General features: G+C 72.9%; 103 protein-coding genes (1 of these 103 cut by a window edge). 48 read left to right on the plus strand and 55 right to left on the minus strand.

The annotated features are described in order from the left end of the window. Window positions 1-281: 281 nt before the first annotated feature. Both ACIF8S_RS08805 and ACIF8S_RS08810 read right to left on the minus strand, forming a co-directional pair. Window positions 282-1,319, minus strand: a complete 1,038-nt coding sequence (locus tag ACIF8S_RS08805) for a LacI family DNA-binding transcriptional regulator (protein ID WP_399998191.1) — start codon at window positions 1,317-1,319, stop codon at window positions 282-284. 81 nt (window positions 1,320-1,400) lie between these two features. Continuing rightward, a complete protein-coding gene (locus tag ACIF8S_RS08810) occupies window positions 1,401-2,057 on the minus strand; it encodes a TetR/AcrR family transcriptional regulator (RefSeq protein WP_399998193.1) in 657 nt (218 codons plus the stop codon). Between the two features lie 124 nt (window positions 2,058-2,181). Between ACIF8S_RS08810 and ACIF8S_RS08815 the strand changes: the two genes are divergently transcribed. After that, window positions 2,182-2,748: an NAD(P)H-dependent oxidoreductase gene (locus ACIF8S_RS08815; protein ID WP_399998194.1), complete on the plus strand. Its 567-nt coding sequence runs from the start codon at window positions 2,182-2,184 to the stop codon at window positions 2,746-2,748. An 82-nt stretch (window positions 2,749-2,830) separates the two neighbouring features. On the opposite strand, the gene ACIF8S_RS08820 is transcribed toward ACIF8S_RS08815, so the two are convergent. The 5 genes from ACIF8S_RS08820 to ACIF8S_RS08840 all read right to left on the minus strand — a co-directional run bounded on the left by ACIF8S_RS08820 (window position 2,831) and on the right by ACIF8S_RS08840 (window position 8,268). After that, on the minus strand, window positions 2,831-3,292 hold the full coding sequence (locus ACIF8S_RS08820; RefSeq protein WP_399998195.1) for a GNAT family N-acetyltransferase: 462 nt from the start codon (window positions 3,290-3,292) through the stop codon (window positions 2,831-2,833). A gap of 165 nt (window positions 3,293-3,457) precedes the next feature. Beyond that, the gene (locus ACIF8S_RS08825; RefSeq protein ID WP_399998197.1) at window positions 3,458-4,597 is read right to left on the minus strand and encodes an XdhC family protein; all 1,140 of its coding nucleotides are present in this window, start codon (window positions 4,595-4,597) and stop codon (window positions 3,458-3,460) included. Next, window positions 4,590-6,719 carry a xanthine dehydrogenase family protein molybdopterin-binding subunit gene (locus ACIF8S_RS08830; RefSeq protein WP_399998198.1) on the minus strand — a complete coding sequence of 710 codons (2,130 nt, stop codon included), beginning with the start codon at window positions 6,717-6,719 and terminating at the stop codon, window positions 4,590-4,592. The genes ACIF8S_RS08825 and ACIF8S_RS08830 overlap by 8 nt, the downstream gene beginning before the upstream one ends. Continuing rightward, window positions 6,716-7,708 (minus strand): FAD binding domain-containing protein, encoded by a 993-nt coding sequence (locus ACIF8S_RS08835; protein WP_399998200.1) that lies wholly within the window; start codon window positions 7,706-7,708, stop codon window positions 6,716-6,718. Before ACIF8S_RS08835 ends, ACIF8S_RS08830 begins: the two co-directional genes overlap by 4 nt. Then, entirely contained in the window at window positions 7,705-8,268 is a 564-nt protein-coding gene (locus ACIF8S_RS08840) for a 2Fe-2S iron-sulfur cluster-binding protein (protein ID WP_399998202.1), read from the minus strand. The genes ACIF8S_RS08835 and ACIF8S_RS08840 overlap by 4 nt, the downstream gene beginning before the upstream one ends. A gap of 326 nt (window positions 8,269-8,594) precedes the next feature. Between ACIF8S_RS08840 and ACIF8S_RS08845 the strand changes: the two genes are divergently transcribed. After that, complete coding sequence (locus ACIF8S_RS08845) at window positions 8,595-9,215, plus strand: TetR/AcrR family transcriptional regulator (RefSeq protein ID WP_399998203.1); 621 nt, start codon at window positions 8,595-8,597, stop codon at window positions 9,213-9,215. Window positions 9,216-9,301: 86 nt separating this feature from the next. Here ACIF8S_RS08845 and ACIF8S_RS08850 read toward each other — a convergent pair whose 3' ends face one another. Further along, complete coding sequence (locus ACIF8S_RS08850; protein ID WP_399998204.1) at window positions 9,302-10,207, minus strand: LysR family transcriptional regulator; 906 nt, start codon at window positions 10,205-10,207, stop codon at window positions 9,302-9,304. A gap of 145 nt (window positions 10,208-10,352) precedes the next feature. Between ACIF8S_RS08850 and ACIF8S_RS08855 the strand changes: the two genes are divergently transcribed. Beyond that, entirely contained in the window at window positions 10,353-10,598 is a 246-nt protein-coding gene (locus ACIF8S_RS08855; protein WP_399998205.1) for a hypothetical protein, read from the plus strand. 94 nt (window positions 10,599-10,692) lie between these two features. After that, the gene (locus ACIF8S_RS08860; RefSeq protein WP_399998206.1) at window positions 10,693-11,883 is read left to right on the plus strand and encodes a CaiB/BaiF CoA transferase family protein; all 1,191 of its coding nucleotides are present in this window, start codon (window positions 10,693-10,695) and stop codon (window positions 11,881-11,883) included. 211 nt (window positions 11,884-12,094) lie between these two features. Here the strand turns inward: ACIF8S_RS08860 and ACIF8S_RS08865 are convergent, their stop codons facing one another. Beyond that, the gene (locus ACIF8S_RS08865; RefSeq protein ID WP_399998207.1) at window positions 12,095-12,745 is read right to left on the minus strand and encodes a phosphoribosyltransferase; all 651 of its coding nucleotides are present in this window, start codon (window positions 12,743-12,745) and stop codon (window positions 12,095-12,097) included. Window positions 12,746-12,886: 141 nt separating this feature from the next. Here ACIF8S_RS08865 and ACIF8S_RS08870 point away from each other — a divergent pair, with 141 nt between their 5' ends. After that, complete coding sequence (locus ACIF8S_RS08870) at window positions 12,887-13,342, plus strand: archease (protein ID WP_399998208.1); 456 nt, start codon at window positions 12,887-12,889, stop codon at window positions 13,340-13,342. 158 nt (window positions 13,343-13,500) lie between these two features. Here ACIF8S_RS08870 and ACIF8S_RS08875 read toward each other — a convergent pair whose 3' ends face one another. From ACIF8S_RS08875 to ACIF8S_RS08885, 3 genes are all read right to left on the minus strand, one after another. Continuing rightward, window positions 13,501-13,848, minus strand: a complete 348-nt coding sequence (locus ACIF8S_RS08875) for a VOC family protein (protein ID WP_399998209.1) — start codon at window positions 13,846-13,848, stop codon at window positions 13,501-13,503. 91 nt (window positions 13,849-13,939) lie between these two features. Further along, the gene (locus ACIF8S_RS08880; protein ID WP_399998210.1) at window positions 13,940-14,368 is read right to left on the minus strand and encodes a VOC family protein; all 429 of its coding nucleotides are present in this window, start codon (window positions 14,366-14,368) and stop codon (window positions 13,940-13,942) included. 233 nt (window positions 14,369-14,601) lie between these two features. Next, window positions 14,602-15,339: an SDR family oxidoreductase gene (locus ACIF8S_RS08885; RefSeq protein ID WP_399998211.1), complete on the minus strand. Its 738-nt coding sequence runs from the start codon at window positions 15,337-15,339 to the stop codon at window positions 14,602-14,604. 186 nt (window positions 15,340-15,525) lie between these two features. Between ACIF8S_RS08885 and ACIF8S_RS08890 the strand changes: the two genes are divergently transcribed. After that, a complete protein-coding gene (locus ACIF8S_RS08890) occupies window positions 15,526-16,098 on the plus strand; it encodes a TetR/AcrR family transcriptional regulator (RefSeq protein WP_399998212.1) in 573 nt (190 codons plus the stop codon). A gap of 37 nt (window positions 16,099-16,135) precedes the next feature. On the opposite strand, the gene ACIF8S_RS08895 is transcribed toward ACIF8S_RS08890, so the two are convergent. Continuing rightward, window positions 16,136-16,924, minus strand: a complete 789-nt coding sequence (locus ACIF8S_RS08895; RefSeq protein ID WP_399998213.1) for an aminoglycoside adenylyltransferase domain-containing protein — start codon at window positions 16,922-16,924, stop codon at window positions 16,136-16,138. 37 nt (window positions 16,925-16,961) lie between these two features. Next, window positions 16,962-17,498, minus strand: coding sequence for a cysteine hydrolase family protein (locus tag ACIF8S_RS08900; protein ID WP_399998214.1), 537 nt, complete (start codon window positions 17,496-17,498; stop codon window positions 16,962-16,964). 175 nt (window positions 17,499-17,673) lie between these two features. Here ACIF8S_RS08900 and ACIF8S_RS08905 point away from each other — a divergent pair, with 175 nt between their 5' ends. Together ACIF8S_RS08905 and ACIF8S_RS08910 are read left to right on the plus strand one after the other, a co-directional pair. Then, on the plus strand, window positions 17,674-18,153 hold the full coding sequence (locus ACIF8S_RS08905; protein ID WP_399998215.1) for a pyridoxamine 5'-phosphate oxidase family protein: 480 nt from the start codon (window positions 17,674-17,676) through the stop codon (window positions 18,151-18,153). Between the two features lie 15 nt (window positions 18,154-18,168). Continuing rightward, a complete protein-coding gene (locus tag ACIF8S_RS08910; protein WP_399998216.1) occupies window positions 18,169-18,615 on the plus strand; it encodes a type II toxin-antitoxin system PemK/MazF family toxin in 447 nt (148 codons plus the stop codon). Here ACIF8S_RS08910 and ACIF8S_RS08915 read toward each other — a convergent pair. Further along, on the minus strand, window positions 18,590-19,456 hold the full coding sequence (locus ACIF8S_RS08915) for a TIGR02452 family protein (protein ID WP_399998217.1): 867 nt from the start codon (window positions 19,454-19,456) through the stop codon (window positions 18,590-18,592). The two genes, ACIF8S_RS08910 and ACIF8S_RS08915, sit on opposite strands and share 26 nt — an antisense overlap. Before the next feature lie 301 nt (window positions 19,457-19,757). On the opposite strand from ACIF8S_RS08915, the gene egtA reads away from it, so the two are divergent. From egtA to egtD, 4 genes are read left to right on the plus strand one after another with little or no spacing between them, the layout of a single operon-like run. Then, window positions 19,758-21,101 carry an ergothioneine biosynthesis glutamate--cysteine ligase EgtA gene (egtA, locus tag ACIF8S_RS08920; protein WP_399998218.1) on the plus strand — a complete coding sequence of 448 codons (1,344 nt, stop codon included), beginning with the start codon at window positions 19,758-19,760 and terminating at the stop codon, window positions 21,099-21,101. Continuing rightward, window positions 21,098-22,417, plus strand: a complete 1,320-nt coding sequence (egtB, locus tag ACIF8S_RS08925) for an ergothioneine biosynthesis protein EgtB (RefSeq protein ID WP_399998219.1) — start codon at window positions 21,098-21,100, stop codon at window positions 22,415-22,417. The genes egtA and egtB overlap by 4 nt, the downstream gene beginning before the upstream one ends. Continuing rightward, the gene (gene egtC / locus ACIF8S_RS08930; RefSeq protein WP_399998220.1) at window positions 22,417-23,172 is read left to right on the plus strand and encodes an ergothioneine biosynthesis protein EgtC; all 756 of its coding nucleotides are present in this window, start codon (window positions 22,417-22,419) and stop codon (window positions 23,170-23,172) included. Before egtB ends, egtC begins: the two co-directional genes overlap by 1 nt. Further along, on the plus strand, window positions 23,169-24,131 hold the full coding sequence (gene egtD / locus ACIF8S_RS08935; protein WP_399998221.1) for an L-histidine N(alpha)-methyltransferase: 963 nt from the start codon (window positions 23,169-23,171) through the stop codon (window positions 24,129-24,131). The genes egtC and egtD overlap by 4 nt, the downstream gene beginning before the upstream one ends. A 64-nt stretch (window positions 24,132-24,195) precedes the next feature. Here egtD and ACIF8S_RS08940 read toward each other — a convergent pair whose 3' ends face one another. Continuing rightward, complete coding sequence (locus ACIF8S_RS08940) at window positions 24,196-25,449, minus strand: extracellular solute-binding protein (protein WP_399998222.1); 1,254 nt, start codon at window positions 25,447-25,449, stop codon at window positions 24,196-24,198. Window positions 25,450-25,661: 212 nt separating this feature from the next. Between ACIF8S_RS08940 and ACIF8S_RS08945 the strand changes: the two genes are divergently transcribed. Continuing rightward, window positions 25,662-25,877, plus strand: a complete 216-nt coding sequence (locus ACIF8S_RS08945) for a dodecin (protein ID WP_215211061.1) — start codon at window positions 25,662-25,664, stop codon at window positions 25,875-25,877. Between the two features lie 12 nt (window positions 25,878-25,889). Here ACIF8S_RS08945 and ACIF8S_RS08950 read toward each other — a convergent pair whose 3' ends face one another. Further along, on the minus strand, window positions 25,890-26,351 hold the full coding sequence (locus ACIF8S_RS08950; protein ID WP_399998486.1) for a hypothetical protein: 462 nt from the start codon (window positions 26,349-26,351) through the stop codon (window positions 25,890-25,892). Window positions 26,352-26,512: 161 nt separating this feature from the next. Here ACIF8S_RS08950 and ACIF8S_RS08955 point away from each other — a divergent pair, with 161 nt between their 5' ends. After that, window positions 26,513-27,532, plus strand: a complete 1,020-nt coding sequence (locus ACIF8S_RS08955; protein WP_399998224.1) for an LLM class flavin-dependent oxidoreductase — start codon at window positions 26,513-26,515, stop codon at window positions 27,530-27,532. A 40-nt stretch (window positions 27,533-27,572) separates the two neighbouring features. Here ACIF8S_RS08955 and ACIF8S_RS08960 read toward each other — a convergent pair whose 3' ends face one another. From ACIF8S_RS08960 to ACIF8S_RS08975, 4 genes are all read right to left on the minus strand, one after another. Continuing rightward, window positions 27,573-28,595: a DUF2382 domain-containing protein gene (locus tag ACIF8S_RS08960; protein ID WP_399998226.1), complete on the minus strand. Its 1,023-nt coding sequence runs from the start codon at window positions 28,593-28,595 to the stop codon at window positions 27,573-27,575. Window positions 28,596-28,806: 211 nt separating this feature from the next. Further along, window positions 28,807-29,556 carry a succinate dehydrogenase/fumarate reductase iron-sulfur subunit gene (locus tag ACIF8S_RS08965; protein ID WP_399998227.1) on the minus strand — a complete coding sequence of 250 codons (750 nt, stop codon included), beginning with the start codon at window positions 29,554-29,556 and terminating at the stop codon, window positions 28,807-28,809. Next, window positions 29,553-31,502 (minus strand): fumarate reductase/succinate dehydrogenase flavoprotein subunit, encoded by a 1,950-nt coding sequence (locus tag ACIF8S_RS08970; protein ID WP_399998228.1) that lies wholly within the window; start codon window positions 31,500-31,502, stop codon window positions 29,553-29,555. The genes ACIF8S_RS08965 and ACIF8S_RS08970 overlap by 4 nt, the downstream gene beginning before the upstream one ends. A 2-nt stretch (window positions 31,503-31,504) precedes the next feature. Continuing rightward, window positions 31,505-32,176, minus strand: a complete 672-nt coding sequence (locus tag ACIF8S_RS08975) for a succinate dehydrogenase (RefSeq protein ID WP_399998487.1) — start codon at window positions 32,174-32,176, stop codon at window positions 31,505-31,507. Between the two features lie 120 nt (window positions 32,177-32,296). On the opposite strand from ACIF8S_RS08975, the gene ACIF8S_RS08980 reads away from it, so the two are divergent. Then, complete coding sequence (locus ACIF8S_RS08980; RefSeq protein ID WP_024883537.1) at window positions 32,297-33,181, plus strand: LysR family transcriptional regulator; 885 nt, start codon at window positions 32,297-32,299, stop codon at window positions 33,179-33,181. 25 nt (window positions 33,182-33,206) lie between these two features. Here the strand turns inward: ACIF8S_RS08980 and ACIF8S_RS08985 are convergent, their stop codons facing one another. The 4 genes from ACIF8S_RS08985 to ACIF8S_RS09000 form a co-directional block, all read right to left on the minus strand. Beyond that, window positions 33,207-33,986 carry an SDR family NAD(P)-dependent oxidoreductase gene (locus ACIF8S_RS08985; protein ID WP_215211067.1) on the minus strand — a complete coding sequence of 260 codons (780 nt, stop codon included), beginning with the start codon at window positions 33,984-33,986 and terminating at the stop codon, window positions 33,207-33,209. Between the two features lie 366 nt (window positions 33,987-34,352). Continuing rightward, window positions 34,353-36,494 (minus strand): putative bifunctional diguanylate cyclase/phosphodiesterase, encoded by a 2,142-nt coding sequence (locus ACIF8S_RS08990; protein ID WP_399998229.1) that lies wholly within the window; start codon window positions 36,492-36,494, stop codon window positions 34,353-34,355. Next, on the minus strand, window positions 36,491-37,303 hold the full coding sequence (locus ACIF8S_RS08995; RefSeq protein WP_399998230.1) for an SAM-dependent methyltransferase: 813 nt from the start codon (window positions 37,301-37,303) through the stop codon (window positions 36,491-36,493). The genes ACIF8S_RS08990 and ACIF8S_RS08995 overlap by 4 nt, the downstream gene beginning before the upstream one ends. Before the next feature lie 295 nt (window positions 37,304-37,598). Further along, entirely contained in the window at window positions 37,599-38,525 is a 927-nt protein-coding gene (locus ACIF8S_RS09000) for an SCO0930 family lipoprotein (protein ID WP_399998489.1), read from the minus strand. Window positions 38,526-39,189: 664 nt separating this feature from the next. Here ACIF8S_RS09000 and ACIF8S_RS09005 point away from each other — a divergent pair. Both ACIF8S_RS09005 and ACIF8S_RS09010 read left to right on the plus strand, forming a co-directional pair. Then, on the plus strand, window positions 39,190-39,318 hold the full coding sequence (locus ACIF8S_RS09005; RefSeq protein WP_276615848.1) for a hypothetical protein: 129 nt from the start codon (window positions 39,190-39,192) through the stop codon (window positions 39,316-39,318). A gap of 45 nt (window positions 39,319-39,363) precedes the next feature. Continuing rightward, window positions 39,364-40,128 carry a hypothetical protein gene (locus ACIF8S_RS09010; RefSeq protein ID WP_399998231.1) on the plus strand — a complete coding sequence of 255 codons (765 nt, stop codon included), beginning with the start codon at window positions 39,364-39,366 and terminating at the stop codon, window positions 40,126-40,128. 66 nt (window positions 40,129-40,194) lie between these two features. On the opposite strand, the gene ACIF8S_RS09015 is transcribed toward ACIF8S_RS09010, so the two are convergent. Further along, the gene (locus tag ACIF8S_RS09015) at window positions 40,195-43,587 is read right to left on the minus strand and encodes a S8 family serine peptidase (RefSeq protein WP_399998491.1); all 3,393 of its coding nucleotides are present in this window, start codon (window positions 43,585-43,587) and stop codon (window positions 40,195-40,197) included. 229 nt (window positions 43,588-43,816) lie between these two features. On the opposite strand from ACIF8S_RS09015, the gene ACIF8S_RS09020 reads away from it, so the two are divergent. Then, window positions 43,817-44,800 carry a helix-turn-helix domain-containing protein gene (locus ACIF8S_RS09020; protein WP_399998232.1) on the plus strand — a complete coding sequence of 328 codons (984 nt, stop codon included), beginning with the start codon at window positions 43,817-43,819 and terminating at the stop codon, window positions 44,798-44,800. Window positions 44,801-44,910: 110 nt separating this feature from the next. Here the strand turns inward: ACIF8S_RS09020 and ACIF8S_RS09025 are convergent, their stop codons facing one another. Further along, complete coding sequence (locus tag ACIF8S_RS09025; protein WP_356786947.1) at window positions 44,911-45,408, minus strand: hypothetical protein; 498 nt, start codon at window positions 45,406-45,408, stop codon at window positions 44,911-44,913. Between the two features lie 336 nt (window positions 45,409-45,744). Here ACIF8S_RS09025 and ACIF8S_RS09030 point away from each other — a divergent pair, with 336 nt between their 5' ends. After that, complete coding sequence (locus tag ACIF8S_RS09030; RefSeq protein WP_399998234.1) at window positions 45,745-46,410, plus strand: class F sortase; 666 nt, start codon at window positions 45,745-45,747, stop codon at window positions 46,408-46,410. A 31-nt stretch (window positions 46,411-46,441) separates the two neighbouring features. Here the strand turns inward: ACIF8S_RS09030 and ACIF8S_RS09035 are convergent, their stop codons facing one another. Next, window positions 46,442-47,278, minus strand: a complete 837-nt coding sequence (locus tag ACIF8S_RS09035) for a polysaccharide deacetylase family protein (RefSeq protein ID WP_399998236.1) — start codon at window positions 47,276-47,278, stop codon at window positions 46,442-46,444. A gap of 147 nt (window positions 47,279-47,425) precedes the next feature. Between ACIF8S_RS09035 and ACIF8S_RS09040 the strand changes: the two genes are divergently transcribed. Both ACIF8S_RS09040 and ACIF8S_RS09045 read left to right on the plus strand, forming a co-directional pair. Further along, on the plus strand, window positions 47,426-47,887 hold the full coding sequence (locus ACIF8S_RS09040; RefSeq protein WP_399998237.1) for a universal stress protein: 462 nt from the start codon (window positions 47,426-47,428) through the stop codon (window positions 47,885-47,887). Window positions 47,888-47,994: 107 nt separating this feature from the next. Then, window positions 47,995-49,431, plus strand: coding sequence for an amino acid permease (locus ACIF8S_RS09045; protein ID WP_399998238.1), 1,437 nt, complete (start codon window positions 47,995-47,997; stop codon window positions 49,429-49,431). Here the strand turns inward: ACIF8S_RS09045 and ACIF8S_RS09050 are convergent. Continuing rightward, entirely contained in the window at window positions 49,428-50,243 is an 816-nt protein-coding gene (locus tag ACIF8S_RS09050) for an alpha/beta fold hydrolase (RefSeq protein WP_399998240.1), read from the minus strand. The genes ACIF8S_RS09045 and ACIF8S_RS09050 overlap by 4 nt on opposite strands. Window positions 50,244-50,300: 57 nt before the next feature. Here ACIF8S_RS09050 and ACIF8S_RS09055 point away from each other — a divergent pair, with 57 nt between their 5' ends. The 3 genes from ACIF8S_RS09055 to ACIF8S_RS09065 all read left to right on the plus strand — a co-directional run bounded on the left by ACIF8S_RS09055 (window position 50,301) and on the right by ACIF8S_RS09065 (window position 52,876). Beyond that, window positions 50,301-50,774: a MarR family winged helix-turn-helix transcriptional regulator gene (locus tag ACIF8S_RS09055; protein WP_399998241.1), complete on the plus strand. Its 474-nt coding sequence runs from the start codon at window positions 50,301-50,303 to the stop codon at window positions 50,772-50,774. 211 nt (window positions 50,775-50,985) lie between these two features. After that, the gene (locus ACIF8S_RS09060; protein WP_399998242.1) at window positions 50,986-51,666 is read left to right on the plus strand and encodes a DUF1275 family protein; all 681 of its coding nucleotides are present in this window, start codon (window positions 50,986-50,988) and stop codon (window positions 51,664-51,666) included. Between the two features lie 100 nt (window positions 51,667-51,766). Further along, window positions 51,767-52,876 carry a DUF3533 domain-containing protein gene (locus ACIF8S_RS09065; RefSeq protein ID WP_399998243.1) on the plus strand — a complete coding sequence of 370 codons (1,110 nt, stop codon included), beginning with the start codon at window positions 51,767-51,769 and terminating at the stop codon, window positions 52,874-52,876. A 211-nt stretch (window positions 52,877-53,087) separates the two neighbouring features. Here the strand turns inward: ACIF8S_RS09065 and ACIF8S_RS09070 are convergent, their stop codons facing one another. Beyond that, window positions 53,088-54,263, minus strand: a complete 1,176-nt coding sequence (locus tag ACIF8S_RS09070; protein ID WP_399998244.1) for a CapA family protein — start codon at window positions 54,261-54,263, stop codon at window positions 53,088-53,090. A gap of 211 nt (window positions 54,264-54,474) precedes the next feature. Here ACIF8S_RS09070 and ACIF8S_RS09075 point away from each other — a divergent pair, with 211 nt between their 5' ends. From ACIF8S_RS09075 to ACIF8S_RS09085, 3 genes are all read left to right on the plus strand, one after another. Beyond that, window positions 54,475-55,020 carry a sigma-70 family RNA polymerase sigma factor gene (locus ACIF8S_RS09075; RefSeq protein ID WP_033275399.1) on the plus strand — a complete coding sequence of 182 codons (546 nt, stop codon included), beginning with the start codon at window positions 54,475-54,477 and terminating at the stop codon, window positions 55,018-55,020. Window positions 55,021-55,154: 134 nt separating this feature from the next. After that, window positions 55,155-55,673 carry a hypothetical protein gene (locus tag ACIF8S_RS09080; RefSeq protein WP_399998247.1) on the plus strand — a complete coding sequence of 173 codons (519 nt, stop codon included), beginning with the start codon at window positions 55,155-55,157 and terminating at the stop codon, window positions 55,671-55,673. 173 nt (window positions 55,674-55,846) lie between these two features. Next, the gene (locus ACIF8S_RS09085; RefSeq protein ID WP_399998248.1) at window positions 55,847-56,503 is read left to right on the plus strand and encodes a zf-HC2 domain-containing protein; all 657 of its coding nucleotides are present in this window, start codon (window positions 55,847-55,849) and stop codon (window positions 56,501-56,503) included. A gap of 16 nt (window positions 56,504-56,519) precedes the next feature. Here the strand turns inward: ACIF8S_RS09085 and ACIF8S_RS09090 are convergent, their stop codons facing one another. Continuing rightward, window positions 56,520-57,383 carry an Fpg/Nei family DNA glycosylase gene (locus ACIF8S_RS09090; protein ID WP_399998250.1) on the minus strand — a complete coding sequence of 288 codons (864 nt, stop codon included), beginning with the start codon at window positions 57,381-57,383 and terminating at the stop codon, window positions 56,520-56,522. A gap of 31 nt (window positions 57,384-57,414) precedes the next feature. Continuing rightward, complete coding sequence (locus ACIF8S_RS09095) at window positions 57,415-59,529, minus strand: SpoIIE family protein phosphatase (protein WP_399998252.1); 2,115 nt, start codon at window positions 59,527-59,529, stop codon at window positions 57,415-57,417. 184 nt (window positions 59,530-59,713) lie between these two features. On the opposite strand from ACIF8S_RS09095, the gene ACIF8S_RS09100 reads away from it, so the two are divergent. Further along, window positions 59,714-61,135 (plus strand): lipase maturation factor family protein, encoded by a 1,422-nt coding sequence (locus ACIF8S_RS09100; RefSeq protein WP_399998254.1) that lies wholly within the window; start codon window positions 59,714-59,716, stop codon window positions 61,133-61,135. A gap of 26 nt (window positions 61,136-61,161) precedes the next feature. Here the strand turns inward: ACIF8S_RS09100 and ACIF8S_RS09105 are convergent, their stop codons facing one another. The 3 genes from ACIF8S_RS09105 to ACIF8S_RS09115 all read right to left on the minus strand — a co-directional run bounded on the left by ACIF8S_RS09105 (window position 61,162) and on the right by ACIF8S_RS09115 (window position 65,789). Next, window positions 61,162-62,148 carry an aldo/keto reductase gene (locus ACIF8S_RS09105; protein ID WP_399998255.1) on the minus strand — a complete coding sequence of 329 codons (987 nt, stop codon included), beginning with the start codon at window positions 62,146-62,148 and terminating at the stop codon, window positions 61,162-61,164. 67 nt (window positions 62,149-62,215) lie between these two features. Continuing rightward, entirely contained in the window at window positions 62,216-65,230 is a 3,015-nt protein-coding gene (locus tag ACIF8S_RS09110; RefSeq protein ID WP_399998256.1) for an alpha-mannosidase, read from the minus strand. 127 nt (window positions 65,231-65,357) lie between these two features. Next, window positions 65,358-65,789, minus strand: a complete 432-nt coding sequence (locus ACIF8S_RS09115; RefSeq protein WP_399998257.1) for a DUF3291 domain-containing protein — start codon at window positions 65,787-65,789, stop codon at window positions 65,358-65,360. Window positions 65,790-65,876: 87 nt separating this feature from the next. On the opposite strand from ACIF8S_RS09115, the gene ACIF8S_RS09120 reads away from it, so the two are divergent. Both ACIF8S_RS09120 and ACIF8S_RS09125 read left to right on the plus strand, forming a co-directional pair. Further along, on the plus strand, window positions 65,877-66,536 hold the full coding sequence (locus ACIF8S_RS09120; RefSeq protein WP_399998259.1) for a MerR family transcriptional regulator: 660 nt from the start codon (window positions 65,877-65,879) through the stop codon (window positions 66,534-66,536). 221 nt (window positions 66,537-66,757) lie between these two features. Beyond that, window positions 66,758-67,153 (plus strand): VOC family protein, encoded by a 396-nt coding sequence (locus ACIF8S_RS09125; RefSeq protein ID WP_399998261.1) that lies wholly within the window; start codon window positions 66,758-66,760, stop codon window positions 67,151-67,153. Here ACIF8S_RS09125 and ACIF8S_RS09130 read toward each other — a convergent pair. The 8 genes from ACIF8S_RS09130 to ACIF8S_RS09165 form a co-directional block, all read right to left on the minus strand. Next, complete coding sequence (locus ACIF8S_RS09130; RefSeq protein WP_399998263.1) at window positions 67,125-67,646, minus strand: GNAT family N-acetyltransferase; 522 nt, start codon at window positions 67,644-67,646, stop codon at window positions 67,125-67,127. The genes ACIF8S_RS09125 and ACIF8S_RS09130 overlap by 29 nt on opposite strands. A gap of 68 nt (window positions 67,647-67,714) precedes the next feature. After that, entirely contained in the window at window positions 67,715-67,888 is a 174-nt protein-coding gene (locus tag ACIF8S_RS09135) for a hypothetical protein (RefSeq protein ID WP_106966952.1), read from the minus strand. 415 nt (window positions 67,889-68,303) lie between these two features. Further along, window positions 68,304-69,797, minus strand: a complete 1,494-nt coding sequence (locus ACIF8S_RS09140; protein WP_399998264.1) for an SDR family NAD(P)-dependent oxidoreductase — start codon at window positions 69,795-69,797, stop codon at window positions 68,304-68,306. A gap of 104 nt (window positions 69,798-69,901) precedes the next feature. Further along, window positions 69,902-71,329, minus strand: a complete 1,428-nt coding sequence (locus ACIF8S_RS09145) for a wax ester/triacylglycerol synthase family O-acyltransferase (protein ID WP_399998266.1) — start codon at window positions 71,327-71,329, stop codon at window positions 69,902-69,904. A gap of 233 nt (window positions 71,330-71,562) precedes the next feature. Continuing rightward, on the minus strand, window positions 71,563-74,181 hold the full coding sequence (locus tag ACIF8S_RS09150; RefSeq protein ID WP_399998268.1) for a PA14 domain-containing protein: 2,619 nt from the start codon (window positions 74,179-74,181) through the stop codon (window positions 71,563-71,565). Window positions 74,182-74,358: 177 nt separating this feature from the next. Next, window positions 74,359-75,579: a glucose-1-phosphate adenylyltransferase gene (gene glgC, locus ACIF8S_RS09155; RefSeq protein ID WP_399998269.1), complete on the minus strand. Its 1,221-nt coding sequence runs from the start codon at window positions 75,577-75,579 to the stop codon at window positions 74,359-74,361. 51 nt (window positions 75,580-75,630) lie between these two features. Further along, window positions 75,631-76,782: a glycogen synthase gene (gene glgA, locus ACIF8S_RS09160; RefSeq protein ID WP_399998270.1), complete on the minus strand. Its 1,152-nt coding sequence runs from the start codon at window positions 76,780-76,782 to the stop codon at window positions 75,631-75,633. A gap of 37 nt (window positions 76,783-76,819) precedes the next feature. Next, complete coding sequence (locus ACIF8S_RS09165; protein WP_399998272.1) at window positions 76,820-77,605, minus strand: (2Fe-2S)-binding protein; 786 nt, start codon at window positions 77,603-77,605, stop codon at window positions 76,820-76,822. Between the two features lie 231 nt (window positions 77,606-77,836). Here ACIF8S_RS09165 and ACIF8S_RS09170 point away from each other — a divergent pair, with 231 nt between their 5' ends. Continuing rightward, window positions 77,837-78,967 (plus strand): DMT family transporter, encoded by a 1,131-nt coding sequence (locus ACIF8S_RS09170; RefSeq protein WP_399998274.1) that lies wholly within the window; start codon window positions 77,837-77,839, stop codon window positions 78,965-78,967. Here ACIF8S_RS09170 and ACIF8S_RS09175 read toward each other — a convergent pair. Then, entirely contained in the window at window positions 78,957-80,285 is a 1,329-nt protein-coding gene (locus ACIF8S_RS09175; RefSeq protein WP_399998275.1) for a transglycosylase family protein, read from the minus strand. The genes ACIF8S_RS09170 and ACIF8S_RS09175 overlap by 11 nt on opposite strands. 431 nt (window positions 80,286-80,716) lie before the next feature. On the opposite strand from ACIF8S_RS09175, the gene gndA reads away from it, so the two are divergent. Next, complete coding sequence (gndA, locus tag ACIF8S_RS09180; RefSeq protein ID WP_349794413.1) at window positions 80,717-82,156, plus strand: NADP-dependent phosphogluconate dehydrogenase; 1,440 nt, start codon at window positions 80,717-80,719, stop codon at window positions 82,154-82,156. A 677-nt stretch (window positions 82,157-82,833) separates the two neighbouring features. Here the strand turns inward: gndA and ACIF8S_RS09185 are convergent. From ACIF8S_RS09185 to ACIF8S_RS09205, 5 genes are all read right to left on the minus strand, one after another. Further along, window positions 82,834-83,178, minus strand: a complete 345-nt coding sequence (locus ACIF8S_RS09185) for a GNAT family N-acetyltransferase (RefSeq protein WP_399998277.1) — start codon at window positions 83,176-83,178, stop codon at window positions 82,834-82,836. A 38-nt stretch (window positions 83,179-83,216) separates the two neighbouring features. Continuing rightward, complete coding sequence (panD, locus tag ACIF8S_RS09190; RefSeq protein WP_150157358.1) at window positions 83,217-83,639, minus strand: aspartate 1-decarboxylase; 423 nt, start codon at window positions 83,637-83,639, stop codon at window positions 83,217-83,219. Between the two features lie 333 nt (window positions 83,640-83,972). Next, complete coding sequence (locus tag ACIF8S_RS09195) at window positions 83,973-84,986, minus strand: DUF732 domain-containing protein (RefSeq protein ID WP_399998279.1); 1,014 nt, start codon at window positions 84,984-84,986, stop codon at window positions 83,973-83,975. A 508-nt stretch (window positions 84,987-85,494) separates the two neighbouring features. After that, window positions 85,495-86,772 carry a YeeE/YedE family protein gene (locus ACIF8S_RS09200; protein WP_399998281.1) on the minus strand — a complete coding sequence of 426 codons (1,278 nt, stop codon included), beginning with the start codon at window positions 86,770-86,772 and terminating at the stop codon, window positions 85,495-85,497. Window positions 86,773-87,205: 433 nt separating this feature from the next. Then, the gene (locus tag ACIF8S_RS09205) at window positions 87,206-88,660 is read right to left on the minus strand and encodes an endo-1,4-beta-xylanase (protein WP_399998283.1); all 1,455 of its coding nucleotides are present in this window, start codon (window positions 88,658-88,660) and stop codon (window positions 87,206-87,208) included. Between the two features lie 467 nt (window positions 88,661-89,127). On the opposite strand from ACIF8S_RS09205, the gene ACIF8S_RS09210 reads away from it, so the two are divergent. Beyond that, a complete protein-coding gene (locus ACIF8S_RS09210; protein WP_399998285.1) occupies window positions 89,128-90,609 on the plus strand; it encodes a non-reducing end alpha-L-arabinofuranosidase family hydrolase in 1,482 nt (493 codons plus the stop codon). Window positions 90,610-90,690: 81 nt separating this feature from the next. Here the strand turns inward: ACIF8S_RS09210 and ACIF8S_RS09215 are convergent, their stop codons facing one another. The 3 genes from ACIF8S_RS09215 to ACIF8S_RS09225 all read right to left on the minus strand — a co-directional run bounded on the left by ACIF8S_RS09215 (window position 90,691) and on the right by ACIF8S_RS09225 (window position 93,192). After that, window positions 90,691-91,290 (minus strand): TetR/AcrR family transcriptional regulator, encoded by a 600-nt coding sequence (locus ACIF8S_RS09215; RefSeq protein ID WP_399998286.1) that lies wholly within the window; start codon window positions 91,288-91,290, stop codon window positions 90,691-90,693. Window positions 91,291-91,351: 61 nt separating this feature from the next. Further along, the gene (locus ACIF8S_RS09220) at window positions 91,352-92,068 is read right to left on the minus strand and encodes an ABC transporter ATP-binding protein (RefSeq protein ID WP_399998287.1); all 717 of its coding nucleotides are present in this window, start codon (window positions 92,066-92,068) and stop codon (window positions 91,352-91,354) included. Beyond that, window positions 92,065-93,192, minus strand: a complete 1,128-nt coding sequence (locus ACIF8S_RS09225; protein ID WP_399998288.1) for an ABC transporter permease — start codon at window positions 93,190-93,192, stop codon at window positions 92,065-92,067. Before ACIF8S_RS09225 ends, ACIF8S_RS09220 begins: the two co-directional genes overlap by 4 nt. A 324-nt stretch (window positions 93,193-93,516) precedes the next feature. On the opposite strand from ACIF8S_RS09225, the gene ACIF8S_RS09230 reads away from it, so the two are divergent. From ACIF8S_RS09230 to ACIF8S_RS09265, 8 genes are all read left to right on the plus strand, one after another. Then, window positions 93,517-94,881, plus strand: a complete 1,365-nt coding sequence (locus ACIF8S_RS09230; protein WP_399998289.1) for an MFS transporter — start codon at window positions 93,517-93,519, stop codon at window positions 94,879-94,881. 36 nt (window positions 94,882-94,917) lie between these two features. Continuing rightward, the gene (locus ACIF8S_RS09235) at window positions 94,918-95,853 is read left to right on the plus strand and encodes a 3-carboxyethylcatechol 2,3-dioxygenase (RefSeq protein WP_399998290.1); all 936 of its coding nucleotides are present in this window, start codon (window positions 94,918-94,920) and stop codon (window positions 95,851-95,853) included. Further along, on the plus strand, window positions 95,850-96,734 hold the full coding sequence (locus ACIF8S_RS09240) for an alpha/beta fold hydrolase (protein ID WP_399998291.1): 885 nt from the start codon (window positions 95,850-95,852) through the stop codon (window positions 96,732-96,734). The genes ACIF8S_RS09235 and ACIF8S_RS09240 overlap by 4 nt, the downstream gene beginning before the upstream one ends. 11 nt (window positions 96,735-96,745) lie before the next feature. Further along, on the plus strand, window positions 96,746-97,561 hold the full coding sequence (locus ACIF8S_RS09245) for a fumarylacetoacetate hydrolase family protein (protein WP_359575438.1): 816 nt from the start codon (window positions 96,746-96,748) through the stop codon (window positions 97,559-97,561). Between the two features lie 2 nt (window positions 97,562-97,563). Next, entirely contained in the window at window positions 97,564-98,034 is a 471-nt protein-coding gene (locus ACIF8S_RS09250; protein WP_399998293.1) for a nuclear transport factor 2 family protein, read from the plus strand. Then, window positions 98,031-98,804 carry an HpcH/HpaI aldolase/citrate lyase family protein gene (locus tag ACIF8S_RS09255; protein WP_033276266.1) on the plus strand — a complete coding sequence of 258 codons (774 nt, stop codon included), beginning with the start codon at window positions 98,031-98,033 and terminating at the stop codon, window positions 98,802-98,804. Before ACIF8S_RS09250 ends, ACIF8S_RS09255 begins: the two co-directional genes overlap by 4 nt. Beyond that, a complete protein-coding gene (locus ACIF8S_RS09260; protein WP_399998295.1) occupies window positions 98,801-100,414 on the plus strand; it encodes a bifunctional 3-(3-hydroxy-phenyl)propionate/3-hydroxycinnamic acid hydroxylase in 1,614 nt (537 codons plus the stop codon). Before ACIF8S_RS09255 ends, ACIF8S_RS09260 begins: the two co-directional genes overlap by 4 nt. 156 nt (window positions 100,415-100,570) lie before the next feature. Next, the gene (locus ACIF8S_RS09265) at window positions 100,571-101,245 is read left to right on the plus strand and encodes a TetR/AcrR family transcriptional regulator (protein ID WP_399998296.1); all 675 of its coding nucleotides are present in this window, start codon (window positions 100,571-100,573) and stop codon (window positions 101,243-101,245) included. A 30-nt stretch (window positions 101,246-101,275) separates the two neighbouring features. Here the strand turns inward: ACIF8S_RS09265 and ACIF8S_RS09270 are convergent, their stop codons facing one another. Next, entirely contained in the window at window positions 101,276-101,986 is a 711-nt protein-coding gene (locus ACIF8S_RS09270; protein ID WP_399998297.1) for an SDR family oxidoreductase, read from the minus strand. 228 nt (window positions 101,987-102,214) lie between these two features. Here ACIF8S_RS09270 and ACIF8S_RS09275 point away from each other — a divergent pair, with 228 nt between their 5' ends. Then, entirely contained in the window at window positions 102,215-103,027 is an 813-nt protein-coding gene (locus ACIF8S_RS09275) for an SAM-dependent methyltransferase (RefSeq protein WP_399998298.1), read from the plus strand. 63 nt (window positions 103,028-103,090) lie between these two features. On the opposite strand, the gene ACIF8S_RS09280 is transcribed toward ACIF8S_RS09275, so the two are convergent. Then, window positions 103,091-104,191: a DUF6215 domain-containing protein gene (locus ACIF8S_RS09280; RefSeq protein ID WP_399998299.1), complete on the minus strand. Its 1,101-nt coding sequence runs from the start codon at window positions 104,189-104,191 to the stop codon at window positions 103,091-103,093. A 274-nt stretch (window positions 104,192-104,465) separates the two neighbouring features. Between ACIF8S_RS09280 and ACIF8S_RS09285 the strand changes: the two genes are divergently transcribed. Then, window positions 104,466-105,146, plus strand: a complete 681-nt coding sequence (locus ACIF8S_RS09285) for a response regulator transcription factor (protein WP_399998300.1) — start codon at window positions 104,466-104,468, stop codon at window positions 105,144-105,146. Then, window positions 105,143-106,480, plus strand: coding sequence for a sensor histidine kinase (locus tag ACIF8S_RS09290; protein ID WP_399998301.1), 1,338 nt, complete (start codon window positions 105,143-105,145; stop codon window positions 106,478-106,480). Before ACIF8S_RS09285 ends, ACIF8S_RS09290 begins: the two co-directional genes overlap by 4 nt. Here ACIF8S_RS09290 and ACIF8S_RS09295 read toward each other — a convergent pair. After that, complete coding sequence (locus ACIF8S_RS09295) at window positions 106,383-107,915, minus strand: aromatic amino acid ammonia-lyase (protein WP_399998302.1); 1,533 nt, start codon at window positions 107,913-107,915, stop codon at window positions 106,383-106,385. The two genes, ACIF8S_RS09290 and ACIF8S_RS09295, sit on opposite strands and share 98 nt — an antisense overlap. A 62-nt stretch (window positions 107,916-107,977) precedes the next feature. On the opposite strand from ACIF8S_RS09295, the gene ACIF8S_RS09300 reads away from it, so the two are divergent. The 4 genes in view from ACIF8S_RS09300 to ACIF8S_RS09315 are tightly spaced (each overlapping or abutting the next) and all read left to right on the plus strand, a layout consistent with a single transcriptional unit that may run on beyond the window. Continuing rightward, the gene (locus ACIF8S_RS09300) at window positions 107,978-109,552 is read left to right on the plus strand and encodes an FAD-dependent oxidoreductase (RefSeq protein ID WP_399998304.1); all 1,575 of its coding nucleotides are present in this window, start codon (window positions 107,978-107,980) and stop codon (window positions 109,550-109,552) included. Then, entirely contained in the window at window positions 109,549-110,619 is a 1,071-nt protein-coding gene (locus ACIF8S_RS09305) for an alpha-hydroxy acid oxidase (RefSeq protein WP_399998305.1), read from the plus strand. The genes ACIF8S_RS09300 and ACIF8S_RS09305 overlap by 4 nt, the downstream gene beginning before the upstream one ends. After that, window positions 110,613-111,980, plus strand: a complete 1,368-nt coding sequence (locus tag ACIF8S_RS09310) for a cytochrome P450 (RefSeq protein ID WP_399998307.1) — start codon at window positions 110,613-110,615, stop codon at window positions 111,978-111,980. The genes ACIF8S_RS09305 and ACIF8S_RS09310 overlap by 7 nt, the downstream gene beginning before the upstream one ends. Then, window positions 111,977-112,210: the beginning of a cation:proton antiporter gene (locus ACIF8S_RS09315; protein ID WP_399998309.1), read on the plus strand. 1,053 nt of this gene lie beyond the right edge of the window; only the first 234 of its 1,287 coding nucleotides appear in the window; its start codon is at window positions 111,977-111,979; the stop codon falls past the right edge of the window. Before ACIF8S_RS09310 ends, ACIF8S_RS09315 begins: the two co-directional genes overlap by 4 nt.

Genomic DNA, 112,210 nt, shown 5'->3' on the forward strand with positions numbered 1-112,210 from the left:
CCCGGCACCCCAGTAGCCGTCAGGGGCGGAACAGCGCCCCTCAGGGGCGCGGGGAACTGCGCGACCAGCCCACGACGACCCGCACCCGGCATGCACCAGCCCCCGGCACCCCAGTAGCCGTCAGGGGCGGAACAGCGCCCCTCAGGGGCGCGGGGAACTGCGCGACCAGCCCACGACGACCCGCACCCGGCATGCACCAGCCCCCGGCACCCCGGTGGCCGTCGACTCGGGACGCGGGCGTCAGCTGGACTCCCCGTGGCCGTCGACGCGGGACGCGGGCGTCAGCTGGACTCCCGCCGCACGACGGACGCGCCGAGCACCTTGTGCGCCTCCGGCGCGCCGCCCGGATCGCGGACCGCGCGGTCGACCAGGTCGGCCAGTTCCTGGCCGGACGGCAGTTCGAGGTGGACGGTGCTCAGCCGGGGCCTCAGCAGCCGCCCCAGCATGAGGTTGTCCGCGCCGACCACGGCCGTCTCCTCGGGGATGCGGATCCCCTCGTCCTGGAGCGCCCGCATCAGCAGCATCGCGTACTCGTCGTTGTACGTGAACACGGCGTCCAGGCCCAGCTCCCGCCAGCGGGCGGCGAGCCGCGCGGCGGACTCCTCGTCGTGGTCGAGCGACAGCTCGGTCACGGTCGCGTCGGTGCCGCGCACGGCGGCGCGCACCCCGGCGAGGCGTGGCGCGGAGAACGTGTCGAGGCCCGGCTCCCCCGGTACGACCACGCCGATCCGGCGGCGGCCCCGGTCGAAGAGGTGGGCGCCGGCGCTGTGTCCGACGACGTCGTGGTCCATCAGCAGGGCGTGCGCGCCCTCGACGGTCTCGGGGCCGAGGGTGACGACGGCCCGCGCGCCGGAGCGCTTGAGCACCTCCACGCCGCGCGGCCCGAGCCCGGAGCCCGGTACCAGCACCGCCACCGGACGCAGCTCCGCCCAGGCGCGGGCGGCCTCGTCGTCGTGCACGCCGACGGTGCCGTGCTGCACGACCGTGTAGTCGAGCAGGCTCAGCGCGGCCTGGAGGTCGTTGATGAACTGGCTGTACAGGGGGCCGACGGGGAACGCGGGCGCGGGCATCAGGACCATGCGGCTGTGCCCGGCCCGCAGGCTGCGGGCCGCCGCGTGCGGCACGTATCCGAGTTCCCGCGCGGCCTCGCGGACCCGGCGGCGGGTGGGTTCGCTGATCCGGACGGCACCGGCGTTGTTCAGCACGTAGGAGACGGTCGCGCGCGAGACGCCGGCCAGGCGGGCCACATCGGCGCTCGTGGGCACGGAGCGCGTCGGTGCGGGGGGCGCGGGAGCGGGCGGGTTCGGTATCTGCACCATGACGTACGGCATCTTCGCAGAAGCCGTAACGCGGCTCTCCCCCGGGGGAGTTGAGCGCGCGGACCGGAGCGAAGGGCGTGGTCAGGCGGTGGTGCCGGTGACCCGGTCGACCAGGTCCACCCAGGCGTCCTCCAGCCGCTGCGGCGGCATGCCGCACCCGTGGATCAGGTGGTGGACCAGGGCGGGGTCGAGCCGGGCCAGCAGCGTGTGGGCGAGCAGCTCGCAGTCGGCGTCCGGGACCGCCTGGCGCAGCAGCAGCGTGACGTGGTGCAGCCGGACCCGGTAGGGCGGGACGGTGAAGCGGCGGCCGGCGTCCGGTTCGGCCGCGAGCTGGAGCTCCAGGTCCTCCACGGTGCGGCGCAGGGCGGCACGGCCGAAGGCGCGCAGCCGCTCGACCGGGGGCGCGCCCGGGCCGAGGGGCGGGGGGCCGGTGAGGAACGCGGCCTGGAGCTTCTTCTCACTGTGGTCCAGGAGTGCCATCAGCAGGCCGGTGCGGTCGCCGAAGCGGCGGAAGACCGTGCCCTTGCCGACGCCGGCCGCCGCGGCGACCTCCTCCATGGTGACGGCGTCGGCCCCGCGGGCGGCCACGAGCGAGGCCGCGGCCTCCAGCAGCCGGGCCCGGTTGCGGGCGGCGTCGGCGCGCAGGCAGGGCTCGTCGTCGTCGAGGCCGAGGCGTAGCAGCTGCTGGGGCTCGACCGGCTCCTGAGGCGTCGGGACGGACGGTGGGGCGGCGGACATGCAGCCAGCGTAAGGCATCCGGAATGAAACTGGACCCTGGTCCGTTTGGAGTGCTACAACTGCAAAGCGGACCCCGGTCCGTATTGTGTCGCAGGTCTCATAGTCCACCCCCTGGAGTTCCCTCATGTCTGTTCGCATCCTCGCCCTCGTCGGCAGCCTTCGCGCCGGTTCGCACAACCGTCAGCTCGCCGAGGCCGCGGTCAAGCTCGCTCCCGCGGGCGCCGACATCGCGCTCTACGAGGGGCTCGCGGAGATCCCGTTCTACAACGAGGACATCGACGTCGAGGGTGGCGTCCCGGCCGCCGCGGCGAAGCTGCGCGAGGCCGCGGCCGGCGCGGACGCGCTGCTGCTCTTCACGCCCGAGTACAACGGCACCATCCCGGCCGTGCTGAAGAACGCCATCGACTGGCTGTCCCGTCCGTTCGGCGCCGGCGCCATCAGCGGCAAGCCGGTCGTCGTGGTCGGCACCGCCTTCGGCCAGTACGGCGGCGTGTGGGCGCAGGACGAGGCCCGCAAGGCCGTGGGCATCGCCGGCGGCAAGGTGGTCGAGGACATCAAGCTGTCGATCCCCGGCTCCGTGACCCGCTTCGCCGAGACCCACCCGGCGGACGACAGCGAGGTCGTCGAGCAGCTGACCGAGGTCGTCAACCGCCTGCACGCGCTGGTCGACGCCGAGCAGACGGCCGCCTGACCCCGCCCGAAGGGGCCGGAAGCCACCAGCGCTCCCGGCCCCTTCGCCGTACCTGGCGTACGGCGGGCCGCCCCGCCACTCCTCAGACCGGGGGTACGCCTCCGGCCGACCCCAGCGGCTTGAACAGGTGCACGTCCGCGTGGCCGCCGGGGATGCCCAGGGTTCGGCCGGTCTCGGCGTAGCCGTGCCGCTGGTAGAAGCCCGGGGCCTGGAAGGTGAAGGACGAGACGGCTACGCGGTCACAGCCGCGCCGCTGGGCCTCGGCCTCGGCGGCGCGCAGGATCCTGCCGCCCCAGCCGTCCTCGCGGTCGCCCTCACGTACCCACAGCAGTTCGATGCCGCACAGGCCGCCCCAGGTCCAGGCAGCCAGTCCGCCGATCAGCTCACCCGCTTCGTCGGTGACCTTGACCGAGAACATGTCGCGATCGGCCGAACCTGTCGCGGCCGCGTTGAAGGCGATGAGTTCGGCGGTCAGACGTTCGTTGAGTTCGGCGTCGCGTGCGCCGGTGGTCAGGGCCGGGCCGGAGCCGTGGTGGGTCGTCACCGCGCGGAGTATGCCGGCCAGGTGGGACCCTCGCAGCCGAATACCGAGGCCTTGATCTGCTTCGGAGGCGCCCGGCCAAGGACCGCCGCGACCTCGCCCGGAGCGGGCGGTACGGGGATGCCGGCGCCCCGCACCGCCCAACGGCCTCCGCCCGTCACAGGCGGCCTACGCCGCCGGTTGCTCCCGGAGGGGGTCGTGGTGGATCGGGGTCGTCGTTGTCGTCAACGGGGTGCCGGTGCCTCCGTGGCGGGTGGCGATGATCTCCGCCGCTATGGAGACCGCCGTCTCCTCCGGGGTGCGGGCGCCCAGGTCGAGGCCGATCGGGGAGCGCAGGCGGGACAGTTCACACTCCCCCACGCCCGCCTCCCGCAGCCGGCGCAGGCGGTCGGTGTGGGTGCGGCGCGAGCCCATCGCGCCGACGAACGCCACCGGCAGCCCCAGCGCCACCTCAAGCAGCGGCACGTCGAACTTCGCGTCGTGCGTGAGCACGCACAGCACCGTGCGCGCGTCGGTGTGCGTGGTGCGCAGATAGCGGTGCGGCCAGTCGACGACGATCTCGTCGGCCTCCGGAAAGCGGGCCCGGGTGGCGAACACCGGCCGGGCGTCGCACACGGTGACGTGGTAGCCGAGGAGCGACCCCACCCGTACCAGCGCCGCCGCGAAGTCGACGGCGCCGAAGACGATCATCCGGGGCGGCGGGACGGAGCTCTGCACGAACAGCGTCAGGCGGTCGGCGCAGTACGGATCGCCGCCGGTCCCGACGGCGACCGTGCCGGTCCGGCCGGCGTCCAGCAGGTCACTGGCCGTGGCCGCCGCCGACCGGTCCAGCTCGGCCGAGTCGCCGAGGCCGCCCTCGTACGTGCCGTCCGGGCGGACGTGGAGCGCTCGCCCGAGCAGGTCCTCCGGGCCTTCGGTCACCCACGCCAGCGCCCCCGCCCCGCCCCGGGCCAGGTCCGGCAGCACCGACTCCAGCACCGGCCTGACGGGGCTGTCCGCACCGACCGGTGTCACCAGCACCTCGATGGTGCCGCCGCAGGTCAGGCCGACCGCGAAGGCGTCCTCGTCGCTGTAGCCGAACCGCTCGGTCCTGCTCCCCCCGTCGTCGAGGGCTTCGACGCACAGGTCGTAGACCGCGCCCTCGACGCAGCCGCCGGACACCGAGCCGATCACCGTGCCGTCCCCGTCGACGGCGAGGGCCGCGCCGGGGCCGCGCGGCGCGCTGCCGCCCACGGAGACGACCGTGGCCACGGCGAACTCCCGGCCCTCGGCCAGCCATCGCCGCAGGTCACCGGTGAGGTCAAGCATGCGGACCTCCCGCCCGCAGCACCCGGTCCGGACGGATCGGCAGGCTGCGGTGACGTACGCCGGTGGCGTGCCACACGGCGTTGGCGACGGCCGCCGCCGCGCCGACGATGCCGACCTCGCCGATCCCCTTGATGCCGACCGGGTCCTCGGGGTCGTGGTCGTCGACCCAGTCGACCTCGATCGCCGGCACGTCGGCGTGCGTGGCGACGTGGTAGCCGGCCAGGTCGGCGCCGTAGAGGCCGCCCGAGGCGGGGTCGCGCACCGCCTCCTCGTGCAGGGCCATGGAGATGCCCCAGGTCAGCCCGCCGACGAGCTGGTTGCGCGCGGTGAGCGGGTTGACGATCCGGCCCGCGGCGAAGACGCCGAGCATCCGCCGCACCCGCACCTCGCCGGTGGTGACGTCCACGGCGGCCTCGGCGAACTGGGCGCCCCAGCTGTGCCGTTCCTTCGCCGCGAGGGCGGCGATCGCCTCGGTGGTGTCGGACCGCACGGTGATGCCCTCCGGCGGCACCGTGCCGCCCGGCACCAGGCGTTCGCGCAGGTCTTCGGCGGCCGCGGCGACCGCCCAGCCCCAGGAGCGCGTGCCCATGGAGCCCGCGGCGATGCCCGACGGGCCGAAGTCGCTGTCGCCGAGGTGCACGCGGATCCGCTCCGCCGGCACCCGCAGCGCGTCCGCGGCGATCAGGGTGAGCGCCGTACGCGCCCCGGTGCCGATGTCCGACGCGGAGATCCGGACGGTGAACGTGCCGTCGGCCTCCGCCGTCACCGCCGCCGTGGACGGCAGGGTGCCCGCCGGGAAGGACGCGGCGGCCGTGCCGGTACCGAGCAGCCACCGCCCCTCGCGGCGCACCCCGGGGCGCGGGTCGCGGGCGTCCCAGCCGAAGCGGCGGGCGCCCTCGCGGAAACAGGCGGCGAGGTTGCGGCCGGCGAACGGCAGACCGCTGACCGGACCGCTCTCCGGCTCGTTGCGCAGCCGCAGCTCGATCGGGTCGACGCCGCACTTCTCGGCCAGCTCGTCGAGCGCGCACTCCAGCGCGAACGAACCCGGCGCCTCTCCCGGCGCCCGCATCCACGTCGGCGACGGCACGTCAAGCCGTACGACGCGGTTCTCGGTGCGGTGGGCGGTGGCGTCGTACATCGTGCGGGCCACGCCGGCGCCCGGTTCGACGAACTCGTAGACCGTGGAGGTCTGGTTGAGCGAGACGTGCTCCAGGGCGCGCAGCCGTCCGTCGGGGCCGGCGCCGAGCCGGACCCGCTGCACGGTGGGGCTGCGGTAGCCGGTGACGGAGAACATCTGGCGGCGGGTCAGCGCCACCCGCACCGGGCGGCCCAGCGCGGCGGCGGCCATCGCGGCGGCCACCTGGGGCGCGCGTACGCCCTTGCTGCCGAAGCCGCCGCCGACGTGCTCGGAGCGGACCCGCACCGCGGACGGGTCGAGGGAGAACATCCGGGCGAGTTCGTCGGCGACCCAGGTGATGCCCTGGTTGGAGTCGACGACGTCGAGCCGTCCGCCGTCCCACCGCGCCGCCGCCACGTGCGGCTCCATCATGGCGTGGTGCTCCTCGGGAGTGGTGTACTCCTCGTCCAGCACATGGGCGGACGCGGCGAGTTCGGCCTCCAGGTCGCCCTTCTCCGTCGTGCCGGGCATGTGCCCCGCGGCGGGGTAGGAGTCGGGCCGGTCCGCCGAGAGCGCGATGTCGTGCGGCTCCTCGTCGTAGGTGACGGTGAGGGCGTCGGCGGCCGCGCGCGCCTGCTCGGGTGTCTCGGCGACGACGAGGGCGACGGGCCAGCCGGCGTGCGGGACGCGGTCGTGCTGGAAGACCGCGGCGGTCGGGTCCGGCGGTACGCCGAGCATGCCGACGTAGTCGGTGGTCAGGCGGGAGGCGTTGCCGTGGTGGAGGACGGTCAGCACGCCCGGCATGCCGAGCACCGGCCCGGTGTCGACGGAACGGATCCGGCCGCGGGCGGCGGTGGACAGCACCAGGACGCCGTGGGCGAGCCCGTCGAACGGGACGTCCCCGCCGTAGCGGGCGGCGCCGGTGACCTTGTCGCGCCCTTCGACACGGGTGTGCGCGGTCCCGACCGCGCCCGGGGCGGTGGGGCGCTGGGGTGCGACGGTCATCGGGCGGCCTCCTCGGCGAGTTCGGTCAGCACGGCCACCACGAGGTTGCGCAGGAGGGTCACCTTGTAGCCGTTGTGGGGCAGGGGCCGGGCCGCGGCGAGTTCGGCGTCGGCGGCGGCGGCGAAGTACTCGCCGGTGGCCGGGGCGCCGACGAGGACCCGTTCGGCGAGTCGGGCCCGCCAGGGCCGGGAGGCGACCGCGCCGAGGGCGAGGCGGGCGTCGCAGATCACGCCGTCCGCCACGTCGAGCGCGCCGGCGACCGAGCCGATCGCGAAGGCGTACGAGGCGCGTTCACGGACCTTGCGGTAGCGGGAGCGGGCGGCGACCCGGGCGGGCGGCAGGGTGACGTGGGTGATGAGCGCGCCGGGCGGCAGGACCGTCTCGCGGTGCGGGGTGTCGCCGACCGGCAGGTAGAAGTCGGTCAGCGGGGTCTCACCGGGGCCGTCGGCGGTCTGCCAGGAGACGACCGCGTCGAAGGCGGTGAGGGCGACGCCCATGTCGGAGGGGTGCACGGCCACGCAGTGCGTGGAGGCACCGAGAACGGCGTGGTTGTGGTGCTCGCCCTCGACGGCGGGGCAACCGCTGCCCGGGTCGCGCTTGTTGCACGGCCGGGTGATGTCGGTGAAGTAGCCGCAGCGGGTGCGCTGGAGCAGGTTGCCGCCGACGGTGGCCATGTTGCGCAGCTGGCCGGAGGCACCGGCGAGCACGGCCTGGGTGAGCGCCGGGTAGCGGTCGCGGATCAGGGGGTGCGCGGCGAGGTCGGCGTTGGTGACGGTGGCGCCGATGCGCACCGCGCCGTCGTCGTCGGCCTCGATCCGGTCGAGCGGGAGGGAGCGTACGTCGACGAGCCGGGCCGGGGACTCGACGCCGTTCTTCATCAGGTCGACGAGGTTGGTCCCGCCGCCGAGGTAGCGGGCGTCCGGGTCGGCGTCGAGCAGGGCGACCGCGCCGGTGACGTCGTCGGCGCGCCGGTAGTCGAACTCCTTCATGCGGCGGTCTCCTCGGTGGTGTGCTGTGCGGATGCCTCGGCGGCGGCGCGGGCGACCGCCTGGGCGATCTGTCCGTAGGCGCCGCAGCGGCAGAGGTTGCCGCTCATGCGCTCCTTGATCTCCTCCGTGGTCAGGGGCGGTGGGGCGGCCTGGGAGCCGACGTCCCCGGTGACGGCGCTGGGCCAGCCTGCGGCGTGCTCCTCGATGACGGCGACGGCGGAACAGATCTGTCCGGGGGTGCAGTAGCCGCACTGGAAGCCGTCCAGGTCGAGGAAGGCCTGCTGCACCGGGTGCAGGGTGTCCCCGTCGGCGACCCCTTCGACGGTGGTGATCTCGCGTTCCTCGGAGGCAACGGCCAGTTGGAGGCAGGAGACGGTGCGGCGGCCGTCGACGAGGACGGTGCAGGCCCCGCACTGTCCGTGGTCGCAGCCCTTCTTCGTGCCGGTGAGGTCGAGGCGCTCGCGCAGGGCGTCGAGCAGGGTGGTGCGGTGGTCGACGGACAGCGTGTGTTTCTCGCCGTTGATGTTCAGGGTGACGGTGCTGGACGTCGAGAGCGTCATGGAACGGCCTTCTTTCACGGAACTCACGGAGAACTCGGAAATTCGGAAATACGGACGAGTCAGCGGTGCGGACCTCTGGGAATCGGGGCGGCGGGGGTGGTCGTGGCGCTGTGCGAGGCGTGCGGTCCGCGGGATCGTGTGACGTGCGCGGTGCGGGTGCGGGGGGGTGCACCGGTCGTACGGAGCATGCGGGAGGGCTCCCGTGCCGTCCGGGTACGCCGATACGATGGGCCGGTACCGGACAGCTGTCCGGTACCGCAGAAACGTAGCGGACAGCTGTCCGCTTATCAAGGACGGGTTTCGGTCACGACCCGGGAGGAGGACCGGTGGGCGAGCACAAGGACGCGTCCCGGAGCACGGAGACACCCCAGAGGGCGGACGCCCAGCGCAACCGCGAGCGCATCCTCGCCGTGGCGGTGACCGAGCTGACGCGTGACGCGGACACCCCGCTGAGCGTGATCGCCAAGAAGGCGTGCGTCGGGCAGGGCACGTTCTACCGGAACTTCCCCAGCCGGGAGGCGCTGGTCCTGGAGATCTACCGGTACGAGATGCAGCAGGTCGCCGACAGCGCGGACCAGTTGCTCGGCAGCCGGGAGCCCGACCGGGCGCTGCGCGAGTGGATGGACCGGCTCACGCGGTTCAGCATGACCAAGGCCGGCCTCGCGGACGCCATCCGGCAGGCCACCAGCGGACCGGACAGCCCGGGGAAACCGGGACACGGCTCGCTCGTCGAGGCGGCGGACCGCCTGCTGCGCGCATGCGACGAGGCGGGGGTCATCCGTCCGGGGGTCACCGCGGACGACCTGATCCTGGCGATCGGCGGCCTCTGGCACCTGGACCCGGCGAGTGACTGGCAGCCCCGCGCCACCCGCCTCCTGGACCTGGTGATGGACGGCCTGCGGGTGGGAGCGCCGGGACGCGAGGAGGACGGGGGGCCCGCGTCCTGACACCGGCTTCCCCGCACGGGGCGTGTGCGCGAGCACGCCGCGAGGAGGTCAGGACAGCGGACGGACGCGGGAGCGCCGGGCGGGGGTCAGCTGATCGCTGTCGGGGCCAGGGCGCGTAGTTCGCGAAGGGCCGCCGCGACCGCCGGGCGGGCGTGGCCGCCGCTGCGGGTGCAGGTCAGCAGCCTGCGGTGCGGGTCGCCCGCGCACCGCACGCGACTGATCGGCAGGTCCGGGGTCACCCGGGCCAGCCGCGGGACGAGGGCCACCCCGAGGCCGTGCGCGACCAGGTGGGCGGTGGCGTTCCAGTCGCCGGCGTGGTGCACGACCTCCGGGGCGAATCCGGCGGCCCCGCAGGCGGCCATCACCTGGAGCCGGCACGGGCTCTCCGGCACCGGCGCGATCCACGGCTCGCGCGCCGCCTCGGCCAGATCGACCCTCTCCTCCCCCGCCAGCGCGTGCCCGGCCGGCACGACCAGGTCGAACGGGTCGTCCAGCAGCGGCTGTTGATCGAAGCGCGTGTCACTCATCGGCGGGTTGTGCGGGGTGGACTCCACCACGGCCAGATCGGCGGCGCCCTCGAAGAGCAGGTCGAAGATGGCCGGAACCACCGCCTCCGTGATCCGTACGGACAGCCGCGGGTGGCGCTCGCCGAGCCGCGCCGCCATCGGCGCCAGCAGTACCGAGACGGCGACCGGGAACCCGGTGACCCGCAGCACCCCCGCGGGGTCGCCGTGGTCGGCCCGCAGATCCAGCTCGGCCTGGTCCCAGCGCGCCTGGATGGCGTCGGCGTGCGCCAGCAGACTCTCGGCGGCCGGGGTGAGCCGGATCCCTCGGCCCTGCGGTTCCAGCAGGTCGACGCCGAGGTCCCGGGCGAGCTGGCGGATCTGCTGGGAGGCGGCCGAGGGCGTGAAGTGCAGGGCGCGGGCGGCCGCGGTGACCGTGCCGTAGTGGGCGACCGCCCGGAGGACGTGGAGCCGGCGCAGGTCAATCATGTAGCCGAGGCTTCACGGTGGTGTGCACAAAGTCAACCTGGACGTGAAAGGACGGTACGACGCACCCTTGCTGTGTCAGGACAACCGACAGGGCACACACGTCACATGGGGCACGTGTGAGGCACGTCAGGATCAAGGAGTCGCCATGACCAGCACGACCGGCACCACGGGCGCGACCGGCACCGTCTGCCCGTACTGCGGGTGGCCGGACGACGCCGAGCCGTTCCAGGTGGTCTCCCGGCACGCGACCGCTTCCGGCAGCACCGTGTGGACACGCTGCGGCTGCGGTTCGCTCCAGGTCCGCGCCGTGGACGCGGGCGGCGCCCGCATCGTGTCCCGCAGCCGGCCCGCCGACGCCCGGCCGTCCGTACCGACGGCCGATGAGCGTTGACAGGCGGCTCGCCCCGGCCGTACTAATCGCGTAGTGATCGCGGACCGGTCGAAGCGGGCGGGAGACCGGCGCCCCCCGGGCGCGGGCAGGAGGCGTGGACGTGCGGAGACTCCCCTTGTCCGGGGTGACGGTGGTGAGCGTGGAGCAGGCCGTGGCCGCTCCCTACGCCACCCGGCAGCTGGCCGACCTCGGCGCCCGGGTGATCAAGGTGGAGCGTCCGGGCGAGGGCGACTTCGCCCGGCGGTACGACACCACCGTGCACGGCAACTCCAGCTACTTCGTGTGGATCAACCGCTCGAAGGAGTCCCTCACCCTGGACCTGAAGGATCCGCGCGGCCGGGACATCCTGCACGAACTGCTGCGGGACGCCGACGTGTTCGTGCAGAACCTCGCGCCGGGCGCGGCCGGCCGGCTGGGTCTGGGGACCGAGGAGCTGACCCGCCGCCATCCGCGGCTGATCCCCTGCACCATCTCCGGCTGGGGCACCAGCGGCCCGTGGGCCGACCGCAAGGCGTACGACCTGCTGGTGCAGTGCCAGACGGGGCTGGTGTCACTGACCGGGACCCCGCAGGAGACCGCCCGCACCGGCATCTCCGTCGCCGACATCGCCGCCGGGATGTACGCCTACAGCGGTGTGCTCACCGCGCTGTACACCCGCGCCACCACCGGCGAGGCACACCCGGTGGAGGTCTCCCTGTTCGAGGCGCTCGCCGAGTGGATGGGGCAGCCCGCCTACTACACCCGCCACGGCGGCGGCCAGCCCCCACGGCTGGGCACGCAGCACGCCACGATCGCCCCGTACGGCACGTTCCGGGCCGCCGACGGCCGCGAGGTGCTGTTCTCCATCCAGAACGAACGTGAGTGGGCGGCGCTGTGCCGGGAGTTCCTGGGGCGCCCGGAACTGATCGACGACCCGCGGTTCGCGACGAGCTCCGCCCGGGTGGCCCACCGGGCGGAGGTGAACGCGATCGTGGCCGGGCGCTGCGCCCGCGACGACGCGGAGGACCTGCTCAGGACCTTGGAGGCGACGGGTATCGCCTGCGCCGGGGTCAACGACGTCACGGCGTTCCTCGACCACCCGGTGCTCGCCGCGCGCGGCCGGTGGCGTGAGGTGGACGTACCGGGCGGCACCGTCGAGGCGCTGCTGCCACCCGCGGACCTCGCCGGCCTGCCGGCCCGCATGGACCCGGTCCCGGCCGTGGGCGAACACACGGAACCGATCCTGCGCGCACTGGGCCGCACCCTCGAAGACATCGCGGCCCTCCGGACCGACGCCGTGATCTGACCGGGCCCCGCCCGAACGGCCCGCTGACAGTCCCGGCGGGCGGACCGCCGTCACCGATCGGCCTGGCCCAGGCACGCGTGCGTGCCGCTCCGGCCGCCTGGCCCGATGTACCGGCACGCGCCCGGGCGGAGTGAGCGCCTCTCCGGCGCCGCCGTCGGGGAGTCGCCGCCCAAGGGCGTGAGCTGTCGGGCGGCGCTCCGCCGGCCCGGCCCTACGGCTGTCGCTGTTCGCGCAGCGCTCGCAGGACCTCCTCGTCCGTCAGCTGGTCGAAGATGTCGTACCACTGGCCGACGGCCATGAAGGCGGCCGGTTCGTGCAGGCAGATCAGCTCGTCGGCCTCGCCGCGCAGCGTCGCCACGCCCTCCGGTGAGCCGACCGGGGCGGCCAGCACCAGCCGGCCGGGGTCCCGGACCCGCAGGGCACGGAGGGCGGCGCGGGCGGTGGAGCCGGTCGCCAGGCCGTCGTCCACGACGACCACGGTCCGGCCCCGCAGGTCCGGCGCGGGGCGGCCCTGCCGGTAGAGCCGTTCGCGGCGGAGCAGTTCCGCCCGCTCCCGCTCGACGACCGCCGCGAGGTCGGCCTCGGTGAGGCCCAGGCCGCGCAGTGACTCGTCGTCGTACACGGGCACGCCGTCACCGGCCATGGCGCCGACGGCGAACTCCTCGTGCCCGGGGGCGCCGACCTTGCGGACGACGAGGACGTCGAGGGGCGCGCCGAGCGCGCCGGCGACCTCGGCGGCGACGGCGACACCGCCCCGGGGCAGGGCCAGCACGAGGAGGTCCGGCAGGGCGCCCGCGTCCTGCCTCTCCCGCAGCCGCGTGGCCAGTTCGCGGCCGGCGTGCCGGCGATCACGGAACCGCATGACGATTGCCCTCCCTCCGCACCGGGCCGGTGCCGGGTCCACCGTGGCGCGGACCCCGGTCGGCACCCGCGTACCCGCTCCCCCGGCACGCGAAGCACCGGCGCGGGGCATGGGGGCCGTGGCGTCGGGCAGTCGTGGTGCATGGTCGGTGACACGAGTGACCCGGGGCAGGCGCCACGACCGGACCTCAGCGGGCACCGCTCGGTGGCGCAGGAGGACGAGGTACGCATCGAGGCCTGGGCGGCGAGCCGGGAGCACTGTCTGGCGGAGGCCGTGGTGGCGATGGTGGAGTGCTTCGCGGACGTGTCCGGGGTGAGACCGACCGGGGTGGACCGCATCCGGCTGGCCGAGGCGTGCGACGAGGATCTGCTGGCCGCGCTGCTCGACGAGATCCTTTACCGGCTGGAGGCGTACGGGCAGGTGCCGGTGGACGTGGAGGCCGATGAGGCGGAGGGCGGACTGGACGTGCGGCTGGCCGTCGCGGGCCTGGCGGACGTACGGGTCACCGGGGAGGTGCCGACGGACGTGGGCTGGGAGGACCTGCGGCTGCGGCCGGGGCCGTACGGCTGGTCGTGCGAGATGACCGTGGACGGCTGAGCAGGCGCGGATACGGCTGCCCGCCTCCCGGTCAGGGGGCGGCCCGGCCCTGCTGATGTCCGCCGCGGAACGCGGGTCCTCCTCCGCTGCGGGGTCGCCGAGGCCGACCACGCCCACCGGGCGAACGTCCACGGTGGGCGGCGGTGGCGCCGACGACCTCAGCGGTGGCTCAGGACGTTGACCACGCGGCCGTCGGGGTCGCGGACGAAGAAGCGGCGGACTCCCCACTCCTCGTCCTGCAGGGGGTGGACGATCTCCGCGCCGCTGTCCCGCAGGACCGCACAGGCCGCGTCCACGTCGCCCACCTCGACGCTCAGGTCGGGGACGACAGGCGCGGTCCTGTCCTCGGTCATGACGCTGACCTGCGCCGTCCCGCCGGCCGGTGCGGCCAGCGTGACGATCCAGCCGTGGTTCATGACCTCCTCCAGGCCCAGCAGACCGTAGAACCGTCGGTTCTCCTCCACTGCTTCGGAATGGAGGTTGGGCACGACTCGGCGCACGGTCATCGACGACTCCCTGCGTGGACGGATCCGAACGGGTGGATCTCCCTGTGTACTACGGAACGTCCGGCCTCGCGGGCTTCTCCGGGCGGTGCGGTCAGACCGCGCCCGGGATCTCCTCCGTGACGCCGTTCAGGGGGGAGTCCGGGTGGGTGCCGTAGGGGCGGGTGAGGATCTCCAGGCCGTGGCCCGCCGGGTCGCGGAAGTACACGCCCCGGCCGCCGTCGTCGCGGTTGAGACGGCGCGGGTGCCTGCCGTGCGGGTCGGCCTGGACGGGGACCCGTGCGGCCACGAGCCGGGCGAGGATCGCGTCGAACTCCTCCTCGCCGACGAGGAACGCGTAGTGCTGGACGGGGATGTCGATGTCGACGGTGGCGAAGTCCAGGGTGACGCCGTTGGCGGTGGTCACCGGGAGGAACATCCCGGCGGGCGGTCCGAGCCGCAGGCCGAGGACGTCGGCGACGAAGCGGGCGGACTTCTCACGGTCGGGGGTGAGGACGATGGTGTGGTTGAACTCGACGGGCAAGGTCAATGCTCCGGGGCATCCGCGGCGCCTCCATGCCTCACCCTGCCGGTGACCGGCACGCGATGCCGCGGGCGACACGTTAGGCGACGGCGTCGGCGGGCGTCGAGCGGATTTCCGGGTGCGCTCCCCCAAGTCCCGTTCCCCGCCGAGCCCTTGGCCGCCCTCCGACGGCCCTGTGGCCGGCCCGGCGGCCGTTGTGACGGCAGCGGGCGCGGGCGTTCGGCCGGGAGGTGTCAGGCCTGGGCCGTGGGCCGGACGACGATCTCGTTGACGTCGACGCCGGCGGGCTGCTCGATCGCGTAGCCGATGGCCGAGGCGATCGCGGACGGCGGCATCGCGATCTCGTCCCGCATCCGGGTCAAGGCGGCGGCCACTTCGGGGGAGGCCGTCCTGCCGACCCCCTCGGTGTGGGTGAAGCCGGGCGACACGACGGTCACGCTCAGGCCGGGGCCCGATTCCTGGCGCAGCCCTTCGGAGATCACGTTCACCGCCGCCTTGGTGGCCGCGTAGACGGCCTGCGGGGACTTGACGACGTAGGCCGAGGTGGAGCTGACGGTGACGAAGTGGCCCGATCCCTGCCGGCGGAAGACGGGCAGGGCCGCTCCGATGCCGTTGAGCAGGCCGGTGACGTGGGTGGCGACCATGGCGTCCCAGTCGTCCTGGCGCAGTTCGTCGAACGGTGAGACGGCCATGACGCCCGCGTTGGAGACGAGCACGTCGAGGCGGCCGTACCTCTCGACCGCGGTGTCGGTGAGGCGGCGGAGGTCCTCGCGGCGCGTGACGTCGACGATCACGCCGGTGGCGGTCCCGCCCTTCGCCGTGATGCCGTCCACCACGGCGGCGAGCCGGTCCGCGCGCCGGGCCCCGAGCACGAGCCGGGCCCCCTTTCCGGCGAGGAAGTGCGCCGTCGCCTCACCGATGCCGCTGCTGGCACCGGTGAGCGCGACGACCTTGTCCTGGAGGGTCGGCATGACCGGGGTCCTTCCGAGAGGGGCGCAGGCGCACGAGGTGAGCGGGTCCGCGTCGTGTGCGGGCCCGCACGTGACCTACTGTGGAAGCGGGGACATCCCCACTTGGACCAAGGTAAGTGGGGATGCCCCCACTTAGCAAGCCTCAGCTGCCATGGGCGGCATCCCAGGGAAGGAAAGACGTCAGAGATGGCCGACGAAGCGCACCGCCCGTTGCGCGCCGACGCACGGCGGAACCGGGACAAGATCCTCACCACCGCCGCGCGCGTGTTCACCGCGGAGGGCCTGAACGCGCAGCTGGACCGGATCGCCAAGGAGGCGGGCGTCGGCAGCGCGACCCTGTACCGCAACTTCCCCACCCGGGAAGCCCTGGTCGAGGCGGTCTACCGCAACGAGGTGGCCCAGCTGTGCGACTCCGTCTCCCCCCTGCTCGCGGAGAAGGCGCCCGACGACGCCCTGCGCGCGTGGACGCGCCTCTTCCTGGACTACGTCACCACCAAGCACGGCATGATCGACGCCCTGCGCGCCATCGCCGCGACGGGAGGCAACCCCTACGGGCACAGCAGGGAGATGATCCTGGCCTCCGTCACCACGCTCATGGACGCGTGCGTGGCGGCCGGGACGATCAGGGGAGACATCCGACCGGGCGACATCAGCGCCGCGCTGGAGGGCATCGCCCTGACGTCGGCGGGCGCGGAGCACCGGCAGCAGGCGGAGCGCCTGCTCGACCTCGTGCTGGACGGCCTGAAGGCCCGCGCGTGACGACACGGCCGGCCTCCCTCGGGGGAAGCCGGCCGGTTCACGCCCCGGCGGCCGCCGCCGCCTCGTCGACGCGTCCGGCCACCCAGGCGAGGAAGGCCCGGACGTCCGCCGCGGGAAGGGTGAGCGCCTGCGCGCGGGGGCGCTCGAAACTGCGCAGGGCCTCCGTCACCAGGGGCCGGAATGCCGGCTCGGAGGCGGCGACGACCTCGCCCGCCCTGCGCTTGGCGAACCAGTGGCCCGTGCGGCAGTAGACGGCCGCGCGGCAGCCGTTGAGCACCCTGTTGTCCGCCAGGTGCCCCTCGCCGTCGGCGTGCTCCCGCACGGAGTCGCGGAGCGCGCCGAGCACAGCCCTGCGGTCCGGCGCGGCGATCACGTCCCGTGCCGGGGTGCCGTACAGCGGGAGGCCGGCCTGGTGGGCGACGGACCGGTCGATGACGTACCAGAAGGCCGGCGCGTCCCGGGGATCCTGACTGGCTCGCCCGGGCAGGAGCGGTCCGGTGTTGAGGTCGAGCAGATAGCCCGCCGCGCCCGACGGCCGGGCGGTGAAGCCGGAGCCGTAGACGACCAGTTCGAGCCCGGCCGCGGGGCACGGCAGGGCGGGGTGGGCGAGCGTTCCGGCCAGCGCGGACAGGGCAGGGCGCGGGAGGGCGGGGTCCACCACGACCGTCACGTCGACGTCGCTGCGTCCGTGCCGGTAGTCACCCAGGGCGAGGGACCCGACCGCGAGGACGCTCACCAGGTGCGGTCCGCAGACGTCGCCGGTCCGGCGGACCAGCTCCCCCAGGTAGGTCCGCAGTTCGGGCGGCGGCAGCGGCGGTCGGCTCATGCCCCCAGTGTCGGTCCGGGCGGGGACGCCGGGAAGGTCACGCCCACAGGTCGTCGCTGTCGCACACGCGTGCACCCATGTTGCGCTCCATCATGCGCAGGGCGGCGTCCGCGAGGTCGGCGTGGATGTGCGCGACGGCGTCCCGGGGGACGGTCACGTCGAGGTGCCGGATGTGCGCGTCGAGCGAGGAGTACAGGACGCACTGCTCGGTGACCTGACCGCACATCACGAGCTGGTCGATCCCCTGCTGGGACAGCAGGTAGCCGAGCGGGGTCTCGAAGAAGATCGAGTGCCGGGCCTTGACCACGAACAGGGACGACTCGTCCGGCACCAGCGGCTCCACCAGGTTCGCGTACGGCCCCGCCAGCGCCTTGTCGAGCAGCTCACCGTGGTGCGAGCGCCACTCGCCGAAGTTGTCGTTGACGTAGATCACCGGCGCGTCCCGCCGGCGCGCCCGGTCCAGCAGGCGGGAGATCACCGGGACCACCGCCTCGGCGGACGGCAGCAGCTGGTCGGCGTCCGGGTGGTCGTAGGTGTTGATCATGTCGATGACGATCAGCGCGGTCTTGCCCATGCGTACCGGGTGCCACACGCGGGGGCAGGTCAGACATCATTTCGCCGACTGCGGCCCGGAAAACCGACGTGGGCGCCGCGCCCGCCCGCACGGTGCCGGTCGGCGCAGGGTCCGCCGGCGTCGAAGGGGCCGTCCGGCCCTGTTCCCGAGGTCCGTGGGCGCCGACCATGGGGAGATGATCCACAGCGACGGCTTCCGGGCGCTCGACCGGCAGGAGTGCCTGCGCCTGCTCGGTAAGGTGCCGGTCGGCCGCGTCGTGTACACCCGGCAGGCGCTGCCCGCGGTGCTGCCCGTGAACTTCTCCCTGGACGCGGACGGGGCCGTGGTGCTGCGCACCTCCGCGGAGTCCGACCTGGTGCGGGCGGTCGACGGTGTGGTGGTCGGGTTCGAGGCCGACGACTTCCAGGGCGGGTGCCGGTCGGGGTGGAGCGTGGTGGTGACCGGCCGGGCGGCCGTGGTGAGCGACCCGGCCGAGCACGAGCGGCTGCTGCGCGCCGGTCCCCGCTCGTGGATGCCGATGCGGGACGGCGTGTTCGTACGGATCGGGAGCGAGATGGTGACCGGCCGGGAACTCACGGGGGGCGCGGACCGACCACAGGCGTCCCCCGGTGATCAACCGTGTCAACCCCCTTGCGCGGCACCGCCGGACGGGTGACGTACGGTTCCGCCTGTGACCGCCTACACCGCTGAGAACACCCCGGGCCGCCACGGCCCGCACGCCACCGTCGAGACCGAGCCCCGTGCCGTGGGCCGGGTGCGCACCGAGTACTCGCCCGCGTACGACGGCGACCCGGACCCCGGGGAGATCGTCTGGACCTGGGTCCCGTTCGAGGAGAACGACGGCCGCGGCAAGGACCGGCCGGTGCTGGTCGTCGCCCGTGAGGCGGCGGGGTCGTTCCTCGCCGTGCAGCTGTCGAGCAAGCGGCACGCGGGTGACCGGGAGTGGGTGCCGATCGGCAGCGGCCCGTGGGACCGCTCCGGCCGTGACTCCTGGGTCGACGTCGACCGCGTCCTGCGACTGCACGAGGAGGGCATGCGCCGAGAGGCGTGCGCCCTGGACCGCATGCGGTTCAACCTGGTGCGGCAGCGCCTCAGGGAGCGCTACGGCTGGGAGTGACCGCCGGCTCGTCCGTCAGGTCCGCGAACGTCCGGGCGAACGCCGCGCGCGTCGCACTGTCGCGTGCGCGGTCCAGGACGCCGAACACCACGTGCTCGAAGGCCCCGTCGAAACGCCCGCCGGGGCCCAGGTGCGCCCGGAACGCCTCCGCCACCTGCGCCGGGTCGTTGCGGAACACCCCGCAGCCCCAGGCGCCGAGCACCAGCCGCCGGTAGCCGTGGGCGGCCGCGGTCTCCAGGACCCGCCCGGCGCGGCGGGCCAGCGCGGCGGACAGCTCCCCCGCGCGCTCCGGCGCCTTGGCGCGGATCACGCCCGCGTTGGGCGCCGGCGAGGTGAGGAAACCGGCCGTGAACGGCGCGTCCAGCAGGCCGCCGCGGTCGTCCCGGAACACCGGCACGGCGGGCGAGTGGATCACGCGGTCGGTGTAGAACGGATCGCGGTGGGCGCGGTGGTGCGCGTAGAACTCGGGGGCCCGCAGCAGGCAGGTGTACAGCGCCGAGGCGCGGCACAGCGCCTCCTCCTGGGCCTGCGCGCCGTTGAGGTAGCCCCCGCCCGGGTTGCGCGCCGAGGCGAAGTTCAGCACGGCCGCGGGACGCGCGGCGTCCGGGCCGGTGAGGCGCCGGGCCGCCTGCAGGCTGCTCTCGCCGGTCACCTCGAAGCGCGTCGCCGCCGGCGCGAAGGCCGGCACCGGGACCGGCTCGGGCCCGTGCAGTCGCGTGCCCTGTCGGGCCGCCTCGACCGCCGCGGCGACGGACACCGTGTACCCGTCCGGTGCCCGGTAGGCACCCTCCTGCACGATCCGCTCCGTCTCACGGGCGATGCCCCGCAGGCGCGCGCTCACGGCGCCACCCCCGTAGCCGCCGTGAACGCGCCCCACGCGTTCCCCCTCGCCGTGCTCATGCACGCATCCTGAGCGATGCTGGTGACGCGGCGCAACGCGGTTTTCGCCGACCCGGACGGTCCGGGGCCGGAGGGCGAAAACCCCCGGTGACGGGCGGAACGAAAGGATGACCGACCCCTTACGCCTCCCCAGGCGCCCTTGTGCCGGGCGATCCGAGGGTTTTGGGTGGACGCGTTGGTGCCGGCCGGGACCGACCTGACTCCGGGCCGGCGACATGGTGGTGTCTCAGGAGGATTCCTGCATGTCCGATCCGTCGAGCGGTTGTGCGCCTTCCCGCACGGCCGTCACCGAAGCCGGGGCGGAGGCCCTGATACGCGGCATCTGCTTCAAGACCGGTCCGCCCCGCCTTCTCGGCGTGGAAGTGGAATGGCTGGTCCACGAGCTGCGCGACCCGCGGCTCCCCGTCCCTCACGAACGACTCGAGGCGGCCTACTCCGCACTGCGGAACGTGCCCCTCCGCTCGGCGCTCACCGTCGAGCCCGGTGGTCAGCTGGAGCTGAGCTCGCCGCCCGCCGCGACCCTCACCGAGTGCGTCGACACCGTCTCCGCCGACCTGGACGCCGTGCGGGCCGTCCTGCGCGAGGACGGCCTGGGCCTGGCCGGCATGGGCCACGACCCGTGGCGGACCCCCCGCAGGTTCCTGCACCGGCCGCGCTACGACGCGATGGAGGCCTCCCTGGACCGCACCGGCGCGGCCGGACGGTTCATGATGTGCGCCTCCGCCTCGGTGCAGGTGTGCGTGGACGCCGGGCACGAGGAGCCCGGGCCGCTCGGCCACGTACGACGCTGGTGGCTGGCCCACCTGCTGGGCGCCGTCCTGGTGGCGGCCTTCGCGAACTCGCCGCTCTCCGGGGGGCGGCCGACCGGCTGGCGGTCCACTCGGCAGCTGCGCTGGACGCAGATCGGCACGGGACGGGCGGGCGGCCCCGCGCTGGACGCCGACCCGCGCGACACCTGGGCCCGGCACGTGCTGGACGCGCCCGTGATGTGCGTGCGCCGGGACGACGACCGGCCGTGGGACGTGCCGGACGGCTTGTCCTTCCGGCACTGGACGCGGCAGCGCACACCGCGCGCCCCGACCCACGACGACCTGGACTACCACGTCACGACCCTGTTCCCGCCAGTCAGGCCCCGGGGCCATCTGGAACTGCGGATGATCGACGCGCAGCCCGGCGAGGACGGCTGGACGGTGCCGCTGGCCGTGACGGCGGCGCTGTTCGACGACCCGGAGGCCGCCGAGACCGCCTACCGGGCGGTGAAGCCCCTGGCCGAGCGGACGGCGGGCCTGCCCGCGCCGCACAACCCGCTGTGGCGGGACGCGGCCCGGGACGGGCTGACCGACCCGGAGCTGTGCGAGGCCGCCGACCTCTGCTTCGCGGCGGCGCTGGCCGCCCTGCCCCGGCTGGGGGCCGCGCCCGCGCTGGCCGACAGGGTCGCCGCGTTCCGGGACCGGTACGTCGCCCGGGGCCGCTGCCCCGCCGACGACCTGCTCGACACCTGGCGCGCGGGGCACGACGGGCGTACGGCCGTATCCGGCGCGCCCTCCCCCACCATCCACCCGCACGGGAAGGACACCCCCTCATGACCGACCCCGCCCTCGACGCCGGAACCCTGCGTGAGCGCGCGGTCGCCTCGCTGGTCGTCGCCCGGGACCGCACCACGCTGCTGACCAGCTGTGTGGAGGAACCGGACCTGACCGCGCAGCATTCGCCGCTGATGTCACCGCTGGTGTGGGACCTGGCGCACATCGGCAACATGGAGGAGCAATGGCTGCTGCGGGCGGTCGCCGGCCACGAGGCGATACGCCCGGAGATCGACAGCCTCTACGACGCCTTCGAGCACCCGCGCGCCGCGCGTCCGAGCCTGCCCCTGCTGTCGCCCGAGGAGGCCCGCCGGTACGCGTCCGACGTGCGCGGGCGGGCGCTGGACGTGCTGGAGCGCACGGCGTTCGAGGGCACACGGCTGACGGAGGCCGGCTTCGCCTTCGGGATGATCGCCCAGCACGAGCAGCAGCACGACGAGACCATGCTGATCACGCACCAGCTCCGCCGGGGCCCGGCGGCCCTCACCGCGCCCGACCCGGAGCCGGTGACGCCGTTCACCGGGCCGGCGGAGGTCCTGGTGCCGGGCGGCCCGTTCACCATGGGCACCTCGTCCGAGCCGTGGGCGCTGGACAACGAACGCCCGGCCCACCGCCGCGAGGTGGCACCCTTCTTCATCGACACGACGCCGGTGACGAACGGCGCCTACCAGGCGTTCGTCGAGGCCGGCGGGTACGACCAGCAGCGCTGGTGGACCCCCGAGGGCTGGGCCCATGTGCGCCGCAACTCCCTCACCGCGCCGCTGTACTGGCGCCGTGACGGCGGGCAGTGGCTGCGGCGCCGCTTCGGCGTCACCGAGCTGGTGCCGCCGGACGAGCCCGTGGTGCACGTGTGCTGGTACGAGGCCGACGCCTACGCCCGCTGGGCCGGGCGGCGGCTGCCCACCGAGACCGAGTGGGAGAAGGCCGCCCGGCACGACCCCGCCACCGGCCGGTCGACGCGCTACCCCTGGGGCGACGCCGACCCCACGCCCGAGCACGCCAACCTCGGCCAGCGCCATCTGCGTCCCGCACCGGCCGGCAGCTACCCGGCCGGGGCGTCGCCGCTGGGCGTGCGGCAGCTGATCGGGGACGTGTGGGAGTGGACGGCGAGCGACTTCCTGCCGTACCCGGGCTTCCGGGCGTTCCCGTACAAGGAGTACTCGGAGGTCTTCTTCGGGCCGGAGCACAAGGTGCTGCGTGGCGGTTCCTTCGCCGTGGACCCGGTCGCCTGCCGGGGCACCTTCCGCAACTGGGACCTCCCGATCCGGCGGCAGATCTTCTCCGGGTTCCGCACCGCCCGCTCGGTGGAGGACGCCTGATGTGCCGGCACCTGGCCTACGTGGGGTCCGAGGAGCCGTTGGGCGCGCTGCTGATGCGGCCGGCGCACGGGCTGTACCGGCAGTCGTGGGCGCCGCGCCGGCAGCGCCACGGCACGGTCAACGCCGACGGCTTCGGCGTCGGCTGGTACGCCGACGGCGACCCGGTCCCGGCCCGCTACCGGCGGGCCGGGCCGGTGTGGGCGGACCTGTCGTTCACGGATCTCGCCCGGGTGGTGCGCACCCGGGCCCTGCTCGCCGCCGTACGGGACGCGACGCTGTCGGGTGCCGACGCGGAGGCGGCCGCGGCGCCGTTCGCCTCCGGCACCTGGCTGTTCAGCCACAACGGAGCGGTGCCGGGCTGGCCGGGTTCGCTGGCGCCGCTGGCCGCGACGCTGCCCGCCGAGGACCTGCTGTCGCTGGAGGCCCGTAACGACTCGGCGTTCGTGTGGGCGCTGGTGCTGGCCCGGCTGCGGGCCGGCGACACCATGGGCCAGGCGCTGGCCGACACGGTCGCCGAGGTCGCGGAGGCGGCCCCCGCCGCCCGGCTGAACCTGCTGCTCACCGACGGCGACACCGTCACCGCGACCGCCTGGGGCGACACCTTGTGGTACCTCGCCCGGCCGGGCGGCGGCACCGTCGTCGCCTCCGAGCCCTACGACGACGATCCGCACTGGCAGGAGGTGCCCGACCGCACCCTGCTGGCCGCGAGCCGCACAGATGTGCTGCTCACCCCGCTCAAGGAGCCCCTCACGTGAGTCCGTTCCATCTCACCCGCACCCTCCCCGAGGACGCCACCGGCGCCGCCCTGCGCGCCGACGTCCACGCGGGACTGACCGGCAGCCCCAAGACGCTGCCGCCCAAGTGGTTCTACGACGCACGGGGCAGCGAGCTGTTCGAGGAGATCACCGCGCTGCCCGAGTACTACCCGACGCGCGCCGAGCGGGAGATCCTGCTCGCCCGCGCGGACGAGATCGCCGTCGCGTCCGGCGCCCGCACCCTGGTGGAGCTGGGCTCGGGCTCCTCGGAGAAGACGCGGCACCTGATCGCCGCCCTCACCGGCCTGCACACCTACGTCCCGGTCGACGTCAGCGAGTCCGCGCTGACCGGCGCCGGGCGGGCGCTGGCCGCCGAGCGGCCCGGTCTGGACGTGCACGCGCTGGTCGCGGACTTCACCGCGCGGCTGGCGCTGCCGGACACCCCGGGCCCGCGTCTGGTGGCGTTCCTCGGCGGCACCCTCGGCAATCTGCTGCCGGCCGAGCGGGCCGCGTTCCTCGCCTCGGTGCGCGCCCTGCTCGCCCCGGGCGACGCGCTGCTGCTGGGCACGGACCTGGTGAAGGACGAGCGGGTGCTGGTCCGGGCGTACGACGACGCGGCGGGGGTGACGGCCGCGTTCAACAAGAACGTGCTGAGCGTGGTCAACCGGGAGCTCGGCGCCGACTTCGACCCGGACGCCTTCGACCACGTCGCCCTGTGGGACGCCGCGCACGAGTGGATCGAGATGCGGCTGCGCGCGCGCACCGCGCAGTCCGTGAAGATCCCGGCGCTCGAGCTGGTGGTGGACTTCGCGGAGGGCGAGGAGCTGCGCACCGAGGTGTCGGCGAAGTTCCGGCAGGAGGGCGTACGTGCCGAACTGGCCGCCGCGGGGCTGGAACTGACCCGGTGGTGGACGGACGCGGAGACGCGGTTCGCGCTGTCGCTCAGCATCGCCCGCTGACCCGGCCGCCGGGCAGGGCGACGGGGCCCCCGAGGCCCTGCCCGGCATGATCCGCGGACCCGTCCTAGTCGAAGGCGAGGGTGTCGGTGACGCGCCGTGCGGCGCGTTCGGCCTCCTCGGCCGGGTCGGCGCCGGTGAGCACCTTCGTCATGTACTCCTTGATCGGATTGTCGGCCTCGACCACGCTCCACCGGGGTGTGGCGGGGGTCGCCCGGCCCCGTGCGGCGCCGGCCGCCATGGCCTCCAGCCCCTCCTCCCCCGCGACCGACCCGGCGAGGCCGGCCTTGTTGGGGACGTAGTTCATGGTGCGGGCGAGTTCGGTGTTCCACCGGGAGCCGGTGAGGGCGGCGACCACCTCGACGGCGGCGGCCTCCACGTCGGTGTTGGCGGGGACGACGAGGTCGGAGCCTCCGGTGAAGACGGCTCCGGGCCGGCCCGCCTTCCTGCCGGGGACGGGGAAGTAACCGATCCGGTCCGCGAGTTCGGGGTTCTGCTTGACGATCGTCTGGACCAGGCCGGGGACGGCCACGATCTGGGCGACCCGGCCCTCGGCGAACACGCCCGCCTGCGGGGGATGTTCCTCGTCGGCGTCGGCCGGTCCGTCGCCGAGCTCCTGGAGCCGGCGGTAGAAGTCCATGCCGCGCAGCGCGGCCGGGCTGTCCAGCGCGCCCCGCCAGACGCCGTCGCGTTCGGTGGCGAGTTCGCCGCCCTCCTCCCAGATGAAGCCGGCCAGCGTGTACCAGTCCTGCCCGGCGAGGTAGATGCCCTGTGTCCGGTCGGTGTCGAGCCGTTCGGTGATCTCCAGCCACTCGTCGCGGGTCTCCGGCGGGGCGGTGACGCCGGCCGCGCGGAACAGGTCCTTGCGGTAGACGACGACGCGGTTGGCGGCGTACCAGGGGATGCCGTACTGCTGCGAGCCCCAGCGGCCGGGTTCGGCGAGGCCGGGCAGCCAGTCGTCGCGGCCCCAGTCGCGCATTGACTCCAGGGTGAGGTCGAGCAGCCCGTCGCCCTCCGCGTAGGCGGACACCTGGGTGTTGCCCACCTCGATGACGTCGGGTCCGTCCGCGTCCCGGCCGCGCAGGGCCTGCTGGACCTTCTCACCGATGCCGGTCCACTCCTGGACGCGGATGTCCAGGTCGATCCCGTCGTGTTCGCTCTCGAACTCCTCGGTGAAGCGGTCCAGGAAGTCCTGCGAGGCACTGTGCTGCATCAGCCACACGGTGACGGTGCGCCGCTCCGCCGCGCTGTCGGAGATCAGAGCGCAGCCGCTGAGGAGGGAGGCGGACACACAGACGAGGGCGAGCAGACGGCGTCTCACGTGGGGTCCTGTTTCTGTCTGCGGACAGGGCGGGGCCCGGCGTGGGGGGCGAGCCGGAGCTCGGACGGGTGCCCAGCATCTTGGTATGGACCAATGCCCGGGTCAAGGCCGTCAGGCGAACGGGGCCGACGCCTCGCGCCCGGCCCGCAGGTGGGGCACGGTGGAGTGACGTGTGCCACAGGCGGTGGGAGCCGCCGCGAGAGGAGCGAAGCATGTCGAACCACACCTACCGGGTCACCGAGATCGTCGGCACCTCCCACGACGGCGTCGACGCGGCCGTGCGCAACGGCATCGAGCGGGCGTCGCAGACCCTGCGCAATCTGGACTGGTTCGAGGTGACACAGGTGCGCGGGCAGATCGAGGAGGGGCAGATCGCGCACTGGCAGGTGGGACTGAAGGTGGGCTTCCGGCTGGAGGGCTCGGACTGAACCACCTCCCGCTCAGGTCCGCCCCTCGCGCTCCTGAGCGTCCTTCAGCTCGCCCGAGGGGGACGTCCACCGGGCGTGGACGACGGTGAACCCGGCCCGCCGGGCGTCCGCGCAGACCAGTTCGTCGTCGTCGACGAGCACACGCACCTCGCGGGTCCGGGCCAGGCGGCGCAGCACGGCGAGCTTGGTGTGCCGGGCGGGGCGGCGGTCGGCGTTGCCGCGCATGTGCACGTCCCCCTCGGGCAGCCCCTGCGCGGCCAGCCAGTCCAGCGTGTCGCGGCGGCAGCGCTCGGGCCGTCCGGTGAGGTAGACGATCTCGCACTCCTCGGCACTCTCCCGCACCAGGGCGATGCCTTCGGCGAGCGGCGGGTCCTGGGGCGCGGCGGCGAAGAAGCCGTCCCAGTCGCGCGGCCGGCGCTCCAGGAAGTGCTGCCGGTGCGCGGTGTCGGCGAGGGTGTTGTCGAGGTCGAACACGGCCAGCGGACGGTCGGCGCGGCGCGTCGGACCGGTGCGGCGGTCGCGATCGGTGCGGCGGTCGCGGTCGGTGCGGTCGGTGCGGTCGGTGCGGTCGGTCACGCTGCCACCCTAGACAGCGGCCGCAGGAATCCTGGCGGCCGCGGGGCGTTGGAACCGGTATGAGTTCCGTGATCGCCGCGACCCGCTTCTCCGTCCTCGACCGCTCACGCGTCCGCGAGGGGCACACCGCTCCCGAGGCCCTGCGGGACACGGTGGCCCTCGCCCAGGAGGCGGAGCGGCTCGGGTACCACCGGTTCTGGGTCGCCGAACACCACGGCGTGCCCGGTGTGGCCGGTTCGGCGCCGACCGTACTGGCCGCGGCCGTCGCCGGGGCGACACGCAGCCTGCGCGTGGGGACCGGCGGGGTGATGCTGCCCAACCACCGGCCGCTGGTCGTGGCCGAGCAGTTCGGGGTGCTCGCCTCGCTGTTTCCCGGGCGGATCGACATGGGTCTGGGCCGCTCGGTCGGGTTCACCGGCGGGGTGCGCAAGGCGCTGGGCCGGGACAAGGAGGACGCGGAGGACTTCGCCGCCCAGCTCGACGAACTCCTCGGCTGGTTCCGCGGCACCTCGCCCACGGGCGTGCACGCCCGGCCGTCCGAGGGCCTGAGTGTGCCGCCGTTCGTGCTGGCGATGGGCGAGGGCGCCACGATCGCCGCCCGCGCCGGGCTGCCGATGGTCATCGGCGACCTGCGCGACCGGGACCGGATGCGCCGGGGCATCGACCGCTACCGGGAGCTGTTCCGGCCCTCCGCGTGGGCGAGCGAGCCGTACGTGATCGTCTCCGGCACCGTGGCGGTGGCGGACACCGCCGAGCGGGCCCGGCGGCTGCTGGTCCCGGAGGCCTGGTCGATGGCGTACTCCCGCACCCACGGCAGCTTCCCGCCGCTGCCGCCGGCCGAGCGCGTCGAGGCGCTGACCCTGACCGGCAAGGAGCGCGACCTCTACGAGGCGGGCCTGACCGGACAGCTCGCGGGCACCGAGGAGCAGGTGGCGCAGGGGCTGGAACAGCTGCTGGAGGACACCGGGGCGCAGGAGGTGCTCGTCACCACCAGCACCTACGACCGCGAGGCGCTGCTGGAGTCCTACCGGCGGCTCGCCGTGCTCGCCGGACTCCCGGGCAGCGCGACGCGCCGGTGACGGGCACCGGCGCGTCTCGGGAGAGCGGGAGTCGGGGGTGCTAGCGGCCCTTGCCCGGGACGTCACGGCCCCGGCCCGGGACGTCACGGCCCCGGCGGCCTGATTCCTCGGTCATCTCCGTCTCGGCCTCGATGCGCTCCTTGCGCACCTGGCCGTGCACGGTCTCGTTCGTGGTCGTCTCCTCGGTGGTCATCCGGACCCGCTCGACCGGTACCGCCTCGGTGGTGACCACGGGGCGCTCCTCGTGCAGCGTGACCTCGTGCTGGTCCTCCTTGAAGGCGGGACCGGACACGGCGTCGTCGCGGTTGGCGTCGGTGATCGGTTCGCGCTCCACGCGTACTTCCTCGTGGCGGACCGGGACGGTCTGCTGGACCTCCTCGGTCACCACGTACTTGCGCAGCCGCGCCCGGCCGGACTCGTGCCGTTCGACGCCGACGTGCATCCGCTCCTCGGAACGGGTCATCGCGTCACCGCTGCCGCGCCCCTTGGCCTCGCCGCCGCGCGCCATGGACTCGCCGCGACCGGACATGGCACCCGCGGCCCCGGCCGTGCCGGCGCGTTCGGAGGTGCCGGCGCGCTGGGAGGTGGGGGGTGCGCCCGTCCTGCCGGAGATGTCGCCCCGGCGTCCGGTCGACGTCCCCGCGGCACCGGCCGCGCCCGCGGCGCCCGCCGCTCCGGCCGCGCCGGAAGTCCCGGCCCTGCCCTTGGTCCCGCCGCTGTCGTCGGGATCCGTCAGGACGTTGTCCCAGTTGATGCCGTAGTACTCGTACAGCCGGTGCTCCTCGTCCACCGACAGGTGACCGCCCGCGTCGATGTCGACGTTGGGCGCGCCCTTCACCTTGTCCTTGGGGTACGGCACCTCGAGGTGGTCCTGCACCATGGAGGCGTCGCGGATGGGCACGAACGACTCGCTGGAGCCGAACATCCCGGTCTTGACGGTCACCCACTCGGGGCGTCCACTCGCGTCGTCGAGGAAGACGTGCTTCGCGTCGCCGATCTTGTTGCCGTCCCCGTCGTACACGGGGTGATCCAGCAGGATCGAGATCTCATCGCGGGTGATCATCTGACATCACCCTCCTCTCGGGTCACTCCTCTCCGGTTCTCCTGATCAGAGGGACGAAAACGGTACAAAGGTAACTAATCGCACTTTATTTTCGACAGTGCTGACCGCGAGTGACCGCCCACGCGAGACGGGGCCGGAAGGAGCACCTTCTTCCGGCCCCGCCCGTCCGCACCTTCCGGCGAACGTCGGTGAGGGGTGGCCGCCCCGGCGGCTACCGCTTGCCCGCCTTGCGGGTCGCCCGCAGCCACTCCTTGTTCATGCCCGTGATGGAGGTCAGCGGGATGCCCTTGGGGCAGGCGGTGGCACACTCCCCGGCGAGGGTGCAGCCGCCGAAGCCCTCCTCGTCCATCTGCGCCACCATGTCCAGCACCCGCGTCTCGCGCTCGGGGGCGCCCTGCGGCAGCACGTTGAGGTGGTTGACCTTGGCGGAGGTGAACAGCATCGCCGCGCCGTTGGGGCAGGCCGCGACGCAGGCGCCGCAGCCGATGCACTCGGCGTGCTCGAAGGCGAAGTCCGCGTCCGGCTTGGGCACCGGCGTGGCGTGGGCCTCGGGGGCGGAGCCGGTCGGCGCGGTGACGTATCCGCCGGCCTGGATGATGCGGTCGAAGGCGGAGCGGTCGACGACCAGGTCCTTGACCACCGGGAAGGCGGCGGCCCGCCACGGCTCGACGTCGATGGTGTCGCCGTCCTGGAAGGACCGCATGTGCAGCTGGCAGGTGGTGGTGCGCTCGGGCCCGTGGGCGTCGCCGTTGATGACGAGCGAGCAGGCGCCGCAGATGCCCTCGCGGCAGTCGTGGTCGAACGCGACCGGGTCCTCGCCCTTGAGGATGAGCTCCTCGTTGAGGGTGTCGAGCATCTCCAGGAAGGACATGTCGGGTGAGATGCCGTCCACCTCGTACGTGGACATGGTGCCGTCGGCGTCGGCGTTCTTCTGCCGCCAGACGCGCAGGGTGAGCTTCATGCGTAGCTCCGCTGGGTGGGGTGGACGTACTCGAAGACCAGGTCTTCCTTGTGCAGGGCGGGAGCCTCGCCGCTGCCGGTGAACTCCCAGGCGGCCGCGTAGGCGAACGCGTCGTCCCGGCGGGCCGCCTCGCCGTCCGGGGTCTGGGACTCCTCGCGGAAGTGGCCGCCGCAGGACTCGGCGCGGTGCAGCGCGTCGAGGCACATCAGCTCGGCGAGCTCCAGGTAGTCGACGATGCGGTTGGCCTTCTCCAGCGACTGGTTGAACTCCTCACCGGTGCCGGGGACCTTGATCCGGCGCCAGAACTCCTCACGGATCTGCGGGATGCGCTCCAGGGCCTTGCGCAGCCCGGAGTCGCTGCGGGCCATGCCGCAGAACTCCCACATGAGCTCGCCCAGTTCGCGGTGGAAGGAGTCGGGGGTGCGGTCGCCGTCCACGGACAGCAGCAGGTTGAGCCGGTCCTCGGTCTCGGCCAGCACCTCCTGCACGGCGGGGTGCTCGTCGGTCACCTCGCCCTGGCGCGGGTTGCGGGCCAGGTAGTCGTTGAGGGTCGCCGGCAGCACGAAGTAGCCGTCGGCCAGGCCCTGCATCAGCGCGGACGCGCCGAGCCGGTTGGCGCCGTGGTCGGAGAAGTTGGCCTCACCGATCGCGAACAGGCCGGGGACGGTGGTCTGCAGGTCGTAGTCGACCCACAGGCCGCCCATCGTGTAGTGCACGGCGGGGTAGATCCGCATGGGCACCTCGTACGGGTCCTCGTCGGTGATCCGCCGGTACATGTCGAAGAGGTTGCCGTACTTGGCCTCGACGGCCTTACGGCCCATGCGCTTGATGGCGTCGGCGAAGTCCAGGTAGACGCCCTGGCCGCCGGGGCCCACCCCCCTGCCCTCGTCGCAGACGTTCTTCGCGGCGCGGGAGGCGATGTCGCGGGGCACCAGGTTGCCGAAGGAGGGGTAGATGCGCTCGAGGTAGTAGTCGCGCTCGTCCTCGGGGATCCGCGCGGGCGGCCGGGTGTCGCCCTTGGCCTTGGGCACCCAGATGCGGCCGTCGTTGCGCAGCGACTCGCTCATCAGCGTCAGCTTCGACTGGTGGTCGCCGGTACGCGGGATGCAGGTGGGGTGGATCTGGGTGAAGCAGGGGTTGGCGAAGTACGCCCCGCGCCGGTGCGCGCGCCAGATCGCGGTGGCGTTGGAGTTCATGGCGTTCGTCGACAGGTAGAAGACGTTGCCGTAGCCGCCGGTCGCCAGGACGACGGCGTCCGCGAACCAGGTCGAGATCTTCCCGGTGATCAGGTCGCGGGCGACGATGCCGCGGGCCCGGCCGTCGACGACGATCAGGTCGAGCATCTCGGTGCGCGGGTGCATCTCCACGTTGCCGGCGGCGATCTGCCGGCTGAGCGCCTGGTAGGCGCCGAGGAGGAGCTGCTGGCCCGTCTGGCCGCGGGCGTAGAAGGTGCGGGAGACCTGCACGCCGCCGAAGGAGCGGGTGTCGAGCAGGCCGCCGTACTCGCGGGCGAAGGGCACGCCCTGCGCGACACACTGGTCGATGATCTCCACCGAGATCTGCGCGAGGCGGTGCACGTTGGACTCGCGGGCGCGGAAGTCGCCGCCCTTGACGGTGTCGTAGAAGAGACGGTGGACGGAGTCGCCGTCGTTGCGGTAGTTCTTCGCCGCGTTGATGCCGCCCTGCGCGGCGATGGAGTGGGCCCGGCGCGGGGAGTCCTGGTAGCAGAACTGGACGACGTGGTAGCCCTGTTCGGCCAGCGTGGCCCCGGCGGAGCCGCCCGCGAGGCCGGTGCCGACGACGATGACGGTGTGCTTGCGCCGGTTGGCGGGGTTGACCAGCTTGGCCTCGAAGCGGCGCGTGTCCCAGCGTTCGTGGACCGGTCCCGCGGGGGCCTTGGTGTCGGTGACCGGCGCGCCGGTCGTGTAGTCGGTGTACGAGGTCATGGTCAGCTCACCACTCCGGTCATGACGCCCACGGGGACGGCGATGAAACCGGCCGTGAGCAGCAACGCAAGGGCGTTGGCGGTGGTCTTGAGGGCGCGGTCGCGGGTGCGGCTGCCGGCGCCGAGGGTCTGGGCGGCGCTCCAGAAGCCGTGCCGGACGTGCAGGCCGACGGCCAGCATCGCGACGATGTAGAGGGTGTTGCCGTACCAGGTGGAGAAGGTGTCCACGACGTTCTGGTAGGGCTTTCCGGACTCGAAGCCGCCGGAGTGGACGGTGCCGGTGGTCAGGTCGAGGACGTGCCAGACGATGAACAGGGCGAGGATGACGCCGCCCCAGCGCATGGTGCGGGTGGCGTAGCTCGCCCGCGCCTTCTTGTGCACGTACTTGGTCGGGCGCGCCTTGATGTCGCGCCGGCTGAGCTGGTAGGCGGAGACGGCGTGGGCGACCACGGCGAGGACGAGCACCACGCGGACGACCCACAGCGTCCACTCGTAGTGCATGAACGGCTCGCCCACCGTCCGCAGCCAGTGGGCGTAGTGGTTGAACTCGCCCGCCCCGAAGAAGATCTTCAGGTTCCCGATCATGTGGACGACCAGGTACAGCAGCATGATCAGGCCGCTGACCGCCATCACTGTCTTCTTGCCGACGGTCGAGTCCCACACGGTGCGTGCCAGGGACGGCCGTCGGTCCGTCCGCGTTGCCAGAGCCATGTCACCAGACGCTAGGGCCGAAGGGCCTCATCGGTCCAAGACATGGTGCGGCTCGTTTCGATAGGGGTTGCCTATCATGGCCGTATGCACTTCCAGCAGCTCCAGTACTTCGTGGCCGTCGCCGAGACCCGGCACTTCACCCGCGCCGCGGAGCTGGTGCACGTCGCCCAGCCGTCGCTCTCGCAGCAGATCAAGGCGCTGGAGCGGGAGCTGGGCGCGGACCTGTTCCGGCGGGCGCGCGGCAACATCACGCTGACCGACGCGGGCGAGGCGCTGCTGCCGCTGGCCCGGCGCATCCTCGCCGACGCGGACACCGCCCGGCACGAGGTGCAGGAGGTGGCGCAGCTGCGCAGCGGCCGGGTACGACTCGGCGCGACCCCGAGCCTGTGCACGGGCCTGCTGCCGGACGTGCTGCGCGCCTTCCACGACCGCTATCCGGGCGTACGGCTGCTGGTCGAGGAGGGCGGCTCGCACGACCTGGTGCGCGAGCTGGCCCGCGGCGCCCTGGACCTGGCGCTGGTCGTGCTGCCGCTGCCCACCCCCTCCCCCGCGCTGACCACGGTCGAGCTGCTGCGCGAGGACCTGGTGGTCGTCTCCTCACCGGACGCCCCGCGGCCGGGCGGGGGGCGGCGCACCGTGCGCATCGCCGACCTGGAGGGCGAGCGCCTGGTGATGTTCCGGCACGGCTACGACCTGCGGGAGCTGACGGTGGCCGCGTGCCGGGCGGAGGGGTTCGAGCCGGGGTTCGCGGTGGAGGGCGGGGAGATGGACGCGGTGCTGGGGTTCGTCCGGGCGGGGCTGGGCGTCGCGGTGGTGCCCCGCATGGTGGCCGCCCGCTCCGGCCACGGCCTGCGCGTCACCCCGCTGGCCCGCCCGGGACTGCACCGCACGATCGCCCTGGCCCACCGCAGCGACGTGGCACCGCCGCGGGCGGCCAGGGAGCTGCAGCGGATGCTGCTGGAGCGGTGAGCGTCCCGGCCCCCGCCCGAGACGCTCACCAGGTGGGGATGAAGCCTCCGTCGATGATCAGATCGCTGCCGGTGATGTTGCGGGACCCGTCGCCGGCGAGGAAGAGCACGAGGCCTGCGATCTCGGCGGGCCGGGAGAAGCGGCCGGTGACGGTGGCCTTGGACGCCTGGGCGACCACCTCCTCCGCGGTGATGCCCGCGGTGCCCGAGACCGTCCGCGCCACTCCCTCACCGCCCAGCCACAGCTCCGTCTCGACCGGGCCCGGGCTGACGGTGTTGACCCGGATGCCCTTCGGGCCGACCTCCTTCGACAAGGCCTTGGAGAACGCCACCAGGGCGGCCTTGCCCGCGCTGTAGTCGATCACCAGCGGATCCGGGAGGGTGGCGTTGACGGAGCCGACCGTGATCACCGAGGCGTCGCCGGCGTCCAGCATCACGGGCAGCGCGGCCCGAGTGACCCGTACGGCCGCCAGCAGGTTGAGGTCGATCGTGCGCCGCCAGTCCTCGTCAGTGACCGACAAGAAGCCGCCGGTGCGGGCGGGTGCCGTGCCGACGTTGTTGACCAGGACGTCGATGCGCCCGCCCGCCGCACCGACGAGCTCTTCGGCCGCCCGCGGCTCGGCGAGGTCGACCGGCACCCAGGTCACCGAGCCCTCCTGCACCAGGCCCTCCAGCCGCTCGGAGGTGGTGCGCGACCCCGCCACGACCTGGGCGCCGGCCCGTGCGAGTGCCTCGACGACCGCCAGTCCGATGCCCTTGCTCGCTCCGGTGACGACGGCGGTCCTGCCCTGCAGTTCCGTGCTCATGCTGTCCCACTCCGATCGGACCCGGGTGCCCCCTCGGGCCATGCTGCCCCTTGGGGGACCGGCCCGCCGCCCGAACGCCGGTCACCGGCACACCGCCCGACGCCCGTCGTACGCCGTGCCGGCTGCGGACGGTCAGCAGGTCCGGCATGCCGATGCGTTGGCGGGACCCGGCACGGACGGCGTCGGCGACGTCGCCGGCCCGCTCCGAGCCTTCGTCGGCCGGGGCGGTGGTGGCCCAAAACCGCCGTTCGCCCTTCGGGGTGCCGACGACACGGACGGTGGCGCGGGCGACCTCCGGACGTCAGCGTCGTCCGGTGCCAGGGCCGCCGGCGCCTGGCCCACGTCGTCCATGAGCCCGCCGTAGCCTCACCCCGTCGCGTCCACCAGGGCCAGGTCGTGCAGCCGCTCGGGTGGGCCCGGGCGGGCGTAGTACCAGCCCTGGGCCGTGTCGCAGCCGAGGATGCGGAGCTGTTCGGCCTGGGCGCCGGTCTCCACGCCCTCCACGGTGACCGCGAGATCGAGGGAGTGGGCCAGCGAGACGATGCCCTCGACGATCTTGAGGTCGACCGGGTCGGCGGGGAACTGCTGCATGCTCTGCGTGAAGGAGCGGTCCAGCTTGAGGACGCTCACCGGGAGCCGGCGCAGGTTGGCGAGGTTGGAGTAGCCGGTGCCGAAGTCGTCCAGGGCGATGTCGACGCCCATCTCGGCGAGCCTGCGCAGCGGCTTGAGGAGGTCGTCGTCGGCGCCGATGAGCGCCGACTCGGTGACCTCCAGGCACAGCGCGTCGGGCGTGACGCCCGTGCGTTCCAGGATCTCGACGGTGTCCTGCACCAGGCCCGGGTGGGTGAGCTGGCAGGGCGAGAGGTTCACGTTGATGCGCAGCGGGCCGAGCTCCTCGCCACCGTTGGCGTCGCGCCACGCGCGGGCCTGCCGCACCGACTGCTCCAGCACCCACCGGCCGAGCGGCACGATGAGGCCGGTGTGCTCGGCGAGCGGGATGAAGCGGTCCGGGGACAGCACCCCGTGCTGCGGGTGCAGCCAGCGCACCAGCGCCTCGGCGCCCCGGACGCTGCCGTCGCCGAGGTGCACCAGGGGCTGGTACTCGATGAAGAACTCGCCCCGGTCCAGGGCCGTGGGCAGCGCGGTGGTCAGCCCGTGCCGGGTGATGGCGCGGGCGTCGGCCTCCGGGTCCGCCAGCTCGAAGCGGTTGCCGCCGGCCGCCTTGGCCCGGTACATGGTGATGTCGGCGCTGCGCAGCACCTCCGCCGCGCTGCGTTCCCCGGCCGGGCCCTCGACGACCCCGATGCTGCCGCGCACGGTGAGGTCCCGGCCGTCGATGCTGATCGGCGCCAGCAGCGCGTTCATGATCCGGCCGGCCAGCTCGTCGACGGTGCGCCGGGTGTCGGGGCCGGTGGTGAGGGCCACGAACTCGTCGCCGCCGAGCCGGGCCACCATCTCGCCGGGCGCCGTGGCGCAGGACTGCAGCCGGTCGGCGACCTCGACGAGCAGCCGGTCGCCGGCCGCGTGGCCGAGGCTGTCGTTGACGGTCTTGAAGCCGTCCAGGTCGAGGTAGCACAGCCCGAACCGCTGGTCGCGGCCGGCCGAGAGGGCCTTCTCCAGGCGTTCGAAGAAGAAGGTGCGGTTGGGCAGCCCGGTCAGCGCGTCGTGTGTGGCCTCGTAGCGCAGCCGGAGGTTGAGCAGCCGCCGCTCGGTGGTGTCCTCCATCAGCGCGAGCTGGTACTGCGGTGTGCCGTCGGCGTCGCGCAGCAGGGAGACCGTCAGGTTGGTCCACAGGACCGTTCCGTCGGGGCGGTAGAAGGCCTTCTCGACGTGGTAGTGCTCGCGCTCGCCGCCGACCAGTTCCTCGTAGAGGCGCCAGGTCTGCGGGGCGTCGTCGGGGTGCGTCCAGTCCTTGACGTTGCGGCCGAGCAGCGCCTGCTCCGACAGTCCGAACATGCGCCGCAGCGCGTTGTTGACCTGGAGGATGTTGCCGTCGAGGTCGGCGATGCCGATGCCTATGGCGGCGCCCTCGAAGACCGCGCGGAACCGGGTCTCGGTGGCGTGCAGCGCCTGCGCCACCACGCCCTGCGCCTCCAGCGCGGCCTGGGCGATGGCCTCCTGCTCGGCCAGCGTCCGCTCGCGCAGGGCCTGCGCGAAGCCCGCGGCCATGGCGTGCTGGAGGCGGGAGCTGCGGGCCCTGAGGGTCTCCCGGTCGCCGTCCTCGCCGCAGTACAGGACCAGGTAGGCGTCCACGCAGTCCAGGGTGCGGCTGAGCGCCTCCGGGTCGGTGCAGTGGGCCGCCACCAGCGCGGCGCCTGCCGCGCGGCCCGTGTCCGCGTCGAAGGAGCGCGCCCGCAGCGCCTCGCTCAGCAGCCGGGCCACCGGCAGCAGCCGCTCCTCGAACTCCGGCCGGGTCGAGGCGGTCGAGGTGACCGGGTAGACGGCCCGGCTCCAGATCGTCGCGAACCGGCGCAGTCTGTCCTCCGGCCCGTCCGGCTCGCCGCTCACGCCGTACGCCCCACTCCCGCGAGACCGGAGAAGGCGTAGGGATCCTCGTCCTCCGGTGCGGTGTCCGGGCGCCAGCGCGGCATCGGCACCAGTCCGGGTTCCACCATGTCGTACCCCTCGAAGAACCGCGCGATGTCGTCGCGCGTGCGCATGATCAGCGGGTTGCGCATGTCTCGGTACACGTCCACCGCCCCCTCGGCCCGCTCCGGCGGCAACGGGATCCCCTCGTACGTGGCATGGCTGAGCACCAGCATGCTGCCGGGTGCCAGGGCCTGGCGCAGTTCGGCCACCGCCCCGTACGGGTCGTCCGCGTCTTCCACGAAGTGAAGTATGGCAACGAGAAGCAGCGCCACCGGCCGATTCAGGTCGATCAGCCGCGCGACTTCGTCACTGCCGAGAATCTCCTGCGGTTTGCGGAGGTCGGCGGCGAGGATGCCGGCGCCGTCGTTGCCCGCCAGCACCACCTTGCTGTGCGCGACCGCGACGGGGTCGTGGTCGACGTACATAACCCGGGCCCGGGGGTCGGCCGCCTGGGCCACCTCGTGCACGTTGCCGAAGGTGGGGATGCCGGAGCCGATGTCCAGGAACTGCGTGACGCCCTCGGCGACGGCGAACCGTACCGCCCGTCGCATGAACGCCCGGTTCGCCTGCATGACCTTGGGCAGCCCCGGCATGAACTCCATGGCCCTGCGGGCCGCTTCCCGGTCGACCTCGAAGTTGTGCGAACCGCCCAGGTAGTAGTCGTACATCCGGGAGACACTGGGCACCGTGATGTCGATGTTCCGCGGGGCCCAGGCGGGACGCTCCATCTAGCTCTCCAAGACGTAGGCGATCCGGTGTTCGAGCAGAGGCTACTGATCGCCCGCCAACAGGGCGAGCCCAAACGGAAATTGACCATCCGTTCCCGGTCACTGCCTCTGGCACGTGCCGCTTTGCGGAAGCACAAGATCGTTACGCGACGTGCCCGAGTCACTCCGGAGCGTTCCGGTGGCGCGGCGGGAGCAGGGGGGAGCGGCAGGGGAAAACGGCCCGCCCCTCCGCGGGCGGCGGAGGGGCGGGCACGGGGCCGGCGGTGTCGGAGCGGACGACACCCTGGGGAGGTTGCTACTTCTCCGACGCGCCGACCGGCTTTCCGTCGGGCCGTACGGCGTACCAGGTACCGCCGACGCCCTGACCGTTGGTGTCGCCGGGGGCCTTGTCACCGGCGAAGGTGTAGATGGGCCAGCAGTTGATCGTCTGCTGGTCGGCGCCGTCGGGGCGGGTGAAGGTCATGTAGCCCTTCTCCTGGATGCCCTTCGTGTCGCCGAACGCGACCGGCGAGACCACCGGCCACTTCTTCAGGCAGTCGCCGGTGCAGGCCGAGACGGGCTTCGGCCACGCCTCGTCCTTCATGAACCGGTAGACGGTCATGCCGTTCTTGTCGACGACGATCTCGCCGAGCTTCGAGTCCTCCCGGGTGGAGAGCCCGGGCTGGTCGGCCGAGCGCGCCTTCTTCCCCTCGGGGGTGAAGGCGAACCACTTGCCGCCCACACCCTGCCCCTTGACGTCACCGGCGTTGACGTCCTTGACGTACCGGTAGGCGGGCCAGCCGTCGACGGTCAGCTGCTTGGTGCCGTCGGCCCGGGTGATCCGGCCCAGCAGTGCCTTGTCGATGCCCTCGCCGGCCGAGGCGTCGTCCGCGGGCACCGGCGGCCAGGTCTTCGCGCAGTCCCCGTCGCAGTTGGACTTCGGCGGGTTCGCCGAGTCCTGGTCGAAGCGGTAGAGCGTGAGGCCCAGTTCGTCGGTGACGACCTTGCCGAGTTCGGCGTCGGTCGCCACGTTGAGCTGGCCCGCCGTGTCGGCCGGCCGGCTCGGGGCCGGGGAGGTCCGGCCCGCCTGGGCACCGCTGCCGACGCCGCCCAGGTCGCCCGGCGCCGTGACCCCCACGTTCTGGCTGGAGGGCGGCTGGCCGTCCTGACCGCACGCCGTCGTCAGGGTCAGCACCGCCGCGGCGCTCACCACCAGTGAGGCGGTCCGCCAGGAGGTATTCATCGTCAACTCCAGATGATCGCAGAGGTGTTGCAGCGCCTTGCTGCGCCGCCGCTCGACGATGGGTACGCACGGGGGCACAGGTTGTGTTCAACGGCGGCCCGTATTTCTTTTCTTAACTCCTTCGGGGCATTCCCCGGGCTCTCGCGCGTGGCCCGGTCCGTGACGACTCATGATCTTCGTCGTGCAAGCACTCGTACCGACCCAAACCCGCACGGCGGCGCGCGCGTTGGCCGTGGTCGCGCTGCTGTGGGCCGTCGCCGGCGCACCCGGCCCGGCGGTGGCCGACGCCTGCGCGTACGCCTCGACGGGGCCGGGCGGCACGGAGGCGGTGGCGATCGCGGGCGATGTCGCCTGGACGGACTTCCCGCCCTGCTCCCCGCCTCCGCCGTCCCCGACCCCCACGCCCACCCCCACGCCGACGCCGACCCCGCCGCCTCCTCCCCCGCCACCGCCACCCCCTCCGGAGCCGACCCCGCCACCGCCGCCGCCGAAGCCCAGCCCCACCCCCACCCCGACACCGACACCGCCGCCCGCGGCCCGCCCGGCACCGCCCCCGCCCCCGCCGGCCGTCACACCGACGCCGCGCCCGGTGCGCCCGGCGCCACCCCCGCCGAAGGCCCCGAAGCCGTCGGCCACCCCGGCGCCGCGCCCGTCGGTGCGGCCCGTGACCTACCCGCGCCACCGCGCGGTGGAGGTGAAGCGGCCGACCCGGAGCACGACCTCGCCCCTCGTCTTCGTCCTGCTCATCACCACCCCCGCGGTCGTCGCCGTCGCCGCTCTCCGCCCGCGCTGACGCCCGCCCCGCCACCGACCGACCCTCTCCTCCTGGAGGCACCTCTTGCCGGAATGGCTTGTTCTGACCCTCGCCATGCTCGCCGCCTGTGCCGTCGTGGTGATCATCACGCTCCTACGGCACCGGAGGGCGGCCGAGGACGAGGACCCCAGCGAGACCCCGGACGTCATCGAGTACATGACGATGTGGATCGGCGTGGTGTACGCCATCGTCCTGGGACTCGCCATCGCCGGCGTCTGGGAGGGCCGCAGCGCCGCCCAGGACAACGTCCGGGCGGAGGCGGTGGCCCTGCACGAGGTCTCCGAGCGGGTACGGGTCTACCCCGCCGAGATCCGTGACCTGATCCGGGACGATGTCAACGCCTATGTCGGACACGTCGTCACCACCGAGTGGCGCACCATGGCCGACCACGACCGGGTCACCGACGAGGGCACCGAACTCCTCGACCGGCTCCGCCGGGACGTCACCGACTACGAGCCGCGCAACGACTTCGAGGCGCAGGCCTACCAGCCACTGGTGGACCAGGTGGCCGCCGCCGACCAGGCGCGCAGCGCGCGGGCGGAGTCGACCGGGGCGACCATGCCGGGCGTGGTGTGGTTCGGCCTGGTGACGGGCGCCGTCATCACGATCGGCATGATCTTCGCGCTGCAGATCCGGCGCACCCGCCGCGAACTGATCCTGGCCGGGCTGTTCTCGGCGCTGATCGCCTTCCTGCTCTTCCTGATCTGGGACTTCGACGCGCCCTACAGCCGCGGCCTCGCCGCGACCGCGGACCCGTTCCTGCGGCTGTTCCCCGACGTCAGGGGCTGACCGTACGGCTGCCGCCCCCGACCTCGGCGGTCGGGGGCGGCCGTCACGCGGGGGCCTTGCCGGTGTTCACCGGCGTACGCCGAACTCCCCAGTCAGCGTGCCGATTCCCACCGGGTAACTCCCCGTGGCCGCCCGGCGGACGGTGAAGCGCACCGTCACCTCCTGACCGGGGCGGACCGTGACGTCCTGGCGCTGCTCGGGCTCGCCGGCCACCGTCAGCACGGCCGTGTACGTGCCCTTCACCTCGCCCACGTTCTTCACCCGTGCGCTCACGTGCACCGGGGCGCCGGGGCGCGCCCGGGGCGGCGTCACCGTCAGACCGTACGGCGCGAACCGGGCCTCGGGGCCTGCGACCAGGTCGTGGACGAAGACGTCCGAGTGACGGTTGGTGTCGTCGCCGACGAGGTTGGCCGAGGTGCTCTCGAAGGCGACGTACCGGCCGTCGCCGCTGAGCGCGGGGAGCGCGGAGGTGCCGTCGCCCTCGGCGTCCTCCAGGCCGTCCGACACCCGGACCGTGGTGCCCGCCCGCCGGTCGCGCACGAACACGTCGGCCCGGCCGTTGGTGTCCCCTGGGGCGAGGTTGGCCGCGTAGCTGTAGAAGGCCACCTTCCTGCCGTCCGCGCTGAGGGTGGGGGCGTACCCCCACTGGTCGGCCGGTGTGCCGTCGCCGGCGACGTCCACCCGCTCGTTCTTCCCGGTGGACAGGTCGTGGACATAGAGCCGCCAGTCGTTGTCGAAGGCGACCGCGGTGCCGTCACCGCTGATCCGAGGCGCGGTGTTCGCGCCGTCGGGGCCGTCCACCAGGCGCGTCGTGCCGGTGAGGCGGTCGTGCACGAAGACGTCGGCGGTGCCGTCGGTGTCGCCCGGTACGAGGTTGTCCGCCGTGCTCTGGAAGGCGATGTACCGGCCGTCGGCGCTGATGGTCTGCTCGCGGGACGCGCCGTTGCCCGGTGTGGCGTCGGGGGTCTGGGAGACGCGGACGGTGGTGCCCAGTTTCCGGTCACGGAGGAAGACGTCCGTGGTGCCGTTGGTGTCGCCCGCCACCAGGTTGCCGGCGTCGCTGTTGAACACGGCGTAGCGGCCGTCGGTGCTGAGCGAGGGCGCCGAGGAGAGGCCGTCGGCAGCCGTCCCGTCCGACGCGACCGAGACCCGCTCCGTGACACCGGTCGTCCGGTCGTGCACGAAGGCGTCGGTCTGGCCGTTGGTGTCCCCGGGCACGAGGTTGGCGGCACCACTGCTGAAGCCGACGTACCGGCCGTCGGCGGTGAGGGTCGGTGTGAGGGAGAAGTCGTCGCCCTCGGTGCCGTCCGAGGCCACCGACACGCGCTCGGTCGTCTGCCGGTCCCGGTCGGTGACGAAGATGTCGAGCGTGCCGTTGGTGTCTTCGGACACCAGGTTGGAGGCCGGGCTGGCGAAGGCGACGATCCGGCCGTCGTCGCTCAGGTCGGCCCACCACGCGTCGCTGTTGGGCTGGTTGCCCTGGCTGGTGAGCGACACCCGTTCGGTGGCGGACGGCGGAGGCAGTTCGAGGTCGGCCCCGCGGGCTCCGGCGGGGCCGGCCACCGTGACGGCCAGCGGCCGGGAGCGGGAGATGCCGGGGGCCGCCGCCCGGATCCGGTAGGCACCGACGGGGACGTCGTGGACGGTGTAGCGGCCGTTGCGGTCGGTCACCGCCGTGAGGTCGTCGGGGACGCCGAGGACGCTGACCGTCGCACCCGGCACGGTCGTCCCGGTCGGCCCGTACGTCACCGTCCCGCCGACCGTCGTCCAGCGGGTGCGGGTGAGCTCCAGGCGGACGTCGGTGTAGCGGTCGGCGCGGACCCGCTGCCGGGTCGTGGTGTCGGCGTATCCGAAGCGGGACAGCGCCAGGTCGTGGGTGCCGGGCGCGAGCCTGAGGGAGAAGCGGCCCGAGGCGTCCGTGGTGACCGCGCGGCCGGTGTCGGTGCGCGCGACTGTGACACCCGCGAGCGGCTTGCCGCCGCGCCGGTCGGTCACCGTGCCGCGCACCCCGCTGCGCAGGGCCGCCTCGGTGACCGCCGCGTAGGCGTCGATGCGTCCGTGGCCGTAGCGGGCGTTGGGGAGTTCGCCGTACCGGTCGTCGGCGCGGGAGGTGCCGGTGAGGACGGCGAGGGCTTCGTCGGCCGTCAGGTCCGGCTGGGCCTGGAGCATGAGGGCGACGGTCCCGGACACGTGCGGGGTGGCCATGGAGGTGCCGTTCAGCGTGCCGTAGCCGCCGTCGGGGAGCGCCGAGAGCACGTCGACGCCGGGGGCGGAGACGTCGGGCACGACGTAGGTGTCGGGCCACTCGGCGGGCGGGGCGCTCCAGTTGCTCTTGTGGACGACCTCGCCGCAGGAGAAGTCGGCAACGTTGTCGTCGGCGTCGGTCGCGCCGACGGAGACGGACTCGTAGACGTTGCCGGGACTGGCCGAGCCCTGGAAGCACTCGTTGCCGATGGCGAAGGCCGGGAAGATGCCGGCGCGCGCGATGTTGCGGGCCGGTTCGACGAGTTCGTCGGCGTAGCCGTCGGAGCCGAGCGACATGCTGACCACGTCGGCGGGCTTTCCTGCGGGGGTGCCGTCGGCGGCGTACGGGGCGATCGCCCACTGCATGCCGGCGATGACCTGGGCGAGGCTGCCGCGGCCGCCGGGGATGACCAGGCCGCCCATCAGCTCGGCGTCGGGGGCCACGCCGATCTGTGTCCCGGAGGCGTCGCCTCCGGCGACGGTTCCGGCCACGTGGGTGCCGTGGTAGGCGCTGTCGTGCGGGACGGAACCGGGGACCGGGCGGCCGTCGGCGTCGAACTCGATCCAGCCGCCGGGGTGGGCGGGGTCGGTGGGGTCGGCGCTGGTCAGCTTGCCGGCGAGGTCGGGGTGGGCGGCGTCGATGCCGGTGTCGAGGACGGCGACGCGGACGCCGGCCCCGGTGATCCTCCGCTCGTTGTGCACCTTGTCGGCGCCTATCTTGCCCAGTCCCCAGGTGGAGGCTCCGGCGGTGGCGCGGGCGACGGTCCTGTCGCTGCTGTCCACCGTCTCGCCGGGCGGTGTCTCGAGGGTGAAGTTGGGGATGACGCGCTCGACGGGGGCCAGCGCGGCGAGGTCGCGCAGTGTGTCGGAGGTGGCCCGCACCAGGACCATGTTCTTCAGCCAGAAGGTGTTGAGCACCCGGTCGCCCCGGGCCTCGACGAGGTCCACGACCGGGGCCTGGTCGGCGGCGGTGCCGCGGGCGAGGGAGCGGCGGACCTCGGCCGCGGTGCCGTCGGGGGTGACGGCCGGGGCGCCGTGCCGGAGGACGACGGCGGCCTCGACGCGTCCGTCGCCGCGTGCCTCGGCGGCGTCCATCCGCTTCAGGACGGCGGGGTCGATCTTCGACTGGGCGGCTGCCGGGAGGGACGCGCCGGGAGGGGCGGCCTGCGCCGTCGCGGGAGCGGCGGTCAGCGCGGTGGCGCATATGCCGAGCACGGACAACAGGGATCTGTACCGGCGGTGTTGTCCGCGAGGCGGACGGGCCGGGAGCGGCATGGGGGCACTCCTTCTGCGACGCGTGTCCGCGCCATGGGTGGGGGCCGAGGTGGGGGCCGATCAGGAAGCACGTCGAACGCTGACATCCGCCGTCGTCGCCTGACAAGATCAACCGGCGGCGACTTCCCGACAGCCGACGGGAAGACGACAGGAGAAGAGGGGGCGGACCGTGCTGGAACCGATCGGCCTGGACGAACGCGACGAAGCCGTGTACGACGCCCTGATCCGCAGGACCCGGGCCACGGCCGCGGAGCTCGCGGCCGACTGCGGGCTCACCCCGGGCGCGGCCGGCCGGGTCCTGCGGTCGCTGGTCGGTCTGGGGCTCGCCTCCGCCGGTCAGGGGCGGCCCGTCAGTTACGCGGCGGTACCGCCCGACAGCGCCCTGGAAGCCGTACTGCGGGAACGGGAGCAGGCGTTGAACGGCGTGCGCGCGCACGTCTCGGCGTTGATGTCCCTCTACCGGGCCGGCAGCCGTTTCGCGCACCCGGGCGACCTGGTCGAGGTGGTATCGGGCCGTGAGGAGGTCAACCGCAACTGGGTGCAGATGCAGCGCGCCTCCCGCACGCAGGTGCGCGGCTTCGACTGCCCTCCGTACGCGGCGTCCGCCGGCCACTCCGAGCCCAACCCCGTGGAACTCGAACTGCTCGCCCGGGGCGTCAAGTACCGAGTGCTGTACGACAGTTCGGTGCTGGAGCTGCCGGGTTGGCTGGAGGACGTGTCGATCGGGATACGGCTGGGCGAACAGGCCCGTATCGCCACCGGGCTGCCGAGCAAGCTGGCGATCTGCGACGACCGGGTCGCCATGCTGCCCCTGCTGCGCCCGGGCGACGACACGGTGACCGCCTCGTACGTCATCCATCCCTCGCCGCTGCTGGACGCGCTGGTCGCCCTGTTCGAGACGGTGTGGGAACGCAGCGTGCAGATACGGCCCTCGACGCCGCCGGCGGACGTCGACCTGCCCGAGCGGCTGTCGACGGAGGAGGAGAAGCTGCTGACGCTGCTGGCGTCGGGGGCCACCGACAAGGCGGCGGGACGGGCGCTCGGCTGGAGCGAACGCACCGTGCAGCGGCACATCACCAAGCTGCTGCGGCGCTTCGGCGCGCAGACGCGGTTCCAGCTGGCCATGGAGGCCACCCGCCGGGGGTGGATCTGAAGGGCGCCCTCACCGGCGCGGTGCGCGCACGACCGCGCCCCGGACACCGTGAGGGTCCGGGGCGCGGCCTTCGAACACGTGCGAAACGGGGGACCGAGGGGACGGCGGGCTCAGACCCGCTTCTCCGCGCGGCGGCGCATCCAGAAGATGCCGCTGCCGAGGACCGCGGCGGCCACCAGCGACCCGCCGATCGCCATGTCGGTCGGCGTCGCCCCGCTGGTGCTGCTGCCGCCGATGCCGCCGCGGACGCCGCCGATGACGGTGAAGGCGGCCGGGCGGGTCAGGCTCCGCCCGGAGCAGTGGACGGTGATGTCGTAGGGACCCGGGCGGGCGTCGTGGTCGATGGTGGCGGTGCCCTTGGAGGTGTCGTTGGCGCCGTTGATCGGCGTCAGGTTCGTCCGCGGGAACGCGTTCGAGGTGGCCGTACCGCCGTTGGGGCAGCCGTCGACCGTGATGGTCAGCTGGCCGCCGCGGGCGATGACGCTGGGCAGGGCGACGATGTTGGACGGGTGGGGCACCCGTCCGCCGTCCGCGACGGCCGCCGGGGCGGCGACCCCCAGGACGGCGACCGCGGCGCCGGCGGCCGCAAGGGCACGTGTGTTGCGCATGTGATCCTCCGCGGGAGACGCCCCGGGTCCCGTCCCCGGTCCGATCGGCGAGAAAGCGCCTCCCGGAAAGACCCTCAGTTGCCCTGCGCCGCCGCGCATTTCGGGAATGGTCCGTACTGGTGAGGGGCGGCCCCCGGGGGCCCGCGTGCCCGGGGTCATCGCCGCAGGTCACGGACCGTCAGAAGATCTTCGTCGGGGTCCACCTCGGATGGCGCACCCCGCCCGTCCGGGGGCCACCCGTTCGCCGCCGTCCCGTCGCCGGTGGCGCACCGTCCGTTTAGCGTTCACGTCATGCGCGAGTGACACGGCGACGGCCGTGTCGAGAGGGGAAGGCGAATGTCTGCTTTCGAGCCGGCCGAAGCCGAAGAGGAGACACGCCCGAGGAGGCGCGCCCCGTGGGGCGTGATAGCGCTGGTCCTGCTCACCGGCCTCGCGCTGCTCCGCAACGGCTCCGGGGAGTTCGACGTGGGCCCGCCGCAGCCGGCCGGCGCGGCCGCCGCGGACAGCGCGACGCCCGGCGTGTTCGCCGGCACGGTCCAGCAGCTGCCGTACGCGGTGCCGGACCGGGTGCGGATCCCGGCGATCCAGGTGGACGCGCCGATCGTCCCGGTGGGGCTGGACGCGGAGGGCTGGGTGGACGCGCCGCCGCCCGAGGATCCCAACCTGGCCGGCTGGTTCACCGGCGCGGTTTCGCCGGGCGAGAAGGGCACGTCGGTCGTCGTCGGGCACGTCGACAACGCGCAGGGCCCGGCCGTGTTCTACGGGCTGGGCGCACTGAAGAAGGGCAACCGGGTCGAGATCGCGCGCAAGGACGGCAAGACGGCCGTGTTCGAGGTCTACGGCGTGGAGGTGTTCTCGAAGAACGACTTCCCGGGCGACCGGGTCTACGCCTCCAAGGGCACCGCGGAGCTGCGGGTCATCACCTGCGGCGGCGGCTTCACCCAGCAGGACGGCTACGACGGCAACGTGGTCGCCTTCGCCCGCCTGGCCGAGGTCCGCTGAGCGGTCCCCGTCCGGGCGGGCGGGGACCGTCTCAGACGTACTCCCGGCGGGGCACGGTGACGTGGTACCCGGAGTCCAGCAGGTGCGGCAGGTAGGAACGCAGGGCCCGGACGGTCTGCGAGCGCTCGCCCCCGGCGTCGTGCGACAGCACCACGACGCCGGGGGCGGCGCCGTCCTCGACCCGCGCGACGATGGTGCGGGTGCCGGGCTCGGTCCAGTCGAGGGTGTCGACGGTCCAGGCCAGGGGTTCCATACCCAGTTCGGCGCCGAGCTGGAAGGCGGCCCGGTTCCAGGCGCCGTAGGGGGCGCGGAACCACTCCGGACGGGTGCCGCAGGCCTTCTCGACGACGTCGCTGGTGCGTTCCATCTCGGAACGGATGCGGCCGCGGCGCAGGCCGGTGAGCAGGGGGTGGGTCCAGGTGTGGTTGCCGACCACGTGCCCCTCGTCGGCCATCCGGGCCACCAGGTCCTGGTTGTAGTCGGCCATCTCCCCGCACACGAAGAACATCGCGCGCACCTCGTAGCGGGCCAGGGTGTCCAGGATGTCGGGGGTGTAGCGGGGGTCGGGCCCGTCGTCGAAGGTGAGCACCATGGTGCGGCCGTGGTCCGGCACCCGCAGCAGCGGCTCCTTGCGCACCGGGGTGCGGCCGGGGACGGTGCGCGGCGGGCCGTAGCCGGTCAGGGGCCTGAGGCGGTACTCCGACGGCCTGAGCGGACGGCGGGCCGGGGGCGCCCCGGCGGCGGGCGGCGCCGACGCGCTCCGGTTCGCGGCGCCCGGGGCGAGCGCCGCGGCCAGCCCGGCCGCACCCAGCGTGGCGGCACCGGCGAACAACGCCCGGCGCCGGGTGAGCAATTGATCCTTCTGCATGACTCATCAGTCGCCCCGCCGAGGTCCGGCGCAGCTCCGCGACACCGGTGCGGCGGCACGATTTCACCTGATCGGCGCAGCATACGGCGGAGATCCGCCGAGGACCGCGTGGCGGGCCGCGGGTGGGGCTCCGATAGCCTCGCTGACGTGACGGAACAGCAGGCCCATCGGTTCGAGCGGGGCACGGACGGTCCGAAGGTGATCGTGACCGGGGTGGACGGCTCCGACTCCTCGCTGCGCGCGGCGGCGTACGCCTCCGGCCTGGCCCGGCGCCAGGGCGCGCTGCTCGCCATCGTGTACGTGCAGCCGGTGCTGGCGGCCGGGGCGGCGCTGGGCGCGCCGGTGGCGGACACCACGGAGGAGATAGCGCAGGACCTGGTGACGCAGATCCGGGAGGCGATGAAGCGGATCAAGGGGATCTTCGACATCCGCTGGGAGTTCCACACCTTCCGCGGCGACCCCTACAGCGGCCTGGTGAAGGCGGCGGACGACCTCAAGGCGGACGCGGTGGTGGTGGGGGCGTCCGAGCAGGCGGGCCACCGGTTCGTCGGTTCGGTGGCGGTGCGGCTGGTGAAGGCGGGGCGCTGGCCGGTGACGGTGGTGCCGTAGTTCCGTAAAGGCTCTCCCACGGCTCGCGTGGTGTCTTCCTTCGGCGGTGCGGCAGGGGCATCATGATCCGCCGTCAGCCGTTCGCCGATCGCGAAGAGGTGTCGCGCATGGCCGGGCTCCGGGCGGGCGAGGGCGTTCTCCGCCGCAAACCCATCGAGCACATCGAGGAGACGGAGGCCGGCCGGGGCCCCGGGCTGGAGCGCACGCTGGGCCTGTGGCAGCTGACCGCGATCGGTGTGGGCGGCATCATCGGCGCGGGCATCTTCACGCTCGCGGGGACCGTGGCCAACGGCACGGCGGGACCCGCGGTGCTGATCTCCTTCCTGATCGCGGGTGTCGCGAGCGCCGCGGCGGCGCTGTCGTACGCGGAGTTCGCGGGCATGATCCCGAAGGCCGGCTCGGCCTACACGTACGGCTACGCGGTCCTGGGCGAGCTGGTGGGCTGGTTCATCGGCTGGGATCTGCTGCTGGAGTACACGGCGATCGTCGCGGTGGTCGCCATCGGCATCTCCGGCTACTTCGGCTTCCTGGTGAACGAGATGGGCGCGGATCTGCCGGCCTGGATGCTGGGCGCGCCCGGCACCGGGGACGGCCACCGGGTCGATCTGTTCGCGGCGTTGCTGTGCCTGCTCATCGCGGCCCTGCTGAACCTCGGCATCAAGAACGCGGCGCGCTTCGAGACGGTCGTGGTGGTGCTGAAGGTGCTCGTCGTGCTGCTGGTGATCGGGGTGGGGGTGTTCCACATCGAGACCTCGAACTACCACCCGTTCTTCCCGTTCGGCGTGGGCGGGGCCTTCACCGGGGCGGCGACCGTGTTTTTCGCGGTGTTCGGCTACGACGCGATGTCGACGGCGGCGGAGGAGTCCAAGGACGCGCAGCGGCACATGCCGAAGGCGATCATCTACTCGCTGGTCATCTCGATGGTGCTGTACGTGGCGGCCTGCCTGGTGCTGACGGGTATGCAGGACTTCAAGGACATCGACCCCGAGAGCGGCTTCTCCACGGCGTTCAAGTCGGTGGGGCTGAGCGGGCTCGCGGACGTGATCGCGGTGGGCGCCATCATCGGCATCCTCACCGTGATGTTCACGTTCATGCTGGGTGTCACCCGGGTGTGGTTCGCGATGTCCCGGGACGGGCTGCTGCCCCGGTGGTTCGCCAAGACCCATCCGACCCGGCACGTCCCCACCCGGGTCACGTGGATCGTCGGGGTGGCGTCGGCCGCCATCGCCGGGTTCCTGCCGATCGGCGAGGCGGCCGAACTCACCAACATCGGCATCCTGCTGGCGTTCGTGGTGGTGTGCACGGCGGTGATCGTGCTGCGGTACCGGCAGCCCGAGCTGCCGCGCGCCTTCCGCACCCCGTGGATGCCGGTGGTGCCGGCGGTGGGGGTGATGTTCTCGATCTGGCTGATCACGTTCCTGCAGTGGCAGACATGGGCGCGGTTCGCCGTGTGGTTCGCGGTCGGCCTGCTCGTGTACTTCGGCTACTCCTACCGGCGTTCGGAGCTGGCGCGGACGGATCCGAGGTCCGAGGGGCGGAGTTAGAGGGACGCCAGGAAGTCGAGCAGGACGCCGGTGTACGCGTCGGGGCGCTCCATGGCGGAGTAGTGGCCGGTGCCCTCGACGGTGGCGGTCCGGCCGTCGGGGACGGTGGCGGCCAGCCGCTCGGCGGCGGCGTGCAGGCCGGCCGGTTCCAGGGAGCCGTTGAGGGCGAGCAGCGGGACGCGGATGTCGCCGATCCGGTCGAGGGAGCCGGTCACCGGGACGAGCCGGTCCTTCTCGTCCGGGGTGTGCTTGGAGATGGTGTGCAGGGCCATCTCGCGCAGCCGGCGCATCAGCTCCGGGTCGATGTCCTCGGCCGTGCGCTCCGGGCCGGGCACCAGCCGGAGGAAGGCGTCGAGCCAGCCGGCCACGTCGCCGGTGGCCAGCGCCCGTCCGGTCTCCTCCTGGAGGGCCTGGTGCCAGGGGTCGTCGTACCGGAAGTCGCCGGTCGCGGCGCCGGAGGTGACCACCGCGCGGACGGTGTCGGGGTGTTCGAGCAACGTGTCGGTGGCGATCACGCCGCCCATGGAGAGGCCGACGAGGACCGCGGGCCCGGCGTCGAGGTGGCGCAGCAGCGCGGCCAGGTCGTCGGCCCAGCGGAACGGCGCGGTGGCGTTGGCGGACCAGCCGTGGCCGCGTGTGTCGGGGGCGATCACGCGGTACCGCTCGGCGAGGACGGGGACATGGGCGTCCCAGACGCGGTGGTCGACGAACCCGGAGTGGAGCAGGACGACGGGATCACCGGATCCGGTGTCGCGGTAGGCGAGGTCGCCGTCGGCGGACGGGAAGAAACGCAGCTCCGAAGCATCATTCATGACAACCAAGGTGTCATCTTGGCGCCGGTTTGACAACCCGGATGTCATGATGGCCGGATGACGGACCACGGCACCCCCCTTCCCCCGGACGAGCTCGGCCACCGCCTCACCGCGGTGTACGACCTGGTCGGCACCCTCTACCGGCGCGCCCAGCGCAGCGTGGAGCAGGAGCTGACGGGTGGTGAACTCTCCCTGGGCGTGCGCGCCGTGCTGACACTGCTGCACCGCAACGGCCCGATGACGGTGCCGCAGATGGGCAGGGCACAGGCGATCAGCCGGCAGTTCGTGCAGCGCATGGTGAACGACGCGGCGGCGGCGGGGCTGGTGGAGAGCGTCCCCAACCCCGCCCACCGGCGGTCGTCGCTCATCCGGCCGACGGAGCGGGGCACCGCGGCCATCACCGAAGTGCTGGACAGGGAGCACCGGTTGCTGCGGGAGACCGGTGGCGGGCTGACGGACGCCGACGTGACGGCCTGCCTGCGGGTCCTGGGTGAACTGCTCACGGCACTGGACCACATCGCGGACGACTGACGGCGCGCTCCGCGGCTGCGAACAGGTGTGTCGCGCAATCCCCCAAGGCCGTGGGTGAGGCCGCGGCGTTCGAGATGCACCATGCAACGACGTATGGCAACCATGGTGGGAAGTCTTCCGAAAGGGTGATCGAGATGTCCCCGACGTCTCCGCACCGGGTTTCGTCGTGGGGCGCAGGAATCCGGTCCCTCCGTCGAAGACCGCCTGACCCATGACGGCGAGCTCGTCGACGACGCCCACGTCGGTGCGCCTGGCCGTCGTGGCCGCGCTCCTGTCCTTCGCGGCAGGGGCTGGTGACGCGTTCGCGTTCGTGGAGCTCGGGGGCGTGTTCACCGCCAACATGACCGGCAGTCTCGTCCTGTCAGGTCTGACGAACCGGCCGGGGTACGGCTCCCTGGTCTCGGGGGCGGCCGTGGCCCTCGCGGCGTTCCTGATCGCCGTGTACGTGGCGTCCAGGGCGGCACCGAAACGGCCGCAGGCGCAGTGGAGCAGGATCCGGGCCGTACTGGTGGCTGTGGTCGCGCTGGACCTCGTGGTGCTGATCCTGAAGTCCGTCAGTTCCACCCCCGGCACGGCTCTGCGGCTGGTCATGCTCGCGGTGTCCGCAGCGGCGATGGGCAGCCAGACCGCGGCCGCCAAGCGGGCCGCGGGCGGTTCGGGCGTGACCACGACCTTCGTCACGGGCACCATGACCAGCCTGGCCCAGGACGCCGCCGACGGCAGCACCCGGCACGCGGTCGTCCGTGTGGGCGTGGTCGTGATGCTGTTCCTGGGCGCCCTGACGGCGTCCTGGGCCATGGCCATCGACGCCCGGCTCGGCCCCGCCGTGGCGGCGGTCGGCACCACGGCGGCGATCATGGCCTTCCCGAGGACACGTGGGCCGGCGTCATGACGGCCTGGCGAAGTGGTCTCGACCGCCACGGACGTCGCCGAGGGGACCGGCGCGGCCTTCGCCCTGCAGCTGCTGCTGACGGACCGACCAAGGAGTTGACATGGTCGAGCCTTCCACCCCGGGTGGACAGCCACCCGGGAACCCTCCCCCCTCGTCACCCGCCGCGCGGTTCCGCCGCGACGTGCGGGACGCGATCACCCCACGCGCCGGGCTCCTCATGCTGGGCGTCCTCATCATCGAAGTGGCCTTCGTCGTCTCCTACATCGGAGCCTTCCACTCCCCCACCCCGGACAAGATCCCGGTGGCCGTCGTGGCCCCCGCGGCGGAGCAGGGGGCGGTGATCGAGAAACTGAACTCCATCCCCGGGGAGCCGCTGGAGGGACGGCCCGCCGACAGCGCGGCCCAGGCACGCGCCATGGTGCTGGAGCGTGAGGTGGACGCCGCTCTGCTGGTCGCGCCGCAGGAGCGGGGCGACCGGCTGCTGGTGGCCTCGGCCGGCGGCCCGTCGGGCGTCCAGGCGCTGGAACTGGTCTTCCAGAAGGCGGACCCCTCGCGGCCGGTGCAGGTCACCGATCTGCGACCACCGAACGAGGCGGACGGGCGTGGACTGGCCAGCTTCTACCTGGCGGTCGGCCTGGTCGTGGGCGGCTATCTGGCCTCCGCGGCGGCGTCCGCCTCGTACGGGGCCCGGCCGCCCGGTCCGCACCGCATGATGATCCGGCTCGGCGCGCTGGCCCTGCTGTCGGTGCTGTCGGGACTCGCCGGTGCGATCATCGTCGATCTGGTCTTCGACGCGCTGCCGGGCCACTTCGTCGCGATCTGGTGGATCGGCGCCCTCACCACGTTCGCCGCGGCGTCCGCCGGTATGGCCTTCCAGGTCCTGCTCGGGCCCATCGGCATCGCGCTGTCCGTGCTGATCTTCGTCGTGTTCGGCAATCCCAGCGCGGGCGGTGTGTATCCGGCGGCGCTCCTGCCACCGTTCTGGCGGGACATCGGACCGGCGCTGCCGAACGGCGCCTCGGTCACGCTGATCCGCAACTACACCTATTTCGGCGGTCATCACACGGCAACGGCCTGGTGGGTCCTCTCCGCCTGGGCCGTGGGCGGCGTCCTGGTCAGCGCCCTCGTCGTCATGTTCCGCCGACGGCCGAAGGCGGCCCGCGGCTCCACGGCGCCCGCCGCCGCCGGGGGAACCGGGGCCGCGACCTGACGGCCGGCACGGGCCCGCTCCGCGTGCGGCGCGGGCCCGCGGCCCCGTCGACCTGTGCTGAGGGGGCCCCGGGTCCACCACCCGCCGGCCGTGATGTGAGACGCGGACCGGCGCCGGCACCGCGTACGCGAACCGGGCGCCCACCGCATCCCTCGCGGTCCTGCGTCCGGAGGACCGCACTCCCGGACCGGGCGCACCCGGCCCCGGCGTCTCAGCCGTCGCCCTTCCGCGTCCCGCCCGCCATCACCAGCCCGTCCTTCGCGGCGCCCCGGCCGAGCACCACGTCACGGATGCGGTCGCGCACGGAGTGCAGTTCGGCGCCGCCTGCCAGCGCCTCGTTGAGGTCGATCACCCGGCCGGCGTCCACGTCGTAGAGCTGGGGGACGAACTCCGCGCGGGTGACCTCCCAGCGTCCGCCGGGGCGGGCCGGCGGGGCGAAGGTGAAGCGGCCCAGGGTGGACTGGTTGCCGCGCGGGTCGGTCACCCCCTCCGGGCCGGTCATCTCGCCGGCGATCTGGTCGCCCATGCCGTAGACCACCCAGGTGCCGTTGACCTTCTCGTACGCCTGCGGGACGTGGGCGTGGGTGCCGAGGATCAGGTCGATGTCCGGGCGGCCCCGGGTGGCGGAGGCGGTGAGGGAGCGGGCGAGGGTGAGCTGGAGGTCGTCGGGCTCGTCCTGCCACTCGGTGCCCCAGTGCAGGGACACGACCACGACGTCGGCCCCGGCCTCACGGGCGGCACGGGCGTCGGCGACGATCCGCCGCTCGTCGATCAGGTTGACGGCCCAGGGCCGGTCCTGCGGCAGCGGGAGCCCGTTGGTGTCGAAGGTGTAGGCGAGGTGCGCCACGCGTGCCCCGCCGGCGCGCAGCATCGTCGGTGTGGCGGCCTCCTGTTCGGTGCGGGCGGATCCGGCGTGGCGCAGTCCCGCCTCGTCGAGGGCGTCGAGGGTGCGCCGGATGCCGTCCGCGCCGTCGTCCAGGGTGTGGTTGGAGGCGGTGGAACAGCCGTCGTAGCCGGTGGCGGCGAGGCCGGCGGCGATCTCGGGCGGTGACGTGAACAGGGGGTAGCCGCTGTAGTCGCCGTCGGCGCCGTAGACGGTCTCCATGTGACACAGGGCCAGGTCCGCGGGGGCGACCACGGAGCGGATGCCGGAGAGCATCGGGCGGAAGTCGTGACCGGTGCCGCCCGCGTCGAACCGGGCGCGTTCGATGACGGAGGTGTGGGGCAGCACGTCGCCGGAGGCGACCAGGGTGAAGCCGCGGTGGGCCGTCGCGGAGGGCGCGGGGCGTCCCGGCTCCGGCGGCCGGTGGTCGCGGGCCTGACAGGCGGCGCCCGCGGCGAGGACGGCGGTCAGGACGAGGGCCAGCTGTCTGCTGCGTGCGATCATCACGTCACCCCGCTGTGGTCGTATTTATGGATAAACAGGTAAGAAGCCTCATCTCGTCGAGCGGTGCTCCGACACGCCCTTTAGGCCGTCCGGCGTGCGGATACGGCCGTCTCGACCGTTCGTCGAACCGTTCGTCGACGCGATCGACCGTCCGCCGCACACTCCTGTGCGCGCCCTGTCCCCCGGCGGCGGGGTGCGTTGCCATACGGCCATGACGGCCGGAATGACACTCACGAACGGGACCACCGCCGAGCACGAGCTCGCCGCACTCCAGCGCGAGCACGGCCGGCCCCTCTTCGCGCTGCTGCTCCGGCTCTGCGACGGGGACCGGCAGCGCGCGGAGGACCTGGTCCAGGAGACGCTGGTGCGCGCCTGGCAGCACCCCGAGGCCCTGCGCGCCGAGAACTTCGACTCCGTGCGCCCCTGGCTGCTGACCGTGGCGCGGCGGCTCGCCATCGACGCCCGGCGGGCCCGGCAGGCCCGCCCGGCCGAGGTCGGCGACGCCGTGCTGGAGAACGCCCGGGTGATCTCCGACCACGCGGAACGGGCCGCCGCGACGCTCGACGTCCGGGAAGCTGTGAAGACACTCACTCCCGAGCACCGTGAAGTCCTGGTGCTCGTGTACTTCCAGGGGGCGAGTGTGGCGGAAGCCGCGGCGGCCCTCGGAATCCCGCCCGGTACGGTGAAGTCCCGCGCGTACTACGCGCTGCGCGCCCTGCGCCGGGTGCTTCCGGGATACGCCTCCGACATGCGGTGAAACCAACCGTCGGGTCAAACCTCCGTAAAGCGCCTTGCCGACGAACCCGGTTGGGGATCGGCTGTCCTCATCCGTGTTCCGGACCGGGGGCCCGGGTTCGGGCGACGCGCACGCACCGGAGGAGGCAGGAAGGGATGCTGCACAGAGGTCGAGAGAGCACGGACGGCACCGGGGGCGGCGGGCCGGCCGTCCCCATGGCCTGGTTCTACGCCGAGTACATCGCCGACGAGCTGCTGCGCACCGGCGATCTGATGCCGCCGACGTCCGTGGAGTTCCGGGCCGGGCGGGACGCGCTGGCGCTGACCGTCTTCCTGTCCGACACCGACGGCGAGCTGTCCGGCATCCGGGTCATCACCCAGCTGGAGACCTGGCTGTCGCTGACCGCCTATGACCAGCCCTGGCAGGAGTGGGTGCACCGCCGTCTGGACGACCTGGCCGCGGACGCCGCCGCGTCCGGCACGGGCGCACCGGATCCGGACCTGGAGCTGGCGGCCGAGGCCTGGCGCTGGCTGCGGGAGACGGAGCTGCTGGCGCCCGACCTCAACGCGGTGCCCGGCGGCGGGGCGGCCGGCGAGGACGAGGGGCCGAAGGTGTGGACGCCCGCCTGGCAGCTCGGACTGCCTCTGGGACACCTCGCCATCCACCTCTTCTAGGACCCGTGTCCCCCCTTCGGGCCGCCCCGGAAAGTGCCACCAATCCGCGGCCCCGAGGGCTCCGAACCGTTAGGTCACGATTCGGTGCGTGGCTTGAGTGATTCGGCTGCCTGGTGCGTACCGGTGGGAGCAAGGAGTAACCCCACCCGCACCCAACGGTACGAGGATTCGGCATGAGGTCCCTGGAGAGGCATCGCGACGTCGGCGCCTACGCGCTCGGCGTGCTGGACGAGGCGGAGGCCTTCCGCTTCGAGGACCACCTCATGGAGTGCCCCAGCTGCGCTGTCCAGGTGACCGAATTCGGCCCCGCGGCACGTCAGTTGATGCTGTACCGCAGTGCCACCCCGCGCCCGGTCCACCCGATGGCCCAGCCCTCGCCGCGGATGCTGGACCGGCTGCTCGCGCAGGTGGCCGGACGGCGCCGCGCCGGGCGCCGCCGGCTGCTGCTGGCGCTGGCCGCCTCGGTGGTGATCGCGGTGTCCGCCCCCACCGCCCTCGTGCTGGCGCGGGGGGACGACGGTCCGCGCCCGCTGACCGTGGAGGCGACCGACGAGCGCTCCGGGGTGTGGGCCGAGGTGACGGTCGAGGACCGTGACTGGGGCAGCGCCGTGGAGCTGCGGGTCAAGGACGCCGCGGGACCGCGCGAATGCGTCCTCGTGGGCGTCGCCCGCGACGGCTCCGAGGACGTCATGACCAGCTGGGCCGTGCCCCGTCACGACGCCCGCCCGAACACGATCCCGGGCGGCTCCACCCTGCACTCCGGCGACACCGTCCGCTACGAGGTGCGCACCACGGAGGGCGAGACCCTGGTGACGCTGCGCCCCGAGTGACCCCGGTGGCGCCGGCTCACCTCAGCAGCCGGGACAGCCGCCGGTCGGCCAGCGGCTTGCCGCCCGTCTGGCAGGTGGGGCAGTACTGCAGCGAGGAGTCGCTGAACGACACCTCACGGATCGTGTCCCCGCACACCGGACAGGGCTCACCGGTACGGCCGTGCACCCGCAGGCCGGTCTTCTTCTCCGCCTTCAGCCGGCCCGCCGCCAGCCCGCGCGAGCGTTCGACCGCGTCGGTGAGGGTGGAGCGCAGGGCCTCGTACAGCCGGGTGGTCTCCTCCGGCGTGAGCGAGGAGGCCAGCTTGAACGGGGACATGCGTGCCGCGTGCAGGATCTCGTCGCTGTAGGCGTTGCCGACGCCCGCGATCAGGCTCTGGTCCCGCAGGGCGCCCTTGAGCCGGCGGCGCTCCCCGGAGAGCAGGTCCGCCAGGCGCCGTTCGTCGAAGTCGTCGGCCAGCGGATCCGGCCCGAGCCGCGCGACGCCCGGAACCTCGGCGGGGTCCGCCACGACGTACACGGCGAGCCGCTTCTGGGTGCCGGCCTCCGTCAGGTCGAAGCCGGCGCCGGTCTCCAGCGCGACCCGCAGCGCCAGCGGGCCCTTGCCGGGGCGGGGCGGACCGCTGGGCAGCGGGTCCCGCCAGTGCAGCCAGCCCGCGCGCGCCAGATGGGTGACGAGGTGGGGGCCGCCGTCCGTCGCCAGGGCGAGGAACTTGCCGTACCGCCGCACTTCGGTGACCTCGCGGCCCTCGAGGGCGGTGAGCGGAGGGTCGTAGGTCTTCAGGACGCTGATCGCCACGGGCAGCGCCCGGACGATCTCGTGGCCGGTCAGGTGCTCGGTGAGGAAGTCCTTGAGCGCCTCGACCTCGGGGAGTTCCGGCATGCGTCAAGAGTGCCACCACCGGCCCGCGTCCTCAGCCCGTGCCGGGGTCCTTCGGCACCACGAACTCGCTCCACACGCACTTGCCGCCGCCACGAGCCTCCACGCCCCACAGGTCGGTCAGCGTCTCGACCAGCAGCAGTCCCCGTCCCGAGACGCCCGACTCCCCCGCCTCGCGGCGGCGCGGCAGGGCGCTGGAGGAGTCCTCGACCTCGACCCGCAGCCGTCGCTCGGTGCCGTCGAGCACGCTGAGGATCACCGCCGCGGACCCCTCCGTGTGCATCAGCACGTTGGTGATCATCTCGTCGGCGACCAGCTCGATCTCGTCCGCCCGGTCCCGGGCCCCCCAGGCGCCGGCCGCGGTGCGGATCATGCTGCGGGTGTCGGACAGCGCCTGCGGGTCGCCGGGCGGCACCAGCTGTTTGAGCCGCCCTCCGGAGCGGGGGCCGTCCGGTTCGCGGCGGCGCAGCAGGAGCAGCGCCACGTCGTCGTCACCGCGGCGCTCCTCGGCGACGTCGATCAGCCGGTCGGCGAGGTCGCGCACGTCGTCGGGGCCGACGGCGATCAGCGCGGCGAGGGTCTCCACGCCGTCGTCGAGGTCGGCGCCGGGCTGTTCCACCAGGCCGTCGGTGCACAGCACCAGGGTGTCGCCCGGCTCCAGGTCTATCGTCCCGACCGGGTAGTCCAGGCCGCCGAACTCGGCGGACAGGCCGAGCGGCAGCCCGCCGGGGACGGACACCCGCCGGCAGGTGCCGTCGGCGCGCCGCACCATGGGGTCGAGGTGACCGGCCCGGACCACCTGGACCACCCCGGTGGACAGGTCGACCTCGGCGTACAGGCAGGTCGCCGAGCGGTCGGTGTCGAGTTCGTGCAGGAAGACCGAGGCGCGGGCCATCACGGTGGCCGGCGGGTGCCCCTCGGCGGCGTAGGCGCGCAGCACGATGCGCAGCTGTCCCATGACGGCGGCGGCGTGCGTGTCGTGGCCCTGGACGTCCCCGATGACGGCGCCGACCCGGCCGCCGCCGGTGGGGCTGCCGCCGGGCAGCGGGATCAGGTCGTACCAGTCGCCGCCGATGTCCCGGCCGAAGCTGCCGCCGAAGGAGGCGGCGCGGTAGCGCACCGCGAGGTCGGCGCCGTGCACGCTGGGGATGGTGCGGGGCAGCATGGCCTGCTGCAGCCCCTGGGCGAGGTCCGTCTCCTGCTCGTAGAACATCGCGCGCTGCAGGCTCTGGGAGATGCTGCTGCCGAGGGCGACCAGGATGTTGCGCTCCTCGGCGGAGAAGCCGCGCCGGTCGCTGTAGAGCAGGCCCATCGCGCCGATGGGGCGGGCCTGCACGATGAGCGGCAGATAGGCGGCCGAGGTGATCTTCAGCCCGGTGATGCCCCGCCACAGCTCCGGGTAGCGCTCGGCGAACTCCTCCGGCGACTCGATGAAGCGGGGGCTGAGGGTGCGTACCGCCTCGCTCATCGGGTACCGCTCGTCGATCCGGGTGAGCTCGGTGCCGGGGACGAAGCTGCCCGCGGGCCCCTCCGCGATGAGCCGGATCCGGCCGGCCTCGACCAGTCCCATCACCAGACTGGTGGCGCCCAGATGGGTGAGGCCGTGGGTGTCCTTGAGGACGTCGATGACGTCCTGCACGGTCCGGGCGTGGGCGAGGGCGGCGGTGGTCAGCTGGACCACGTTGGTCTGCTGGCGGCGCAGGCTCTCCTGGAGGGCCTGCTCACGCCGGCCCTCGCTGTCGCGCAGCTCCTGGGTGGCGTCGCGGACGATGCCGATGATGCGGTGGGGCCGGCCGGACGCGTCCCGCCGGATGTAGCCCTGGGTGTGGGTCCAGCGCAGGGAGCCGTCCCGGCGGCGGATGCGGAAGTAGGCGCCGTAGTTCTCCTGGCCGGACTTGAGGGCCTGGGACACGACGGAGTCCAGGCGCCGCGCCTCGCCGGGCGGGACCCGCATGCCCAGGGTCTCCGGGCGGTCGTCGTACTCGTCGGGGCGCACGTCGAAGATCTCGTGCGCCTGGGCGTCCATCTGCATCACCCCGGCGTCCAGGTCCCAGTCGAAACTGCCCATGCGGTTGAGCGCCAGGATCGGATCCGGGTGTTCCGGCCAGTCGTCCGGGAGTGACAGGGGGCTCGCTCCCCGATCAGCCATGGGGCCACCTTGCCAGGGTTCGGGTGATTCTTCGACCGCTGGGACACCTCGGGTCGCGGGTATCCCGCGCCGCCCGGTGGTACACGGGAGGTCACACGGTGTACGGAGCGGGAGGAGCCCGGGAGCCGACGGCGGCCGGGTGTCCGAGGGCCCGGCGGGGCGGCGGAGGAAGGAGCGTGCGGACGTGGAGTGGTTCGGCGCGTCCGACTACTGGCTGAGCCGGCTGGTGTTCCAGAAGGGGCTGGCGGCGCTGTACCTGCTCGCGTTCCTGACGGCGGCACTGCAGTTCCGCGCGCTGATCGGGGAGCGGGGCATGCTGCCGGTGCCGCGTTTCGTGGAACGGGTCCCGCTGCGCCGCTCGCCCAGCCTCTTCCACTGGCACTACTCGGACCGCTTCTTCGCCGGCTGTGCCTGGGCGGGGTGCGCGGTGTCGGCGGCCCTGCTGGCGGGCGCCGACGCGCTGGTCCCGCTGTGGGCGGCGATGCTGCTGTGGCTGGTGCCGTGGGCGCTGTACCTGTCGATCGTCAACGTGGGGCAGACCTGGTACGCCTTCGGCTGGGAGTCGCTGCTGCTGGAGGTGGGGTTCCTCGCCGTCCTGCTGGGGAACGACGAGGTGGCGCCGCCCGTGGTCGTGCTGTTCCTGCTGCGGTGGGTGCTGTTCCGGGTGGAGTTCGGAGCCGGGCTGATCAAGATGCGCGGCGACGAGTGCTGGCGCCGGCTGACCTGTCTGGACCACCACCACGAGACGCAGCCGATGCCGGGGCCGCTGAGCTGGTTCTTCCACCGTCTGCCGAAGCCGCTGCACCGCGTCGAGGTGGCGGCCAACCACGTCACCCAGCTGGTGGTGCCGTTCCTGCTGTTCGCTCCGCAGCCGGTCGCCTCGGTGGCCGCCGCGCTGATGATCGTCACCCAGGTGTGGCTGGTGCTGTCCGGCAACTTCGCCTGGCTGAACTGGGTCACCGTCGTACTGGCCCTGCCGGTGCTGTCCCTGCCGTCCGATCCGCCGGCGGTGGACGACGCCCCGCTCTGGTACGTGGTGGTCGTGCTCGCGGTGTCCGCGCTGCTGCTGTGGCTCAGCCGGCGGCCGGTGCGCAACATGCTGTCCCGCCGCCAGGTGATGAACCGGTCGTTCGACCCGCTGCACCTGGTCAACACCTACGGGGCGTTCGGCACCGTCGGCCGGGTCCGCCACGAGGTGGTCGTCGAGGGCACGTCCGACGAGGTGCCCCGGCGGGACTCCGACTGGCGCGAGTACGAGTTCAGGGGCAAGCCGGGCGACCCCCGGCGCTGGCCGCGCCAGTTCGCCCCGTACCACCTGCGGCTCGACTGGCTGATGTGGTTCGCCGCCCTCTCCCCGGCGTACGCCAGTCCGTGGTTCGGGGCACTGGTGGAGCGCCTGCTGGAGAACGACCGGGACACCCTGCGGCTGCTGCGCCGCTCCCCCTTCCCCCTGGACGAGCCGCCGCGTCACATCCGCGCCCGCCTGTTCCGCTACCGCTTCACCACCTGGCGGGAGCTGCGCGAGACGGGCGCCTGCTGGGAGCGGACCTACGTCCGTGAGTTCCTGCCGCCGACCCGGCTGACCGGGCCCGCGCGGAAGACCTGATGACCTGAGTCAGAGCATCGTCGGCCCTAGGCAGCCGGGGCCGACGGCAGCAGGCCGCTTCCGCGCAGCTCGTCCCACAGGGCGGCGGGGACGGGCTCCGTGAACCGGTCGGCGCCGTCGTGGACCTCGGCGGCCGAGCGGGCGCCGACCAGGACACCGGCGACCGCCGGGTGCGCGGCGCAGTGGGCCAGGGCGGCGGCGCGCAGCGAGGTGCCGTGCCGCTCGGCGGTGTCCTTGATCCGCAGGGCGCGTTCGAGCAGGGCGGCGGGGGCCGCCGCGTAGTCGTACGTGGCTCCGGGCCGCGGATCGGCGAGCAGGCCGGAGTTGAAGGCGCCGCCGACGACGACGGACACGCCGCGTTCCCGTGCGGCGGGCAGCAGGTCGGCGGAGGCGGAGGCGTCGAGCAGGGTGTGGCGGCCGGCGCACAGCACCACGTCGACGTCGGTGTCGCGGACGAAGCGGGTGAGCATCGCGGTCTGGTTCATGCCGGCGCCGATGGCCCGGACGACACCCTCGGAGCGGAGCTTCTCCAGCGCCGGGTAGCCCTCGCGGAACGCCTGCTCCTCGTGGTCGTCCGGGTCGTGCAGGTAGACGACGTCCACGCGGTCCAGGCCGAGGCGTTCCAGGCTGGCCTCCAGGGAGCGGCGCACGCCGTCGGCGCTGAAGTCCCAGACCCTGCGGTGGGTGGCGGGCACGGCGAACGCGTTGGCCAGGTCGTCGCCGCCCGCGTCGGACGGTTCGAGGCGGCGGCCCACCTTGGTGGACACGGTGTACGCGTCACGGGGCAGGTCCCGCAGGGCGGCGCCCAGCCGGCGCTCGGCGAGACCGAGTCCGTAGTGCGGGGCGGTGTCGAAGTAGCGGATGCCACGCTCCAGCGCGGCACGCACCGTCGCGTACGCGTCCTCCTCGGCGACCTCGGTGTACAGGTTGCCGATGCCGGCGGTGCCGAGGGCCAGCGGGGTGATCCCGACGCCGCTGCGGCCGAGTTCCCTGGGGGCTCCGAGGTCGCTCATGCCGGGTAGCTCCTTGTCGTAGGGGTGGTCCACCGGGGCGGGGTGCCGCCGAGCATACGGGTCCGGGTCAGGCTCGTTTCAGCCGCAGGGTGGTCAGCTGGAACGGCCGCAGCCGCACGGTGACCCGCCCCTCGTCCACGGCGGGCGGGGGCGTGTCCGCGAGGGGGCGTTCCAGCAGGTCGGTGACGTCCACGCGGGCGACCGGGAAGGCGGCGGTGAGCGTGGCCCGGGCGCGGGCGCCGTGCGCCTCGTGGAAGCGGACGACGACGTCGCCGCTGCCGTCGTCGGCCAGCTTCACCGCCGTGACCACGACGGAGTCCCGGTCGACGGTCACCAGGGGCGCCACCTCGCCGGCCCCGGTGAGCCGCCGCTCGGGCAGGTTGATCCGCCAGCCTTCGCGCACCGCGTCCCCGAGGGACGCCCCGGGGACCAGCGCGTGCCGGAAGCGGTGTACGCCCTGGTCCGTCTCGGGGTCGGGGAAGCGCGGGGCGCGCAGCAGGGAGACCCGGACCGTGGTGGTGGTGCCGCCGTCGGTGCGGACCGTGCGCGTCACGTCGTGGCCGTACGTGCCGTCGTTGACGACCGCGACGCCCCAGTCGGGCTCCTGGAGATGGAGGAAGCGGTGGTTGCACGCCTCGAACTTGGCGGCTTCCCAGGAGGTGTTGGTGTGGGTGGGCCGGAAGAAGTGCCCGAACTGCGTCTCGGAGGCGTAGCGGTCGGCGTGCAGGTCGAGGGGGAAGGCGAGCTTGAGGAACTTCTCCGTCTCGTGCCAGTCGACCTCGGTGTCCACCACCAGGCGCTTCTCCCCCGGCGGCAGCGACAGCACCTGCGTCACCCGGGAGTCGCCGAAGGTGCGGGCGATCCGTACCGAGGCGCCGTCGTCGCCGGGGGTGACCTCGTCCGCGTCGGTGAGGTCGGTGACGGTGTTGCGGTAGAACGCGTCGACGTCCCAGGCGTCCCACATGTTCGGCAGGTCGTGGTGGAGCTGGAGCAGGTTGCCGGGCCGTCCGGGGGCGACGGTCTCGCGGTCGGCCTCGACGTCGTGGACGGAGTCCACCAGGCCCCGGGCGTCGACGGCGACCCGGAGCAGACCGTTGTCCAGGAGGTGTCCGCCGCCGGGGCGGTCCTCGCGGGTCGTCCGGCCCGTGGCCCCGGCCGGACGCGCGCCGCCCGCCGGGACGCCTGAGCGAGGGTGTGGGGCACCGTTGAAGACCAGCGGGAGCGTGCCCTCGCCGGCCAGGGCGCGCTGGGCGGCGTCGACGATGCCGTTCAGCTCGTCCGCGATCCGGGCGTAGGTGGCGCGGGCCTCGCGGTGCACCCAGGCGATGGAGGAGCCGGGCAGGATGTCGTGGAACTGGTGCAGCAGCACCGTCTTCCAGATCCGGTCCAGGTCCTCGTACGGGTAGGGGAAGCCGGTGCGCACGGCGGCCGTGGCCGCCCACAGCTCGGCCTCCCGGAGCAGGTGCTCGCTGCGGCGGTTGCCCTGCTTGGTGGCGGCCTGGCTGGTGAGGGTGGCACGGTGCAGTTCCAGGTACAGCTCGCCGACCCACACGGGCGGTTCGGGGTTCTCCGCCTCGGCCTGCGCGAAGAACGCGGCGGGGGTCTCCCAGGTCACCGTGGCCGACCCCTCCAGGTCGCGGAGCCGGGCGGCCTTGGCGACCATCTCGCGGGTGGTGCCGCCGCCCCCGTCGCCCCAGCCGGTCGGCGCGAGGGAGTGCCGGGCGGCCCCCTTGTCCTTGAAGTTGCGTACGGCGTGGGCGATCTCCGCGCCGCGCATCGAGCAGTTGTAGGTGTCGACGGGCGGGAAGTGGGTGAAGATCCTGGTGCCGTCGATGCCCTCCCAGCGGAAGGTGTGGTGCGGGAAGCTGTTGGTGCGCGACCAGGAGATCTTCTGCGTCAGCAGGTACTTCGAGCCGGCCGCCTTGATGATCTGGGGCAGGCCCGCGGCGAAGCCGAAGGTGTCCGGCAGCCACGCCTCGTCGTTCTCGACGCCGAACTCGTCGAGGAAGAACCGCTTGCCGTGCACGAACTGCCGTGCCATCGCCTCCGATCCGGGCATGTTGGTGTCGGACTCCACCCACATGCCGCCGGCCGGCACGAACCGCCCGTCCGCCACCGCTTTCTTCACCCGCGCCCACACCTCGGGCCGGTGCTCCTTCACCCACGCCCACTGCTGCGCCTGCGACATGGCGAAGACGAACTCGGGCTCGTCGTCGAGGAGGGCCGTCATGTTGGCGGCGGTGCGGGCGACCTTGCGCACGGTCTCGCGCAGCGGCCACAGCCAGGCCGAGTCGATGTGCGCGTGCCCGACCGCGCTGATCCGGTGCGCGGACGGGACGGCGGGCGCGGCCAGCACGTCGGTGAGCCGCGAGCGGGCTCGCTGCGCCGTGCCGTTGACGTCCTGGAGGTCGACCGCGTCCAGGGCGCGTTCGACGGCGCGGAGGATGTCCCAGCGGCGGGGCGCGTCGACCGGCAGCTCGGCCATCAGCTCGCCGAGCACCTCGAGGTCGGTCACCAGGTGCCACACGGTCTCGTCGAGGACGGCGAGGTCCGTGCGGGTCAGGGTGTACTGCGGCGCGCCGCCCGCGGTCTCCCGGTCACCCAGCGGTGTCGGTGTGAAGGGGCGGTAGCCCATGATCACGGGGTTGGAGGCGGCCTCGACGTGCAGACGCACCTCCTCCCCGCCCCGGACGGGCGCCCCGATCCGCACCCACTGGTTGCGGGGGTTGAGGCCCTTCACGGGGGTGCCGTCCGGGCGGTAGACAAGGCCCTCGCACTGGAAGCCGGGCATGTTCTCGTCGAAGCCGAGGTCGAGGACCGCCTCGACGGTCCGGCCGGCCCACGCCTCGGGGACGATCCCGGTCACCCGGAACCAGCTGGTGCCCCAGGGCGCGCCCCAGCGGGTGCCGACGGTCACCGGCTCGACGTCGGCGGCCAGCCCCTCGGCGACCGGGACCGGCTCCCCGGGCGCGTGCCACACCGCCGCCTCCAGGGGCACGGACTCGGGGTACACGGCGGGACGGATGCGCTCGTCGAGCACACGCCTGAGGCGGGCCTCGACCAGGGTGCGGTCGTCATGCATGCGGCGCTCCATGGGTGTGGCCGGTTCGCTGCCGGACGGAGGACCCGCCCCGGGGCGGCACCCCCGGGGTAACTCCCCTCCCACGGCCCTCGCGAACCACCGTCCGCCCGCGCCACCGGCCCGCGGTTCAGTGGGCGCCGGGTGCGGCTCCGCGCTTCTCCGCGTCGGCGCGGGCCTGCTCGTCGATCCGGCGTCCGGCCTCCTCCCAGTCGATCGGGAGCGCCTCGACGGGCACCTCCCAGAAGGTGAACGTCGACGTACGCATCGTCGTCCGCAGGCCGGTCATGACGCTCTTGTGCGGTTCGGCGCGTGCATAGGCGTACAGCGCCTCGCGGCTCTCCCACGCGGAGAGGGTGAGGAAGACCCTGCTGAACGGCCGGGCGACCAGGGAGGCCCCGAGCGCGCCGGGCGCCTTGCGGACCTGGCCCCAGGCGGCGAAGGACTTGACCAGGAAGCGCGGGACGTCCTTCAGCGACCGCACCTCGAACCGGGAGGCCATGACGACGGCGCGCGTGTCGGGCCGGGCCGGGTGGGGTGTGACCCAGGGAAGAGTAGGCACGATAGTCTCGCCTCCACAGTTGGTGAGTAGCACTATCCATATTAGACAGTGCCACTACCCAATCGCCAGAGGATTGTGGGAACGCACGTGAGAATCTCGGAACTGAGCCGCCGCAGCGGGGTGCCCAACGCGACGATCAAGTACTACCTGCGCGAGGGACTGCTGCCACCCGGCCGCGCCACCGCCGCGACCCAGGCCGAGTACGACGACTCCCACCTGCGCAGGCTGCGCCTGATCCGCGCGCTGACCGGTGTGCGCGGGCTGTCCGTGGCCTCGGCCAAGCAGGTGCTGGACGCCGTCTCCGCCCACGGGGACGACACGCACCGGCTGCTGGGCATCGTCTTCGGCATCTGGCCGTCCGAGGCGGGCCGGCCGGAGGCGCGGGCGGACGACGGGACGCCCGGTCCGAACCCGGAGGCCGCGGCCCTGGTCGACGCGATGGGCTGGTCGGTGTCGGAGCACAACCCCGCCCGGCAGGTCGTCGACCAGACCCTGCGGACGCTGCGCGGCCTGGGCGTCGACTACGACTGGCGGGCGCTCCTCCCCTACGCCGAACTGGCCGCGCGCACCGCCCGGTACGACCTGGACCGCCTCGAGGCGGTCACGGACCCGCTGGAGAAGGCCGAGCAGGCCGTCCTGCTGACCTTCCTGCTGGAGCCGGCGCTGATGGCCCTGCGCCGGCTCGCCCAGGAGGACGAGTCGACCACGCGCCACGGCCCCGACGCTTCCCCGCCCGGCCGGTGGTGAACGGCACCTCCCTTCGATTCCCGTTGCCCCGACCGGTGTTGCGGCTCTAATGTCGGCCCCGTGACTGCCGGGTCGGCCTCAGGCCTCACGAGAACGGTGCTCCCGGCTCCCGAGTGAGTCCGGGGCGGGCGCGTGCGCCTCCGCCGTCGGTCGTTCCTTCCGCCCGCCGCGCTCCACGCCGGCGGGGATCGACGAACCGACCCCGGAGACGAGAGACAGCCATGTCCGCAGCACCGCACGTCCAGTTGAACCACACCGCCGTCTACGCCCGTGACCGCAGGCGCTCCGCCGAGTTCCTCGCCGGGATCCTGGGACTGGAGGTGGGGGCGCCGTTCGGCCCGTTCCTCCCGGTCGACCTGGGCAACGGCGTGACCCTCGACTACTACGAGAAGCGGGACGAGCCCGTGCAGTCCCAGCACTACGCTTTCCTGGTGCCCGACGAGCGGTTCGACGCGATGATCGCGCGCCTGGAGGCGGCCGGGGTGACGTACTACGCCGACCCGCCGCACACCCGGCCGGGCCGCGTGAACACGCTCTTCGGCGGCCGGGGCGCCTACTTCGACGACCCGGACGGCCACAACATGGAGATCATGACCCGGCCGTACGTCCGCCCCTGACGGGGTCCGGTCGGAGCGGGCGGTACATGATGTGCAGCCCGACGCGGCCGTGCCGGGGGTGGTCGAACGCCTCGGGAACCGTGCCGAGGACGGTGAACCCGAGCGAGGTCCACAGCGTCACGGCGGGGTTGGTCTCGACGACGGCGTTGAAGACCATGCCCCGATAGCCGGCGTCACGCGCCGCGACCAGCACGTGCTCGGCGAGGAGCCGTCCGACGCCCCGGCCGGCGTGGTCGGGATCGACCATGAAGCCGGCGTTGGCGACGTCCCGGGCGGGACCGCCGTAGTTGGGGGTGAGGTAGGCGGAGGCGACGACGGCCCGGGCGTCGTCCTCGACGACGTACACCTGCTTGGCGGGGCTCATCCACAGGGCCCGGGCCGCCTCCTCGGAGGTGCCCGGGTCCCAGGTGTAGGTCTCGCCCGCGGCGACGATGCGGTGCCAGAACGGCCAGATGCGCGGCCAGTCGTCGGGGCTCGCTTCCCTGATCAGCATGGACGCGAGTCTGCCACGCCCGCGGACGGGGGTGCGGGTGCGGGGGTGCGGCTGCGGGGGTGGGGGTGTCAGTCGACGCTGGGGAGGATGTGCGGCTCGGCGAGGTCCTCCTCGTAGCCGGCGAGGCGGATCGGGGCCGAGCGGGCCCACACGTCGAGGCTTCCCAGTTCCCCCGGCCGGCGGCCGGAACGCTGCGTGCGTTCGTCGGGGCGCTGTTCGAGTTTCGTCTGCTCCGGTGTCACCGCGCACTCCTTATGTGTCGGTCACCCTCGGGACGTACTGCGTCGGCCCTGTGCCTGGCGCACGCCGTCCGATCGGGTCTGTGTCCAATGCCGTCGGACGCGGTGGCGCCGGTCGTTCGAGGGAGAGCAGGCCGTGGTGAACCGGCAGTCCCATGACGGATCGTGGGTGCGGGTAGGACCCTTGCTGCTGTCCGTCCGACTCAGATTAACCAAATGAGCGGCCCCCTGCTCGATGGGGCTGGAAACTGGCTGTAACAATCACATGACGGATCGCCCATCACCAGGGGCTATTTCCGGGCATGTCGTGACAGAACGCACAACGAAGCTCACTCGATCGGAGTACACGAGTGCCGATGTACCGGACAAGTCCGGACGGCCGGGGCGCCGTTCGGCAGTCCCCGGCCGTCCGCGCGGGTCACCAGCGGCCGGGCGCGTAGTCCTTCAGGAACACCCCGTACAGGTCCTCGCCCGCCTCGCCGCGCACGATCGGGTCGTACACCCGGGCCGCGCCGTCGACCAGGTCGAGCGGGGCGTGGAAGCCCTCCTCGGCGAGGCGCAGCTTGTCGAAGTGAGGGCGCTCGTCGGTGATCCAGCCGGTGTCGACCGAGGTCATCAGGATGCGGTCGGTGTCGAACATCTCCTGCGCGCTGGTGCGCGTCACCATGTTCATGGCCGCCTTGGCGGCGTTGGTGTTGGGGTGGCCGGCGCCCTTGTAGCCGCGTGCGAAGACGCCCTCCATCGCGGAGACGTTGACGACGTAGGCGCGCTTCGAGGACGAGCGGCGGGCCGCCTCGGCCATCGCCGGGCGCAGCTTGCTGATCAGGATGAACGGCGCCGTGTAGTTGCACAGCTGGGTCTCCAGCAGCTCCACCGGGGAGATCTGCTCGATGGTCTGCACCCAGGTGTTGGAGTCGACGACGTCCGGCACCAGACCACCCGCGTCGATGGCGGTGCCGTCCCGGTGCCGCTCGACGCTGGCGTTGCCCGCGACCAGGGCGAGGTCGGCCACCGCCTGGGCGTCGAGGCCGCTGACCCCGGCGGGCAGCGCGGTCAGCCCGTCGACCGCGCCGGAGTTGAAGGCGCCGATGACGTGGTGGGCGGGCAGCTCACCGGCCGGCAGCGGGGCGCTCTCGCCCTCGACGAGCGCGGCGTACGCGGAGGGCAGGCGGCGCACGGTCTGGGTGGCGTTGTTGATCAGGATGTCGAGCGGTCCCTGCTCGGCGACCTGGTCGGCGAGCGCCACGGCCTGGCCCGGGTCGCGCAGGTCGATCCCGACGACCTCCAGGCGGTGCATCCAGTCCCCGGAGTCGTCCATGGCCGTGAACCGGCGGATGGCGTCCTTGGGGAAGCGCGTGGTGATCGTGGTGTGGGCGCCGTCGCGCAGCAGCCGCAGCGCGATGTACATGCCGATCTTGGCGCGCCCGCCGGTGAGCAGCGCCCGCTTGCCGGTGAGGTCGGCGCGGGCCTCGCGCCGCATCCGGTTCTCGTCGGCACACCCGGGGCAGAGCTGGTGGTAGAAGTAGTCGACCTCGACGTAGCGGGTCTTGCACACGTAGCAGGAGCGGGGGCGCTGGAGTATGCCCGCGATCCGGCCCGGCTCGACGCGGGAGGAGGGCAGGATGCCCTCGGTCTCGTCGTCGATGCGCTCGGCGGAGCCGGTGGCGGTGGCCTCGGTGACCGCCTTGTCGTGAGCGGTCTTGGCGGCCCGGCGCTCCTGGCGGCGGCGCTGCTTGACCGTGCGGTAGATGTGCGAGGTGGCCCGGCGGACCGCGATCGCGTCCGGGTGGTCGACGTCGATGCTGTCGAGTTCCTCGAGCACGCTCAGGCAGACGGCCAGCCGCTCCGGGTCGATGCCCGGCCCGTACGCCACCTCGTCCGTGGTCCCGGGGCCGTCCTGTGTCACCGTCATCGCCGCTGCCGTTCCCGCTTCGGTTCGCGCGGCGCTCCGTTCGCGTCCGCTGTCGAACGGGGGATTTTACGGAGCGCCGGGCCGCAGCACCAAAATCGCTGCGCTCAGTGAGCGCAGGCCACGGTGAGTGCCGACACCTCCTCGGTCACCGCGCGGGCCAGCCGGTCGAGGTCCTCGACGGCCGCGCCGTCGGCGACCAGGCCGTAGTGGACGTGTCCCCGGTAGGTGGAGACGGCGACCGCCAGGGAGTGGCCGGGGGCCAGCGGGGCGAGCGGGAACACGGCGCCGAGGGGGTCGCCGCCGAGCCGCAGGCCGAAGCCGGGCAGCGGCACGCTGGTGACCAGGACGTCGAACCAGAGCCGGGCCGCCTGGCCGAGCAGCGGTCCGCCGAGCCGGTGACCGAGCGGCGGCACGTGCTCGGCGAGCAGGGCGACGGCGCCCGCGCCGCGGTGCGGGCCCGCCTCCTTGTTGCGGTCCATGGCGGTGCGTACCCGGGTCAGCCGGGCGAGCGGGTCCCGCTCGTCGACCGGGAGCTGCATCAAGTACCCGGACAGCCGGTTGCCCTGTGGGTGGGCGGTGCGCGGACGGCGGCGGGAGACGGGGACGAGGGCGCGCGGGGCGACGCCGTCGCTGCCGTCGCCGCGTTCGTCGAGCCAGCGGCGCAGCGCGCCGGCGACGACCGCGATGAGGACGTCGTTGACGGTGCCGCCGGCGCTCTTGCGGATGCGGTGGACGTCGTCGAGGTCGACGACGACACCGGCGGTGCGGCGGGTGCCGCTGGGCGCGCAGGTCAGCGCGGGCGAGGAGCGCATGTCGAGGGTGGACCTGGCGACGGCGGCGCCGATGTCCAGGGCCCGGCCCGCGTCGGCGAGGGCCTCGCGCACCAGGCCGGGCACCTCGCGTACGTCGGGGACGAGTCCGCGGGGCGGTTCCGCGGGGCGGGGGCGGGGCGTGGGCAGGTCCATCGGATCCATCAGCGCGGCGGCCAGGGTGAGGGCGCGCAGGCCGTCGGCGAGGGCGTGGTGGAACTTGAACAGGACGGCGAAACGCGCGCCGTCCTCCCCCGGCAGCACATGTGCCTCCCAGGGCGGCCGGGCGCGCTCCAGCGGGTGTCCCATCAGCTCGCCGGCGGCGGCGTGGAAGTCGGCCGTCGCCGGGTGCAGCCGGACGTGGTTCAGCGGGTCGAAGCCGGGGTCGGGTTCGCGGGTGGCGCCGCCGAAGGCGAGGGAGCGGCGCACGGCGGAGGCGAGCGGCCTGCGCAGCGCGGCCGTCAGCGGTTCGCCGGTGGCCGGCCAGGTGCGGCTCAGCGCGGACAGCGACCGCCGCAGGCCGAGCGGCTCCCAGGTGTCCCGGATGCGCATGCGCAGTCCGGGAACGGCGGCCGCCCGGGCGGCCAGCAGGTCGGCCGCGTGGGCGGCCGCGGAGGGCGATCCGGCCGTGAAGACTCCGAGCGCCGCGAGGTGCATCGGATGCCCGGCGGACTCGATGTTCCAGAACGCCAGGTCCAGAGGGGCGAGCGGGTCAGCGGTCATGAACGGCCTCGCGTCGACGACGGGAACGGATCAGCAGTCAATCGCTCCCGGCCGATTACGGTCAAGTACGATCTGGCTACACATAGTTAACAGCATGTGACGTCTCCGCCCCTTCTGCCACTACGGCAGAAGGGGCGGAGACGTCAGTGACATCGGGGACTACGCCTGCGGCGGGCCCGTCCGGCGGGGCGACGGACGCCACCCGGACGGGCGCCACCCACCGCCGGAGCCGGTCATTCGGCGGCCGGGCAGCCCGCGGGGCGGGCCCGGGAGGCGTCCCGGATCAGGTCGCGCTGTGCGGCCCGCACCGTCGGCACGTCGGGCTTCATCACCCGCCGGTCGTAGGTGAGCAGACCGTTGAGCTCGCCCTCGACGTCGGAGATCTGCGTGTAGACGGCGCCGTTGCCGCCCTTGCACACCAGGGCCCGTACCTCGTCGAGCTTGGTGAGGTAGTCGTCGGTGTAGGTGGCCGGGTCGACGTCGACGTACGACTGCTGCACGGGCCAGGCGTGGCCCGGCACCGCCAGGCCGAGTCCGCCGTACTCGCCGCTGACCAGGGCACGTTCGCCGTCCGGACGGGGCGGCAGGGCGGGGCTCGGGTAGCCGTGCTCGTCCATGAGGTCGCCGGTGCCGCCGTCGGCGCCGAGGTTGAGTCCGGACTGGTTGTTGACCAGCCGGCTGGGGTCCCAGGACTTGGCCTGGGCGGCGATCCGGCCGACGTCGTACTGGCCCCAGCCCTCGTTGAAGGTGACCCACATGACGATCGACGGGCTGCTGATGTGCTCGTCGATCATCTCCTTCATCTCGCGCTCGTAGCGGGCGCGGGCCTCGGCGTCCGGAGTGCGGGCGTCGCGCATGGAGGGCATGTCCTGCCACACCATCAGCCCGAGCCGGTCGGCCCAGTAGAACCAGCGGTCGGGTTCGACCTTGATGTGCTTGCGCACGGAGTTGAAGCCGAGCTGCTTGTGCGCCTTGAGGTCGTACGCGAGGGCCTCGTCGGTGGGCGCCGTGTGCAGGCCGTCGGGCCAGAAGCCCTGGTCGAGGGTGGCCATCAGGAAGACGGGCTTGCCGTTGAGGACCGTGCGCGGCACGCCGTCGATCTTCTCCACGGCGATGGAGCGCATGCCGAAGTAGCTGCTCACGCGGTCGGCGCCGACGGTGACCTTCAGGTCGTACAGGAACGGGTCGTCGGGCGACCACAGGTGCGGCTTCCTGATCTTCAGGCTGAGCGGCTGTCCGGTCCGGCCGGTCACGGTGGCGACCTTGCGTCGTCCGTCGTAGGCGGTGGCCGTGATGGGCAGGCCCGCGCGGACGCCCTTCGCCTCCACGGAGAGCCGCTCGCCCGCCACGTCGGGGACGAGCTTCAGGGAGTCCACGTGGTCACGGGCGACGGGCTCCATCCACACTGTCTGCCAGATGCCGGAGCTGGGCGTGTACCAGATGCCTCTCGGGTCCAGGCGCTGCTTGCCCATCGGCGGGTTCTCGCCGCCGGCCGCGTCCGTCGGGTCGTACACGCCGACGATCAGCTCCTGCGGACCGCCCCGCTTCAGCGCGTCCGTGACATCCACGGCGAACTTGTCGTAGCCGCCCTCGTGCGCGGTGACCTTCGTGCCGTTGACGTAGACCTCGGCGCGCCAGTCGACCGCCTGGAAGTTCAGACGCAGCCGCTTGCCGGAGCCGATGTGCCAGTCGCGCGGCACGGTGAAGGTGCGGCGGTACCACATACGGTCCTCGTGCCGCTGGATCCCGGAGAGCTGGGACTCCACCGGGTACGGCACCAGGACGCGCTCCTTCAGGGTGCGGCCCACGGGCGGGCGCTCGCCCTCCTCGGCGGCGGCGAACTGCCAGCTGCCGTTGAGGTTGCGCCACTCGGGCCGGGTGAGCTGCGGGCGCGGGTACTCGGGGTGGGCGTTGCCGGGACCCACCTGGTCGGCCCACGGGGTGCGCAGCTCATGGGTGGAGCGGTTGGGTCCGCTGCTGAGGAAGGCGTCCACGGGGTCGCCGTCGGTGGTCTTCAGGCCGCCCTGGCCGTCGTAGCGGACGTCGGCGCTGCCGCGGGCGGTGCCGGTCCTGTTGCCGACGACGGGCTCGCCGAGCGTGACGAGCAGCGCCTTCGGGTCGGCCGGGTCGGGTATCGCCGAGGTCAGGGGCCAGGTGGCGCCGCCGATCACGGCGTTGACGTGATCGGTGAAGCCGGCCGGGGGCGTGGCGAGCGGCTGGGGGAAGTCGAGTTTCAGGGTGCGTCCGGAGGCGAGGACGGTGGCGGCGAGGGCGCCGTCGTAGTCGAAGCCGTCGGGGAGGCGGAACGCCGAGCGGGGCACGGGTGCCTTGGTGCCGCCGGGCGGGGTCCAGCGCAGGTGGAAGTTGGAGCCCCCGTAGTGCTCGAAGTACTCGACCTTGATGTCGTAGGCGCGGCCCGCGGTCAGGTCGACCGGTTCGGCGGTCTGTTCCACGTCCCAGTCGTCGACCCAGTGGTCGATGGCGAGGCGGCCGTCGATCCACAGGCGGAAGCCGTTGTCGGCGCTGACCGAGAAGGTGTGGGCGCCGGTGGTCTCCGGCACGATCCTGCCGGTCCAGCGGACGCTGACGTCGTCGGCCCGGCCCGTGGTGAGGCTCAGGCGCGGCTCCAGGTTGTCGAAGTCGAGCTGGGAGTCGAAGGCGACGGCCTTCAGCTCGTGGAAGTCGAAGGCGCCGGGGGCGGAGTGGGTCCAGTACTCGCCCTTCAGTCCGTGGATCTCCACGGGGTCGTCCTCCGCCGCGCTCGCGGCGGGCCCGGTCGCGCCGAGTCCGGTGACGCCCAGCGCGGTGGCCAGGAGGAGGGCGAAGCGGTTCCTGAGGCGTCTGATGCGCACGGATCCTCCGTCGGTGAGGAAGTGACGGCTCGCTGTGCATGTGCTGTTCTGTGCGTTGTCAGTCCCGTACAACGTTGTCAAAGAACAGCACTTGGCATAACAGCACGGATTCCTGCAGCAGTCCAGGGACATGACAAAGGCCCCGTCTCGTACGACCGGGGCCTCCGCGAGGGCCGCTTACGGCACCAACTGCCCCTTGCCGAGCGCGATCACGCCGCCCTTGGACACCGTGTACAGCTCCGCGTCGCGCTCCGGGTTGACCCCGATCGTCGCGCCCGGCGGCACCTCCACGTTCTTGTCCAGGACCGCTCCGCGCACCACCGCGCCCCGCCCGATGTGCACGTTGTCGTGCAGCACCGAGCCCTGCACCACCGCTCCCGGGTCGACGACCACGCCCGGCGACAGCACCGACCGCGTCACCTGCCCCCGGATCAGGCACCCGGCGCTGATGATCGACTCGCTGGCGATGCCGCCCGCGTTGAACCGGGCCGGCGAGAGCTGCCCCGAGTGCGTGTAGATGGGCCACTGGCGGTTGTAGAGGTTGAACGCGGGGCGCTCGGCGATCAGGTCCATGTGCGCGTCGTAGTACGCGTCGAGCGTGCCCACGTCCCGCCAGTAGCCCTGGTCGCGGCTGGTCTCCCCCGGCACGTGGTTGGTGCTGAAGTCGTACAGGTGGGCCTCGCCCCGCTCGGTGAGCTGCGGCAGGATCGAACCACCCATGTCGTGCACCGAGTTCTCGTCCTCGGCGTCCCGCTGGAGGGCCTCGACGAGCGCCTTGGTGGTGAAGAGGTAGTTGCCCATGGAGGCGAACACGCACTCGGGGTCGTCGGCGAGGCCGGGCGGATCGGTGGGCTTCTCCAGGAAGCGCTCCACGGTCTGCCCGTCGGATCCCGGCGTGATCACCCCGAACGCGGACGACTCCGCGCGCGGCACCCGGATCCCGGCCACGGTGACGCCGGCGCCGCTCTCGATGTGCTGGTTGAGCATCTGGCGCGGGTCCATGCGGTACACGTGGTCGGCGCCGAACACCGCCACGTACTCCGGGCGCTCGTCGTAGATCAGGTTCAGCGACTGCAGGATGGCGTCGGCGCTGCCCAGGTACCAGCGCGGACCGAGGCGCTGCTGTGCGGGGACCGGGGTGACGTAGTTGCCGAGCAGGCTGGACATCCGCCAGGTGGTGGTGATGTGCCGGTCCAGCGAGTGCGACTTGTACTGCGTGAGCACGCAGATCCGCAGGATGTCGGCGTTCACCAGGTTGGACAGCACGAAGTCGACCAGGCGGTAGGTGCCGCCGAAGGTGACCGCCGGTTTGGCGCGGTCCGCCGTGAGGGGCATCAGGCGCTTGCCCTCGCCGCCCGCCAGCACGATTCCCAGGACCGAAGGACCACCACGACGCATGGCCGCTCCCCTCACGCCGAGTTTTCCCATGACTGCCCCGGACGGGCCGGGCTAAGCCTGTTCGCCGATCTCCTCGTACAGTCCGGCCGTGCGGCGCGCCACCGCGTCCCAGCCGAACTCGGTGACCGCGCGCTCCCGCCCCGCCTCGCCCATCGCCCGGGCGGTGCCCGGGTCGCCGAGCACCGCGTCGAGCGCCCGGGTGAGCGCCGGCTCGAAGTCGTCGTCCACGTCCACCAGCAGGCCGGTCCTGCCGTCGTCCACGACCTCCGGGATGCCTCCGACGCGGGAGGCGACCACGGCGGTGCCGCACGCCATCGCCTCCAGGTTCACGATGCCGAGCGGCTCGTACACCGAGGGGCAGGCGAACACGGCGGCGTGCGTGAGCAGCTGGATCACCTCGGGGCGGGGCAGCATCTGCGGGATCCAGTGCACGCCGTCGCGGACCCGGCTCAGCTCTTCGTACAGCTCGCGGAACTCACGGTCGATCTCCGGGGTGTCCGGGGCGCCCGCGCACAGCACCACCTGCGCGGCGGGGTCGATGTCCCGCACCGCCCGCAGCAGGTGGGGCACGCCCTTCTGCCGGGTGATCCGGCCGACGAACAGCACGTACGGGCGGGAGCGGTCCAGGCCGATCCGGTCCAGCGCGTCCGTGCCCGGGTCGGGCCGGTAGAGGGCGGTGTCGATGCCGTTGTGCACCACGTGCACCCGGGCCGGGTCCAGCGCGGGGTAGCACTCCAGGATGTCGTCGCGCATGGCACCGGACACGGCGATCACCGCGTCGGCGGCCTCGTAGGCGGTGCGCTCCGCCCAGCTCGACAGGGCGTAGCCGCCGCCCAGCTGCTCGGCCTTCCAGGGGCGCAGCGGCTCCAGGGAGTGCGCGGTCACCACGTGCGGGATGCCGTACAGCAGTTTGGCGAGGTGGCCGCCCAGGTTGGCGTACCAGGTGTGGGAGTGGACCAGCTCGCGGCCCTGGAGGGCGGCGGCCATGGCGAGGTCCACGGAGAAGGTGCGCAGCGCGTCGTTGGCGCCGTCGAGCGACGGCCAGGAGCGGTGGCGCAGCACGCCGTCGGTGCGGCCCTCGCCCCAGCAGTGCACCTCCAGGTCCACCAGGGACCGCAGCTCCCGGGCCAGGAACTCCACATGGACCCCCGCGCCCCCGTACACGTCCGGGGGGTACTCCCGGGTCAGCAGTCCCACTCGCACCCTGAACCCCCTGTCTGCGCGGACGTCGCTCTCATGGTCACCCAGACCGGGCGCGTGGGGAAGAGCGGGGCGGCCGAACGAAGCAACAGTCCCCGCAGACGCCCCCGCCGGGCACCCGGTAGTACAGGCAGCAGCTGCGGCGCCGGAAGGCGGTGCCGGTGAGTGTGCCGGAGCCGGTGAGCAGGGGGTGGGCGAGGAGTTCGCGGGACAGCCGGGCGGCCCGGGAGGCCACGTCGGGCCGGGCGTGGCGGACGAGTTCGCGGGCCGAGGCGGCGAGGGCGGAGGCGGCGTTGCCGCGCAGGAGCCCGGGCGCGAGACGGTGGCGGGCGCGCAGGGCGGCGGCGAGGGGTTCCAGATGGCCGTGCAGCACGACCTCCGCGAGGGTCGCCGCGTCGCCGGGCAGCGGCCGGACCTCGGTGAGCCACAGGTCGTCGGGGGCGCTCCCCTCGGGGTCCCAGCGCATCGCCTCCGGGTGAAGGTCGGGGACGGCGCCGTACAGCGTCGCGCAGCCGAGGGCCACGGACCACAGGCGGGCGGCCAGACCCTGATGCGCCACGGAGGCGGCGACCCGCGGCTCGGGGGCGCGCAGGGCGGCGCCGACCCGGCGCACCCGCACGGCCAGGGGGTCGGTCAAGGGCTCGGTCAGGGGACCAGGCAGGGGATCGGTCAAGGGATCCGTCAGGGGAGCACCTTGAACATCCGGGCGGCGGGGGCCGTATGCCTGGTCGAGCGTGGGCAGGCGGCGGCCGGCTTCCTCCGCCGCACGCAGGACGAAGAAGCCACCGAGGTCACGGAGGGCGGTGAGGCGCGGGTCGAGGTCCACGAGGTGCAGTAGTACCAAGTCCGCCGAGGCGGGTGGTTGTCAGGGGTCCCGGTCCCGTGGCCCCCACCCAGGGGATGACGGGGGCGCCCCCGTACTCCATCGGCAGTAGGACGCATTGGGTGCTCAGGGACGACGACGGGGAACACCCTGGCACGGCATCGTGTTGCTCATGGAAGCCGACCGTTCGCCGCGCCGGGCAGACCGCCCCCGCCTCACGCAGAGGAGCAGCCGATGAGCGCCCTCGCGTTGTCCGTGGTCCTGTCCTTCGTGTCCGCCGTGGCGTACGCGGGCGGGGCGATCGTGCAGGAGCAGGTCGCGCTGTCCTCGTCCGGTGCGCGGCAGTACGCGCCGCTGCGCCGGCCCGGCTGGTGGGCGGCCGTCGGGCTGAACGGTCTGGGCGCCGTGCTGCACGTGGTCGCGCTGGCCTACGGCCCGCTGAGCCTCGTCCAGCCGCTGGGCGCCCTCACGATCGTGTTCGCGCTGCCCATGGCCGCGCTGTTCGTCGGCCGCAGGGCCGGGGCGACGGCGTGGCGCGGTGCCCTGATGGCGACGCTCGGCCTCGCGGGTCTGCTGGCGCTGGTCGGCGCCTCGGGCGCGCAGTCGCTGGACGGTCCGCAGCGGGTGGCGGCGGCCGTGGGGACGGTCGCGGCGGTCGTGACGCTGATCGTCGCGGCGCGGGCCGTCCACCGGCACCCGGCGGTGCGCAGCATCCTGCTCGCGACCGCGTCCGGCGTCGCGTTCGGCATGTCCTCCGTCTTCACCAAGACGGTCGCGGTGGACTGGACGGGCGGCGTCTCGGCGGCGGACCTGCCGTCCCTCGCGGTGATCGGCGTCCTGGCGACGGCGGGCATGCTGCTGTCGCAGGCCTCCTACCGGGGCGCGGGCCTCGCGGCCCCGCTGGCGACGCTCACGGTGGTCAACCCGGTGGTCGCGGCCGCGATCGGCATCACGATGTTCGGCGAGACCTTCCGTTACGGCACGACCGGCACGGCGCTGGCACTGAGCTGCGGTGTGGTGGCGGCCGGCGGGCTGATCCTGCTGACGACCGAGCGGCTGGCGCGCGAGCACGAGGCCACCGCCGGGGCGGTGACGGCCGACAGAGGGGCTGTGCCGGTCGCGGCCGACGAGCCCGCCGTGGAGCAGGCCGTCGGCCGGCAGGCGGACGACCCCGCCGAGCTGCTGCTGGCGGAGCTGACGGTGCCGGAGGACGTCACGCTGCCGGTCACCGTGCCCGCGGCGCCCGCCGGGCCGGACGCGGCGGACCCGGCGGCGGTACCGCTGATGCCGTACGCGCCCTTCTACGGCGGCCCCTACGTGCCGGTGCCGGCGTCCGACCGGCACCTCGCCCGCGTCAGATCGTGACGCCTCCGGCGCGCAGATAGGCGAGCGGGTCGACGTCCGACCCGAAGCCGGGCCCCGTCCGCACCTCGAAGTGCAGATGCGGGCCCGAGCTGTTGCCGGTCGAGCCGGAGCGCCCGATACGCTGGCCGGCGCCGACCGACTGGCCGCTCTTCACGGAGATCGCCGACAGGTGGGCGTACTGGCTGTAGCGGCCGTCGGCGTGCCGCACCACGACCTGGTAGCCGAACGACCCCTCCCAGCCCGCGGCGACCACGGTGCCGGACCCGACGGACTTCACGGACGTACCGGTGGGGACGGGGAAGTCCACGCCGGTGTGGTAGCCCTTCGACCAGGAGGACCCGGCCTTGTGGTACGGCGTGCCGAGGCCGGCGCTGACGGGTGCGACGCGCTTCGAGCCGGAGGAGGAGGCGGACCGGTCGGCGCGTTCCTCGGTGCGCTTCTCGGTCTTCTTCTCCGTCTTCTTCTCGGCCTTGGGTGCGGCCTTCTTCTCGGTCTTCTTCTCGGTCTTGGGAGCGGCCGCCTTGGGAGCGGCCGCCGTCCTGCCCGCCGGCTCGGACGACTGGGCGGGCGGCTTGGCGGGGGCCTTGGCCGTGCCCCCGGCCAGGGTGAGGCGCTGCCCCGGCAGGATCAGGTCGGGGTCGGCGCCGACGGTCGTCCGGTTGGCCTCGTAGAGCCCCTGCCAGCCACCGCGCACGCGCTCCTGCTCGGCGATGCCGGAGAGGGTGTCGCCGTGTACCACGGTGTACATCTCGGCGCGTCCCGCGCGGGACTGGGGTGTGGTGTGCGGCCGGACGTCCTCGACGGAGGTCCGCCCGTCGCCCTTGCCGCCACTCGCGCTCCTGGTGCCGGCGGAGCGCCCGCCGCCCCGGTCGGAGCGGTCGGCGGCCCGGTCGGAGCGGTCGGAGCGGTCGGCGGCCGGCCGGATGTCCGGGGTGGCGCCGTCACGGGTGAGTCCGGCCCGTACCGAGCAGGTGGGCCAGGCGCCGGGGCCCTGTCCGTCGAGGACCTTCTCGGCGACGGCGATCTGCTGGTCCTTGGTGGCCAGATCCGCTCGGGGCGCGTACCGGGTACCGCCGAACGCCTCCCACGTGGACTGGCTGAACTGCAGCCCGCCGTAGTAGCCGTTGCCGGTGTTGATGTCCCAGTTGTTGGTGGACTCGCAGGCGGCGACCTTCTCCCAGGTGTCCACGTCGGCGGCCTGCGCCGCGCCGGTGCCCATGAGCGGGAGGGCCATGCCCGCACCACCGGCGGTGACGGTGAGCGAGGCCCGGTTGATCCTGTTCGGCTGATACCGGCGGTGCCGGCCGCGCACGGCCATGGAATCCCCCTCGACAATGCGTCAGGAGGGGCAAAAGTAAGCGCTGCGAACAGGCCGTGACAAGGCGGCTATCAGCCGCACGGATGCGCCAAGCGGCCGGGACGTTACGCCCGTTGCGCCCCTGTTTGCCATCAGGGGGGAGCGTGCGCGGGGGCCCGACGCCGGGCGCGGGAGCACGCGGGGGTGTGCGCGGGGTGGGGTGCGCCGGGTGGGTTGTCGGCCGCACCGGGCAGTCGTGAGGGGACCGCGCTGGGGACCACACTGAGTACGGAGGGCACGCTCGCGCGTATGTGCCTGCGCGGGTCCCGAAGACTCGCGCATGCGCACGCGAGTGCGGCACGCAAGGATGGTCGATGTCAGGACCGGCGGGCGTCCACCAGCGGCACCGGCGCCCGGCGGCACCGATACCGAGGTCACCAGGAGTCACCCTTATGAGCAGTTCAGCGCAGATCGGCGTCACCGGGCTCGCGGTCATGGGCCGCAACCTCGCACGCAATTTCGCCCGCAACGGCTACACGGTCGCGGTGCACAACCGCACCGCGGCACGTACGCACGCGCTGGTGGAGGAGTTCGGGCACGAGGGGAGCTTCGTGGCGGCCGAGACGGCCAAGGATTTCGTCGCGGCGCTGGAGCGGCCGCGGCGGCTGGTCGTGATGGTGAAGGCCGGGGACCCGACGGACGCGGTGATCGAGGAGTTCGCGCCGCTGCTGGAGCCCGGCGACATGATCATCGACGGTGGCAACGCGCACTTCGCCGACACCCGCCGCCGGGAGAAGGCGCTGCGCGAGCAGGGCATCCACTTCGTCGGCATGGGCGTCTCCGGCGGCGAGGAGGGCGCGCTGAACGGGCCGAGCATCATGCCGGGCGGCCCGAAGGAGTCGTACGACTCGCTGGGCCCGATGCTGGAGAAGATCTCCGCGAAGGCGAAGGACGGCTCGCCCTGCGTCACGCACGTGGGTCCGGACGGCGCCGGCCACTTCGTGAAGATGGTGCACAACGGCATCGAGTACGCCGACATGCAGCTGATCGGTGAGGCGTACCAACTGCTGCGCGACGTCGCCGGGTACTCCCCCGCGCAGATCGCGGAGATCTTCCGCACCTGGAACACCGGCCGGCTTGACTCGTACCTGATCGAGATCACCGCCGAGGTGCTGTCGCACGTGGACGCGGCGACGGGCAAGCCGTTCGTCGACGTGGTGGTGGACCAGGCGGAGCAGAAGGGCACCGGCCGCTGGACCGTGCAGATCGCCCTCGATCTGGGCGTGCCGGTGTCGGGCATCGCGGAGGCGGTGTTCGCCCGGTCCCTGTCGGGCCACGCGGCGCTGAGGGAGGCCTCGCGCGGGCTGGCCGGCCCGAAGCCGAAGCCGATGAGCGAGTCGGACGCGTCCGCGTTCGCCGACCGGGTGGAGCAGGCGCTGTACGCGTCGAAGATCGTGTCGTACACGCAGGGCTTCCACGAGATCGCCGCGGGCAGCGAGGAGTACGGCTGGGACATCGACCTCGGCGCGGTCTCCGCGATCTGGCGCGGCGGGTGCATCATCCGCGCGGCCTTCCTCGACCGTATCCGGGCCGCCTACGACACGCGGGCGGACCTGCCGAGCCTGCTGTCGGACGAGACGTTCGCGCAGGAGATCGCCGACGCGCAGGACGACTGGCGCGAGGTGCTGATCGCGGCGACCCGGCAGGGCGTGCCGACCCCCGGTTTCGCGGCGGCGCTCGCCTACTACGACGCCCTGCGGGCGGAGCGGCTGCCGGCCGCGCTCACGCAGGGCCAGCGCGACTTCTTCGGCGCGCACACGTACCGCCGCACGGACCGCGACGGCTCGTACCACACGCTGTGGGGCGGGGACAGGTCGGAGGTCTCGGCGTAGACGGCACCCCGGAGGGGCGCGAGAACCGCGCCCCCTAGGGGGCGCGGTTCTCCACCGGCCCGCACATCCGCGCCCTCAGGGGCGCGGGGAACTGCGCGCCCAGCCCCCACCAGCCCGCACACGCACCCCTAGGGGCGCGGGGAACTGCGCAACCGGCCCCCACGGACCCGCACCCTCAGGGGCGCGGGGAACCGCGCGACCGGCCCCCACCCACCCGCACCCGCGAACAGCGGGCTTCAGGTCAACGGCGGCCCGGGCTCCGGGCTCGGCACAGGTTCCGGCCCCGGAGGAATCGGCGAGGGCGACGGCTCGGGCGGCCCCGGATGCGGCGGAGGCGGCTGCGGATTCGGCCCCGGCGGCTGCGGCGGGGGCGCCGGATCGGGCCCGGGCGGCGGCGGCTCAGGAGCCGGCACCGGTTCGGGCCCGGGACCGGGATGCGCGGGGTCCGGCCCCGGGGCGGGCCCCGGAGTCGGACCCGGCGGGACGGGATCCGGGTACGGGTTCGTCATGACACGTGTCCTCCGGCCTGTCGCTCGACGTCGGCTCTGGACTACTCCCCCGCCTACCCGGCGGCCCCGCCCGCACTCACCCGCGCGCGTGACGGCAGCACGCCCGCCCGGCGCACGGTTCGGAAGCCACAACGCACCGGAAGTAGTACGAGGCGGGGAGGAGCCGCCTCAGAACCGCTCCGGATGCTCCGCCAGCCACTGCTTCGCCGCACCCAGCAGCTCCGGGTCGGCCGCCGGGGCCTCGTCGGGGTGACGCGCGGCCCACCGGACGACGTACGGGCACAGCGGCGCGACGACGGTGCCCTCACGAGCCGCGGAGGCGTAGAGCTCACGGGCGAGGGAGCCGGCGATGCCCTTCCCCTCGTGCGCGGGCTCGACGACGGTGTGCACCGGCACCAGAGCCTGCGCGGGCGCGTCGAGGACGAAGTACTCGATCCGCCCGACGACCTCGCCGTCCACCACCGCCTCGAGCCGGCCCGCGGCCCGGTCGTCCCGGATGTCCATGCCGTCCATGCCCGTCACGCTCCTGTCTTCGGTCGGGTCGGCGCCCGTCAGACCGTGGCGACGGCCTGGGGGCTGCGCTCCTGGTCCGACCCGGGCACCGGCTCGGACGGGTCGGCGCCGAGGGAGACGATGCGGTTGTCCGCGTCCACGTGCACCACGCGGGGCTTCAACGCCCGTGCCTCGGCGTCGGTCACCTGAGCGTAACTGATGATGATCACCAGGTCGCCCGGGTGCACGAGGTGGGCGGCGGCCCCGTTGATGCCGATCACCCCGGACCCGCGCTCCCCCTCGATGACGTACGTCTCGAGCCGGGCGCCGTTGGTGATGTCGACGATGTGCACGAGCTCACCGGGCAGCAGATCGGCGGCGTCGAGCAGGTCCGCGTCGATCGTCACGGATCCCACGTAGTGCAGGTCGGCCTGGGTGACGGTGGCACGGTGGATCTTGGACTTGAACATGGTGCGCAGCATGTCGGACTCCTGAAAGACGGCTCCCTGCCTACTCTGTGCAGGTCAAGGGCGGTTTCACTTTACACGGGGACTCTGCGGACTCGAAGATTCCGGGGAACATCGATTCCACTCGGGCCAATGCGCTCCTCGCCTAGGCCCACCACCACAAACAGGCCCGCACCGGCCCGTCACCCGCCGAAGCGCGACGCGTCCGCGGGACGTAGCGCAACTCCGGGTGGGCCGGGTCGAACAGTAGGTCATGCCTTCGAGGCGCTGTCCTTGTCACTCCACACGGTGCCCGTGCGGTCCGTGCCGAAGGCGAACTTCGCCGTGGCGAGTGCGGGTCGTCCAGCTTCACCGAGACGGGTACGGAGACAGTTGTTCCTCGTCCCTTCCAGCGGCACCTGGGCCGGGCTGGTATCCGCACCCGAAGTACACGAATTGCCCCGGCTGGACGCGTACTTCGGTGCGCTGCCAGCGGTAGATCCCGCTCTGTTCACCCTCGTAGGTGAAGGTGCCTCCTGCCTCTATGTCTACGACCGGGTCTGCCGTCACGTCGCCGAAGGAGGCCCACTCGTCCTCCTCCGGGTATCCGTAGGCGAACCAGCGCTGTTGCAGTTGAGCGCGGACGGCGTACGGCGAGGTGTTGTGTACTTCGACGCTGTACGAAGCCGTGTGAATCAGGTCGTCGCCCGACTGTTCCCCGACCGAGGCTGTCACCTCCAAGGCGCGGACTGACGGGCAGTCTTCTTCCTGTTCGGTCGGCACCGGTTTGCTGTAGACACCGTCGGTCACTGCGGCCATCTGGGCCGGGCAGTAGAACGTGACTGCCTCCACGATGAACCCGGCCTGGTCGACCGGGTCGGTCAGGGGAAGCCCCACAGCGTCAGGCACGTCATTCATGTCCGTGCCGTTGGTGAGCACCGCGCAGACAGCTTTCGCGTCCTTGATGACGGCCTCACGGAAGTCGGATACGTCACTGCCGCCTGGCATCGACGACATGACGCCGTAGGACACGGTACCGCTGGGCCAGGTGGAGAACGACGCGACGTCACCGACAAACGCCGTGTCGCGCGCGGCATTGGAAGTGAACCGCGGAACCGCGACATACGGGGGGCCGTCACTCGGCGAGCCGGCGCTTTGCGACGCGGTGGTCGTCAGCGGAGCGGAACCGGGCTGTGGCCGGACGTCGTCGGTCTGTCGGTTGACGGCCATGACAGCGCCGGTGACGAGCGCGAGAACAGCCGCCCCTGCCCAGGCGACCCACCGTCGGCGGTGCCTGGCACGGGTCGACACCGTGGACTGGGCGGCGTCGGGAACGCTGCGGGATGGTTCTGCCTCGTCCGGTCCCGGTCGCACGTCAGACATGATCGGCGTTTCCCCCGTCCCCTCACGACCCCTACTGGCCGAAGGCGATCATCCTAGGGCGTGTCCGCAAAGGCAGGGCAGCCAGAGTCCGAGGCAGGCGAGGGTGACCAGGGCCTACATCAGGCGCACCCACGAAGCGTCCCGGGACCCCGGACCGTATGAGGCGTCGACCGCCTCACCGGGCCAGCGCAACCCGTCTCTTCCATCGGCTCTGTGTAGTAGCTGCTCGGACCCGCAGTAGACAGCCCCCTTCGTGGGGCCGTACTTCTCCTCGCACCGCTCCATCGACTCACGCACGGAGCGCGGCAGGGGCACCTCCCGGAACTCCCCCGCCTTGCCATGCTGCAACCTCGACACCCAGGAACGTCGCTCAGGTGAGGAGGGACGACTGGGACGACGTCCTGCCTGCGCTTTCGCGCCGTCGGCGGCTCGTGAAGCCGCCGTCGCGGCGGACTACGAGTAGCGGGAGGTGGGTCTCGTCGACCCACTCGTTCCGCCCGTCCGCCCCTCAGCAGACGCCGTCCCCCGGCTTGGGGTTGCCCAGCCCGAACAGCGGTCGGAGCTTCAGGCCGGCCCAGGTGCCCAGGAGGGCGGTGGCGCCCCAGATCCAGCCGTGCAGGCTGCCGGAGGCGATGCCCGCGAGGTACGCGCCGATGTTGCAACCGCCCGCGAGCCGGGCACCGATGCCCATCAGTACTCCGCCCAGCACCGCGGCTGTCGCCGTCCGCCACGGCACGCCGCGGTGCAACGCCCACGTGCCGCCGAGCGCCGCGGCGACGGCCGCGCCGATCATGATGCCGATGTCGGTGAGGCTGGTCTTGTCGGCGAGGACCGGCCCGGCGAGCATCTCCTTGTTTCCGGACTGCTGCCACCAGGTCCACCCCTCGGGGTGGCCGCCGAGCGCTCCCACCAGCTCCGATCCCCACAGGCTGAAGGCACTGGTGATGCCCCACGCGCCGCCGGAGACGAGCAGCACGCCGGCGCCCAGCACGGCCAGCGCCAGGGCGCCGACGGCCAGCGGCCAGGACCCGCGCAGCACGCGGGCGGCACCGCGCGCGGAGGGGACGGCGCCGATGGGCGGCGGGTTGCGGCGGGCCTGGACACGACGGGTGACCACGACGATGACGGCGAGCGCGAGGATCGTCACCGCCCAGGAGCCGAACCAGCCGATGTGGTCGGCCATGACGACCGGCTCCAGCGCGGGCAGGTCCTTCCACAGGTCGAACTGCCAGGCGGCCAGGGTCGCACCGCCGATGAAACCGCCGAGGGTGAGCAGGATCGACGTCTGCCCCGAGCCGACCGCGAAGAGGGTGCCGGAGGCGCAGGCGCCGCCCAGCTGCATGCCGACGGCGAAGACGAACGCGCCGATCAGCAGTCCCACGCCCAGGGGTCCGGCCGAGGGTGTCGGCACGGATCCGAACAGTCCGGTGCCCGTGCCGATGATCAGGGCGAACAGCGTCGCCGTGGTGCCGAGCAGCAGGGTGTGGGCGCGCAGACCGGCGCCGTTGCCGACGGCGATCAACTGCCGCCAGGCGGAGGTGAAGCCGAAGCGGGAGTGGAACAGGGCGATCCCCAGTCCGAGGCCGAGCAGCAGCAGGACCCCGGGCTTGGCCCCGTGGGCGGACCACACGAAGGCGGTCAGTGCCGCGGCGAGCAGCCCCGACACCGCGAGCGGACCGCGGCGCACCGGCGGCGCGGGGGGTGCCGGTGGCTGCGGGACGGAGGTGGGTGACGGGGACAGCAGCGCGGCGGTCTTCGTCGCCTGGGGGGACGGGGCGATGGTCACAGGGGGACTCCGGGAGGTGGACGAGTCGGGGTGGGGCACGACACGTGCGGGAGGCCGGTGCGGGCAGCGCCGCGGCTCGGGCGGCGGCGTACGGCACGGGGAACCGGCCGGTCCGGCTCAGCGGCGACAGAGGCCGTCGTCGACGCACCACGCCGAGTTCGCCATCAGGGCGAGGCAGAGCAGGCGGGCGGGTGCGGGCATGGCTCCAGAATAAGATCGGCATTCAACAGTCCGGCCCCGGATCTCACCATGTGAACGTTGCATGGGCCACACACCCTCCCTCGGGCGGGGTCCCCGGAGCCTCCGCCGTCGCCCGGCGGGCGCTGGAGGAGGCGGTGTGACGCGCCCCACGCACATCGGCCCCCAACAACACAGGCGCGGGGGCCACCGCCGGTGAGGCGGTGACCCCCGCGATCACACGAGGAGGTGTCGGTCAGGCGCGGGTCCAGCGCTGGTTGCTGCCACCCGAGCAGGTGTAGATCTGGACCTGGGTGCCGTTGGCGGTGCCGGCGCCGACGGCGTCGAGGCAGCGGCCGGACTGGACGCCGACGATGGAACCGTCGGAGTTCAGGCGCCACTTCTGGTTGTCGCCGCCCCAGCAGCTGTAGATCTGGACCTTGGCGCCGTTGCCGGTGCCGGCGGCGTCCAGGCACTTGTTGCCGTAGACCCTCAGCTCACCGGAGGAGGTGAGCTCCCACTGCTGGTTGGTGCGGCCGTTGCAGTCGTACAGCTGCACCTGCGTGCCGTCGGAGGTGCTGGCGTTCGGCACGTCCAGGCAGCGGTTCGAGCCGACGCCCTTGACGGCGGTGCCGTCACCCGGCTCCGGGTCGGGGTCCGGGTCGCCGCCGCCGGTGCCCGCGTTGAGGGCGTTCAGCACGGCGCTGTACGCCTGCTTCTTGCTGCCGTCGTTGTTGAACAGCAGCGGGGTGTCCCCGGAACGCCACGAGTCCATGTCGCGCACGCCCCACACGGTCACGCCGAGGCAGCGGGAGACGGCCAGGCAGTCGTTGACCACGGCGGCGTAGGTGGTCGGCGAGGCGCCCTGGATGTCCAGCTCGGTGATGGCCACGTCGACGCCGAGCGCGGCGAATTCCTGCAGGGTGGTGCGGAAGTTGCTGTTGTAGGGGCTGCCGCTGTTGAAGTGCGACTGGAAGCCGACGCAGTCGATCGGCACGCCGCGCTGCTTGAAGTCCTTCACCATGCGGTACATGGCCTGGGTCTTGGCCCAGGTCCAGTTCTCGACGTTGTAGTCGTTGTAGCAGAGCTTGGCGGACGGGTCGGCGGCACGCGCGGTGCGGAAGGCCACCTCGATCCAGTCGCTGCCGCTGCGCTCCAGGTTGGAGTCGCGCCGGGCGCCCGAGTTGCCGTCGGCGAAGGCCTCGTTCACCACGTCCCACTGCGCGATCTTGCCCTTGTAGTGGGCCATCACGCCGTTGATGTGGTCGATCATCGCCTGGCGCAGCGCGCTGCCACTGAGGCTCTGCATCCAGCCGGGCTGCTGGGAGTGCCAGGCCAGCGTGTGGCCGCGCACCTCCTTGCCGTTCTGCACCGCCCAGTTGTAGATGCGGTCGGCGTTGGAGAAGTTGAACTGGCCCCGCTGCGGCTCCGTGGCGTCGATCTTCATCTCGTTCTCGGCCGTCACCGAGTTGAACTCGCGGTTCGCGATGGACGCGTACGTCGAGTCGCTCAGGCGGTTCGCGGCGACGGCGACGCCGAAGTAGCGGCCGCTCTGCGCCGCCGCGGCGCCGAGGGTCGACTCGGCGGCGTGGGCGGCCGGCGGGGGCGCGGCCAGTGCGCCGACCGCACCGAGTGCGCCGACGAGGAGCGTGGGGAGCAGGACGCGGAATTTCCGCCGGCCGGCGGCTCTGGGGAGGGCATAGGAGCCCATTGCTGTGCCTCCAAGGTAGGTATGACGGATCGCCCGACCGACAGCGCGGGTCCGGGGGAACCCGGAAGGACTGCCTGCGGTGCGTGGATCCGTCGTGCAGCTTGTGCGCGGCTCGTGGTGCGGCAGGTCTGCACAGGACAGTTAGTTCGTCATTTCGAACTGCGGTCGGGTTGCCAGACAGGATGATTGGCGTTTGCTGAGTACGCGTCAACCCTCACGGCAGAAAAAGTTTCTGTTCCTCTTTCGAAACTTTCGCATACCGATGCGGACGCTCATTCCGCCCCGAACTAGCGGTTGTTTGCGGCCAGATCGGCGACAGGCCTTGACCGGTTGCCCTCCGCTTTCTACCTTGTGGCGTCACAGAGCCGGTACCACTTCGAAACATTCGAACCCCCTTCCCGCTCTACGCGGTGGCCGCTCCGCCGTTCGCCGGCGTCATCTCCCCCCCACTTCGAGGAGGCCGTCCCATGTGGCTTCGCCACACCCTTCCGGTCCGTTCCAGACGTTTGCTCGGTGTCCTCGCTCCCCTGCTGCTGCTCGCCACCTTCCTCGGCGCCCAGCCCGCCGAGGCCGCGACGGTGGACACGAACGCCTCGTACGTGCTGGTGAACCGCAACAGCGGCAAGGCGCTGGACGTCTACAACCTCGCCACGAACGACGGCGCCCGGATCACCCAGTGGTCGAGGAACGACCAGAGTCAGCAGCAGTGGCAGTTCGTCGACTCCGGGAACGGCTGGTACCGCCTGAAGTCCCGCCACTCCGGCAAGGTGCTGGACATCTACAACTGGTCGACGGCGAACGGCGGTTCGATCGTCCAGTGGTCCGACCTGAACGCCGCCAACCAGCAGTGGCGGCTGGCCGACAGCTCGGACGGCTACGTACGCCTCATCTCCCGTCACAGCGGCAAGGCCCTCGAGGTGCAGGGCGCCTCCACCGCCGACAACGCGAACGTCGTCCAGTACGACGACTGGGGCGGGTCCAACCAGCAGTGGCAGCTCGTCAAGGTCGGCTCGGACACCGGCAACCCCGGCGACCCCGGCGTCTGTGACCTGCCGTCGAGCTACCGCTGGAGCTCCAGCGGCGCGCTGGCACAGCCGCGGCAGGGATGGGTGTCGCTCAAGGACTTCACCGTCGCCCCCTACAACGGCAAGCAGCTCGTCTACGCGACCACGCACGACACGGGGACGCGGTGGGGTTCGATGAACTTCGGTCTCTTCGGGGCCTGGTCGGAGATGGGCTCGGCGAGCCAGAACGCGATGAACAACTCCACGGTCGCACCCAGCCTCTTCTACTTCGCGCCGAAGAACATCTGGGTGCTGGCGTACCAGTGGGGCGGCACCGCCTTCTCCTACCGGACGTCGACGGACCCGACCAACCCCAACGGCTGGTCGTCCGAGCAGGTGCTCTTCTCCGGAAGCATCTCCGGCTCCGGGACGGGCCCCATCGACCAGGCACTCATCGGTGACGGCACGAACATGTACCTGTTCTTCGCCGGCGACAACGGCAAGATCTACCGGGCGAGCATGCCCATCGGGAACTTCCCCGGCAGCTTCGGCTCGACCTCGACCGTGGTCATGAGCGACACGACGAACAACCTGTTCGAAGCCCCGCAGGTGTACAAGCTGGAGGGCCAGAACCGCTACCTCATGATCGTCGAGGCGATCGGCTCGCAGGGCCGGTACTTCCGCTCGTTCACCGCGACCAGCCTGGGCGGCAGCTGGACGCCCCAGGCCGCGACGGAGAGCAACCCCTTCGCCGGCAAGGCCAACAGCGGTGCCACCTGGACCAACGACATCAGTCACGGCGAGCTGCTGCGGACCAGCGCCGACCAGACGATGACCGTCGACCCCTGCAACCTGCAGCTGCTGTACCAGGGCCGCAGCCCCAACTCCGGAGGTGACTACGGCCTGCTGCCCTACCGCCCGGGTCTGCTGACCCTGCAGCGCTGAGAAGCCCATCTCCGAGGGGGAGCCGGTGCGGCGGGTCCCGGTGTCATGCCGGACCCGCCGCACCGTCATGCGGTCCCGGTGTCATGCCGGACCCGCCGCACCGTCGTGCGGGCCGAGGCAGCGGCGCACCAGGTCCAGCGTGCGTCCGGTGACCGTGTCCAGGGGGGCACCGCCCTCCACGGCGGCCAGGGCCGTGTGGAGCATCCCGGCGATCAGGTCCGCGGTGAGGGCGGGCTCGGGGACGCCGAGCTCCCGGACTGCCGCGCGGAACGGCTCGACCTGCTCCAGGTGGAGCTCGACCAGGCGCTCCTGGCAGGCGGGCGGGAGACCGGCGTTCATGAGCGCGGCGGCCGGCCGGTGGGCGCCTTCGGCACCGAGGCGCAGGCTCTCCCGGAAGAACGCCTCGACCCGTTCTACCGGCCCCCGCGCGGTGGCCGTCGCGCGGGCGAGTGCCTCGTTGGACCGCCGGAAGGCCTCCTCGGTGACGGTGGCCAGCAGGGCCGCCGAGGAGTCGAAGTACTGGTACACGCTGGAGCGTGCCAGGCCCGCGCGGGCGCCGACCGCCGCCGGGGTGACGGCGGCGGCGCCCTCGTTCACCAGGATGTCGATCGCCGCGCCGATCAGCGTCTCGCGCTGGTGCGCGCGGTGTTCGGCGACGGTGGCGGCGTTGATCTTCGGCATGCGGGCGGGACTCCTGGCAGACGGACGGGGCCGGGCGGCACGGCGCCGGCCGCCGTCCGGTTCAGGACAGCCGGCCGTCGACCATCTCGTGCACCCGGTCGGCGGCGTCCATTATCGCCGTGTCGTGGGTGACCATGACGGTCGCGGTGCCGTGCCGGTGGGTCTGCTCGGCGATCAGCCGTACCGCTTCCGCGGATCGCTCGCGGTCCAGCGCCGAGGTGGGCTCGTCCACCAGCAGGACGGCCGGTGAGGTCATCAGCGCGCGGGCGAGACCGGCGCGCTGGCGTTCGCCTCCGGACAGCTGGTGCGGGCGGGAGCCCGCGCGGTGCGCCAGGTCGACCGCCGCGATGAGTTCGTCGGCCCGGGTCCGGGCCGCGGCGTCCAGGCGTCCGTCGATGTGCAGGGGCAGCAGCAGCTGTTCCCGGACGGTCAGGGACGCGAGCAGGTTGGACTGCTGGAAGACGAAGCCGATGTGGCGCCGGCGGGCCGCCGTGCGTTCCTTGTCGGACAGGGCGGTCAGCTCCGTGCCGGCGATGTGCACCGTGCCCGAGGTGGGCCGCTGGAGTCCGCCGGCGACGGCGAGCAGGCTGGACTTGCCGGATCCCGAGGGGCCGACGACGGCGACGAACTCGCCGGGGGCGACGGTCAGTCCGACGTGGTCCAGGGCGGTGACGGCGGTGTCGCCGTCACCGAGGGTCAGGCTGACGTCGTGCAGGCGCAGTCCGCCGGAGCCGGTGGCGTCCGGGGTGGCCCGGTGGTCGGTGCTGGTCGTGGTCATCGGGTGGCTCCCAGGGCGGTCAGGGGGTCGACGGCGGTGATGCGGCGGACGGCGACGACGGCGCCCACGGTCCCCAGGCCGATGAGCAGGCCGGCGGACGTGGCGACGGCGGGGGCGGAGAGGGAGAACGGGGCCTTGCCGATCATCGCGCTGCCCAGGGCGAGACCGGCGGCGGTGCCCACGGCGGTGGCGGCGACGAGGACGGCGACGACCTGGGCGAGTGCGTCGCGCAGGATGTAGCCGGTGGGGGCGCCGAGCGCCTTCAGCAGGGCGATCTCGGGCTTGCGCTGGACGGTCCACACGGTGAAGAAGGCACCGACGACCAGGGCGGAGATGGCGTAGAGGAAGCCCTTGATCAGGGCCATGGTGCTGGACTCCGCCGTGTAGCCGGGGGACGCGCCGTAGGTGGTTTCCTTGCTGTCGGCGCGGGTGCCGGTGGCCTTCTCGACGGCGGTGACGTCGGCGCCGTCCTCCAGGGTCAGGGCGACCGCCGTGGCCTGGTGGAGCGCGGCCTCGGGCAGCTCGCCGGGCAGGCCGTAGTGGAGGTGGCGCCAGGTGTCCAGGTCGGCGTAGGCGACGCCGATGTGGCCGTAGGAGACGGTGTCGTCGACGAGGCCGGTCACCGTCAGCCGGACCTCGCTCTTGTCGGCGGTCAGGACGTCTCCGACGCGCACGCCCAGGTCGGCGATCTCCTGGGTGATGACGATGCCGCCACCGCCGTCCTTCAGCCCCTTCCCCTCGCCGGGGCTGGGGGCCAGGGGCGAGTCGGGTGCCATGCCGAAGACGGCGAGGTTGACCTGCTCGCCCTTCTGCTCGCCCTGGGTCACCTGGGCGTTGACGAGGGCGTTGCCGAACGGTTCGGCCCGCTTCACACCGGGGGCCTCGGACCAGGCCTCCCAGTCCTCCTGTTCGACGGTGGACCGGGAGAACTGCTCGCTGCTCGCCTTCTCGTCGAAGGCCATGTGGGTCACGGGCAGCGCGCGCAGGCCGGAGATACCGGCGTCGGCCAGTCCGGAGGCGAGCCCCGAGAGGAGGACACCGAGGACGGCGATGAGGGCGACCACGGCGCCCATCAGGGCGAAGCGGCCGCGGGCGAAGCGCAGGTCGCGTAGGGCAAGGAACACGGGAACTCCGGGCTGCGGGGACGAGGGGGGCGCGACACGCACGCCTTTTACTCGCACTTGACGACACGAGCGTCGGCATCCTATCGGATGTTCCCGACACGACTGTCGGGACCTTCCTGGATCCCGGCTCCCCGACTCACCCCACTTGATCGATCATTCGCCACCCCTTGACACCACCCCCGGCCGCTCGTCACTGTAATGACGATTCTAGAACGTAACTTCTAGTTTTCGTCGATGGAACGCGGCTGGTCAGCGTTCCGCCTCCTCCTTTGCGGGCCGCCGCCGCGGCGCCGGTCCGCTCTGTCCCGGAACAGGGGAACTCGCATGAGGATCACCGACCACATCCCGCAGGAGAGAATGAGCGGGCTGCAGAAACGCGCCATCGTCATCGCGATCACCCTGGTCGTGCTCGACGGTTACGACGTCTCCCTCACGTCGTTCTCCGCGCCCTACATCGAGAGGGGCTTCGGCGTCTCGAAGGCGGAGCTCGGACTGGTCATGTCCGGCGCCCTGATCGGCATGCTCGTGGGATCGATCATCGTCGCGCCGCTCGCCGACCGCATCGGCCGGCGCAAGATGGGCGTCATCGCCACCACGACGATCGCGGTGGGCATGTTCATCGGCCCGTTCGCCACCCCGGAGACCGGGACCTGGCCCCTGGTCCTGAGCCGCATCGTCACCGGCGTCGGGGTCGGCTGTCTGGTGGCCGTGGTCGGCGTCATCCTCACCGAGTACACGGGCAAGCGTGTGTACGCCCTGGTCATGGCCGTCTACGCCGCCGCCATCAACATCGGCGGGCTGCTCGGCTCGATGATCGTCGGCCCGATGCTCGACGCCCGCGGCTGGCAGTTCGGCTGGTGGATCGGGTTCGTCCTCAGCGCGATCGCCGCGGTCGCCACGTACGCGCTGCTGCCCGAGTCGCTGGCCTGGCTCTCCGAGGGCCGCCGCCCCGACGCCCTGGAGCGGCTGAACGCGCTGCTGGCGAAGATGCACCGGCCCGCGCTCGCGGCGCTTCCCGAGCCGGAGGCCACGGGGGTCAAGGCGAAGGGTTCGCTGCGCACCGTCTTCACCGGCCGGACCGGCGTCTACACCCTGCTGATGATCGTCGGCTACATCGCCTACATGCTCAGCTTCTACTTCATGACCAACTGGGCTCCGAGCAGCGTGGCCTCGGCCAACGACAACCCCGCGCTGGCCCCGCAGCTCGTCGCCGCCTTCAGCATCGGCGGCATCCTCGGCAACGTCCTCTTCGGGTACCTGGGCGGCAGGATCAGCATCCGCGTCCTCGCCCCGGTCTTCCTGCTCCTGGCCACCTTCACCCTGTCGCTGTTCGGCATCGTGGGCTCCCAGATGCCCACCGCCTGGTGGACCCTGTTCGCCGCCTCCTTCTTCGTCTGCTCGGGCACCGCGGCCTTCTACACGATCGTCCCGACGCTCTACCCGACCCTGGCCCGCTCGACCGGCTTCGGTGTGGTCATCGGCGTCGGCCGGTTCGGCGGCATCGCCGCCCCGGTCATCGGCGGCGCGGCCTTCGACGCCGGCTGGGGCATGGGCGTGGCCTTCACCGTCTTCTCCCTGCCGATGCTGCTCGCCGGCGTCAGCATCATCGTCCTCCACCTGGCCCAGCGCCGCTCCGAGGCGGCCGAGGCCCAGCGTCCCGAGCCCGCGCTCTCCGGTACGTCCGCCTAGCGGCCGTCCGCACCCTCCCAGAAAGGAACCAGCACCATGCCGCTGGCCGTCGCAGCGCTCTCCCACGCGCCGTCCTTCGGCAACGTCGACCCGGGCGGGGAGACGTTCGCCGAGATCAATGCCGCCATCGACGAGGTCAGGGAGTTCGTCTCCGCGTACGACCCCGACCTGGTCGTGGTCTTCGGACCCGACCACTTCAACGGCCAGCTCTACTCGCTGATCAGCCCCTGGGTGATCGGAGCGGTCGCCGAGGGCGTCGGCGACTACGGCACCACGGCAGGGCCGCTCCCCGTGGACGCCGACGCCGCCCGGGCCCTGCACGCCGCCGTGCTGGCCGAGGGCATCGACATCGGCCGCAGTGAGCGGATGACGGTCGACCACGGCATCGTCCAGCCCCTGGACTTCGTGTTCGGCAAGGACTTCGCGCAGCCGATCGTGCCGGTGTTCGTGAACGCGATCGGCCTGCCCCTGTCCCCCATGCGGCGGGTGCGCCTGATGGGTGAGGCGTTCGGCCGGGCCGCCCGCGCCCTGGACAAGAAGGTCCTGTTCCTGGCCTCGGGCGGCATCTCGCACAACCCGCCGATCCCCCGCTGGGACGGCGCCCCCGGCACCGTGCAGGAACGTCTGGTCGCCTACGCGCCCTCCCCCGAGGAGCGGCACGAGCGGGAGCAGATGATCGTCAAGGGCATCCAGGCCATCGCCGACGGCAAGGCGCCGAGCGACCCGCTGAACGAGGAGTGGGACAAGCTCCTCCTCGACACGTTCCGCTCCGGCGACCTCACCCCGGCCGACGGCTGGGAGAACGGCTGGTTCGTGGCGGAGGGCGGCTCGGCCGCGCACGAGATGCGCAGCTGGATCGCGGCCTACGCGGCCCTGTCGACCGCCGGACCCTACCGCTTCGCCGTCGACCGGTACTGGGCGGTCGAGAAGTGGGGCGCGGGCTTCGCCGTGCAGGCGGCGGTGACGGCATGAGCGGCACGGAGAGGGCGCACCTGGCGACCCTGTGGGAAGAGATCGCTGACCTGGAGCACACCCTGCGGTACGTGGACGCGGGCGGTTGCCGCACCCGGGTCCTCGACATCGCCGGGGCGTCCCCAAAGGCGCAGACGGTCGTCCTGGCCAGTGGCACCAGCGGTCACATCGAGGCGTGGACGCAGAACGTCCGCGCGTTCGCCCAGGCCGGCTTCCGGGTGGTCGGCTACGACTACCCGGGCCACGGGTACACCGCGCTCGCCGACCACCCGCTGGAGATCCGCGACTACGAGGCGCACCTGCTGGCGCTGCTCGACGCGCTGGGCCTGGACCGGGTGCATCTCGCCGGTGAGTCGCTCGGCGGCTGGCTGGCGCTGAAGTTCGCGCCGAAGCACCCCGAGCGCCTGCGCACGGTGATCCTGTCCGCGCCGGGCGGCCGGGTGATCGGCGAACCCCAGCTGGACCGCACCCAGTCGGTGAGCGCGAAGGCGGTGAGCGAGCCCACCTTCGAGAACGTGAAGAAGCGCCTCCAGGTCGTGATCCACGACCCGCGGAACATCACCGACGAGCTGGTCCGCGTACGCCGGGCGATCTACGCACGCGACGGGTTCAGCATGGCGAACGTCTCCGCCCTGCGGGAGCCGGAACGGCGGTGGCGCAACCGCGTGACCGACGACGACTTCGCGGCCGTCCCGGTCCCCGCCCTGATGGTGTGGACCGACAACGAGCCGACCGGCGACGAGGCCGAGGGCGAGCGTCTGTGCGGGCTCATCCCGGACGGGGAGTACCTGCTGGTCCGCGGCGCCGCGCACTGGCCGCAGTGGGAGGGGGCCGCCGAGTTCAACGCCGCGGCCGTCGCCTTCCTCCAGAAGTACGCCTGACGACCGGAAGCATGTCTGACGAAAGGACCGGAGTGAGCGTCACCCGGGAGACCATCAGCGAGATCGCACGCGAGCTGTTCGAGGCCAAGCGCGGCGTGTACACCGTGCCGTACGTGAGCCCCCGGCTGCCCGAGCGCGACCTCGACTCCGCCTACGCGATCTCCGCCGAGTTCGCCGCCCTGCGCGAGCGCGAGCTGGGCGTGAGGCGGGTCGGCCGCAAGGTCGGTCTGACCAACGCCCTGGTGCAGCGGCGCGTGGGCATCGACGAGCCGGACTACGGGATCATCCACGACGACATGGTGCACGCCTCGGGCGCGCGTCTGCCGCTGTCCGCGTACAACCGCCTGCTGATCGAGGCGGAGGTCGCGTTCGTGCTGAAGAGCGACGTCACGGACGCCTCCCGCGCGAGTGTGGAGGCGGCGATCGACTACGTGACGCCCGCGTTCGAGGTCGTCGACTTCCGCTACTCCGGTTCCGTCGGGCAGATCGTCGACACCATCGCGGACAACGCCGGGTGCAGCGGAGTAGTCCTCGGCGAGGAACGGCACCCGTACGGCGAGGTCGACCTGACCCAGGTCGAGATGGTCATCACGGGTGGCGGCAAGGAGATCACCCGGGGTGTCGGGAGCAACGTGCTGGGGGACCCGGTGAACGCGGTCGTCTGGCTGGCGGAGACCGCGATCCGCACGGGCGAGCCGCTGCGCGCCGGGGAAGTGCTGCTGTCGGGCTCCATCGGCTACATCGAGCCGTGGCCCGCCGACGTCGAGTGCGTCGCCACCGTCACCGGGCTGGGTCGCGTGGTCGCGACCGCCGATTCGAAAGGCTGAGCATGACTGACTACCGCCCCGTCGACGCGGCCACCCGCGTCGAGATCGAGCAGCTCATAGCGGAGATGCTCTACCGCCTGGACCACAACCGGGCGGACACCACCTGGGAGCTGTACACCGAGGACGGCGTCTCCGTCGGCCCGATGGGCGACATGGACCGTGAGGCCATGAAGGCGTGGGGCGCCAAGCGGGCCCGGCAGACGGACGTCGTCGGCCGTCACCACATCGGCGGGATCCGTCTGGTGCGGGCCGCGGACGGGGACGAGGTCGAGGGCACCGTGCAGTACCTCACCTTCCGCGACACGAACGAGCCGCAGACGCTGCCCGCGTCGGTCGGTGAGTTCCGCGAGCGCTACCGCAAGGTCGACGGCCGGTGGCTGTTCGCCCGCCGGGAGATCGTGCCGGTCTTCGGCGGCCGGGCCGCCGCGGCCCACGCGGCGCGCGTGGCCGGTCAGGAAGGGCCGGCGCGGTGAAGCGCGAAGCTCTCGGCGGTGACCGGCCCCCGGTCCTGTACCACCAGACGGTTCCGGCGTTCTCGATACCGGAGTGGGCGGTGGCCGCCGGCTACGACGGCGTGATCCTGGACCTCCAGCACGGCGAGCTGGGGCTGGAGGCGGCTTGCGGGATCCTGCGCTCGATCCCCCGGGACAACGCCTACGCGTACGCCCGGGTCGGCTCGCTGGACCCCGCGCCGGTGCTGCGGCTCCTCGACAGCGGGGCGCGCGGGATCGTCGCTCCCACCGTCGAGTCCCGGTCCCAGGCCGAGGCCCTGGTCGCCGCCGTCAAGTACCCGCCGGCCGGCAACCGCAGTCTCGGCCCCTCCCGGCCCGCGCTGTACCCGGGCGACTCGTACACCGAGGCGGGCAACCGGGCGGTGTCGGCCGTCGCGCAGATCGAAACGAGCACCGGGGTCGACCGGGCCGAGGAGATCGTCGCGACGCCCGGCCTGGACTCGGTCTACATCGGCCCGGCCGACCTCGCCGTCTCCTACGGCCTGCCCGGGCGCGGCGACTGGGACGAGGGTCCGGTGCGCGAGGCGATCTCCCACGTCCGCGAGGTGACGCGCGCGCACGGCGTCACCCTCGGCATCTACTCCGGCCGCCCCGAGTACGCGGCCGGTCTCCTCACCGACGGCCTCGTCGACTACGTAGGCCTCGGCATCGATCTCGTCCTGCTGAACCGCGCGTTCGGCGACACCATCGCCGGGCTGGGCCCGGCCCGATCCGCACGGAGCACCACATGAACAAGGCCTGCGACGTCCTCGTCGTCGGGGCTGGTCCGGTCGGTCTGACCCTGGCCAACCTGCTGGGGCAGCAGGGCGTCGACGTCCTCCTCGTCGAGCGGGAGCACGAGCTCGTCGACTACCCGCGGGCCGTGGGCATCGACGACGAGGCACTGCGCGCGATGCAGACCGCCGGGCTGGTCGACGAGGTGCTTCCGCACACCATCCCGGACCAGAAGATCTACATGATCAACGGCGCCGGGGCGATCCTGTCCGAAGTGAACCCGACGACACGCGAGTTCGGCTGGCCGCGCCGCAACGGCTTCGTGCAGCCGCTGGTCGACCGGGTGCTGCTCGCCGGCCTCGACCGCTTCCCCAACGCGGCCGTGCGGTTCGGCGCCGAGGTCGTGGACCTGGCCGAGGACGCCGACGGTGTGGTCGCCACGCTCGCCGACGGCGGGACGGTGCGCGCGCGGTACGTCGTCGCCGCCGAGGGCGGGTCCTCCCCCACCCGCAAGCGCCTCGGCATCTCGTTCGAGGGCGAGACCCGGCCGACCGACGGCATCGTGATCGACGTCGCCAACGACCCGATCGGCACACCGCACGCCGTGTTCGGCGGTGACCCCGCCCGCAGTTACGCCTCCATCGCGCTGCCGCACGGCATCCGCCGCTGGGAGTTCACCCTGTTCGAGCACGAGGGCGAGGCCGAGGTCGAGGACGACGCGTTCGTCTTCGGCCTGCTCGCGCCCCACGTGCCGGACCCGTCGAAGCTGGACATCATCCGCCGCCGCGTCTACCGCCACCACGCCCGGATCGCGGGCCGCTTCCGGCACGGGCGCATCTTCCTCGCCGGTGACGCCGCCCACGTCATGCCCGTGGTCGGCGGGCAGGGCTGGAACTCCGGGATCCGCGACGCCTTCAACCTCGGCTGGAAGCTCGCCGCCGTCGTCAAGGGGCTGTCGGCCGACGGTCTGCTGGACACCTACGAGACCGAACGGCTCGGCCATGTCACGCAGATGGTGGCGGTCTCCCTCCGGATGGCGAAGGAGATGACCGACCACGACCCCGAGAAGGCCGCCGAGCGCGACCGGATCGCCGCCTCCCGCACCCCCGAGGAGCGGGAGGCGCAGAAGCGGCAGGCGTTCAAGCCGCAGCCGAAGTTCGACCGGGGCGTGGTCGTGCACACCCCGCTGCCGGTGTCCAAGTCGCTGCCCGTCCGCGACGTTCCCCGGCTGGCGGGCTCGATCTTCCCGCAGCCGAAGGCCACCGACGCGGACGGCCTCGAGATGCTGCTCGACGACGCGACCGGTCAGGGCTGGCGCGTCCTCACCTGGAACAACGACCCGACGGCGTTCCTCTCCGCCGACCGGCGCGCGGCGCTGGACCGGCTCGGAGCCCGTCTCGTGCAGGTGGTGCCGAAGGCGCAGCTGCCGTGGGCGCGCAAGCGGGCCACGGGCGGCGTCACCGTCGTCGGCGACCTCGGGGGCGAGGCGAGCCTGCAGGCGTGGTTCGACGCGCGGCCGGTCGGGGCCGTGGTCCTGCGCCCCGACCACGTGATCGCCGCCGAGTGCCTGACGCAGGAGCTCGACGACGTCGTGGCGCGTGTCCTGGAGGCCGCCTGCGCCGTGTGACGCGGTGAGGGCGGGACGCCGGGGAGCTCCGCGGGACCGAAGTAGGCCGTGCTGTGCGGCCACTTCGGTCCCGCGCCGGACAGGCGCTAGTAGCGCGGTTCTAGAATGATCGCGCTGGACACACGGGTACGGACGACGACGGCGACAGGTGGCGGCATGACGCGCAGCACGCAGCAGGGCGAGGGCAGGAAGGGCACGCGGCAGGCGCGCTCGGACCGAAGCCGGGAGCAGATCCTGCTGGCGGCGCTGGACCTGGCGCTGGAGCACGGCTACCAGGGCACGACCATGGCGGCGGTCAGCGCGTCCTCGGGCCTGCCGATCGGCTCGGTGTACTGGCACTTCAAGAGCAAGGAACAGCTCTTCGTCGCGCTGCTGGAACACTGCCACAAGGCCTGGACGGAGCTCCACTCCGGTCCTGAGGGGCTGCGCCGCAAGCTGTCCCGCGGCATCGCCGGCCTGTCGGGCGCCGACCCCGAGCACTACACGAAGGAGGAGGCGCTGCTCAAGGCCGCGGCGGTCTGGGCCCTGAGCAGGCAGCTGGGCGGCCTGGGCGAGGACAACGAGGTCCGCGCGGCCTACCTGCGGATGCGGGTGGAGATGTTCAAGGTGGACGTCGAGCGGATCACCGAGTCCGTCCCCGCCGACGTCGTCGAGCGCTTCCCGGACCTGCCCACCCAACTCACGGTGCTGAGCCTGGCGTTGACCGACGGCTTCTACGTCCACGCCAACTCCGACGTGCACCTGGAGCTGGACTTCGCCGAGTACGCGGACATGGCGGCGCGGGCCCTGGAGGGCCTGGTGGACGACTACGCCCGCAGGGCCGCCGGTTAGGCCGGTCATGGCCTCCCGGGCCGTACCTGCTCACACGGCGCGGGTGAGTCCGCCGTCCACGCGCAGGTTCTGCCCGGTGGTGTAGGTGGCGTCGCACGCCAGGTGGGCCACGGTCCGCGCGACCTCCTCGTAGGCGGCGGCCCGGCCCAGGGGGATGGCGGAGGTCCATGCGGCGGGCACGGCCTCCGGGTCGACGACGGTGTACCCGGGGAGCACGTTGTTGATCCGGATGCCGTCCGCGGCGACCTCGTCCGCCCACAGCTTCGTCCAGGTGGTCATGGCGGCCCGGGCGACCATGGAGGTGGGGAAGCGGGGAGAGGGCTCGGTGGGGCTGGCCGAGGAGATGTTGACGATGCTGCCTCCGCCCTGGGCGCGCATCGCGGGGAGGGCGGCGCGGCAGGCCCGCACCACGTTGTAGAAGTACAGGTCGAACCCGGTGGCCCAGTCCTCGTCGGTCAGCTCCTCCAGCTTGCCCTTGGGGCCGTGTCCCGCGCTGTTGACCAGCACGTCCAGCCGGCCCCAGGCGGAGAGGAGCTGCTCGACGGCGTCCTCGACGACCCCGGGTGCGGTGTAGTCGCCGCGGAGGGCCAGGCCGCCCAGTTCCCCGGCCAGCGCGTCCGTCCCTTCGCCGCGCGCCAGCACCGCCACCCGGTGGCCGCGTGCTGCCAGTTCCCGCGCCGAGGCGGCGCCGATACCGCTGCTGCCGGCGATCACGAGGGCGGTGGGGCGTGCTTCGGTCATGGTGCGCTGCTCCTGGGTCACGGTGTTGATCCGATTAATTCGAACGATCTCTCTAGAATCAGTATTCTAGTAAAGGTAATCGGCTCCGGTGGCGCGCGTCAACGACCCTCGGTGGCGGCATGGCGAGCGAGCGGCACAGACAGACGCCCATGCCGCGAAGTCCGCTGAACATGCGGGCACTTGAGCACGTTCAGCACCACCGTGTGTGAAGCTATGCCCATGGAATCCATGGAATCTCCCGAAGCCCCGCGCGGCGACATCCGGGACAGACTGCAGACCGACCGTCCGCACTCCGCCCGGGTGTGGAACTACCTCCTGGGCGGCAAGGACAACTACCCCGTCGACAGCGAGGTCGGCGAGGCCATCCTGACGACGTTCCCGGAGTTCGCCGCCGTCGCCCGGCTGCAGCGGCGGTTCCTCGGACGCGCCGTACGTTTCCTGGCGGGCGAGGCCGGCATCCGGCAGTTCCTGGACATCGGGACCGGGCTGCCCACCGCGGACAACACGCACGAGCTGGCCCAGCGCATCGCGCCGGAGAGCCGCATCGTGTACGTGGACAACGATCCGTTGGTGCTGGTGCATGCCGAGGCGCTGCTCACCAGCAGCCCCGAGGGGGCCTGCGCCTACGTGGACGCGGACGTCCGGGACCCGGAGCGGATCCTGGCCGAGGCGGCGAAGACGCTGGACTTCAGCCGCCCGGTGGCCCTGACCATGCTGGGGATCATGGGGCAGGTCTCCGACGCCGACCGGCCGGCGGAGCTGGTGAGCGCCCTGCTCGCCGGGCTCCCCTCGGGCAGCTACCTCGCGCTGAGCGACGGCACGAACTCCAACGAGGCGCTCAACCGGGCCGTCCTGGCGTACAACCAGCAGTCGGCCAACACCTACCACCTCCGGGCACCGGAGGAGATCGCCTCCTACTTCGACGGTCTGGACCTGGTCGAGCCGGGCGTCGTCCCCACGGTCTCCTGGCGCCCGGAGACCGGCGGCGGCACGGCGGACGCTCCGGACGTGTCCGTCGCGGGAGTCGCGCTCAAGAAGTAGGGCTCCACGGGATGACCGCCGGCCCGAGGTCCGCCGTGCGCGGGCCTCGGGCGGGGCGTCCCGTCAGGCGTTCCCGTGCGGGATCGCCGGGAGCACCGTCTCCACGACGTCGACGAGGACGCTGTCGTCCGGGAGACCGGCCGACTCGCTCCACACCGTGAAGTCGTAGTAGCCGCCCCCGTCCTTCGCGTCGAGGGCCACGGTCAGCGTTCTGGCCAGGGGGCCCTGGCCGACGGGGCCGCCGGACGCGCTGCCGCCCAGGTCGATCTGGATGCTCATCATGTGGTCCGAGGACAGGATCGCGGGCCGGCCGAGGACCGTGAGCCTCTTGAGGTCGGTCTCGTCCCCGTACTTCATCAGGTTCGCGTACTGGTCGATCGTCAGCTTGTTGTAGGTGGCCAGGACGTCCACCGTGTACGTGTCGAAGCCGACCCTGGCCTCCGGCTGGGCGATCTTCTCGTCCGTCAGCGGGGCGGTGCCGCTGGAGCCGGACGCCGACGTCGCGATCTCGGTGGGGGTGCCGAGGAGTTCGGGCAGGTCGGGCCGGTTGAGCGCCTCGCACAGCTCCTCGCCGGTCACGGCCCCGGGCGTGGTCCGGTAGGCACGCGGCAGTTCCTCGTCCTCCGCGGCCTCCTCCGCGCCGGGACACGAGACGGCCTTCTCGGCCCCGGCCCCGACCTGGTCGGAGGGCAGGAATTTCGGGCCCAGCCAGAGTGCGGCGCCGAGCGCCACGAAGAGCCCCACGGCGGCGGCGGCCTGCCCCCAGGCGTTGGGTTCCTTCTCCCTGACGGCCGGAGCGGCGGGACGCGGCGCGGCCGGAGCCTGCGGCTGGGGGCGCGCCGAAGGCTGAGCCTGAGCCTGAGCCTGAGCCTGCGTCTGCGTCTGCGTCTGCGTCTGCGTCTGCGACGCGGTGACGGCAGGTGTCGTCCCCTCGTCCGCGCCGGACACCGGACTCCGATGTCGCCGGGCCCGCAGCGCCTTGACCACGATGTGCACGCGCACCGCCGTGGCCAGCAGGAACGCCGCGCCGATGGCGGCCGCCACCCATCCCTCGCCGTCGAAGACGGCCATGTACATGATGCGTACGCCGAAGACCGACCCGACCAGGATGAGCAGCGGCTCACGGACCCAGAAGGGCAGAAGACGTACGAGAAATCCGAGCATCTGGTGATCTCACCAGCACAGGATCACCACGGCTGTGATGGAAGCCATAATTCCGGCCCGGTGCTCAACCGTGATGAACGGGGTCCTGCGCCCGCGCTCCGGGACCTGTCCGCCCGGATCCGCGCTCACGTGAGGCGCGCCTCGTGCGCGATGGCGTGATACCGCCGTTTGACGGCCCCGGTGACTGTCTCCTCGCTGTCAGTCGTCAAAATGCGGAACTCCCGTGCGTCACGGAGGCGTTGAGACGCCCGAGACTGCGGCGAGGGAGGTCACAGTGACGCATGAGCACGCACGGGATCCCTGGCGGCTGCTCCTGGTCGAGGACGACCGGGAGCTGGCCGGGCTGCTCACCGAGGTGCTGCGGGACGAGGGATACACGGTGGACGTCGCACCCGACGGGCAGCGGGGCCTGCACCTCGGCCTCACCCGCTCGTACGATGTCCTCGTCATCGACCGGGGGCTGCCGGTGCTGGACGGTCTCGACCTGATGCGGCGGCTGCGGTCCCGTCCGGTGCGCTCGCCGGTGCTGCTGCTCACCGGGATGGGCAGCGTGTCCGACCGGGTGGACGGGCTGGACGCCGGCGCCGACGACTATCTGGCCAAACCCTTCGACCTCGATGAACTGGGCGCGCGATTACGGGCGTTGTGCCGTCGCTCGCGGGACGTCACCGACGTGCTGCGGATCGGCTCGGGTCAGCTGCACGTCGGGCGTCGCGAGGTGACGCTGCCGGACGGCGAGCGGATCGTCCTGGCCGCGCGGGAGTTCGCCCTGCTGCACGCGCTGGCCAGCCGTCCCGACGCGGTGTACTCACGGGCGGAACTGCGCCGGATCGTCTTCGAGGAGGCGCACGCGGCGTCGCTCGTCGACACCTACGTCTACTACCTGCGCCGCAAGCTGGGCCGCCGCGCGGTCCTTACGGTACGCGGACTCGGTTACCGCCTGGGGGCGTTGTGAGGAAGCCGGGGCGGGCCGAGGACGCGGTGGTGCGCCGGGCCCGGTGGCGGATCGTCTGGATCACCGGTGCCGTCGTCACCCTGCTGATCACCGTCGTCGGCGCCGTCGCCTACACGGTGACGACGCACGCGCAGGACGAGCAGATACGCCGCGAGGTGCGGTACGTCGCCACGTACGGTGAGCCGTCACGTCCTCCCGGGTGCATGTGGCTGTTCGTGCCGGGCGGGACCACGCTGCCGCTGCCGAACGCGCCGGCCGGGTTTCCGCTGGACGCCGACCTGGACCGGGTGCGGCTGACCGGCGAGCCGGTCGAGCGCACCGTGCGGCGCGGGGGCACCTCCTACCGGGTGCGGACGCAGGTCAGGGACGACGGCGACGTGGTACAGGCGGTGCTGGACATGCGGTTCCAGCTCGCCGACCGCGAGCATCTCCGGTTCGCGCTGGGCGTGGCGGAAGGGCTGGGGCTGGTCGCGGCGCTCGCCGCCGCCCTGGCCCTGGGGTGCGGGGCGGTGGCGCCGCTGGCCGAGGCCCTGGCCCGGCAGCGGCGGTTCGTCGCGGACGCCAGTCACGAGTTGCGCACCCCCGTCACCCGGGTGCACACGCGGGCGCAGACGCTGGCGCGGCGGGCCGCGGCCGACGGGCTGCCGGCGGCGCACCGGGAGGGCCTGGGGACGCTGGTCACCTCCCTCGGGCGGCTCGGGGAGGTGCTGGACGACCTGCTGTCGTCGGCGACGCTCACCGCCGGGCAGACGTGGCGGGCCGCACGCCGGCGGGTGGATCTGGTGGCGCTGACGCGGGCGGCCGCGGACGAGGAGGCGGACCGCGTCCGGGAGCGCGGGCTGACCGTGCGCGTGGACGGCCCGCCGCACCCGCTGTGGGTGGACGGGGTGGCGACCGCCCTGCGCCGGGCGGTCGGGGAGCTGCTGGCCAACGCCATCGCCCACACCCCGCCGGGCGGCCGCGTCGAGCTGGCGCTGTCCCGGTGGGACGGCACCGTCGAACTGACGGTCACGGACACCGGGGCGGGCTTCGACACGGGTGAGGCGGAGGGGCTGTTCCGCCGGTTTCACCGGGGCGGCGGCGGGCGGTACGGGCTGGGTCTCGCCCTGTTGCGGGAGGTCGTCACCGACCACGGCGGCACGGTGGCCGCGGCGGGCCGGCCGGGGGACGGCGCACGGTTCACCCTGCGCCTGCCGCAGAGCGCGCCGTCACCGCCGGCCGTCGCCGACCGCACGTTCAGGACGGCGTCGCGGCGGTGGCGAGCAGCCGTGCCGCTGTACGGACGTCCTCGTCCAGCGGCCGGTCCGGGTCGACCGGATCGATCGCGGCGCTGAGCGCGTCGAGGAGGGCGGCGCAGCGGGGCGCGGTGGGCCGCCGGGCGCCGACGTGGACGGCCTGGCGCAGACCGAGGGCGAGGGACCCGCACAGCAGGCCGAGCAGTTCGGCCATGTCGTGGGCGCGCAGGGCGCCTTGGGTGCCGAACGGGACGACGTCCTGGTTGTGCAGATTGGTCGGCAGGCTCTGCATGGCGGCGGGCGTGGCGTTGCGGCGGATCTCCGCGACGAAGGCGGTGGTCGCCAGCTGCACGCCCTGGAGGCCGTGCTGGGCGCCGGGTTCGGTGGCGAGCATGGGCGGCAGCCCGCCGTTGCGGGCCGGGTCCACCAGCAGGTCCAGCTGGCGCTCGGCGAGGTTGCCGAGCTGGGCGGTCACGGAGGCGAGCAGGTCGGCGGCGAACGCGGCGGGCTGTCCGAAGAAGTTCCCGCCGTGCACGGCCCTCATCTCCCCCGGGCCGTCCGGGTCCGGGTCCTCCGGGAGGAAGAGGGGGTTGTCGCTGACCCCGGCGAGGTCGGCGGCGACCACCGCGTCCACGTACCGCAGCGCGTCCTCCGCCGCACCGAGCAGCTGCGGCGAGCAGCGGATGCTGTACGGCTCCTGGAGCGGGCGTTCCCCCGACGGCACCAGGCCGGCCAGCCGGTCCCGCATGCGGGCGCCGGTGTCGGCGGCGCCGGGATGGCCGTAGGCGCGCAGCAGGTCCGCGTCGAGGAAGCCGGGGTCACAGCCGAGCAGATCGGCCAGCAGGCAGGTCAGGTCGGTGAGCGCGCGGTGGGCGGCGCGGACGGCGTCGTGGGCGAGGGCCAGGGCGGCGGTGGTGACGGAGGTGCCGTTGACCAGCGCGAGGGCGTCACGGCCGTCCAGGGAGAGGGTGCGCAGCCCGGTCACGGCGAGCGCCTCGGCGGCCGGCATGCGACGGCCGTCCACGTAGGCGTGGCCCCGGCCGCGCAGCGCCTGGGCGGCGTAGGCGAGCGGGACCAGGTCGCCGCTGGCGCCGACGGAGCCGTAACGGGGGACGGCGGGCGTGAACGTGGTGGCGAACATCTCCGCCAGCCGGTCGACGACGTCGGCGGAGACTCCGGACAGGCCCTGGGCGAGGGACCGGGCGCGCACCAGCAGTGCGGCGCGCACGATCTCGTGGGGCAGGTCGGGTCCCTGGCCCGCGCCGAGGTGGGCGAGGGTGTTGTCGCACTGGTCGGCCTCGTCGGCCCGTCCCGCGTAGCCGACGAGCGCGCCGAAGCCGGTGGTGGCGCCGTAGATCTGCCGCTCTCCCCCGCCGTCGTGGCCGTCGCGCAGGGTGCGGAAGAGGCGGCGTCCGCGGTCCAGGCGGACGCGGGCGGCGGCGTCCACGGTGACGGTCAGCGGCCCGGCGGCGCGGCGCAGGGCGGCGGGGTCGAGGGGGCCGGTGAGGGTGACGGTGTCCGTGGTGGTCAGCACGCGGGGAACGCTAGGCGGGCAATCTCAGAGCGCTCTGAATTCCGCTGGATAGCTTCCTCGCCATGGCGCACGACTACTTGATCATCGGAGCGGGGCCGGCGGGGCTGCAGCTCGCCGCCTTCCTGGAGCGGGACGGCGCGGATTACGTGGTTCTGGAGCGCGGAAGCGGTCCTGGCACGTTCTTCACCCGGTTCCCCCGGCACCGCACACTCATCTCGATCAACAAGGTGCACACCGGATACGAGGATCCGGAGCTGCGGCTGCGGATGGACTGGAACTCCCTGCTGAGCGACGACCCCGCGCTGCTGTTCACCCGGTACAGCCGGCGCTACTTCCCGCCGGCCGACGACATGGTCCGTTACCTGGCGGACTTCGCGGAACGCACCGGCGTACGGGTGCGGTACGGCACCGCGGTCGAGCGGATCTCCCGCGACGCCGACGGGTTCACCGTGACGGACTCCGCCGGGACGGTCCGGCGGTCCCGGCGCGTGGTGGTGGCCACCGGGGTGCCACTGCCGAACCTGCCGTCGATCCCCGGCATCGAACTGGCCGAACGCTACGACACGTTCGACCCCGACCCGGAGTCCTTCACCGACCAGCGCGTCCTGATCGTCGGGCGGGGCAACTCCGCCTTCGAGACCGCCGACAGCCTGATGGAGACGGCGGCCGTCATCCACCTGGTCGGCTCCGGTTCGCTGCGTCTGGCCTGGCAGTCGCACTACGTGGGCCATCTGCGGGCGGTGAACAACAACTTCCTCGACAGCTACCAGCTGAAGTCGCAGAACGCCCTGCTGGACGGGCGGGTGCTCGAGATCCGGCGGGACGGCGACGGGTTCCGCGTGCCGGTGGCCTTCGAGCGGGTCGACGAGGTGGTGAAGGACCTGCGCTACGACCGGGTGATCGTGGCGACCGGTTTCCGCTTCGACGCCTCGGTGTTCGACGGCGGTTGCACGCCCGAGACGGTGGTCGGCGGCCGCTTCCCCGCCCTGACGCCCGTCGGCGAGTCGGTGAACGTACCGGGTCTGTACTTCGCCGGGACGCTCACGCAGGGCCGCGACTTCAAGAAGTCCACCACCGGCTTCGTGCACGGCTTCCGCTACACGGTGCGCGCCCTGCACCGGGAGCTGCGCAGGCGCCACCACGGCGAGCCGTGGCCGGTGGCGGAGCTGGGCGGGGACACCGGGGCGGCCGTCGACCGGATCGTCGAGCGGGTCAACCGGTCGTCGGCGCTGTGGCAGCAGTTCGCCGTCCTGGGCGACCTGCTGCTGCTCGGCCCGGACGGCACGCTGCGGTACGCCGAGGAGGTTCCGGCGGCGTACGTGCCGGACGCGGTGCGCGCCGGGCACTTCGGCGAGGTGGCCGCGCACGCGGTGATCACCCTGGAGTACGGGGCCGACCACGACCGGGTGGACCCGTTCGACGTGTCGGCGGGCCGGCCCTCGCAGCAGGAGGCGACCGGGCTCGACGGCCGCTATCTGCATCCGGTCGTCCGCTGGTACCGGGGCGGGGAGTTCACCGGCGAGCACCACCTGACGGAGAACCTGGAGAACGAGTGGGACAGCGAGGACGTGCACCGGGCGCCCCTGCGCGCGTTCCTCGCCGCGCACCGCTCCCCGGCCGGTCCGGTGGCGCCGTGACGCCGCGCGCGTTGCGGGAGCGGGCCCGCGAGGTCCTGGACCCGGCGCACTACGACTTCGTGGCGGGCGGCGCGGGCGAGGAGCGCGTGCTGGCCGGCAACGAGCGGGCGTTCGACCGGTACGCGCTGCTGCCGAGGGTGCTGCGCGGCCACGCGCGGCGGGACACCTCGGTCGGCCTGCCGGGTGCCCCCCGGGTAGGTCCGGTGCTGGTGGCGCCGACCGCGTTCCACCGGCTGATGCACCCGGAGGGCGAGCGGGCCACGGCCCGGGCGGCGGCGGCCGAGGGCGTCGTCCTGGTGACCGGTACGGCGGCGACCGTCGCGGTCGGCGAGGTGACCGCGGCGGCCCGGGAGGAGGCGGAGGACGCGGCCGTGTGGTTCCAGCTGTCCCTGCATCCGCGTCCCGAGGTCACCGAGGCGCTGGTGCGGCGGGCGGAGAAGGCCGGCTGCTCGGCGCTCGTGGTCACCGTCGACGCCCCGGTGTTCGGCCGCCGTCCCCGCGACCTGCGCAACGGTTTCACGGATCTGCCGGCCGGCTACGCCGCCGAGAACATGCGGGACCTGCCCGGTGCCCCGCCGGGCGGCCTCACCGACATCCCCATGTCCCCGGCCCTGTCCTGGCGGGACCTCGACGCGCTGCTCGCCATGACGGCGCTGCCCGTACTGGTGAAAGGCGTCCTGCATCCGGCGGACGCGGAACTCGCCGTCGCGCACGGGGTGGCCGGGGTCGTCGTCTCCAACCACGGCGGCCGCCAGTGCGACGCCGTGCCGGCCGCCGTGGACTGCCTGCCTGCGGTCGCCGGCGCGGTCGCGGGACGGGTGCCCGTGCTGCTGGACGGCGGGGTGCGCCGGGGCGAGGACGTGACCGTGGCGCTCGCGCTGGGCGCGACGGCGGTCGGGGTCGGCCGCCCGGTGCTGTGGGGGCTGGCCGCCGACGGCGAGGCGGGTGTGCGGCGGGTCCTCGCGGAACTGCGCGACGGCCACGACCACACGCTGGCGCTGTGCGGAGGCGGCCGGAACACCGATCTGACCCGGGACATGGTGGTGAGGAAGGACGGGACGTGGTGAGCGGCGGGCGGAAGCCGGACACGTGGTGGCTGCCGCGCGGTGTGGTGGCGCTGCGGGTGCGCATCTTCGAGAAGGTGAACGGCGACCGGGTGGTGACCCTGCCCAACGCCGCGTACGGACCCGAGGTGTTCGAGCGGGTGTACGCGCATCCGGCGGCGGACGGCCGCAGCGCGGGCGCCGGACTGTCCGACCTGTTCTGGTACTGGCTGTCGCCGGGGCCGGAGGTGCACCAGGAGCACCTGGAGCCCGGCCCGCGCTACGAGGACGTGGCGGCGGCCACCCGCCGTATGCTCGCGGGCGGCTCCGCGGACCTGGCGGCGGCGGCCGGCCGTGCGGTCGCGGGCGTCCTGGACACACTGCCCGGCGACCGGATCAGTTCGGTGCGGCTGCGCGACCTGGTGATGCCCGCCTGGGCGGAGTTCGCCTACGAGCTGGTGTTCCGCGAGCCGTGTCCGCCGCACGCCCGCAAGCTGATCACCGACCACGCGGCGGACGTCATCAACGCCCTGAAGTGCACGGGCCTGCGCCATCCACGGCGGCGGGCACGGCTGACGGCGTACCTGCGCGAGCGGCTGGCGGCCGGGGACGTGCCGCACCGGCTGCCGGCCTCGCTGACCCCCGAGGAGCAGGTGTTCCACCTCCAGGGCACCTTCTTCAACACGGCCGTCGTGCAGCTGTCCGAGGCGACCGCGCACGTCTTGCTGGCGCTGGCCCGGCACCCCGAGGCGCAGGCGCGGCTGGCGGACGACCCGGACGACGACCGGTACCTGACGCACGTCCTCGACGAGACGATGCGGCTGTACCCGCTGTTCGGCATCGCGCACCGCATCACCACGGACGACGTCCCGCTCGACGAGCGCACCACGCTTCCCGCGGGGTCCGTCGTCTGCTTCAGCTACCCGGACTACCACGCCACGGGCTACGACCGGCCGGACGCCTTCGACCCGGACCGCTGGGACTCGCTGTCGGCGCGCGACGCCCACCACATCCCGTTCGGCGTGGCGGCCAACCGCCCGTGTCCCGCCTGGCGGTTGTCGCCGCTGGTGCTGCGCGCCGCCGTACGGGAGGTGCTGAGCCGCTTCCGGCTGGACTCGACGGTGTCGCACACCCGGTCCATACCGCACCGTGCGCCGTGCCTGCTCGTCCCGCGCACCCTGAACCCGGGGGCGCGCCTCGCGCCACTGCGGACGTTCCTGCGGGTCCGCGACGGCGTGGAGGACGTCACCCGGGGCGTACGGCAGCTCGTGCTCGGCACGGTGATGGTCCTGCACGCCCGCCGGCAACGGCCGGCCGCACGGTACTTCGAACGTTTTCCGCCCGGCCGGTGTCCGGTCGTCCATTCCCCGGGAGACAGCTCATGACGCCCACGGAACTCGCCCCGGCGTTCTTCCTCGCCGTCGTGGTGATCCTCGCCGCCTGCAAGCTCGTCGGCGCCCTGGTGCGGCGGGTGGGGCAGCCGCCCGTGGTCGGGGAGATGCTCGCGGGTGTGGTGCTGGGCCCCTCGGTGCTCGGCGCCCTGCTGCCGGATGTCGAGGCGGGCCTGTTCCCGCAGGAGCTGCGGCCGGTGCTGTACGTGGTGGGGCAGATCGGT

The organism is Streptomyces sp. NPDC085937, assembly GCF_044540535.1.
GTDB lineage: Bacteria > Actinomycetota > Actinomycetes > Streptomycetales > Streptomycetaceae > Streptomyces.

Coding starts and splice junctions, on each gene's coding strand:
- ACIF8S_RS08805 (WP_399998191.1), bottom strand. CDS start 1,319: ATGGTGCAGATACCGAACCCGCCCGCTCCCGCGCCCCCCGCACCGACG.
- ACIF8S_RS08810 (WP_399998193.1), bottom strand. CDS start 2,057: ATGTCCGCCGCCCCACCGTCCGTCCCGACGCCTCAGGAGCCGGTCGAG.
- ACIF8S_RS08815 (WP_399998194.1), top strand. CDS start 2,182: ATGTCTGTTCGCATCCTCGCCCTCGTCGGCAGCCTTCGCGCCGGTTCG.
- ACIF8S_RS08825 (WP_399998197.1), bottom strand. CDS start 4,597: ATGCTTGACCTCACCGGTGACCTGCGGCGATGGCTGGCCGAGGGCCGG.
- ACIF8S_RS08830 (WP_399998198.1), bottom strand. CDS start 6,719: ATGACCGTCGCACCCCAGCGCCCCACCGCCCCGGGCGCGGTCGGGACC.
- ACIF8S_RS08835 (WP_399998200.1), bottom strand. CDS start 7,708: ATGAAGGAGTTCGACTACCGGCGCGCCGACGACGTCACCGGCGCGGTC.
- ACIF8S_RS08840 (WP_399998202.1), bottom strand. CDS start 8,268: ATGACGCTCTCGACGTCCAGCACCGTCACCCTGAACATCAACGGCGAG.
- ACIF8S_RS08850 (WP_399998204.1), bottom strand. CDS start 10,207: ATGATTGACCTGCGCCGGCTCCACGTCCTCCGGGCGGTCGCCCACTAC.
- ACIF8S_RS08855 (WP_399998205.1), top strand. CDS start 10,353: ATGACCAGCACGACCGGCACCACGGGCGCGACCGGCACCGTCTGCCCG.
- ACIF8S_RS08865 (WP_399998207.1), bottom strand. CDS start 12,745: ATGCGGTTCCGTGATCGCCGGCACGCCGGCCGCGAACTGGCCACGCGG.
- ACIF8S_RS08870 (WP_399998208.1), top strand. CDS start 12,887: ATGGTCGGTGACACGAGTGACCCGGGGCAGGCGCCACGACCGGACCTC.
- ACIF8S_RS08875 (WP_399998209.1), bottom strand. CDS start 13,848: ATGACCGTGCGCCGAGTCGTGCCCAACCTCCATTCCGAAGCAGTGGAG.
- ACIF8S_RS08885 (WP_399998211.1), bottom strand. CDS start 15,339: ATGCCGACCCTCCAGGACAAGGTCGTCGCGCTCACCGGTGCCAGCAGC.
- ACIF8S_RS08890 (WP_399998212.1), top strand. CDS start 15,526: ATGGCCGACGAAGCGCACCGCCCGTTGCGCGCCGACGCACGGCGGAAC.
- ACIF8S_RS08895 (WP_399998213.1), bottom strand. CDS start 16,924: ATGAGCCGACCGCCGCTGCCGCCGCCCGAACTGCGGACCTACCTGGGG.
- ACIF8S_RS08900 (WP_399998214.1), bottom strand. CDS start 17,498: ATGGGCAAGACCGCGCTGATCGTCATCGACATGATCAACACCTACGAC.
- ACIF8S_RS08905 (WP_399998215.1), top strand. CDS start 17,674: ATGATCCACAGCGACGGCTTCCGGGCGCTCGACCGGCAGGAGTGCCTG.
- egtA (WP_399998218.1), top strand. CDS start 19,758: ATGTCCGATCCGTCGAGCGGTTGTGCGCCTTCCCGCACGGCCGTCACC.
- egtB (WP_399998219.1), top strand. CDS start 21,098: ATGACCGACCCCGCCCTCGACGCCGGAACCCTGCGTGAGCGCGCGGTC.
- egtC (WP_399998220.1), top strand. CDS start 22,417: ATGTGCCGGCACCTGGCCTACGTGGGGTCCGAGGAGCCGTTGGGCGCG.
- ACIF8S_RS08945 (WP_215211061.1), top strand. CDS start 25,662: ATGTCGAACCACACCTACCGGGTCACCGAGATCGTCGGCACCTCCCAC.
- ACIF8S_RS08955 (WP_399998224.1), top strand. CDS start 26,513: ATGAGTTCCGTGATCGCCGCGACCCGCTTCTCCGTCCTCGACCGCTCA.
- ACIF8S_RS08960 (WP_399998226.1), bottom strand. CDS start 28,595: ATGATCACCCGCGATGAGATCTCGATCCTGCTGGATCACCCCGTGTAC.
- ACIF8S_RS08965 (WP_399998227.1), bottom strand. CDS start 29,556: ATGAAGCTCACCCTGCGCGTCTGGCGGCAGAAGAACGCCGACGCCGAC.
- ACIF8S_RS08970 (WP_399998228.1), bottom strand. CDS start 31,502: ATGACCTCGTACACCGACTACACGACCGGCGCGCCGGTCACCGACACC.
- ACIF8S_RS08980 (WP_024883537.1), top strand. CDS start 32,297: ATGCACTTCCAGCAGCTCCAGTACTTCGTGGCCGTCGCCGAGACCCGG.
- ACIF8S_RS08985 (WP_215211067.1), bottom strand. CDS start 33,986: ATGAGCACGGAACTGCAGGGCAGGACCGCCGTCGTCACCGGAGCGAGC.
- ACIF8S_RS08995 (WP_399998230.1), bottom strand. CDS start 37,303: ATGGAGCGTCCCGCCTGGGCCCCGCGGAACATCGACATCACGGTGCCC.
- ACIF8S_RS09000 (WP_399998489.1), bottom strand. CDS start 38,525: ATGAATACCTCCTGGCGGACCGCCTCACTGGTGGTGAGCGCCGCGGCG.
- ACIF8S_RS09025 (WP_356786947.1), bottom strand. CDS start 45,408: ATGCGCAACACACGTGCCCTTGCGGCCGCCGGCGCCGCGGTCGCCGTC.
- ACIF8S_RS09030 (WP_399998234.1), top strand. CDS start 45,745: ATGTCTGCTTTCGAGCCGGCCGAAGCCGAAGAGGAGACACGCCCGAGG.
- ACIF8S_RS09035 (WP_399998236.1), bottom strand. CDS start 47,278: ATGCAGAAGGATCAATTGCTCACCCGGCGCCGGGCGTTGTTCGCCGGT.
- ACIF8S_RS09045 (WP_399998238.1), top strand. CDS start 47,995: ATGGCCGGGCTCCGGGCGGGCGAGGGCGTTCTCCGCCGCAAACCCATC.
- ACIF8S_RS09050 (WP_399998240.1), bottom strand. CDS start 50,243: ATGAATGATGCTTCGGAGCTGCGTTTCTTCCCGTCCGCCGACGGCGAC.
- ACIF8S_RS09055 (WP_399998241.1), top strand. CDS start 50,301: ATGACGGACCACGGCACCCCCCTTCCCCCGGACGAGCTCGGCCACCGC.
- ACIF8S_RS09060 (WP_399998242.1), top strand. CDS start 50,986: ATGACGGCGAGCTCGTCGACGACGCCCACGTCGGTGCGCCTGGCCGTC.
- ACIF8S_RS09065 (WP_399998243.1), top strand. CDS start 51,767: ATGGTCGAGCCTTCCACCCCGGGTGGACAGCCACCCGGGAACCCTCCC.
- ACIF8S_RS09070 (WP_399998244.1), bottom strand. CDS start 54,263: ATGATCGCACGCAGCAGACAGCTGGCCCTCGTCCTGACCGCCGTCCTC.
- ACIF8S_RS09075 (WP_033275399.1), top strand. CDS start 54,475: ATGACGGCCGGAATGACACTCACGAACGGGACCACCGCCGAGCACGAG.
- ACIF8S_RS09080 (WP_399998247.1), top strand. CDS start 55,155: ATGCTGCACAGAGGTCGAGAGAGCACGGACGGCACCGGGGGCGGCGGG.
- ACIF8S_RS09085 (WP_399998248.1), top strand. CDS start 55,847: ATGAGGTCCCTGGAGAGGCATCGCGACGTCGGCGCCTACGCGCTCGGC.
- ACIF8S_RS09090 (WP_399998250.1), bottom strand. CDS start 57,383: ATGCCGGAACTCCCCGAGGTCGAGGCGCTCAAGGACTTCCTCACCGAG.
- ACIF8S_RS09095 (WP_399998252.1), bottom strand. CDS start 59,529: ATGGCTGATCGGGGAGCGAGCCCCCTGTCACTCCCGGACGACTGGCCG.
- ACIF8S_RS09105 (WP_399998255.1), bottom strand. CDS start 62,148: ATGAGCGACCTCGGAGCCCCCAGGGAACTCGGCCGCAGCGGCGTCGGG.
- ACIF8S_RS09110 (WP_399998256.1), bottom strand. CDS start 65,230: ATGCATGACGACCGCACCCTGGTCGAGGCCCGCCTCAGGCGTGTGCTC.
- ACIF8S_RS09125 (WP_399998261.1), top strand. CDS start 66,758: ATGTCCGCAGCACCGCACGTCCAGTTGAACCACACCGCCGTCTACGCC.
- ACIF8S_RS09130 (WP_399998263.1), bottom strand. CDS start 67,646: ATGCTGATCAGGGAAGCGAGCCCCGACGACTGGCCGCGCATCTGGCCG.
- ACIF8S_RS09140 (WP_399998264.1), bottom strand. CDS start 69,797: ATGACGGTGACACAGGACGGCCCCGGGACCACGGACGAGGTGGCGTAC.
- ACIF8S_RS09145 (WP_399998266.1), bottom strand. CDS start 71,329: ATGACCGCTGACCCGCTCGCCCCTCTGGACCTGGCGTTCTGGAACATC.
- glgC (WP_399998269.1), bottom strand. CDS start 75,579: ATGCGTCGTGGTGGTCCTTCGGTCCTGGGAATCGTGCTGGCGGGCGGC.
- ACIF8S_RS09170 (WP_399998274.1), top strand. CDS start 77,837: ATGAGCGCCCTCGCGTTGTCCGTGGTCCTGTCCTTCGTGTCCGCCGTG.
- ACIF8S_RS09175 (WP_399998275.1), bottom strand. CDS start 80,285: ATGGCCGTGCGCGGCCGGCACCGCCGGTATCAGCCGAACAGGATCAAC.
- gndA (WP_349794413.1), top strand. CDS start 80,717: ATGAGCAGTTCAGCGCAGATCGGCGTCACCGGGCTCGCGGTCATGGGC.
- ACIF8S_RS09185 (WP_399998277.1), bottom strand. CDS start 83,178: ATGGACGGCATGGACATCCGGGACGACCGGGCCGCGGGCCGGCTCGAG.
- panD (WP_150157358.1), bottom strand. CDS start 83,639: ATGCTGCGCACCATGTTCAAGTCCAAGATCCACCGTGCCACCGTCACC.
- ACIF8S_RS09195 (WP_399998279.1), bottom strand. CDS start 84,986: ATGTCTGACGTGCGACCGGGACCGGACGAGGCAGAACCATCCCGCAGC.
- ACIF8S_RS09205 (WP_399998283.1), bottom strand. CDS start 88,660: ATGGGCTCCTATGCCCTCCCCAGAGCCGCCGGCCGGCGGAAATTCCGC.
- ACIF8S_RS09210 (WP_399998285.1), top strand. CDS start 89,128: ATGTGGCTTCGCCACACCCTTCCGGTCCGTTCCAGACGTTTGCTCGGT.
- ACIF8S_RS09215 (WP_399998286.1), bottom strand. CDS start 91,290: ATGCCGAAGATCAACGCCGCCACCGTCGCCGAACACCGCGCGCACCAG.
- ACIF8S_RS09220 (WP_399998287.1), bottom strand. CDS start 92,068: ATGACCACGACCAGCACCGACCACCGGGCCACCCCGGACGCCACCGGC.
- ACIF8S_RS09230 (WP_399998289.1), top strand. CDS start 93,517: ATGAGGATCACCGACCACATCCCGCAGGAGAGAATGAGCGGGCTGCAG.
- ACIF8S_RS09235 (WP_399998290.1), top strand. CDS start 94,918: ATGCCGCTGGCCGTCGCAGCGCTCTCCCACGCGCCGTCCTTCGGCAAC.
- ACIF8S_RS09240 (WP_399998291.1), top strand. CDS start 95,850: ATGAGCGGCACGGAGAGGGCGCACCTGGCGACCCTGTGGGAAGAGATC.
- ACIF8S_RS09245 (WP_359575438.1), top strand. CDS start 96,746: ATGTCTGACGAAAGGACCGGAGTGAGCGTCACCCGGGAGACCATCAGC.
- ACIF8S_RS09250 (WP_399998293.1), top strand. CDS start 97,564: ATGACTGACTACCGCCCCGTCGACGCGGCCACCCGCGTCGAGATCGAG.
- ACIF8S_RS09260 (WP_399998295.1), top strand. CDS start 98,801: ATGAACAAGGCCTGCGACGTCCTCGTCGTCGGGGCTGGTCCGGTCGGT.
- ACIF8S_RS09265 (WP_399998296.1), top strand. CDS start 100,571: ATGACGCGCAGCACGCAGCAGGGCGAGGGCAGGAAGGGCACGCGGCAG.
- ACIF8S_RS09270 (WP_399998297.1), bottom strand. CDS start 101,986: ATGACCGAAGCACGCCCCACCGCCCTCGTGATCGCCGGCAGCAGCGGT.
- ACIF8S_RS09275 (WP_399998298.1), top strand. CDS start 102,215: ATGGAATCTCCCGAAGCCCCGCGCGGCGACATCCGGGACAGACTGCAG.
- ACIF8S_RS09280 (WP_399998299.1), bottom strand. CDS start 104,191: ATGCTCGGATTTCTCGTACGTCTTCTGCCCTTCTGGGTCCGTGAGCCG.
- ACIF8S_RS09300 (WP_399998304.1), top strand. CDS start 107,978: ATGGCGCACGACTACTTGATCATCGGAGCGGGGCCGGCGGGGCTGCAG.